The 81,149-nt window shown below is 39.5% G+C and carries 64 protein-coding genes; 20 read left to right on the forward strand and 44 right to left on the reverse strand.

Annotated elements, in window-relative coordinates; all coding sequences use genetic code 11:
• The first annotated feature begins 2 nt into the window (after positions 1-2).
• Both pstB and phoU read left to right on the forward strand, forming a co-directional pair.
• Positions 3-776: a phosphate ABC transporter ATP-binding protein PstB gene (gene pstB, locus ACNKXV_RS00830; RefSeq protein WP_417905804.1), complete on the forward strand. Its 774-nt coding sequence runs from the start codon at positions 3-5 to the stop codon at positions 774-776.
• A gap of 11 nt (positions 777-787) precedes the next feature.
• Positions 788-1,468: a phosphate signaling complex protein PhoU gene (gene phoU, locus ACNKXV_RS00835; protein ID WP_417905805.1), complete on the forward strand. Its 681-nt coding sequence runs from the start codon at positions 788-790 to the stop codon at positions 1,466-1,468.
• 210 nt (positions 1,469-1,678) lie between these two features.
• On the opposite strand, the gene ACNKXV_RS00840 is transcribed toward phoU, so the two are convergent.
• Positions 1,679-3,205 (reverse strand): hypothetical protein, encoded by a 1,527-nt coding sequence (locus tag ACNKXV_RS00840; protein WP_417905806.1) that lies wholly within the window; start codon positions 3,203-3,205, stop codon positions 1,679-1,681.
• Between the two features lie 430 nt (positions 3,206-3,635).
• Positions 3,636-5,561, reverse strand: coding sequence for a molecular chaperone DnaK (gene dnaK / locus ACNKXV_RS00845; protein ID WP_417905807.1), 1,926 nt, complete (start codon positions 5,559-5,561; stop codon positions 3,636-3,638).
• A 211-nt stretch (positions 5,562-5,772) separates the two neighbouring features.
• On the opposite strand from dnaK, the gene ACNKXV_RS00850 reads away from it, so the two are divergent.
• The 3 genes from ACNKXV_RS00850 to ACNKXV_RS00860 all read left to right on the forward strand — a co-directional run bounded on the left by ACNKXV_RS00850 (position 5,773) and on the right by ACNKXV_RS00860 (position 9,005).
• Entirely contained in the window at positions 5,773-7,206 is a 1,434-nt protein-coding gene (locus ACNKXV_RS00850) for an L-serine ammonia-lyase (RefSeq protein WP_417905808.1), read from the forward strand.
• Positions 7,207-7,221: 15 nt separating this feature from the next.
• On the forward strand, positions 7,222-7,914 hold the full coding sequence (locus ACNKXV_RS00855; RefSeq protein ID WP_417905809.1) for a CPBP family glutamic-type intramembrane protease: 693 nt from the start codon (positions 7,222-7,224) through the stop codon (positions 7,912-7,914).
• A 62-nt stretch (positions 7,915-7,976) separates the two neighbouring features.
• Positions 7,977-9,005: a formylglycine-generating enzyme family protein gene (locus ACNKXV_RS00860; RefSeq protein WP_417905810.1), complete on the forward strand. Its 1,029-nt coding sequence runs from the start codon at positions 7,977-7,979 to the stop codon at positions 9,003-9,005.
• Here ACNKXV_RS00860 and ACNKXV_RS00865 read toward each other — a convergent pair.
• Complete coding sequence (locus ACNKXV_RS00865) at positions 9,002-9,460, reverse strand: nuclear transport factor 2 family protein (RefSeq protein ID WP_417905811.1); 459 nt, start codon at positions 9,458-9,460, stop codon at positions 9,002-9,004. The two genes, ACNKXV_RS00860 and ACNKXV_RS00865, sit on opposite strands and share 4 nt — an antisense overlap.
• A 65-nt stretch (positions 9,461-9,525) precedes the next feature.
• On the opposite strand from ACNKXV_RS00865, the gene panB reads away from it, so the two are divergent.
• Genes panB through ypfJ form a run of 3 tightly spaced genes read left to right on the forward strand, consistent with a single transcriptional unit; the run spans position 9,526 to position 11,942 of the window.
• Positions 9,526-10,344 carry a 3-methyl-2-oxobutanoate hydroxymethyltransferase gene (gene panB / locus ACNKXV_RS00870; RefSeq protein ID WP_417905812.1) on the forward strand — a complete coding sequence of 273 codons (819 nt, stop codon included), beginning with the start codon at positions 9,526-9,528 and terminating at the stop codon, positions 10,342-10,344.
• Positions 10,344-11,048: an RluA family pseudouridine synthase gene (locus ACNKXV_RS00875; RefSeq protein WP_417905813.1), complete on the forward strand. Its 705-nt coding sequence runs from the start codon at positions 10,344-10,346 to the stop codon at positions 11,046-11,048. Before panB ends, ACNKXV_RS00875 begins: the two co-directional genes overlap by 1 nt.
• Before the next feature lie 51 nt (positions 11,049-11,099).
• Positions 11,100-11,942: a KPN_02809 family neutral zinc metallopeptidase gene (gene ypfJ / locus ACNKXV_RS00880; RefSeq protein WP_417905814.1), complete on the forward strand. Its 843-nt coding sequence runs from the start codon at positions 11,100-11,102 to the stop codon at positions 11,940-11,942.
• A 3-nt stretch (positions 11,943-11,945) separates the two neighbouring features.
• Here the strand turns inward: ypfJ and ACNKXV_RS00885 are convergent, their stop codons facing one another.
• Positions 11,946-12,845 (reverse strand): DMT family transporter, encoded by a 900-nt coding sequence (locus ACNKXV_RS00885; protein WP_417905815.1) that lies wholly within the window; start codon positions 12,843-12,845, stop codon positions 11,946-11,948.
• Complete coding sequence (locus tag ACNKXV_RS00890) at positions 12,826-14,370, reverse strand: hypothetical protein (protein WP_417905816.1); 1,545 nt, start codon at positions 14,368-14,370, stop codon at positions 12,826-12,828. The genes ACNKXV_RS00885 and ACNKXV_RS00890 overlap by 20 nt, the downstream gene beginning before the upstream one ends.
• A 148-nt stretch (positions 14,371-14,518) precedes the next feature.
• Here ACNKXV_RS00890 and ACNKXV_RS00895 point away from each other — a divergent pair, with 148 nt between their 5' ends.
• Genes ACNKXV_RS00895 through leuB form a run of 4 tightly spaced genes read left to right on the forward strand, consistent with a single transcriptional unit; the run spans position 14,519 to position 18,820 of the window.
• Positions 14,519-15,691 carry a 2-isopropylmalate synthase gene (locus tag ACNKXV_RS00895; protein ID WP_417905817.1) on the forward strand — a complete coding sequence of 391 codons (1,173 nt, stop codon included), beginning with the start codon at positions 14,519-14,521 and terminating at the stop codon, positions 15,689-15,691.
• Positions 15,692-15,693: 2 nt separating this feature from the next.
• Positions 15,694-17,076, forward strand: coding sequence for a 3-isopropylmalate dehydratase large subunit (gene leuC / locus ACNKXV_RS00900; RefSeq protein WP_417905818.1), 1,383 nt, complete (start codon positions 15,694-15,696; stop codon positions 17,074-17,076).
• Positions 17,076-17,693, forward strand: a complete 618-nt coding sequence (leuD, locus tag ACNKXV_RS00905) for a 3-isopropylmalate dehydratase small subunit (RefSeq protein ID WP_417905819.1) — start codon at positions 17,076-17,078, stop codon at positions 17,691-17,693. Before leuC ends, leuD begins: the two co-directional genes overlap by 1 nt.
• An 11-nt stretch (positions 17,694-17,704) precedes the next feature.
• Positions 17,705-18,820, forward strand: a complete 1,116-nt coding sequence (gene leuB / locus ACNKXV_RS00910; RefSeq protein WP_417905820.1) for a 3-isopropylmalate dehydrogenase — start codon at positions 17,705-17,707, stop codon at positions 18,818-18,820.
• 58 nt (positions 18,821-18,878) lie between these two features.
• Here the strand turns inward: leuB and argH are convergent, their stop codons facing one another.
• The 34 genes from argH to ACNKXV_RS01080 all read right to left on the reverse strand — a co-directional run bounded on the left by argH (position 18,879) and on the right by ACNKXV_RS01080 (position 58,543).
• Positions 18,879-20,156 (reverse strand): argininosuccinate lyase, encoded by a 1,278-nt coding sequence (gene argH / locus ACNKXV_RS00915; RefSeq protein WP_417905821.1) that lies wholly within the window; start codon positions 20,154-20,156, stop codon positions 18,879-18,881.
• A 116-nt stretch (positions 20,157-20,272) separates the two neighbouring features.
• Positions 20,273-21,340 (reverse strand): M20 family metallo-hydrolase, encoded by a 1,068-nt coding sequence (locus ACNKXV_RS00920; protein WP_417905822.1) that lies wholly within the window; start codon positions 21,338-21,340, stop codon positions 20,273-20,275.
• Positions 21,340-22,116: an acetylglutamate kinase gene (gene argB, locus ACNKXV_RS00925; RefSeq protein ID WP_417905823.1), complete on the reverse strand. Its 777-nt coding sequence runs from the start codon at positions 22,114-22,116 to the stop codon at positions 21,340-21,342. The genes ACNKXV_RS00920 and argB overlap by 1 nt, the downstream gene beginning before the upstream one ends.
• 29 nt (positions 22,117-22,145) lie before the next feature.
• Positions 22,146-23,096 carry an N-acetylornithine carbamoyltransferase gene (locus ACNKXV_RS00930; RefSeq protein ID WP_417905824.1) on the reverse strand — a complete coding sequence of 317 codons (951 nt, stop codon included), beginning with the start codon at positions 23,094-23,096 and terminating at the stop codon, positions 22,146-22,148.
• A 35-nt stretch (positions 23,097-23,131) separates the two neighbouring features.
• Complete coding sequence (locus ACNKXV_RS00935; protein WP_417905825.1) at positions 23,132-24,289, reverse strand: aspartate aminotransferase family protein; 1,158 nt, start codon at positions 24,287-24,289, stop codon at positions 23,132-23,134.
• Positions 24,290-24,294: 5 nt separating this feature from the next.
• Positions 24,295-25,086, reverse strand: coding sequence for a pyrroline-5-carboxylate reductase (gene proC / locus ACNKXV_RS00940; protein ID WP_417905826.1), 792 nt, complete (start codon positions 25,084-25,086; stop codon positions 24,295-24,297).
• A gap of 144 nt (positions 25,087-25,230) precedes the next feature.
• Positions 25,231-26,196 carry an N-acetyl-gamma-glutamyl-phosphate reductase gene (gene argC, locus ACNKXV_RS00945; protein WP_417905827.1) on the reverse strand — a complete coding sequence of 322 codons (966 nt, stop codon included), beginning with the start codon at positions 26,194-26,196 and terminating at the stop codon, positions 25,231-25,233.
• A complete protein-coding gene (locus ACNKXV_RS00950) occupies positions 26,193-27,380 on the reverse strand; it encodes an argininosuccinate synthase (RefSeq protein WP_417905828.1) in 1,188 nt (395 codons plus the stop codon). The genes argC and ACNKXV_RS00950 overlap by 4 nt, the downstream gene beginning before the upstream one ends.
• A gap of 95 nt (positions 27,381-27,475) precedes the next feature.
• The gene (locus tag ACNKXV_RS00955) at positions 27,476-28,114 is read right to left on the reverse strand and encodes a GNAT family N-acetyltransferase (RefSeq protein ID WP_417905829.1); all 639 of its coding nucleotides are present in this window, start codon (positions 28,112-28,114) and stop codon (positions 27,476-27,478) included.
• 334 nt (positions 28,115-28,448) lie between these two features.
• Positions 28,449-29,723 carry a threonine ammonia-lyase IlvA gene (ilvA, locus tag ACNKXV_RS00960; RefSeq protein ID WP_417905830.1) on the reverse strand — a complete coding sequence of 425 codons (1,275 nt, stop codon included), beginning with the start codon at positions 29,721-29,723 and terminating at the stop codon, positions 28,449-28,451.
• A complete protein-coding gene (gene ilvC, locus ACNKXV_RS00965) occupies positions 29,723-31,198 on the reverse strand; it encodes a ketol-acid reductoisomerase (protein ID WP_417905831.1) in 1,476 nt (491 codons plus the stop codon). The genes ilvA and ilvC overlap by 1 nt, the downstream gene beginning before the upstream one ends.
• Entirely contained in the window at positions 31,195-31,734 is a 540-nt protein-coding gene (ilvN, locus tag ACNKXV_RS00970; RefSeq protein ID WP_417905832.1) for an acetolactate synthase small subunit, read from the reverse strand. The genes ilvC and ilvN overlap by 4 nt, the downstream gene beginning before the upstream one ends.
• Positions 31,734-33,467, reverse strand: coding sequence for a biosynthetic-type acetolactate synthase large subunit (ilvB, locus tag ACNKXV_RS00975; RefSeq protein ID WP_417905833.1), 1,734 nt, complete (start codon positions 33,465-33,467; stop codon positions 31,734-31,736). Before ilvB ends, ilvN begins: the two co-directional genes overlap by 1 nt.
• An 11-nt stretch (positions 33,468-33,478) precedes the next feature.
• Positions 33,479-35,152, reverse strand: coding sequence for a dihydroxy-acid dehydratase (gene ilvD / locus ACNKXV_RS00980; RefSeq protein ID WP_417905834.1), 1,674 nt, complete (start codon positions 35,150-35,152; stop codon positions 33,479-33,481).
• A gap of 312 nt (positions 35,153-35,464) precedes the next feature.
• Positions 35,465-36,988, reverse strand: coding sequence for a carbon-nitrogen hydrolase family protein (locus ACNKXV_RS00985; RefSeq protein ID WP_417905835.1), 1,524 nt, complete (start codon positions 36,986-36,988; stop codon positions 35,465-35,467).
• 88 nt (positions 36,989-37,076) lie between these two features.
• On the reverse strand, positions 37,077-37,712 hold the full coding sequence (locus ACNKXV_RS00990; RefSeq protein WP_417905836.1) for a response regulator: 636 nt from the start codon (positions 37,710-37,712) through the stop codon (positions 37,077-37,079).
• Entirely contained in the window at positions 37,705-38,493 is a 789-nt protein-coding gene (locus ACNKXV_RS00995) for a sensor histidine kinase (RefSeq protein ID WP_417905837.1), read from the reverse strand. The genes ACNKXV_RS00990 and ACNKXV_RS00995 overlap by 8 nt, the downstream gene beginning before the upstream one ends.
• Before the next feature lie 55 nt (positions 38,494-38,548).
• Complete coding sequence (locus tag ACNKXV_RS01000) at positions 38,549-39,307, reverse strand: hypothetical protein (protein ID WP_417905838.1); 759 nt, start codon at positions 39,305-39,307, stop codon at positions 38,549-38,551.
• 33 nt (positions 39,308-39,340) lie between these two features.
• Complete coding sequence (locus tag ACNKXV_RS01005; protein ID WP_417905839.1) at positions 39,341-39,721, reverse strand: hypothetical protein; 381 nt, start codon at positions 39,719-39,721, stop codon at positions 39,341-39,343.
• 247 nt (positions 39,722-39,968) lie between these two features.
• The gene (locus ACNKXV_RS01010; protein ID WP_417905840.1) at positions 39,969-40,835 is read right to left on the reverse strand and encodes a 5-oxoprolinase subunit C family protein; all 867 of its coding nucleotides are present in this window, start codon (positions 40,833-40,835) and stop codon (positions 39,969-39,971) included.
• Complete coding sequence (gene pxpB, locus ACNKXV_RS01015; protein WP_417905841.1) at positions 40,828-41,559, reverse strand: 5-oxoprolinase subunit PxpB; 732 nt, start codon at positions 41,557-41,559, stop codon at positions 40,828-40,830. Before pxpB ends, ACNKXV_RS01010 begins: the two co-directional genes overlap by 8 nt.
• On the reverse strand, positions 41,559-42,299 hold the full coding sequence (gene pxpA, locus ACNKXV_RS01020; protein ID WP_417905842.1) for a 5-oxoprolinase subunit PxpA: 741 nt from the start codon (positions 42,297-42,299) through the stop codon (positions 41,559-41,561). The genes pxpB and pxpA overlap by 1 nt, the downstream gene beginning before the upstream one ends.
• A gap of 2 nt (positions 42,300-42,301) precedes the next feature.
• The gene (locus ACNKXV_RS01025; protein WP_417905843.1) at positions 42,302-43,522 is read right to left on the reverse strand and encodes an Nramp family divalent metal transporter; all 1,221 of its coding nucleotides are present in this window, start codon (positions 43,520-43,522) and stop codon (positions 42,302-42,304) included.
• On the reverse strand, positions 43,519-44,682 hold the full coding sequence (locus tag ACNKXV_RS01030; RefSeq protein WP_417905844.1) for a DUF2891 domain-containing protein: 1,164 nt from the start codon (positions 44,680-44,682) through the stop codon (positions 43,519-43,521). The genes ACNKXV_RS01025 and ACNKXV_RS01030 overlap by 4 nt, the downstream gene beginning before the upstream one ends.
• A 107-nt stretch (positions 44,683-44,789) precedes the next feature.
• Positions 44,790-46,328 carry a YifB family Mg chelatase-like AAA ATPase gene (locus ACNKXV_RS01035; protein ID WP_417905845.1) on the reverse strand — a complete coding sequence of 513 codons (1,539 nt, stop codon included), beginning with the start codon at positions 46,326-46,328 and terminating at the stop codon, positions 44,790-44,792.
• A 197-nt stretch (positions 46,329-46,525) separates the two neighbouring features.
• A complete protein-coding gene (locus ACNKXV_RS01040) occupies positions 46,526-47,386 on the reverse strand; it encodes a BadF/BadG/BcrA/BcrD ATPase family protein (RefSeq protein WP_417905846.1) in 861 nt (286 codons plus the stop codon).
• Positions 47,387-47,469: 83 nt separating this feature from the next.
• A complete protein-coding gene (gene gap / locus ACNKXV_RS01045; protein ID WP_417905847.1) occupies positions 47,470-48,468 on the reverse strand; it encodes a type I glyceraldehyde-3-phosphate dehydrogenase in 999 nt (332 codons plus the stop codon).
• Between the two features lie 16 nt (positions 48,469-48,484).
• Entirely contained in the window at positions 48,485-49,471 is a 987-nt protein-coding gene (gene pfkA, locus ACNKXV_RS01050; RefSeq protein ID WP_417906333.1) for a 6-phosphofructokinase, read from the reverse strand.
• A 128-nt stretch (positions 49,472-49,599) separates the two neighbouring features.
• A complete protein-coding gene (locus ACNKXV_RS01055) occupies positions 49,600-51,042 on the reverse strand; it encodes an alpha-amylase family glycosyl hydrolase (protein ID WP_417905848.1) in 1,443 nt (480 codons plus the stop codon).
• 25 nt (positions 51,043-51,067) lie between these two features.
• On the reverse strand, positions 51,068-52,927 hold the full coding sequence (locus ACNKXV_RS01060) for a glycoside hydrolase family 13 protein (protein ID WP_417905849.1): 1,860 nt from the start codon (positions 52,925-52,927) through the stop codon (positions 51,068-51,070).
• 50 nt (positions 52,928-52,977) lie between these two features.
• A complete protein-coding gene (locus tag ACNKXV_RS01065) occupies positions 52,978-55,284 on the reverse strand; it encodes a glycoside hydrolase family 65 protein (RefSeq protein ID WP_417905850.1) in 2,307 nt (768 codons plus the stop codon).
• Complete coding sequence (gene pgmB, locus ACNKXV_RS01070) at positions 55,284-55,964, reverse strand: beta-phosphoglucomutase (protein ID WP_417905851.1); 681 nt, start codon at positions 55,962-55,964, stop codon at positions 55,284-55,286. The genes ACNKXV_RS01065 and pgmB overlap by 1 nt, the downstream gene beginning before the upstream one ends.
• Positions 55,951-57,384: an MFS transporter gene (locus ACNKXV_RS01075; protein WP_417905852.1), complete on the reverse strand. Its 1,434-nt coding sequence runs from the start codon at positions 57,382-57,384 to the stop codon at positions 55,951-55,953. The genes pgmB and ACNKXV_RS01075 overlap by 14 nt, the downstream gene beginning before the upstream one ends.
• A gap of 130 nt (positions 57,385-57,514) precedes the next feature.
• Positions 57,515-58,543, reverse strand: a complete 1,029-nt coding sequence (locus ACNKXV_RS01080) for a LacI family DNA-binding transcriptional regulator (protein WP_417906334.1) — start codon at positions 58,541-58,543, stop codon at positions 57,515-57,517.
• 223 nt (positions 58,544-58,766) lie between these two features.
• Here ACNKXV_RS01080 and ACNKXV_RS01085 point away from each other — a divergent pair, with 223 nt between their 5' ends.
• The 6 genes from ACNKXV_RS01085 to ACNKXV_RS01110 all read left to right on the forward strand — a co-directional run bounded on the left by ACNKXV_RS01085 (position 58,767) and on the right by ACNKXV_RS01110 (position 71,569).
• Positions 58,767-61,694 (forward strand): SusC/RagA family TonB-linked outer membrane protein, encoded by a 2,928-nt coding sequence (locus tag ACNKXV_RS01085; RefSeq protein ID WP_417905853.1) that lies wholly within the window; start codon positions 58,767-58,769, stop codon positions 61,692-61,694.
• 26 nt (positions 61,695-61,720) lie between these two features.
• Positions 61,721-63,331 carry a RagB/SusD family nutrient uptake outer membrane protein gene (locus tag ACNKXV_RS01090; RefSeq protein ID WP_417905854.1) on the forward strand — a complete coding sequence of 537 codons (1,611 nt, stop codon included), beginning with the start codon at positions 61,721-61,723 and terminating at the stop codon, positions 63,329-63,331.
• An 18-nt stretch (positions 63,332-63,349) separates the two neighbouring features.
• Positions 63,350-64,492: a SusE domain-containing protein gene (locus ACNKXV_RS01095; RefSeq protein WP_417905855.1), complete on the forward strand. Its 1,143-nt coding sequence runs from the start codon at positions 63,350-63,352 to the stop codon at positions 64,490-64,492.
• Between the two features lie 61 nt (positions 64,493-64,553).
• Positions 64,554-67,925, forward strand: a complete 3,372-nt coding sequence (locus ACNKXV_RS01100; protein ID WP_417905856.1) for an alpha-amylase family glycosyl hydrolase — start codon at positions 64,554-64,556, stop codon at positions 67,923-67,925.
• A gap of 1 nt (position 67,926) precedes the next feature.
• On the forward strand, positions 67,927-68,643 hold the full coding sequence (locus ACNKXV_RS01105; RefSeq protein ID WP_417905857.1) for a hypothetical protein: 717 nt from the start codon (positions 67,927-67,929) through the stop codon (positions 68,641-68,643).
• A 370-nt stretch (positions 68,644-69,013) separates the two neighbouring features.
• Positions 69,014-71,569, forward strand: coding sequence for an adenosylcobalamin-dependent ribonucleoside-diphosphate reductase (locus ACNKXV_RS01110; protein WP_417905858.1), 2,556 nt, complete (start codon positions 69,014-69,016; stop codon positions 71,567-71,569).
• 122 nt (positions 71,570-71,691) lie between these two features.
• Here ACNKXV_RS01110 and ACNKXV_RS01115 read toward each other — a convergent pair whose 3' ends face one another.
• The 3 genes from ACNKXV_RS01115 to ACNKXV_RS01125 form a co-directional block, all read right to left on the reverse strand.
• Positions 71,692-74,277: a cellulase family glycosylhydrolase gene (locus ACNKXV_RS01115; protein WP_417905859.1), complete on the reverse strand. Its 2,586-nt coding sequence runs from the start codon at positions 74,275-74,277 to the stop codon at positions 71,692-71,694.
• A gap of 23 nt (positions 74,278-74,300) precedes the next feature.
• Positions 74,301-75,188, reverse strand: a complete 888-nt coding sequence (locus ACNKXV_RS01120) for a hydroxypyruvate isomerase family protein (protein WP_417905860.1) — start codon at positions 75,186-75,188, stop codon at positions 74,301-74,303.
• Positions 75,189-75,263: 75 nt separating this feature from the next.
• Positions 75,264-75,968, reverse strand: coding sequence for an NUDIX hydrolase (locus tag ACNKXV_RS01125; RefSeq protein ID WP_417905861.1), 705 nt, complete (start codon positions 75,966-75,968; stop codon positions 75,264-75,266).
• A gap of 106 nt (positions 75,969-76,074) precedes the next feature.
• Here ACNKXV_RS01125 and galK point away from each other — a divergent pair, with 106 nt between their 5' ends.
• Positions 76,075-77,247, forward strand: coding sequence for a galactokinase (gene galK, locus ACNKXV_RS01130; RefSeq protein WP_417905862.1), 1,173 nt, complete (start codon positions 76,075-76,077; stop codon positions 77,245-77,247).
• Positions 77,244-78,284, forward strand: coding sequence for a UDP-glucose--hexose-1-phosphate uridylyltransferase (locus ACNKXV_RS01135; protein WP_417905863.1), 1,041 nt, complete (start codon positions 77,244-77,246; stop codon positions 78,282-78,284). Before galK ends, ACNKXV_RS01135 begins: the two co-directional genes overlap by 4 nt.
• Positions 78,285-78,538: 254 nt before the next feature.
• Here the strand turns inward: ACNKXV_RS01135 and ACNKXV_RS01140 are convergent, their stop codons facing one another.
• The gene (locus tag ACNKXV_RS01140; RefSeq protein WP_417905864.1) at positions 78,539-80,128 is read right to left on the reverse strand and encodes a solute:sodium symporter family transporter; all 1,590 of its coding nucleotides are present in this window, start codon (positions 80,126-80,128) and stop codon (positions 78,539-78,541) included.
• Positions 80,129-80,164: 36 nt separating this feature from the next.
• Positions 80,165-81,149: aldose epimerase family protein (locus ACNKXV_RS01145; protein WP_417905865.1), on the reverse strand; the 985-nt coding region annotated here is incomplete at its 5' end.

Below are 81,149 nucleotides of genomic sequence, written 5' to 3' on the forward strand. Positions count from 1 at the left end.
TTATAGACAGCGACCTTCAAAGGAAATATAAATTACAGGCTAAAGACGTTAAGGTCTGGTATGGTGACTTCATGGCTATTAAAGGTGTGAATATGAACATCAAGGCCAACAAGGTTACCGCATTCATTGGCCCTTCAGGTTGTGGGAAATCTACTTTTTTAAGGTTATTTAATCGTATGAACGATTATGTTGACGACTTTAGAATGGAAGGCGAAATAAGGATAGATAATGAGAACATTTATGATAAGGATATAAATGTTGAACAGTTGCGGAAGCAGGTTGGAATGGTTTTTCAAAAACCTAACCCTTTCCCAAAATCCATATTCGAGAATGTTGCCTACGGCCTAAAGATCCAGGGGCTTAAGGATAAAAACTTTTTAAAGGAAAGAGTTGAAGATTCGCTTAAGCAGGTTGGTTTATGGGATGAAGTGAAAGATGACCTTAATAAGTCGGCTCTTGCTTTATCAGGTGGTCAGCAACAAAGGCTATGTATCGCCAGAACTCTGGCCGTGGAACCATCCATCATTTTAATGGATGAGCCAACTTCAGCTTTAGACCCTATCTCTACAGCGAAGATCGAAGACCTTATTTACAAGCTTAAAGAAAAGTATACGATAGTAATTGTAACCCATAATATGCAACAGGCTAGTAGAATTAGTGACAGCACTGCCTTTTTCTATATGGGTGATCTTATTGAATACGATAAAACGAATAAAATTTTCACCGTTCCGGAGAAACAGCAAACTGAGAATTATATCACAGGCCGTTTCGGATAAAAATTTGAACTATGATAAACTTAAACGAACACAGGGATCTGCTTAAACAGTATGGCCTTGAGATGTTTAATCTCTGCAGGAAACAATTAAAGAAATCCAGAGAAGCATTTATAAATCATGACCACGACCTTGCCGAGGATGTTTTACATTCAGAAAACAGGGTTAATAGTCTGGACCTTAAAATTGACCGGGATTGTGAACGCTTCATCGCTTTGCATAATCCGGTAGCCGTAGACCTTAGATTTGTACTTGCTTTAAGAAAGATAAATTTTGACCTAGAACGAGTTGGTGATCATGCTTACGGGCTCGCAAAATATATTGTAGAAGTTGACACTCCGGTGGCTCAGGAACTGCGCGACCAGTTGCAGTTTGACGAAATGTACGATTCTGCTCTTTCCATGCTGGACGATATACAGATTGCCTATCAGGATGAAGATGCTCAAAAAGCCAGAAAAGTATTTAAAAAGGATAAGTTGCTGAACAAGATCAACCTTAACTCCTTTTCTGTGATATCTGAACAGGTTAAAAAAGATCCTCAGAATATCGATCAGTATTTGTTACTGTTCTCTGCTATCAAGAAAATTGAAAGAGTTGGAGATCTTATCACAAATATTGCCGAAGAGATCATTTTTTATATGGAGGCTGAAGTGCTTAAACACAGCAAAAAGAAAGGTTCCAAAAAATCCAAATAATCATATTTCGGATTTAGCCGGATAATTGATTCCAAATTGGTTCGCGGGACTTTCAGAAGTTAATAAAAACCTGGTTCGAAAAGTTTCAAAAAAACCTTACCACATTCTATTTGTGGTAAGGTTTTAATTTTTAAAGAAAAATTTGACCTGCTGTTAACAAATATTCAATGCCCGATTCTTCATAACGAATCATAGTCCATTGAATTTTTATTAAATACAGAGATCTTCCTCATATTCTATTATTTCCTCATCCAAAACAATGATCTCTCCGGCGGGAGTAATTCGCAAATGAAATCTGTTTATTTGTAATGGTGCACAACTGCTTACTATTTTTCTCACCACTAATTCATAGCCACTGCAACCTTCTTTAACAGCTCCATCGGTAATATTATTTGGAGACCAGTAATAATCATTGGCGAGAGCCCAAAGTAAAGCATCACCTTTAGAATCTATATTTCCTAAAAATTCCTTCAATTGATCATCTGTGGTTATTAACTCATTTACACCATTCATTTGCTGCCTGATGAATGTATAACAGCCCGCAGGTGGGCATCCAAATACAAACCCTCCATCAGCAATAAGTGAATTGAAAACATTGATACAATCTTGCACATCTGCTGCACCGGCGCATAGATCACCCTGTGAGAAACTAAATAAGATTTCATCCAGATATGTTATTATTTCAAAATAATCGATCGGATCATTCGGATTGATTGTTTCATAGAATGAAGATTCCGGAATAGCCTCAAAAACTCCACAATCAGAAATATCATCGGTACAATTAATAAATAAATGAACATATTCACTGGTTTCTCCATCATCATTTAATAAAGCCTGAACTTCATTCCAGGTTAGAGTACCCGATGTTGATTCACCATCTGCCTCGCCGTAATTTTCATCCCAATCCATTAGGGTCGCAACATAATATAAGTAAGGCTCATCATCTCCTTCGTTATCATGCGGCGCAGGTATACCCAGACAAATTGGTTCAGCATAATATTCACCATCGATTCCATTTACAGGCATTTCACCTGAATAAAGCAAAGTACCATTCGCATTGGAGCCGTAATAAATATCAAGACTGTAATTAGCTGTAAAATGCCTCCCGGAGTCTGAACAGTAATTGGCAAAAAAGCAAAGATTATAAATAGGAACCTGAGTTATATCAAAAAACTGATATCCATATAGATTTACTCGCCTGTCATCAAAACACAGCATTTCAATATTGGTATATGTTTTAGAACCTGCCCTTAGATCCCAGGAATATGGTAAAGGATTTTCAACAATATCGGCAAAATCACTTCCTATTTTAGGTGCTGCCCAAATAATCACCCCTGGGCTATCATTGACATTGGTCCAAACCAGGAATTCGTTTAAAGTTATTTCAACTGTCTTGGACCCGGTTGGGATCGGGATTTCCAGGGCTTCATTATAAGCTGTAAAAAAACCATTTTCGTCTTCCAGAATTTCAACTATCACATCTACAACCACATCATCTTCCCCATAGGTTAACGAAATCTGGGCAAAACCCGGGTCATCATCCATACATTCCGGAATATCATTTAAAGACTGTCTCGTTTGCTGATTATAAAGATCGTTTAAAACCGGGCCTAATTGAACCACTGCTACATTTTCAGTGAGGGGGTTATCTAACATAGGTTTTTCATCCTTACTACAGGAAATGATCAACATTCCCAAAGCCAGCATTATGAATTGCTGCAATCTTCCATTTTTCATAATTATTTAATTTGATTGGTTAATAACAATGCAATGTGGAGTGAATCAAAACATATAGAATGTTTTCTCATTCCGCCGGGAGGATAAAATAGTAGGGATTGAAAAATTTTAATCTAAGAGTAATCGGGACTAAAACGAGTATAAAATTATATGAACTTAATAAAAATCAGGATGGGGGATTTCCTTTAATTAACACCTGCTATGCATAATATTTTAGGTTCTATGTTTTAAAAACGTAATTATTACTGGTAAAATACTTGCCTATAAATCGTGTTTATGATGAGTTCCCATTAAAACCATATGGAAAACAAAAAGCCCCGCATAACTGCGGGGCTTTTCACCTTTATTCTAATTCGATTTCCTGAAGATCCCTCGCCAGGCTCGGGACAACCGGTTTACATAATTTTGTTTTTACAAAATTTGTTTTCAATTATTTAACTTCTTCGAAATCTACGTCTTCTACATCGTCTCCATCCTGAGCACCTTCAGTACCGCCACCGGCAGGACCTTGTTGTGCACCACCCGGCTGACCGTTTGCGCCACCCTGAGCTTCTGCCTGAGCTTTGTACATTTCTTCAGAAGCAGTTTTCCATGCTTCGTTGATCTTGTCTAAAGCCGGCTGAATGGTTTCAACTTCTTTGGTTTCATAAGCTTTCTTCAGTTCTTCTAAAGCTTCTTCGATTGGCTTCTTCTTATCGTCAGAAAGTTTATCTCCAAATTCTTTCAGTTGCTTTTCCGTCTGGAAGATCATTGCATCAGCTTCATTAAGCTTATCAACTTTCTCTTTTGCTTTCTTATCAGACTCAGCGTTAGCTTCAGCCTCTTTCTTCATTTTCTCGATTTCTTCTTCTGTTAATCCTGAAGAAGCTTCGATACGAATATCCTGAGACTTACCGGTAGCTTTATCTGTTGCGCTTACTTTAATGATACCGTTGGCATCAATATCGAAAGTCACTTCAATTTGAGGTGTTCCTCTTGGCGCTGGTGGAATTCCATCTAAGTGGAATCTACCAATTGTTTTGTTATCTGCTGCCATTGGACGCTCCCCTTGAAGTACGTGGATTTCTACAGAAGGCTGATTGTCTGCCGCAGTAGAGAAGGTTTGTGACTTCTTAGTTGGGATCGTTGTATTTGATTCAATAAGTTTAGTGTTAACACCACCCATAGTTTCAATACCTAAAGAAAGTGGAGTTACATCAAGAAGCAATACATCTTTTACATCTCCTGTAAGTACACCACCCTGGATAGCTGCTCCAATTGCAACAACCTCATCCGGATTTACTCCTTTAGAAGGTTTCTTACCAAAGAATGCTTCTACTTCTTCCTGAATCTTAGGAATACGGGTAGAACCACCAACAAGAATTACCTCGTCAATATCACTTTTAGAAAGACCTGCATCGCTAAGTGCTTTTTTCACCGGCTCCATAGATCTTGTTACAAGTTCTGAAGCTAATTGCTCAAACTTAGAACGAGTGATTGTTTCTACAAGGTGTTTTGGTCCGCTGGCAGTAGCAGTTACGTATGGAAGGTTGATTTCTGTTTGAGAAGAAGATGATAATTCGATCTTCGCTTTCTCAGCAGCTTCCTTCAAACGCTGAAGTGCCATTGGATCTTTTCTAAGGTCGATATCTTCTGCCTTCTGGAAGTTATCTGCAAGGTAATCGATCAATACTTCATCAAAGTCATCTCCACCAAGGTGAGTATCACCATTTGTAGAAAGTACTTCAAATACACCGTCACCTAATTCAAGAATCGAAATATCGAACGTACCACCACCAAGGTCATACACAGCGATCTTCTGGTCCTGAGATTTTTTATCCAATCCATAAGCCAATGCCGCAGCAGTAGGCTCGTTTATAATTCTTCTTACTTTAAGACCTGCGATCTCACCAGCTTCTTTAGTTGCATGACGCTGAGAATCGTTAAAGTATGCAGGAACGGTAATTACCGCTTCTGTTACTTCCTGTCCTAAATAATCTTCAGCAGTTTTCTTCATTTTTTGAAGTACCATTGCTGAAAGTTCCTGTGGAGTATAAAGACGACCATCGATATCCACTCGTGGAGTATCGTTATCACCTTTAGTTACTTTATAAGGCACTCTTCCTGCTTCTCTTTCAGACTCAGAGAATCTGTTCCCCATGAATCTTTTAATAGAAGCTACGGTTTTTGTTGGGTTAGTTACCGCCTGACGCTTTGCAGGGTCACCAACTTTTATTTCACCACCTTCTACAAATGCGATTACAGAAGGAGTTGTTCTTTTACCTTCGGCATTAGGTATCACCGTTGGTTCGCTACCTTCCATTACGGCAACGCAGGAGTTGGTGGTACCCAAGTCAATTCCAATTACTTTACTCATAACTATATAACTTGTTTTTTACGTTAGTTTATCAATTTTACACTCACAAGAAGTCAATCATTATGCCACTGCAAATCTTATGACATAGTGTCACTTTTCTTGCAGATCTACTGTCGGTTGATATCCTTCAAAAAACAGCCTTATTATTTTTTCAATTTTTAAGGAGTAGGATTATCAAATCCTTATTTTTGTTGCCAAATAAATATTCTGAATGCGAAAAATTGAATGTATTAGCGTGTTTGACATGCTAAAGGTGGGTGTAGGACCATCTAGTTCTCATACTTTAGGACCATGGAGAGCCGCTCAACGTTGGATAGCTGAATTAAAGAATAAGGAAAGATTTGACAGTGTAGATAAAATACATATTGACCTGTATGGATCTTTAAGTCTTACCGGAAAAGGCCATGCAACAGATATCGCTACCCTGCTTGGATTGCTGGGACATGACCCTGTAACCATGGATATCGCCCTTATCGCTTCAGAAATTGAAAGGGTAAAAACTTCGGGTAAACTTCTTTTAAATGGAGAACGGGAAATAGATTTCACTTTTGCTGAAGATATTAAGTTTAACCGAAAATTTCTCGAATTCCATCCTAATGGAATGACCTTTAGAGCTTGCCTGGAAAATGGCAAAAAAACTTCCTCTTCATTCTATTCTATTGGAGGCGGATTCGTTGTCAAAAAGGAACGGAAGAATGCCAGTAAGAAAATGAAGAATTTTCAGGAGTTTCCTTTTCCTATTGAAAAAGCTACAGAATTACAGGCTTACTGTAAGGCTGAAAACAAACCGATTTCATCCATCGTTTTAGAAAATGAACGCTCCCTAAGAACGGATGCTGAAATTGACGCAAACCTAAAGCAGATCTGGCAGGTTATGCTGGAGTCCATGTATATTGGTTGCCATACTGAAGGAACATTACCGGGCGGATTGAATGTAAAAAGACGTGCCTTTGAAATGCATCAGCGTTTAATAGGCGACACAGCCTATACCAGCGTGGAAGACTGGATCCCGGCTATTCGTCAAACCGAAGTGAAATTCCGTCAGATCTTAAAATGGGTTAGCTGTTTTGCACTTAGTGTAAATGAAGTAAATGCATCTTTAGGTCGGGTGGTTACGGCTCCAACCAATGGTAGCGCCGGAACGGTACCTGCGGTATTGATGTATTATTTAGTGATCGAGAATCACGATGCAACTTTCGAAGATATCAAACGATTCATGCTTGTTGCAGGTGAAATTGGAAGCCTTTTCAAAAAAGGTGCAACCATTTCTGCAGCAATGGGTGGATGCCAGGCCGAGATTGGAGTTTCCTCTGCCATGGCTGCAGGGGGATTGACAGAGTTAATGGGTGGTACGCCGGAACAGGTATTAATGGCCAGTGAAATCGCCATGGAACACCATCTTGGTTTAACCTGTGATCCAATCGCCGGTCTTGTACAGGTGCCTTGTATTGAGCGAAATGCCATGGGGGCCATTAAAGCCATTAATGCTGCTGAAATTGCCATGGAAAGTGATGCCAGCAAAGCAAAAGTTCCACTCGATAAAGTGATCGAGACCATGTGGGAAACCGCAAAGGATATGAATAAAAAATATAAAGAAACCTCTGAAGGTGGGCTGGCAGTGAAAGTGAGTTTAAGTGACTGCTAAAATCTTAAATTTCTATTGAACATATTAGTACAGCATAATTCATGGACAAAATTAAAGAACCTCTTCAGGAACTTTGGTTTAATGATCTTATGCTATTTCCTGTTCTTTTTTATTCTGAGACTATTAGATCTTTTTGTAGTTGATATCGATATTGATAAGTACCGGCAAACTGAACTTTTTGAACTTCTAAAACAGCACCCCTGGAAATTTGCTTTCATGGCTGTGATAGTAGCTCCGGTACTGGAAGAGGGACTTTTTAGAAGTTTGTTAAAACCATCTGCAGCAAGTCTTAAGTTCTTTCTATGTACCATATTATATGTAATTGGACTACTGCTAATTCCGGAAGAGGCGCATTGGGGTTTAAAATACGGTCTGCTTTCCGGTATCCTTTTTTTAATTTATTATGCCCTTGGAGAATTCATACCTTCCCCCATGTATAAAAAACTGTGCTACTGGCTGCACAGGTATTACCTTTGGATCTGGATCGTGGGCGCCATAATTTTCGGCTTTGTACATATCTTCAATTATGTAGATACCTTTCAAATAAACCTCATTCTTATTGCCCTGATCTTCCCCAGAATTATCGCAGGATTTTTCTTCGGAAAAGTCAAAGTTGAAAACAAAGCTTTGATTTGGCCAATTTTGATGCATAGTTTAAATAATTCCATGGCTTTAATTTTCATATTGCCGTTTACCTTATCTCAATAAGTTTCAGATTTTTACTAATATTGACCGTCTTTAAACATACCACCAGATAATAAGTACCTGTAATGACTTTTAAAACTTTTAGCATAATTATCCTTCTTCTTTGCATTACAGTATTTTTAGCATGTAAAGAAGAAAGGGGAATTGGGCGGGAAGCAATCCTGACAGAACAGGTAGAAGTTCCCGATTATCACCAGGCTTATATTAAAGAGATCTCTTATATCAAAACCAGACCAGATTCTGCTTCTACTGATGGAATGGTAAAAATGAAAGGGGGTACTTATATGATGGGCGGTAATGACTCCCTGGCACGTCCAAACGAATTTCCACGTCACAAGGAAAAGGTAAAAGATTTATGGGTGGATAAAACTGAAGTTACCAATGCACAATTCAGAGAATTTGTTGAAGCCACAGGCTATGTAACCACTGCAGAACGCTCTTTTGAAATAAAAGGAAAAAAATACCAGCCCGGAGCGCTTGTGTTTGATCCTTATAATCCGGAATGGTGGTGGAAATTTACGAAAGGTGCTAACTGGAAACATCCACAAGGTTCGGAAAGCAATATTGACGGTAAGGATGATCATCCTGTAGTACAGGTCTCCTGGTATGATGCTATGGCTTATGCCAAATGGGCCGGAAAAAGACTGCCCACTGAAGCTGAATATGAATATTTTAACCGGGCAGGAAATGATACTCTGGTTTATAACTGGGGAAATGAATTGGATCTTGCTTCTCCCCGGGCCAATTATTTCCAGGGAGATTTCCCACACAATAATTTAAACCTGGACGGGCATCAGAAAACAGCTCCTGTGAAAAGTTTTCCTCCAAACAAATTCGGACTTTTTGAAACATCAGGGAATGTTTGGGAATGGTGTCTTGATACCTATCACGCTGATGCTTATTCGAATTTAGAGAATCGAATTGATGGCTATTTTAAGGAATACGACAATATGCAACAGGAAAAAGTAATTCGCGGAGGTTCTTTCCTTTGCAGCAATAGTTACTGTACGGGTTATAGAAATGCTGCCAGAATGAGCTCAGTTCCGGATACCGGATTGGAACATACTGGCTTTAGATGTGTAAAAGACCTTTAATCACATCCCTCCTTTTCTCGGGTATCGATTAAATAAACGATCCTCCACTCGCCTTCAAATTTTACTAATTGGAAAGTATTGACTCCACAATGAGAAAACTTTCCGTTAAAATGGAAACTGTACGGAGTATTCACCGTAGCCATTAATCCATTTTCCTCTACCCTAAATTCATGAATGGTTTCTTTAAACTCAGCATCTGGTGGGATTGAAGCAATTCCTTTAATAAATTTTCCGTACTCTTCAGTCACGAGAACCGTCTTGCCGGCTTTATCTTTTGAAACCGACTGTAGTCTGGCTTCTTGATGTGCCATTTGCTTTAATCGAATGGTATCCTGGTCATGGAATGCTTCAAAGAAATTTTCTACAAATTTTTCGGGCGTTTCTTCTGAAGAATTTGTCTGAGCGATTGAACTGTAACCAATAAGCATTAGTATACAAAAAAGATATTTTTTCATTGAAGCCTTGTTTTTGAATGTGGGACTCGAATTTACTACTTTTACTGAAATTTAAAATATACTAAATGTCTGTTGCAAAAAAGGAGTATAAGCGTATCACCACAAAGTCTCTGGTAGACATGAAATCCAATGGTGAGAAGATAAGTATGCTTACGGCATATGATTTTACCATGGCGCAGATCGTGGATGGAGCCGGGATAGATGTGATCCTGGTGGGTGACTCGGCAAGTAACGTAATGGCCGGTCATGAAACTACGCTGCCAATTACTTTGGATCAAATGATCTATCATGCAACGAGTGTTGTTAGAGCCATCAACCGGGCACTGGTTGTGGTAGACCTTCCTTTTGGAAGTTACCAGAGTGATCCCAAAGAAGCTCTAAGATCGGCAATTAGAATAATGAAAGAAAGCGGTGGACATGCCGTAAAACTAGAAGGAGGAAAAGAAGTAAAGGAAAGCATTAAAAGGATCATGCATGCCGGGATTCCTGTTATGGGACACTTAGGTCTTACTCCGCAATCCATTTATAAATTCGGGACATATACCGTACGTGCTAAAGAAGAAGAGGAAGCCGAAAAGCTGAAATCTGATGCTAAAATGCTTGAGAAAATTGGATGTTTTGCAATTGTTTTGGAAAAGGTTCCTGCCAAACTTGCCAAAGAAGTGGCTGAAAGCTTAACCATCCCGGTAATAGGAATTGGAGCCGGAAATGGAGTGGACGGGCAGGTACTTGTAGTACATGACATGCTGGGAATGACGCATGAATTTAATCCGCGTTTTTTACGCCGTTATGCAGACCTGCATGGTGAAATGACCAAAGCTTTTCAAAATTACAGAGATGATGTTAAAAGCAAATCCTTTCCATCAGACGACGAACAGTATTAATGAGTTTGGAAAACACACATTCTACCAAGGACAATCTTCAGGTATTACATGAAGATAACCATATCATAATCGTAAATAAAAGACCCGGAGATATAGTTCAGGGTGACAAGACCGGTGATAAACCTTTAAGTGAGGTGGTAAAATCTTATTTAAAGGAGAAGTATAACAAACCCGGGAATGTGTATCTGGGGGTGGTTCACAGGCTGGACAGACCCACCAGCGGGATCGTGGTTTTCTCAAAAACTTCAAAAGCCCTTCCCCGCCTGAATAAACTGTTTCAGGATAAGAAAGCTAAAAAAACCTATTGGGCCATCGTTAAAAATGAACCGCCTCAACCTTCAGGAGAGCTGATTCATTATATGAAAAGGAATCAGAAACAAAATAAGTCCTACGCTCATAAAAATGAAGTTCCTGATTCTAAAAAAGCCATTCTTGATTACAGGTTAATATTGAAACTTGACAATTATTTCCTTCTGGAAGTAGATCTTCATACCGGAAGACACCACCAGATACGCAGTCAGTTATCCTCAATAGGTTGCCCTATAAAGGGAGATCTTAAATATGGTTTTGATCGTAGTAATAAGGATGGAAGCATACATCTGCATTCCCGGGAATTGGTCTTTACGCACCCGGTTAAAAAAGAAACCATTCATATAACTGCTCCCCCTCCATCTGACCCAATATGGGTCGCTGTTATGATTTAATTTAGAGTTTGATGTTTTTCTAATTAGTATTTTTATAGAAAATATCAAATTATGAAATGGCGAGGTAATAGACGAAGCGGTAACGTAGAAGATCGACGAGGTTCCTCCGGGAAAGGCAAACTCATAGCCGGTGGGGGAATAATAGGAGTAATTTTTGTAATTGCTCAGTTCGTATTAAGCGATGGAGATATTTCAGTCCTAAATCAACTTGGCGGCACAGGTGAACCTGCTGAAACGCGGGAATTAACTTCAGAAGAAAAAGAACTGGGAGCATTTTCTGAAACGCTTCTTGCCTATACTGAAGATACCTGGAATGAAATTTTTTCTGAAAGCAATCGCCAATACAGAGAACCCGGATTAGTTTTATTTTCAGATGCAGTGCAAACGGCCTGTGGAAGTGCATCATCTGCCAGCGGACCTTTCTACTGCCCTGCCGATCAAAAAATATATATGGATCTTAGGTTTTTTCAGGAACTCAAAAGCCGTTTTGGAGCTAAAGGTGGAGATTTTGCAATTGCCTATGTAATGGCTCATGAGGTAGGTCACCATGTTCAGCATCTCCTGGGAACCGCCGGTAAAGTGAGGAATTTACAACAACAGGTTGGTAAAACTAAAGCGAATGAACTATCTGTAGCTCTGGAACTTCAAGCCGATTTCTATGCCGGTGTCTGGGCTCATTTTAACAAACAATATCTGGAAGAAGGTGATATCGAAGAAGCTCTAAGTGCAGCCAATGCGGTTGGAGATGATGCCATCCAAAGAAGAACTTCCGGTAGCGTAAATCCGGATTCCTTTACCCATGGAACTTCTGAACAGAGAAAAAAGTGGTTTATGAAAGGTTTTAGAACCGGCGATTTTAAACAAGGAGATACTTTTGATAGGATTTTAAATTAGCCTCTATTTCTTTCTTACTGAAATTAAGCTTTCAATAAGCACAGCACTAATTATAAGGCTTCCCCCGATAATAGTTTGCAGGCTTGGAATTTCATTCAAAAACAGAAAACCTAACACTATTCCGTAAACCGGCTGGATGCTGCTCATAATACTGGCCGCGGTAATGCTGAAGTTCTTAAAGCTGATTAGAAACATTGTGTGACCTATACAGGTAGTTAAAACGGCCAGGGTTAATAGTGGTTTCCATTGATCTAACACTTCTCTTATTTCAGAAAAAAAGATGCTTGGAGATAACAGAATTCCTATAACCAGTATTTGGTAGAACATCAATGCGGAACCATTGTAGCGCCCTACCTCGTTTTTCATTAATAAATTTCTTAAAGCATAAAAAACAGCCGAGACCAGTCCCAATATTACAGCAATAAAGGTTTTATCACCAAAATCCATTGGCGGACTCAGGAAATAAATTCCAAACAATACCAGAATACTCAATCCAAGATGTATCTTATTGAATCTGATCTTAAAAAGAATGGGTTCCAGTAAAGCGGTAATTACAGGGTATGTGAAAAGCGAAAGTAATGCTATAGCGACGCTTGAATACTTTAGCGAAAAAAAGTAAGTTACCCAGTGGGCTCCCATTAAAATCCCGCCCAGGATAAGTTTTAGCAGATCTTTTTTATTCTCTACTTTAAGACTGATCCCCTTCCATTTACAGTAAATATAAAACACGGCAACTGCTAGTAAACATCTGTAAAATATGGTGGTCACAGGGTGCAGGCTAATATATCTACCCAGGACTCCGGAAGTACTTATTAGCAATACGGCTATATTAAGCTGAAGAAGGTTGCTAAGGGATTTGGAATTATTTGTCAAATCAAGATTTTTAACGCGCGAATCGCTCATTCTTTTCCCTGATTATCACTTTTACCGGCTTATCTGTAATATTGCTCTCCAGCCAGGAAAGTATGTCCAGATATAGGAAAGCTCTTCTTTCGTAGGGATGATTTTCAAATTGTTTTAAGGTAGTATGTAATTTTTTAAATTCATTCTTGATATTCAATGGCGAAACGTCAGGCAGATTTCTTAGAAATCTCATCATTTCCTTCTGTACTTCATGCATATCATCCATCCTTATCAAAAATTTGTAAGTAGATTTTACCAGTCTGTCCAGATGATAATCCAATCCTGCCTCATAATGGGCGACCAGGTTAAGAATTCTGGAGAAACACATCAAATCTTCGCGCATTTCAAGGGACTTATTATGTATGATCTTTTTCAGGAATTCGATGCATTTTTTATTGTTTCCATCTCCAAAATACAAACATGCCATTTTGTAGTAAAACACCATGATATGATGCTCGTCCAGTCTCCCTTTAAATTTGGAGATTTTTTCCATGATCTTTTCTACCAGTTCATCTGAATTTCCAAAAGCTCCCTGCATAAACCTTAAATTCAGTTTATTGCTGTATACGTATAAGAACGCCAAAGCTGAAATATTATCATTATGCGGAATTTTGGGATCCCGCAATGCATCTTCCATCTCCTTTAGGGTTTTCTCAAAAAGCTCTGTATGATTTAAATAGAATAAGGATTCCAGTAAATAATGGTTTCCTTTTAAATAGGAAACGGGATGCAGGGGTATCAATCTTTTGTACTCCACAAACAATTCCTTCCACTTCATGGAATAACGGTAGCAACCCAAAAAATCCTGAATTAAAAAGCTATACCATAAGTGACATTTATATACCCACAAACGCTCTCTAAAGCCAAGCTGAGAGTGATCATATTCCGGCAACTGCTGTTTAAAATAAGCTTTGATCTCATTTGCCTCTTCTTCAGTCCGGCAATAACCTTTTTTAAGAAAAATGGAATAAAGCTCCAGCGACAAATTCGATAGCTTACCCCAAAGAGAATTCAGCTCACTTATCTCGGTGGTTTCCTTGATAAGAATTTCTGCCCGGTTACTCATACTCCGGGTGATGTACTGCGACTCTATGATCTTTTCCAGTTCCAGGATTTCATAAGCAACATTCTTTTCTTCATGGTTCAGGGCGAGAGATTTGACTTTATCCAGAATTTTAAGACTCTGTTTATAAAGCCCCTTATGATACAGGATATAGGCAAAATCCAGTTGCTCCCTTATTTGAACAGGGATACTTTGATGAGCAGGATTCAGCCTTAAAGAAATTAAAAGTTGTTTATATAAATGTGTTTTGACATTGGACAGCTGAATTTTAGTGATCCCGGTATTTTTCAAAATATCTGCCTCATCATATTTCTTTTGACGGGACATCACCTTGTACAAATTCAAAAATTTAGAATCTGTATTCACTCCTATTCTTCCAACATATAAAGAAAACTGCCTCTTTTCTGAAGCTGACAATGATTTAATTAAAGAAAACAAATTTTCAGTTAAGTCGTTAGTCATTGTAATTGATTAATTTATAAACACCTGTAAAACAAAGGTTTATGAGGGTGAAATATCCACTCAAGTATCGTAAGAGTTTTTAGATTGGAAGGCGAAAAGCCTGATAATTCCTATACTTTAGATAAAGATAAAGTAAAATAGATCTCATATGCACACGGAAAAGGTAGAAATTTTTGACACTACCCTGAGAGACGGAGAACAGGTCCCGGGATGTAAATTAAATACAAAACAAAAATTAAAGATCGCTGCCCGCCTCGATGAACTTGGTGTAGATGTTATTGAAGCTGGTTTTCCTGTTTCTAGTCCCGGAGATTTCCAGTCGGTTTCTGAGATCGCAAAAATCGTCAAAAATGCTACAGTTTGCGGACTTACACGGGCTGTAAAAAACGATATCAAAGTCGCGGCAGAAGCTTTGAAGTTTGCTAGAAAACCAAGAATACATACCGGGATAGGAACTTCTGACTCCCACATTAAATACAAATTTAAATCCAGCAGAGCTGAGATTGTTGAAAGGGCCGGTGAAGCTGTTGCATATGCCAAAACCTTTGTTGATGATGTGGAGTTTTATGCTGAAGATGCCGGAAGAACCAGTAACGAGTTCTTAGCAAAAGTATGTGCTGAAGCTATTAAAGCAGGAGCAACGGTTTTAAATATTCCGGATACCACCGGTTATTGTCTGCCTGAAGAATATGGGCAAAAGATCAAATATTTAAAAGAAAATGTACCAGGGATTGGGAATGTAATTATATCCTGCCATTGTCATAACGACCTTGGCCTGGCCACTGCGAATGCGATTGCGGGCATTACCAATGGGGCAAGACAAATTGAATGTACTATAAACGGGATTGGTGAGCGTGCCGGGAATACTGCTTTGGAAGAAGTGGTCATGATCCTTAGGCAACATCCATATCTTAATTTAAATACAGATATAAATCCGCAATTATTGTTTGATACCAGCAAAATGGTTTCCAATGAAATGGGAATGTATGTACAGCCAAATAAGGCCATTGTAGGCGCTAATGCTTTTGCACATAGCTCCGGAATTCATCAGGATGGGGTCATAAAGAACCGAGAAACCTATGAAATTATAAATCCTGCAGATGTTGGAGTAACCGAATCAGCGATCGTATTGACCGCGCGCAGTGGTAGAGCTGCGTTGGCTTATAAAGCCAAGAAAATGGGTTATGACCTGACTAAAATAGAGTTGGATCATGTTTACACCGAATTTTTAAATTTCGCCGATATGCGTAAAGAAGTTGTGGATCATGAGATCCATGAGATTATGGAAATTTATAGAAAGAGTTCAAGAGCTATCGCATAATTATGAAGAAAACTCTATTTGATAAAATATGGGATTCTCATGTTGTGGAAAGCATCCCAAACGGTCCGGATATTTTATATATCGACAAGCATTTGATACATGAAGTAACCAGTCCGCAGGCATTTAATGAACTTAAAGAACGAAATATTCCGGTATTCAGACCGGAACAGATTGTAGCAACGGCAGATCATAATACGCCGACCCAAAATCAGCATCTGCCGGTTAAGGATCTCTTATCCCGAAAACAACTGAAAGAGCTAAGCATGAATTGTGAAGAGAATAATATCACTCTTTATGGTTTGGGACATCCATATAATGGAATCGTCCACGTTATGGCTCCGGAACTGGGTATTACTCAGCCGGGAATGACCATTGTTTGCGGGGACAGTCATACTTCCACGCATGGCGCCTTTGGAACTATCGCCTTTGGAATAGGAACCAGTCAGGTAACTCAGGTTTTTGCGAGTCAGTGTCTCCTTGTTGAGAAACCTAAAAAATTAAGAGTAAACGTCAACGGGAAGCTTAAAAACGGAGTATTGCCAAAGGATGTGATCCTGTATATCATCAGTAAGCTGGGAACAAACTCGGGAACGAGCTATTTCTGTGAATATGCCGGAAATGTTTTTGAAGAAATGTCCATGGAAGGGAGGATGACGGTATGCAACATGAGTATCGAAATGGGTGCTCGTGGCGGACTCATTGCTCCGGACCAAACAACTATAGACTATGTTGAAGGAAGACAGTTCGCTCCAAAAGGTTCAGAATTTGAGAAACTGAAAGCTCACTGGAAAACCTTAAAAACCGATGAAGGTGCAGAATTCGATCAGGAATATTTCTTTGATGCTGAAGATATAGAACCAATGATTACCTACGGAACCAATCCGGGAATGGGGATCAAACTAACCGGTTCAATCCCTTTGGAAGGAAACAAAAGTGATTCGAAGGCCCTTAGTTATATGAATTTCAAGCCTGGAGAAATCCTTCTGGATAAAACGATCAACTATATTTTTATTGGTAGCTGCACCAATTCAAGAATTGAAGATTTTAGAGTGGCTGCCTCCTATATCCAAGGTAAGAAAAAAGCAGATAATGTGAATGCATTGATCGTTCCGGGAAGCCGACAGGTCGCCGAGCAGATCAAAGCCGAAGGCCTGCAGGAAATTTTCGAGGAAGCGGGATTTACTTTAAGACAACCTGGATGTTCCGCATGTCTTGCTATGAACGATGATAAGATCCCGGAAGGAGAATATTGTGTTTCTACCAGTAACAGAAATTTTGAAGGAAGACAAGGTCCGGGATCGAGAACAATTCTGGCGAGTCCTTTGACGGCAGCGGCAACTGCGATTGCTGGAAAGCTTACAGATTTCACTAAACATCTCAACTAATGGAAAAGTTTATAACACTAATAGATACAGCAGTTCCATTAGATGCAGAAAATGTGGATACAGACCAGATCATCCCGGCGAGATTTTTAAAAGCCACCGATAAATCTGGTTTTGGAGAAAATCTTTTCAGAGACTGGCGTTTTGATAAAACCGGACAACCGAATGAGAACTTCGTTTTAAATCAGAAAAAATATTCCGGCTCTATTTTAGTTGCCGGAAATAATTTTGGATGCGGGTCCAGCAGAGAACATGCGGCATGGGCTCTAAAAGCTTATGGCTTCAAAGTAGTAGTTTCCAGCTATTTCGCAGATATTTTTAAAGGGAATGCATTAAATAATGGGTTATTACCAGTACAGGTAAGCCCTGAATTTCTTCATAAATTATTCTCGGCTTTGGAACAGGATGCTGATGAAAGCATCAGTATTGATCTTGAAGAACAAAAAATTAGTATAAAGTCTACCGGAGATTTTGAAGCTTTTGAGATTGATCCCTATAAAAAGACCTGCCTTATGAACGGATATGACGATATAGATTTTTTAACCAGTAAACTGGAGACAATTAAAAGATTTGAAAAAATGAGATCCGGTATGGAATTCGTTCCGGAAAAAACCTATTAAAACAGAATATTATGAAATTTAATATAGCAGTACTTCCCGGCGACGGGATTGGTCCAGAAATAACACAGCAATCGGTTAAGGTGTTAAATGCCATTGCTGATAGGTTTGATCATGAATTTATTTTTGAGGAAGCTGCTGTGGGAGCGGCGGCAATAGATCAGGTTGGGGATCCATTGCCGGAATCAACATTGAATTTATGTAAAAGATCTCATGCTGTGCTTTTTGGGGCTATTGGTGATCCAAAATATGATAATGATCCTTCGGCGAAAGTACGCCCGGAACAGGGTTTATTAAGGTTGCGCAAGGAACTTGGACTTTTTGCCAATATAAGACCGGTAAAAGCATATGAAGCCCTTATCGAAAATTCTCCGCTAAAACCTGAAATTATTCAGGGAGTAGATATGGTGATCTATAGAGAACTTACCGGCGGCATTTATTTTGGAGAAAAAAGTACCTCAGCAGATGGGAAATCTGCCTCAGACCTTTGTTTTTATACGGTAGAGGAAATTGAAAGAATCGCCCACCTGGCGTTTAAAGCGGCGGGAGAAAGAAGAAAGAAATTAACATTAATAGATAAGGCAAACGTTTTGGAAACTTCCAGATTATGGAGAAAAACGGTAAAAGAAATAAGCAAATCCTATCCCGAAGTAGAACTGGATTTTCTTTATGTGGATAACGCGGCCATGCAAATGATTCTTAATCCAGGGCAGTTCGACGTGATTCTAACAGAGAATATGTTCGGCGATATTATTTCAGACGAAGCCAGTGTGATTGGTGGCAGCATCGGTTTGCTGGAATCTGCTTCAGTAGGAGAAAAAAACGCATTATTCGAACCTATTCATGGTTCCTATCCGCAAGCTGCGGGACAAGGGATCGCAAATCCTCTTGCATCCGTACTTTCAGCAGCCATGATGCTGGATTATTTCGGCCTAATCGAAGAGGCAAAAGCAGTAAGACTTGCAGTAGACGTTAGTATACAGTTAAACGTTTGCACCAAAGATATTAATAGAGATAATCATTACTCTACAGAAAGGGTGGGTGATTTTCTTGAAAGTGTGATCAGTGATACAGAAGATCATATGATCAACGATGAAAATTTAAATTTGGGCCAAATGACCATTATTTAAATTCTGTTCATGTTTAGTTTGAACCTCCCGGAATTTCTGTTTTCGGGAGGTTTTTTATTTATAATTGCTGCAGTTTATTCCTTATCATATTCAGGGCCAGATTATCCTTGCTCCCCGTATGGCTATGCTTCAGCCCTTCAGGTTTCTTGTAGGTATCATTCTGAACCTGCTCCCCTATTGTTTTATAGGCATCACGAAAAGAATTCCCCTCCATTACCAGCTTATTAATACTGTCCACGGTGAACAAATATTTATATTTCTCATCATCAAGATCAACAGATTTCACTTCTATCTGCTGAATTGAATGTGTGAAAACATCCAGGATCTCCTTCATATTTTCCACCGCATAAATGGAATTCTCCTTGATTAGCTGAAAATCCCTGTGATAACCGCTGGGTAGATTATTTGTAATTAGGATCATTTCATTTGGTATGGCCAGCAGTTTATTGCATTTCCCCCTTATGAGTTCAAAGACATCCGGATTCTTTTTATGAGGCATAATGCTGGAACCCGTGGTTAGTTCATCAGGAAATGTGATAAAATCAAAATTCTGGCTCATATATAAACATATATCCATGGCGAATCTGGACAAAGTATTCGCAAGCGAGGCAATATTGGAAGTAACGGTTCGTTCAGATTTCCCTCTGCTCATCTGTGCCGCGACCACATTGAATTTTTGAGTTGAAAAACCCAGCTCTTTAGTAATGAATTCCCGGTCTATGGGAAAGGAAGAACCATAGCCTGCAGCCGATCCCAATGGATTTTGATCTACCACTTTTAAACCTGCTTCCAGTAAATACAGATCATCGATAAGCAGCTCTGCGTAAGCTGAAAACCATAAGCCAAATGAAGACGGCATAGCTACCTGAAGATGTGTATAACCGGGAAGTACCCTGTCCTTATGTTCATCTGCCAGATTTAACAGAACTTCAATAAGTTTTTTTGTTTTCCCTATGATCTCCTGAAGGTTTTCCTTGAAATATAATTGCATGGCCACCAGAACCTGATCGTTTCGGGAACGGGCCGTATGTATCTTCTTTCCTGTATCTCCAAGTTTTTTGGTAAGTTCAAATTCTATCTTGGAATGAACATCTTCAAAGTCCTCTTCAATTTGGAAGTTGCCATTTTCAAGCTGAAGCTTTAATTCGGCCAATTCTGAAAGGATAGCATCTACTTCTCCTTCCTTTAATATTCCGACTTTCCCGAGCATTTTGGCATGTGCCCTGGAGGCCAGGATATCATACTTTGCCAAAAGCATATCCAGTTCCCTGTCATTACCCACGGTAAACTTTTCGATCTTTTTGTCTATTGAAATACCTTTATCCCAGAGTTTCATAATTTTCTTTTTAATATTCGTCCTTCAGATTTAATTCCCATTGAGAATTTATAGATTTCTCGTTATGCTCGAAATGACCTAAATCTTTTAAATCACACGTGCACCTGAAGCTGTAATTATATCAGCGCTTTTTCAAGCAGTTTTATATATTTCTCAATTCCTTCTTCTATCTCTTTTACATAGATAAATTCATCGGCCGAATGTGATCTTGTGGAATCGCCCGGTCCTAATTTTAAAGAAGGACAACTAAGCATCGCCTGGTCAGAAAGGGTTGGAGAGCCATAAGTCTCCATACCAAGTTCAATTCCTGCCTGCACCAGTTCGTGGTCCAGAGGGATCGAAGAAGAATTCAGTCTTAAACTCCTTGCATTTATCTCATCTACCGGAGCCTTCTCTTTTAAAATCTGTTCAATTTCTTCATTGCTGTATTTGTCATTAACCCGAACATCAATTACCAGATGTACCTTTGCCGGCACCACATTATGCTGACTCCCGGCGTTGATCTGGGTTACCGTTACCTTCACTTCTCCTAAGTTTTCTGAAACCTTTTCCAGTTTAAAATTCTCAAACCATTCCAGAACTTTGGCTGTTTTATAAATGGAATTATCATTATTAGCATGCGCCGCATGGGAGGGCGTGCCTTTAACCACGGCATCAAAAACAACGAGGCCCTTTTCTGCAACTGCCAGATTCATTAAAGTAGGTTCACCAACTATGGCCACATCGATCTTAGGAAGTTTTGGAAGCAAGGCTGCAATTCCATTTTTCCCGTTGATCTCCTCTTCTGCAGTGCCCGCAAAAAGAATATTATGACTTAATTTTTCTTCCGCATAAAAAAAGGTAAAAGTGGCCAGAAGGGATACCAGACAACCACCGGCATCGTTACTCCCCAAACCGAATAGCTTCCCGTCTTCTATCTCCGCCTTGAACGGATCTTTGGTATAGGCTGAATTGGGCTTAACCGTATCATGATGGGAATTGAGCAATAAAGTTGGCTTTGCTTCATCAAAAATCTTATTAACCGCCCACACATTGTTCAGGTATCGCTTGTGCGGAATGTTATGCTCTTTAAACCAGTTCTCAAGCAGACCTGCAGTTTTATTTTCTTCACCCGAAAATGACTGAGTCCGGATCAAATTTTTAAGTAATTCTATGGCCTGTGCCTGGAGTTCATTTAACTGCATTAACTAACTATTTTAGTATGGATAGAATTATTTTTTAATAATCCCGTATCTCCCAGCCTAACACTAGAGACGCCTCTTTCAATAGCCTGAAAGCAATTATGTAGCTTAGGAAGCATTCCGTTTGTAATCACTTTAGATGCCACCAGCTCTTTATATTTCTTGGAATTTAGAACCGGGATCACTGAATTTTCATTCTCAATATTGGTAAGTACTCCTTTTTTCTCAGAACAATAATAAAGCTGTGTTTCGAAAATTGCGCTCATGGCAATCGCTATTTCTGAAGCCACCGAATCTCCATTTGTATTTAGTAAAATCCCATCTTCAGTACATGAGATCGCTGAAAACACCGGTACTATATCCTGTTCCAGAAGTGATCTTATAAAACCAGAATTTACCTTTTGAATGTCTCCAACATATCCATAATCGATGTCTTTTACTTCTCTTAATTTTGAAATCACCACCCGTCCATCTGCTCCGCAAAGGCCTATCGCATTCTGTTTTCTGCCCTGAAGTTTCGCTGCAATATTCTTATTCAGGAGTCCGCCATAAACCATGGTGATGACCTCCATGGAATCTTTATCTGTGATCCTTCTGCCATCTATCATTTGGGTTTCATAGCCCAACTTCCCTGCTATCTCTGTAGCTTTGTTTCCACCGCCATGAACCAGGATCTTTGGTCCTTCCAGTTGAACAAAGTCTTCCAGAAAGGAATTCAATGAAGCTTCATTTTCAATTAGCTTCCCTCCTATTTTTATAACCTTCAGTATTTGTTTCATTTTCAATTTATTCTGCCACGAATCCACCATTACGCATCTAAACTTTCCAGTAACCTCTTCAAAACAGCCTGTGCTGCAAAGGTTCTGTTATTAGCCTGTTGAATAACAATTGAATTCTCACTATCCAGTACATCATCGGCAATAACCACATTTCGCCTTACCGGCAGGCAATGCATCACTTTTGCATTATTGGTGTGCTTCAGTTTTTCCTGATTTACTATCCAGTTCTTTTCTACGTTCAAAACCTGACCATAATCTTCATAACTACTCCAGTTCTTCACATAGACGAAATCGGCATCTTTAAATGCCTTCTCCTGGTCATGTTCTACTTTTATATCCTTTCTTACTGCAGGATTCAGATCATAACCCTCCGGATTTGTGATCACAAAATCCACATCCAGCCTGTGAACCATCTCTACAAAAGAATTGGCGACCGACTGTGGCAACGCTTTAGGATGTGGTGCCCAGCTAAGCACAATTTTCGGTTTTTCTGCTGTGTTGTGTTCCTGGATGGTGATCGCATCTGCCAAAGCCTGCAAAGGATGCCCGGTCGCACTTTCCAAATTTACCACTGGTACTGAGGCGTATTTTTTAAAACTATTCAGCACCAGTTCAGATTCATCCTTTTCCTTATCCTTTAACCCTGGAAAAGCCCTTACCGCAATTATATCACAATACTGAGATAGCACTGCCGCCGCCTCTTTAATGTGCTCCGCCTTATCAGAATTCATTACAGCTCCATCTTCAAATTCCAGCGCCCAGCCATCTTTATCGGCATTCATAACCATTACATGCATCCCGAGCAGTTTCGCAGCTTTTTCGGTGCTGAGTCTGGTACGTAAGCTCGGATTAAAAAACAGCATCCCAAGGGTTTTCCCTTCTCCTGCTTTTGTATCGGGATTTTCAAATTTCAAACCTCTGGCTTCCCTAATGATGGTTTCCAGGTTATCGATGTCTGCTAGTGTGGTATAGTTCTTCATATTATATTTTGCTCATAGGTCATCCTGAGTTTACTTCAGCCTGACACAACAGTGTTTTTATTTTGATTTTTCAATGCCTTTTGCAGAGCATTGAAAAAAGTCTCAAAGTGTTCTTTTTTTATATTCAATGGCGGTAAGATCCTTAACAGCTTTTTGTTCGAAGCAGCTCCTGTGAAGATCTTATGTTCAAATAAGAGTTCCTTTCTTAAGGCTGCTATCTCAAAATCGAATTCCAGGCCTATCATTAACCCTCTGCCCTTGATCTTTTTGATCTGCTGAATTTTTGAAGCTTCTGCTTTTACGAATTCTGAAACTTCAGTGACATTATCCATTAAATTTTCATCTTTGATAATATCCAAAACTGAAATTCCCGCGGCACAAGCCAGATGGTTGCCGCCAAAAGTAGTTCCCAGCATACCGTATTTCGGCTGAATTTTATTATCAATCAAAATTCCGCCGATTGGAAATCCGTTTCCCATCCCCTTTGCTATCGAAATAATGTCCGGCCTGATCTCATGCTTCTGAAAAGCAAAGAATTCACCGGTTCTTCCATAACCAGATTGCACCTCATCTGCGATAAGGATCACGTTGTTTTCTTTACATAATTCGGCTGCAGTTTTGTAAAATTCGGCATTGGCTTCATCAAGTCCACCCACACCCTGAATCACTTCAAAAATTACTGCCGCCACATCTCCTTTTTCGATCTCGGTTTTTAAAGCTTCGGTATTATTAAAAGCTAGTTTTGTCGCCTTATGGCCCTTATTAAAAGGAGCTTTTATAGCTTCATTATCGGTGATCGCTACCACCCCGGAAGTCCTGCCATGAAAGGCATTTTCAAAATAGATGACCCTATCCTTTCCGGTTTGAAATGAAGCTACTTTTAATGCATTTTCATTTGCCTCGGCACCAGAACTGCATAAAAACAATCTATAGTCCTTAACTCCCGCAACTTCTTCCAGCTTATCTGCAAGTTCCTGTTGTAAAGGATTTTTAATAGAATTCGAATAAAAGCCAAGTTTCGCAACCTGCGCCTGAATGGCTTCCACATATTTTGGATGAGAATGTCCCACAGAGATCACAGCATGCCCCCCGTAAAGGTCCAGGTACTTATTCCCTGCTTTGTCAAAAACATAGCAGCCATCACCTTTTACCGGAGTGATATCGTAAAGCGGATAAACATCAAACAATTCCATAACTACTAATTTGTGATATTATTTATTTTTTTGAATGATGCCTGAATTCCTTTTATAAGCGAGGAACTAAGCCCATTATGCTCCATTTCGTTCAGGCCTTCAATAGTACAGCCCCGTGGTGTAGTCACTTTATCTATCTCTTCTTCAGGATGTTTTCCCGATTCGATCAACAAACTTGCGGCACCCAGACAGGTTTGCATAGAGAGCTCCTGAGCCTCTTTCGCATCAAAACCAAGTTGTACTGCTCCCTGGGTGGTTGCACGTATAAGGCGCATCCAGAATGCTACTCCGCTGGCACAGATCACCGTGGCCGCCTGCATCTTGTTTTCAGGGATAATGATACTTGTTCCCAATCTATTGAAAATAGCTTCGGCGATCGCAATTCTTTTCTGGCCCATCTCATTACTGCATAAACAGGTCATGGATTTTCCAACGGCGATCGCCGTATTGGGCATAGATCTAATAATAAAATGTTCTGCTCCCACGATACTTTCGATCCGGTCAATTTTAAATCCGGTCACCGTAGAGATGAGGACATGTTTATCTGTTAGGTCATCTTTAATATCATGCAGGATCTTTTCTAATTGAGTAGGCTGAACGGCGAAGATCAGGATGTCTGAATTTCGCACCGCTTCCAGATTATCTGAAGTCACGGTAACTTTGGAATATTCTGAAAATTCCTGAATTCCTTCCAGTTTTCTTTTACTGAGATAAAGAGTGGTAAAAGCATTGCTGAAAATGAGTCCCTTTGCGATAGAGACTCCCAGATTTCCTGCACCAATTATTGCTATTTTCATATTATATCTTTTTGGTCAATCTTAAATTGTCATTGCGAGCTGAGTTTGTATGAAGCGACGCAATCTCATGTTCTTAACCGGCACATTTCGACTGCGCTCAATGTGACTGTTCCCGGTCCACTTTAAATTTCTCAATTCTCAATACTAAAAATAACTCCCCTTTAAGCCCAGTCCCGTTTTCTCATCCAAACCGAACATCAGATTCATATTCTGTACCGCTTGTCCTGAAGCTCCTTTCAACAAGTTATCGATCACACTGGTGACCAGTAATTTATCACCGAATTTTTGTAACCTCAGCAAACATTTATTGGTATTTACCACCTGTTTTAAATGCAAATCTCCCTCTGTGACGAAGGTGAAAGCGGCATCTTTATAAAATTCCTGATATAGACCTTTTGCTTCCTCCAGCTCTCCGCTAAACTTTGTATAAGCAGTGGCATGTATCCCTCTGGAAAAATTCCCCCGGTTGGGAATAAAGTTGATATTTACCTTATGATCTTTCTGCAACTGCTTTACACACTGACCAATTTCCTGTAGATGTTGGTGTTCAAATGATTTATAAGCCGAAAAATTATTATCTCTCCAGGTGAAATGAGTGGTTTCTGAAAGTGAAGTTCCTGCACCGGTTGCTCCCGTCACAGCATTTACATGCACATCTTCTTTTATTAATCCGTTATCAGCTAATGGCAGAATTGCCAGGGTGATCGCAGTTGCAAAACACCCAGGATTTGCAATAAAATTGGCTCCCTTAATTTCTTCCTTATTCATTTCCGGCAGTCCGTAAACGAACGAATGCTCTTCTGACTTCATCCTGAAATCGGAACTCAGATCTACAATTTTGGTCTTTTTAGAAAACTGATTATCTGAAAGGAATTTTTTGGAATTTCCATGTCCCAGACAGAGAAAAACCACATCGGCTTCTTTATTAACCTGATTGAAAAATGTAAGATCGGTTTCTCCCACAAGATCCTGATGAATTGAGGATACCGATTTTCCCGGCTGAGAGGTGCTATAAACAAAATTAAGATTCACCTCAGGGTGTCTCAAAAGAATTCTTATCAATTCCCCAGCCGTATAACCCGCTCCTCCTATGATTCCTGCTTCTATCATGCTTCCTGATTTACATGTTGATAGATCTTTCCAGAGTTCGAAAGGATCTTGATAAAACCTTTAGCATCATCTGCTGTCCAGGCCTTATTCTCTTCCCCATAATTCCCGAAACTGCTGTTCATAAGATCATTTGGAGATTTAATTCCGTCTAAAGTGAATCTATATGGCTGCAGGGTGACAAAAACATCTCCGGTAACTTTCTCCTGTGAACTTTGTAGCTGAGCTTCAAAATCCCTCATAACCGGGTCCAGATAAAGACCTTCGTGCAAATGCATCCCATACCAGTTTGAGGTATAATCCTTATGCTGAAGCTGCCATTTGCTAAGCGTATGTTTTTCCAGCAAATGATGGGCTTTGATGGTGATCAATGCCGCTGCGGCTTCAAAACCAACTCTCCCCTTGATCCCGATGATAGTATCACCAACATGAATATCCCTGCCAATGGCATATTTTGAAGCGATAGTCTCAAGAATTTCTATGTTTTTTTGCGGCGTATTTTCTTTACCATCTATAGAAGTGAGTTCTCCTTTAGTAAAACCAAGGCTTACCTGTTTCGCAGTTTTTTCCTTTAATTGAGAAGGAAATGCTTCTTCCGGCAATGCCTTTTCTGAAGTCAGGGTTTCGGCTCCACCAACACTGGTTCCCCAAAGTCCCTTGTTCACCGAATATTTAGCCTTCTCCCAGTTCATCTCTACTCCTTTTCCTTTAAGATACTCAATCTCTTCCTGTCTTGAAAGTTTCTTATCCCTGATAGGAGTTATGATCTTGATCTCCGGTGCGATGATCTGGAAGATCATATCAAACCTCACCTGATCGTTTCCTGCGCCGGTACTTCCATGAGCGATATAACCTGCTCCTACCTTCTTGGCGTAGTTCACTATTTCGATCGCCTGAATAATTCGTTCTGCACTTACCGATAATGGATAAGTATCATTTTTCAGCACATTACCGAAAATGAGATATTTCACTACTTTCTGATAAAATGAGGAAACCGCGTCTATATTCTTATAACTGGTAGCCCCAATTTTCCTGGCGTTATCTCCAATTTTCTGAATTTCTTCTTCTGAAAATCCGCCGGTATTCACACTTACCGCATGGACCTCAAATCCTTCTTCTTCAGATAAATATTTCGCGCAGTAGGATGTATCCAATCCTCCGCTGTATGCTATTACTACTTTTTTCATTTATTTAATTTTTCTATCCATCATCCTGTCCCAGTACTGCGGGAGTTTCAAGATCCCATGAGAAGCTGAGTTCAGCTTGACGTAATTACCTGCTTTTATTTTTCAGCCTTTTCCTTTTTATAAAAAAGCGTCTGCTTAATATGTTTTAATCTCTGGAATGCTTTTTCATTGAACTTACTCAATGGTTTCGCTGCTTTCTTAACCTCCTTTTTCTTTTCAGGATCGTATAACATTCCTGTACATAGGCACATCTTACGTTCGGTCCTGGTAAGAATATCATAATTCTTACAGGTTTGACAGCCTTTCCAAAAGGTCTCATCATCTGTTAGTTCAGAAAAAGTAACCGGCTGGTATCCCAGTTCGTAATTGATCTTCATCACGGCTAATCCGGTAGTGATCCCGAAGATCTTGGCATTGGGATATTTAGTTCTGGAATGTTCGAAGATCACCTTCTTGATCTCCTTGGCCAGGCCATGATTCCTGTAATCCGGATGAACTATAAGGCCAGAATTTGCCACATAGTTTTCCGTGCTCCAGGTTTCTATATAACAGAAACCTGCAAATTTCTCGTCATCAAGCGCGATCACCGCATTGCCTTTTTCCATCTTATTGATGATATATTCAGGCGTTCTGCGGGCAATCCCGGTACCACGTACCTTTGCCGACTCTTCGATACTATTACAAATGATCTCAGCGTAAGAAGCATGAGATTTATTAGCAATGAGAATTTTCATCTGCTAAAGAATTAAGTTGAAAAAAATATTTTGATTTGGGTTTTCGAAAGTGGAACCGGACTCACCTAAGTTCCATAGATATATAGACGCACTTACGTGCGGGGGAAACGGCGGCGCATAGGAGTAACATCAGAAAATGTTCTGATATTAAAATTATATGCTATGCTGTTTAAGTAATTCAAAGTGGAAAAAAATCAAATAATATTAAAAGGAAAAGGGTTTCAGGGGTCATTGCCTAGAAGCGGCGGGGCCTGAAATTGAAACGGGGTAATATTATTTGTTTGATCGAAATCATAATTCAAATGTACATAAAATTTTGAGGTGCAAGCAATTACTATATCAAAAATTGAAATAAATTTGGGTTATCATTGAGATACTCTCCGTAAAAATTCTTCCTTTTCATCCTCTCTACCAGTGGTTCATAGTCTTTTGGATCTTTTAATTCAATACCAATAACCGCAGGCCCATTTTCGCGATGATGCTTTTTAGAATATTCAAAATGAGTGATATCATCATTTGGGCCCAGCACCTTAGCAACAAATTCTTTTAATGCACCGGCTCTCTGTGGAAAGGTCACAATAAAATAATGTTTTAGTCCGGCGTATAGTAAAGCTCTTTCCTTGATCTCGGCAGTTCTGGTGATATCGTTATTACTACCGCTAACTATGCACACCACATTCTTACCTTTGATCTCTTCTGCATAAAAATCCAATGCTGAAATTGCCATAGCTCCGGCAGGCTCTACAACTATCGCGTCCTGATTATAAAGATCGAGGATCGTCTGGCAGATCTTCCCTTCAGGCACCGTGATCATTTCATCCAGATTCTCCTTACAGATCGCAAAATTCCTGGCTCCAACTTTTTGAACCGAAGCTCCATCAACAAAACGCTCGATATTATCCAGTTCCACAACCCGGCCTTCTCTTAGGGAAGTTTTCATGGAGGGTGCGCCTTCAGGCTCGATCCCTATGATCCTGGTATTAGGTGATAATTCCTTGAACATCGAAGAAACCCCGGCAAGTAAACCGCCGCCACCTAATGGTGCGAAAATATAATCTATGGGTTCATCAGATTGCTCAAGGATTTCCAGAGCTATGGTAGCCTGACCTTCTATCACCTTCTCATCATCAAAAGGATGAATAAAGACCAGGTTTTCCTCTTTCATATGCCTCATGGCGCTTTTAAAAGAATCGTCGTAAGTGTCTCCTTTAAGAACAACCTCCACCCAGTTTCCCCCAAACATTTGGGTTTGTTCCACCTTTTGTTTGGGGGTTGTACCCGGCATATAAATTATGCCTTTCACCTTTAATTTATTACAGGCAAATGCAACGCCCTGTGCGTGGTTGCCCGCACTGGCACAAATCACCCCTTTATCGAGCTGATCCTGAGCCAGGCTGGAAATCTTATTATACGCCCCCCGAATCTTGTAAGATCTTACCTGTTGCAGGTCTTCTCTTTTCAGCATTACATTCGCCTCAAAACGTTTGCTATAAGTGAAAGAATCTGCCAAAGGAGTTTTTAGAACCACCTTTGAAATCCTTTCAGCAGCCTGTTTTACGGCTTCGAGACTTGGTTTGTATATTGTATCTTTTTCCAGCAGTGTATTCATTAGGCGTATATTTTCTTCATTGCGGTCATCGCAGATCTCAATTTTGCTCCGACCTCTTCAACAGGATGATTTCTTATTTCGGCATTCACTTTCTCCAGTTTCTGGCTATCTACACCAGTTTCTTCAGAAGCGAATTTTCTTCCTGCAACTTCCGGTTCAAGGGATTTCACATAATCCTTGATCAATGGTTTTGCAGCATGATCAAAAAGATAACAGCCATATTCAGCAGTATCAGAGATCACCCTATTCATTTCATATAATTTTTTTCTGGCAATCGTATTGGCAATAAGCGGCGTTTCATGAAGCGACTCATAATAAGCCGATTCTTCAATAATCCCTGCATCTACCATAGTTTCAAAGGCCAGTTCCACACCAGACTTCACAAAGGCCACCAGTAAAACACCTTTATCAAAATATTCCTGTTCGGTGATATCTGCTGATGTTGCTTCAGTCTTTTCAAAAGCGGTATTTTCAGTTTCAGCGCGCCAGGTATGCAACTCCTTATCGTCATTAGCCCAGTCTTTCATCATTCGGCTGCTGAATTCCCCGGAAATAATATCATTCATATGCTTTTGAAAAAGCGGTCTCATCTTATCTTTTAATTCTTCCGAAATCGCATAAGCTCTTAATTTCGCAGGATCTGAAAGTCTGTCCATCATTTGAGTGATTCCGCCATGTTTCAGGGCTTCAGTAATAGTTTCCCAACCATACTGAATTAGTTTCGCAGCATATGAAGGTTCCACACCTTCAGCAACCATCTTATCAAAAGTGAGGATCGAACCGGTTTGCAACACTCCGCAAAGAATGGTCTGTTCCCCCATAAGGTCAGACTTTACTTCTGCAACAAATGATGATTCCAGGACTCCTGCCCTGTGACCTCCGGTGGCGTATGCATAAGCCTTAGCCCATTCAAGCCCAATTCCCTGAGGGTCATTTTCGGGATGTACAGCGATAAGGGTGGGCACCCCGAAACCTCTTTTATATTCTTCGCGAACTTCAGACCCGGGACACTTAGGTGCAACCATAATAACAGTCACATCTTCACGGATCTTCATTCCTTCTTCAACCATATTAAAACCATGAGAATAGGAAAGTACCGCTCCTTTCTTCAAATAAGGTTGAATAGCTTTGATAACCGAGGTATGTTGCTTGTCCGGAGTTAAATTGATCACCAGATCTGCTTCCGGAATCAATTCTTTATAAGTACCGACTTCGAAGTCATTTTCTGTAGCATTCTTCCACGACTGGCGCTTCTCTTTGATCGCACCTTCTCTAAGTGCGTATGAAATATCGAGGCCGCTGTCACGCATATTGAGTCCCTGGTTGAGACCCTGAGCTCCGCAGCCCACGATTACTATTTTTTTACCATAAAGGGCTGCAGTTCCATTACTGAATTCATCCCGTTCCATAAAACGGCAGGTGCCGAGTTGATCTTGTTTTTCAGCTGTAGAAAGGCTGTTAAAATAGTTGGTCATGATAATGAGTTTGTAGTATTAAATTTTTCTAATATTCCTGAGATCGGCATTTCATTTTTGGTTACTGCGATGGTCCCTGATCTTACGAATTGCATTAATCCGTACGGTTTAAGCTTTTCGTATAAAGCATCAACTTCAGAACGTTTTCCGGTTTTTTCTATCACGAAGAATTCTTTGGTTACCGTTACAATTCTTGCATTGGTCTCCTTTATAAAATCCTGGATATTATGATCATCGAGAAAATCTTCAGATTTGATCTTATACAGCGCCGTTTCCTGATAAATGGTTTCCGCATCTGTATGATAAAATGCCTTGATCACTTCTATTTGTTTCTCTATCTGGCCAACGATCTTTTTGATCTGTTCCTCGGTCACATTAACTATGATGATAAAGCGCATTACCTCGGTCACCTCGCTGGGAGACGCGGTAATACTTTCAATGTTGATGTGCCTTTTTAAAAAAATGGCCGCTATCCTGCTCAATAATCCAAGATTATTCTCGGTATATATTGATACTGTATAATTCTTCTTTTCCATTACTCTAATAATATGTCTGAAACTGCAGCTCCCGTTGGGATCATTGGGAACACATTCTCTTCCTGTTCAACTTTCACTTCAAGGAAGTAAGCTTCCTCACTTTCCATCATTTCCTTCACAGCATCCTCTAACTGACTTCTTTCTGTAACCTGTTTTGCTTTGATATGATAACCTTTGGCTATCGTGATAAAATCAGGGTTTACCATGGTTGTGGAAGCATAGCGCTTATCAAAGAACAACTGCTGCCATTGTCTTACCATTCCCAGGAAACCATTATTTAAAAGCACAATTTTTACCGGGACCTTTGTTTGGAAAATGGTCCCAAGCTCCTGAATGGTCATCTGGTAACCACCGTCTCCTATTACGGCAACCACATCTCTCTTGGGTTTAGCCATTTTCGCTCCTATTGCGGCAGGAAGGGCAAAGCCCATGGTGCCTAATCCGCCTGAAGTTACATTGCTCCGGGTGCCATTGAATTTTGCATAACGGCAGGCGGCCATTTGATGCTGCCCAACATCTGAAACTATGATCGCATCTCCTTTAGACTGAATATTGATCTCGCGGATCACTTCTGCCATGCCCAGATCCTTCTTATTTACATCAAGATTTCCCTTGATCACTTTTTCATATTCTGTCTCATACATATCCTTAAACTTCTGATGCCAGACTTCATGGGAATTTGGATCCAGTAATTCCAGCAGGGCTTTAAGGCTTTCTTTCACATCGCCTAAAACAGGATAATCTGCATGTACATTTTTATTGATCTCGGCAGGGTCTATCTCAAAATGGATCACTTTTGCCTGTTTTGCATACTTTTCAAGGTTTCCGGTAACCCGGTCGTCAAACCTCATCCCGATGGCGATTAAAGCATCGCACTCGTTGGTGAGCATATTCGGGGCATAGTTCCCATGCATTCCCACCATCCCCACATTAAGAGGATGATCTGTAGGCAAGGCTGAAAGCCCTAAAATGGTCCATGCCGCAGGAATTCCTGCCTTTTCAACTACAGCTTTTAAAAGTTCTTCTGCCCCACCAAGGATCACTCCCTGCCCCCAAACTATCATGGGTTTTTTGGCTTTATTGATAACTTCTGCCGCACGTTGCACTTCCAAAAGATTCAGTTCCGGAACAGGCTTATAACTTCTTATCCCGGAGCACTTCTTATAGCTGAATTCAAGCGAAGCGAATTGAGCATCTTTAGTAATATCTATAAGTACAGGTCCCGGTCTTCCCGATCTGGCAATATAAAATGCCTTAGCCATCACTTCCGGGATCTCTTCAGCTTTGGTGATCTGGTAATTCCATTTTGTAATAGGAGTGGAAATACCTACAATATCGGTCTCCTGAAAAGCATCACTTCCCAAAAGATGGGAACCAACCTGCCCGGTGATACATACCATAGGCGTTGAATCTATTTGGGCGTCTGCGATCCCGGTAACAAGATTTGTCGCTCCCGGTCCCGAGGTTGCCACAGCAACTCCTACTTTCCCTGAAACTCTGGCATAACCCTGAGCTGCATGGGTTGCACCCTGTTCGTGCCGGGTGAGGACATGGTGAATTTTTTCCTGATATTTGAACAGTTCATCATAGACGGGCATGATCGCACCGCCGGGATAACCGTAAATAGTCTCTACACCTTCTTCAAGCAAACATTTAATCACTGCTTCGGCTCCCGAAACGGTCATTGTACTTTTCGTGTTCACTTTTTCGAAACTTGCTGTTTTAACCTGCATAATTCACCGTATTAAAATTCATCTGTAACACAGCCCTGAGAGGCAGATGCTACTGTTTTTGCGTATTTATAGAGTACACCTCCGGTAACCTTAAAAGCGGGTGCTTTCCAGGCTTCTTTTCTTTTCTTTATTTCTTCATCACTCAAATGAGCTTCAATGCGATTGGTTTTCGCATTAATACTTATTTCATCTCCATCTTTTAAAAGGCCAATTAGTCCCCCTTCCTGAGCTTCCGGTGTGATGTGCCCAACTACAAAGCCATGTGTCCCTCCAGAAAATCTCCCATCGGTAATTAAAGCGACTTCTTTACCCAGACCTGCTCCCATTATGGCCGAAGTTGGCTTCAGCATTTCGGGCATTCCCGGGCCTCCTTTGGGGCCTTCATAGCGAATGACGACTACATCTCCTTTCTGAACCTTCCCTGAGGAGATCCCTTCGTTCGCTTCAAATTCGCCGTTAAAAACTCTTGCCTTTCCTTTAAATTCCAGACCTTCCTTGCCCGTTATTTTAGCAACGGAACCTTCCGAAGCCAGATTTCCATATAATATTCTGATGTGTCCGGTGGCTTTGATAGGTTTTTCAACAGGATGGATCACATCCTGATCTTCAGGTAATGGTTTTACATTTTCAAGGTTTTCAGCAATTGTTTTACCGGTGACCGTCATACATTCGCCATGAAGCAATCCTTTTTCGAGCATATATTTCATAACTGCCGGGATTCCACCAATCCGGTGTATATCTTCCATCAGGTATTTTCCGCTGGGTTTAAGATCTGCCAGAAATGGAGTCTCTTCACATATTCTGGTAAAATCCTTAAGTCCGAAACTGATATCTGCTGCCTTCGCGATCGCTAAAAAATGAAGCACCGCATTGGTAGAACCGCCAAGGACGGTTAAAAGCCGGATCGCATTTTCCAGTGATTTGGCAGTAACTATATCTTTGGGTTTTAGATCTTTTTCCAGAAGATAATTCATCGCTTCTCCCGCCTTGATACTTTCCTGAATCTTCTCAGGACCCGTGGCGGGGTTAGAACTGTTATAGGGCAGACTCATTCCCAGAGCTTCAATAGATGAAGCCATTGTATTGGCAGTATACATTCCGCCGCAGGCTCCAGCTCCCGGACAGGCTTTTTCTATTACCTGCTGATATTCTTCTTCCTGCATTTCTCCAGAAACTTTCGAGCCCCAGGCTTCAAATGCTGACACAACATCCAGTTTCTTTCCATTATGGCAACCGGAGGATATAGTTCCTCCATAAACTAAAACAGAAGGCCTGTTAAGTCTTAACATTGCCATCAATGCACCCGGCATATTCTTATCGCAACCAACCACAGTTACCAGCCCATCATAAGACATTCCGGCTACTACAGTTTCCATTGAATCTGCAATAAGATCTCTGGAAGGCAGTGAATAACGCATTCCCGGGGTTCCCATAGAAATACCGTCACTTACTCCAATGGTGTTAAAAATTAGACCATTCAATCCCGCCTGTTGGGTTCCTTTTTTCACCTCCTTGGCAAGGTCATTTAAATGCATGTTACATGGATTCCCTTCATAACCGGTACTCCCAATCCCAACGAATGCTTTTTTCTGATCTTCCTTACTTAATCCTATGGCGTGAAGCATCGCCTGCGAGGCAGGTTGAGAATCACTTTGAGTTATGGTGCTGCTGTATTTAGTATTCATTTAAAACAGATTCTATTTTCAAATAAGATTTAAAAATACACTGTTAAGTATACTGATCACCTTCTCAAGCGGTGGCAGAATTAATTTCAAAACAACTCATTAAATCATAACTATTTGATTTTTAGTGTTTTAAATAAAAGTTTATTACGATAGCTAAATGATTTGATTTATTTTATACAAAGGAGGGAATAACAAAAAAGCCATCTAAAAGATGGCTTTATTTAAAGTTGTATTTCACGAACAAATTCTTAAAAAGATCCTGACATATTCCGAGGCTTCGGGACAGGGTTACGAATTAATTAAAACGTGAATTTATTTTTTCTTTTTCAATGAATAAAGATCTTTTCTGCGGTCTTTCATATTTCGAACACTTCCAAAATTATGCAGCTCTTTTAGAAGGTCAAGATCTACATCTACCAGTAAAGTACTTTCTGTATTTGGAGTTGCTTCAGCTTTAATCCCATTAACCGGAAAAGCAAAATCTGAAGGAGTCAACACCGCACTTTGAGCGTATTGAATGTCCATATTATCAACCTTAGGAAGGTTTCCTACAGAACCGGCAATTGCGACATAACACTCATTTTCTACTGCTCTCGCCTGGGCACAAATCTTTACTCTTGAGTATCCATTTTGGGTATCGGTCATAAATGGTACAAAAAGTATGTTCATACCCTCTTCCGCAAGAATCCTTGAAACTTCAGGGAACTCTACATCATAACAAATTAGAACACCGATCTTTCCACAGTCGGTATCAAAAGTTTCCAGTTTATTTCCGCCTTTCATTCCCCAGGCAGTTTCTTCAGCCGGAGTAATATGCAGTTTTTCATATCGCTCGTAACTTCCATCTCTTCGGCAAAGGAAACCTACATTATACATGTGCTCACCTATTGCCTGAGGCATACTCCCGGTTATGATATTGATGTTATAGTTGATGGCAAATTCTCTAAAAGTTTCCAGTAATCTTTCCGTATAATCTGAAAGTCCGCGTATCGCTTCAGGTTCAGATAAATGATTGAACTGAGCCATTAAAGGAGCGTTGAAAAGTTCCGGAAAGAGAATAAAATCACTCTGATAGTTACTCACCGCATCCACAAAGAATTCGATCTGTGAAACCAGGGCGTCATAATCTTTAAAAAGACGCATCTGCCACTGCACCAATCCCAGCCTTACCACCGTTTTGGTAGTATTTACAAGCTTTTGAGGTTTGGTATAGTAAATATTGTTCCACTCCATCAAGGTTGCATATTCCTTGCTTTCATGATCGCCGGGCAGATAACCCTTGATCACCTTCTTTACGTGGAAATCGTTATTTAACTGAAATGATAAAACAGGATCATGGATCTCCTGCAGCTTAACTTTCTCTATATATTTTTTAGTAGATAGCTCCTCGGCATACTTTGCATAATTAGGGATCCTGCCACCAAATACGATCGCCTTTAAATTAAGGTGTTCGCAAAGTTCTTTTCTTGCCTCATAAAGTCGGCGACCCAAACGCATTCCGCGAAATTCCGGATGGATAAAGACATCAATTCCATAAAGGACGTTTCCGTTCTTGGAGTGCGTAGAGAAATTTTCACCTCCAATGATCTCTTCATAAGTATGATTATCGTCAAACTTATCATAATCTACTATGATAGAAAGCGCACACCCAGCAATGCGATTATCTATGACAATGCAAAGCTGACCTTCAGGAAATTTATTCACCAAAGTCTTGATCTCTCCCTTGCTCCAGTATTCATCAGGCATTGCCTGATAACTCTTCACCATGGAGATCTTTAACTCCTCATAGTCTTTAACCCTTAAATTTCTAAGTTCGATTTTAGCTGAATCTATCACAACAATTAAATTTTGAATACACGAAGATACTGTACATTGTGCAGTTATAGAATGGGAAAATGAAGATTTGAATTAAAGTATTCTTAAATTATGCAATATCCACAATACCTTCTTTAATCGCATATATCACCAGCCCTACCCGACTTTTAACCTGAAGTTTCTGGAACAGGCTTTCCCGATAGTTTTCAACCGTTTTGGGACTTAAATTCATTTCGTCTGCAATGGCCTTATAAGTCTTTTCGCTACAGGCCAGATTCAGGAATTCAAATTCCCTTTTGGTAAGCTCCTCGTATTTCTTTTGTCTTTCTTCCCGGCTTAAGGCATCTGATATTGTCTTGTTGGAATAATAGCCCGTGCGATCTATAGCGTTTAATGCTTGTTCAAACTCTTCCGGATCTATGTCTTTAAGCAAATATCCGCGGCAACCCAGCCTTAGCATTTTTATAATACTTTCATCTTCCTGATCTACGGTAAGGGTAAGCACCTTTTGATTCGGATGGTTCTCTTTCAACCATTTCATGGTAGCCATTCCATCCATTACCGGCATTCGCATATCCAATAGAACGATATCTGGCGAACCATGACCTTCTTCTAAATGCTTAACCAGTTCCTCACCATTCTTGAATACATGATTTACATGGAAACCTTCAAAGGAGTTTACAAGGATTTGAAGGGACTGCGCAAAAAGTTTATGATCGTCAACAATTATGATCGACTTATTCATTGGTTGTAATCTTGGTTGGATAGGTTAAAGATAAGGAAGTTCCTTTACCGGGCGAAGACTTCAGCAGGAAACCAGCATTAATAATCTCAGCACGGCTGCGCATATTAAGCATCCCTGAACCGGCTTTTGTTTCTTCAATATCGAAACCTATGCCGTTATCCTCGATTAAGATTTCCAGAAGATCCCGGCCATAAATAAAGTTCACATTAAGCTTTGAAGCTGCGGCATATTTTATTGTATTGGAAAGGAACTCCTGTATGATCCTGAATAATATAATACTGTCTTCCTGTGAGACCTGATATGGCTTACCCTGAATATCTAATTTAGCCTCCAGAACGGCAAGCCTGTTAAATCTTTCGATCTCATTTTTTACAGATGCCTCCAAACCAACATAATCAACCACCTCATTATTCAAAGATCTTGACAGTGCTCTGATTTCTGAGAGCGAGTTGGCCACAAGGTCTTTTACTTCATTTACAGTAGAATGCGAGGCTTCATCAACCTTTTTACTAAGAATATTAAGTTGCATACTTGCGATCGCGAGAAGTTGACCAATATTATCATGTAGTTCCCAGCTAACATTCTTAAGAGTAGCTTCCTGAATTTCCATACGCACATTGGATAATTCAGTCTTAAAGTCCTGTTCTGCCTGGAATTTCTCCTGAAGGAGCTTATTCTTCCGCCTTTGATAGGTTATGAAAAAGATGATGGTAAATCCCGACAGAAATGTAATTACGAGAATAAAATAAATTATTAATAATATTTCCTCTTTACGAAGCATTCTAATGATTGGATTAGCCTAACAAGTATACGTAATTTCAATAAGATTCAAGGATCTATAGTAAACGATTGGAACTGTTTTTTACCAGTTTTTGTTTTCTGCGAAACCTGTAATCAATATAAAATCCGAGAATGAACATAACATACAGGAAGATATTGGCATACCGCAGCACTGCCGCAAATACCTCAATAAAAAATTCATTTTCTTCAGTAAAATAATCGAGATAGATTTCGATTGGAGGAATTACCAGGTACCACACCAGAATTCCAAGCGCCATATAAAAAAACACATTCTTATGAAAATTAAGAACCTGATCTGAAATTAGGATATCATAAAAATATGCGAATACACTGGTGATAACAAGGAAAGTTCCCAGGGTAAAGGTTTTTGTAATATAACGAACAAAGAACTCTCCGCTAAAAAACATATTATAAACCGCGAATGCGATAAAAATTAATATGGCCCATTTTAAATAAGAGGTAATTCGGGTATCCATTATTTTGCTATGCAGGAAATAGCAATAGCCCACGATAAAGTATGTCTTGGCGATATTAAACCACCAGAAATTCCTGGTAAATAGAGAATCTTTTAAGAATGGGAGGGTTTGATAATTATCAAAATATGCCCAAATACTATAACCTCCCAGCAAGTCTATCATGAATATGGACCATAAAAACCAGACAAACTGTTTAATAAGCTTTTCCGGTGCTGCAGTTTTAAGAAGGTATAAACTTCCTGCCAGCGCAGATAAAAATTCTACTAAAAGAGTTACATATACTTTTCTTACAATAAGAAAATCGAGGTATTCCTGCATTAAGTAAAGGAAAGGTTACACAAAATTTAAATTTTAATAAATACCGGGAGGCCAGACACCCTGACCATGATTTAAAGGATCGATCTCTTCGTTCTCCTCGAAATCATTTTCATCTTCAGTATAAGTTCCGGGGGCTTTCTTTTTAGTTGGAGAAAGAAAAACAGTGCTATAGCCCGGGCTATTTTCATTTTTAGCATAAGTTCCCATCCAAATGGAAATTCCCGGAGCTTTTACATCCTTAGAATTTTCTTTTACATAAGCTATATATGCTTCCAGTTCTTCAATACTAAAATTTACGGCGCAAATATCTTTAAATTTTAGTTCCTTTTCGATTGCTTTTCCACGGGTGATCCACCATGTTTCTGAAAGTTCTGTCGCTTTCTCCCGGGTGATACATTTACTGGGTTTTTCCATTTTATAAAAATGCTTAGTAAAATCTAAATTAGATATATTAAAACTATTAGGAACGCATTCTTTGCATTTAGGGGAAAAAACCCCTTATTTGAAAGGAGACCTTGATCTATATTTGTCTTGTCATTTTAGTTAAGCTAAAGTGTTTTGGGGCAAAAGAAGTGTCATCTAAAGTTTATTATAGATCTGAGTAGGGTCTTTTCTATAATTCAAAACTGCGATGGCACTTTTTTATTTATAGAACTTCATTCTATCCAAGAGAATATTCTTTCCTGAAGAAATTGATCTTTTCACCCGGGATTTTTTGAGATAACACCTGGATTCCGTGATCTGAAAGTTGCAAGACTCTTGGATAACCACCGGTTGTCTGGCAATCTCTCATAAGAGCGATCAACTGGCCGGATGGAGTTAATTGAACTGTTCCCGGTACAACCGGCCCGGTTATGATCGATGACAGTGAATTTTCAAGTTTTTCCTTAAACTGAATGGCCATACGATTACTGCTCTCACTCAACGAAAAATTCTCACTGAATAAAATTTTCTGCTGCTCTAAATTCAATTGATCAAATTCAGGTCCGGGATAAGCTTCAATATTGGTATCATTCAAATATTCCATTTCAGGTTTAATTGAAGAAAAAGTCTGGACGGCTTTTGTGGCATAGGTAGTATATTCCAATTCCATGCCTTTATCCAGTCGCGTACTTGAAGTAATTCCGTCATACCAGCTTTGACTGTTCATGACCACTTCAGTTTTAAAACCTCCTTTAATCCCTAAATAACTTCTGAAGCCTGAAATTCGTCTCCCGAATTTGAGAACGTCTCCTTTGTTGACAGAAATGATATGGTTACTTGAAATTTTTTCTGAATTTAAAGTCGGTGAAAGATCGGCCCCACTAATACAAATTTTTGTTGCGGCATCGAATTCAAGTTGAGGCCCAAGAAAAGTAATTTCCATAACTGAAGTTGTTTCAGTATTACCTAAAATCAAATTACATATGCGCATCGCATACGTATCCATAACCCCACTTTTAGGAACGCCATATTTTTGAAATCCGGATCTTCCCAGATCCTGAATTGTGGAAAATAATCCAGGCTGTAAAACTTTAATTTTAGCCATCTACAATTTCAGTTTTCAGGGTGTAATTACCATTCGAAATTTGTTCCTCAATTTTAAAATATTCCTCTTTTGTGATCGCTTCAAATATTATTTTATCACCAGGAGAAAATGGGCTTGGAGGAACAGAATTTTTATCAAAAAAATTGAGCGGACTTTTACCCAAAATCTGCCATCCTCCGGGACTGTTTTTTGGATAGATTCCGGTCTGGTTTCCACCTATTCCCACAGCACCTTTTTCAACTAATTTTCGGGGGGTATTTTTTCGTGCAATATGAAGCCTTTCATCCAGGCCTCCCAGGTATAAAAATCCAGGCATAAATCCGATAAAATAAATTTGATAAAGGGGCGCAGTATGAAGAGAAATAACTTCCTCAGGATACAAGTTTTTAACTTTCGAAATATGGTCCAGGTCGAGGCCAAATTCCATATCATAACACACGGGTAGATAAAAAATTTTGTAGTTGTTTTTTTTAGGTATATTAGTACTCCCTCCTGAAGCAAAAAGGCTCAAAATTTCACCATAGACATTCTCTATTGTAGTATCGTAACTAATTAATAACGAGTTATATGTATTTGTTACCTCAACCACTCCTTTAATGTTTTGATTTTCGATCAATTCTCTAAATTCAAGGACGGTTTTGAGGGTATCCGATTCTATTTTTTCTTCAAACCGGACAAGAATTCCATGATCTCCAAGTGCAGATATTTTGGGGAAATTTGACATTATGTGTTCGCAACTTCTATCCCCTGCTGGGCAAAATTTTTATGTAGAAAGTTTAAAATTTCGACTGCAGAAGGGGTATCGCTATGCAGGCAAAAGGTGTCTGCTTTTGCTTCCAATTCAGCACCGTTTAAAACATGTAATTTATTATGAGTATACATAGAAAAAACATGATCAAAAACATCTTCTTTTTTAGTGATCAAAGCATCCTTTTCTAGCCGGGAAATCAGGCTGTAATTTTCATCATAATTCCTATCAGCAAAAGCTTCAAAAAACAGGTCAAATTTCCCCATTGCAAACTCAGAAATTTTCGAATTGAGAGGCACATATAATTTAAAATCTGCATCAAATTCCTGCAAACAATCCACAACAATTCGGGCTATATTTTCATCTTTTGCAGCATCATTATAGAGTGCTCCATGCAACTTAATATGGGTGAGTTTTCCGCCTTCAGATTCGGCAATTTGCTTTAGGCTTAATACCTGTCCCTCGATGGATAATTTCAAATCTTCAGCAGACATCTCCATGTGGTTTCTTCCAAAATTTTCCCTGTCTGGATATGATGGATGAGCTCCAATTTCCACATTATTTTCCATGGCCAGTCTAACCGTCCTGTGCATGGTTTCAAGATTACCTGCATGACCTCCACAAGCAATATTACAAGCAGAAATTAACGGCATGATTTGCTCATCATACTCTCCACCTTCTCCTAAATCACAGTTAATATGAATTGTCTTTTTCATCTTTAAAAATTTTGGATTACACTTAGAACAGATTTGGCTCCAAGGAAGATAGACAGGGCGATAATAATGACACCTAAAATGTTTTGAATTAGATTATTCCTGTATTTTCCAAGAACCTCTTTTTTGTTTACTATCCAAAATAAGAAAATTGCGATTACCGGAAGCACTAACCCATTGGTTATCTGCGCAAATTTGATGATCTCCACGGGTTTAATGCCCAGGGATGAAAATATTACCCCTAATGCTATAATAAGCATCCACACCATTTTAAACTTTCCCGCCTGCATGCCAGATTTCCAACCTAAACAACCCTGAACTACGAAAGCAGCAGCCAAAGGAGCAGTAATGGAAGATGTAATTCCGGCAGCCATTAAACCTATTCCAAGAAATATGCTTGCTGAACTACCAAATAATGGCTCTAATCCCGCAGCAAGATCTTTCGCACTTTCTATTTCCTCAATATTTGAAGCAGCTGCCGCCACTACAATGGCCATAGATACTAATCCACCCAGAAAAATAGAGAATACCAGCTCTTTTCTTACTACTCCCAAATATTTTTCTCCCCGCCATTTTTCACTTACAATCGATGCGTGTAAAAAGAGATTATAGGGCACTACAGTGGTTCCTACTAATGCGATCACGGTAAGTAGCCCTTCATCTAGAGAACCGGGCACAAATCCTTTTAAAACTGCTGAAATATCAGGTTTGGTTAGAATTGCGGTAATAATAAATGCAAGACTCATTAAGAAAACCAGCGCGATGAATACTTTTTCAAGTTTCTTATAACTCCCGAGAAATAATAAAATAAACGCTGTAGCCCCAATTATTAAACTCCAGAAATTCAACCTGAAACTGCCAATATTATAACTAAGAGAAGGAAAAACCGCTTCAACTCCCAGGACCGCGCCCGTAATGTTACCAGCTTCATAAGCGGCATTACCAATTACTATGGAAGTAAAAATCAGGAAAAGAATGAAAAGACGGATAACAGGATTTTTAAGTTCTTCGCGAATGCAATGACTTAATCCTTTGCCATAAATAAGCCCAAGGCGCGCCGACATTTCCTGTAGAACCACACAAGCCAAAACCGAAATAAATAAGGCCCATAACAACGAGTACCCAAAATTTACTCCGGCGAGACTACAAACAGTAACCGTTCCGGGACCTATAAACGCCGCCGAAACAAGGATCCCCGGTCCTAAATTTTTTAAAAAGGATTTCACTCCTTAGAATTTTTCCCGGCTTCTTTTAAAGCGTAAATAGCGAAAGTACCCAACCAGTGCCCTCCTTCATAGGAATCACCTGCAACATTGGAAAATGAATGAGATACATGTTTATTAGCTAAAGATCTTAAATGACCAAATTTTTCAGGATACTGGTTAGCAAGTCCATAGAAAACCCAGGCACGGCTAAAGTTTAAGCCATCGAGATGCACCAGCTTCCCATCGGTACGATCTGAAACTTCGCCCACCTCCATTTGGAAATCTTTTTTCTTTAACTGAGGCATAAAATCTTCGATCCAAAGGTTAAAGGCACTTTTAGGCAACACCCTTCTCATAATATCCACTTCTTCCAGGCAGGGTGAAAGGAAATCATATCCTCCCGGCTCCCAGGTTACGGGACAGTTATCGTCTTTTAAATAAAATCTTTGAGCACTCTTTTTTATTGCTTCAAGAAACTCAGTATTTTCGGTTGTTTTTGCATAATCGTAGGCAAAACCTAGTCCAAAAGCCGAGTTGGTATGTTCACCTACACGGATAGGATAATTAAGTTTGGGAAGAAATTCTTTATATCTGTTTACAATAAGATCTGCCAAAGGCTGAAGGTTTTTGGCTAATTCCTGACCCAGAGGATCCTGCCAATTCAATAATTCTTCCTGAAGTTTTAATAGCCAGGCCCAGCCATAGGTTCGCTCATAAGAAGTGCTTTCCTTACGGTTAAAATAGGCGATCTCACCCTGAATATTTTCTGCAGTTAGTGAATTGGATAAAGCTTCCCTAATTTTTTCGCCTTTCTTCAAATTTGGGAATTGCTTTAATAAACTTACCAAAGACCAGTGAGCATGCACGGAAGAATGCCAATCGAAACATCCATAAAATGCCGGGTGTAGAACATGTGGTTCGTCAAGCGCATTTTTATTCTCTAAAGTCTGCCCTAACTTGTTTGGATATTCCTGGTTTATACAATTCAATGGTAATTCAACAAGATTGTTTGCCTCAGTCTCTCCTAAATTGACCACTTTTTCCTCTAAAAGATTATCCGGCAGTAGATCCTCTGTATTTAGAGTATCATTAGCATTGGTCGTCTTGACAGGGTCTTCTTTGGTATCGCTGTTGCAAGAAAAAGTAAGGATTGAAATAAACACCAGGATAATTCTCTTCATGAGTTAAGTTCTTAAATTCCGCTTTATAAAGGCTAAAGTTTGATTTTCAGGTTTTATCAAAAATATAAAAAAGACGGAAGGGTTTAGTTAATTAAAACTGAAGATCTTCAACCCAGCCAACCTTCTCTATCCAAACTGCGATATTGAATTGCTTCTGTAAGGTGTCTTCCCAGGATGTTTGGACTTTCTTCCAGATCGGCAATAGTACGGGAAACCTTTAGAATCCGGTCATAAGCTCTTGCTGAAAGATTTAATTTTTCCATAGCAGTTTTAAGTAAGGCTTTAGATTCAGTATCCAGATTACAATGTTCTCTGATCTGTTTTGGGCCCATTTGCGCATTATAATGTATAGTTTCTGAAGCTTCGAACCTGACAGACTGAATTTCCCGGGCAGCGGTGACACGTTTTCGAATCTCTATGCTTCCTTCCCCTTTTCTATCATCGCTTAGTTTTTCAAAAGGAACAGGAGTCACTTCAATATGGATATCTATGCGGTCCAGCAAGGGACCGCTAATCTTACTCATATATCGTTGCATTTCGTAAGCCGATGAAGATACCGGCGCATCGGGATCGTTAAAATATCCACCCGGACTGGGATTCATACTGGCTACCAACATAAAACTTGAGGGATATGTAACCGTAAATTTTGCCCGCGATATAGTAACCTCCCGGTCCTCCAAAGGTTGCCGCATTACCTCAAGCACGCCTCTTTTAAATTCAGGCAGTTCGTCCAGAAACAAAACCCCATTGTGAGAAAGGGAAATTTCTCCCGGTTGCGGGTATGCCCCTCCCCCAACAAGGGCAACGTCTGAAATTGTGTGGTGCGGACTCCTGAATGGTCTTTGTGCCAGCAACCCCACATTGTCCTTAATACGTCCGGCAACACTGTGGATCTTTGTGGTCTCCAAGGCTTCCTGGAGGGTCATTGGTGGCAAGATGCTTGGCAATCTTTTGGCAAGCATGGTTTTTCCAGCTCCCGGAGGTCCTATTAAAATAATATTGTGACCTCCGGCAGCTGCGATTTCCATACATCTCTTAATAGATTCCTGACCTTTAACATCGGCAAAATCGTATTCGAAATGATCCAGATTATTATAAAAAGTCTCTCGGGTATTTATTTCAGTTCTGGTTAATGGTTGGTTTTTATCAAAAAAGTCAATTACCTGAGTGATGGAATTCACCCCGTACACTTCCAGACCAGAGACGATGGCCGCCTCCCGGGCATTCTGTTCCGGCAGAATAAAACCTTTATAACCTTCTTTTTTAGCCTGAATCGCAATAGGCAAAGCTCCTTTAATGGGCTGGAGGCTTCCATCCAGTGAAAGCTCACCCATTATGAGATACTGAGATATTTCTTCGGCTTTTATCTGTTCTGAAGCTGCAAGAATTCCCATAGCAAAAGTAAGATCGTAAGCAGATCCTTCTTTGCGTAAATCGGCCGGAGCCATATTGATGATTATTTTCTTACCGGGAAACTTATAGCCATTATTCTGCAGGGCTGCAGTGATGCGGTAACTGGATTCTTTTACTGCATTATCTGGCAATCCTACCAGATGATAACCAATCCCGGAAGTTACATTTACCTCAACGGTAATAGTGGTGGCCTCTACCCCAAATACAGCACTGCCGTATACTTTTATCAGCATATTCAATCATAGTTTGATAAGGTAGGGACTTATTAAGAATCAGAAATTTACATTTCTTTCCCCATTAAAATAAATTTTATTTTAAGAATAAAAAAGGAAAATGTTTCCCGATTTATATTACCTGCCGCCGGAAAGTAAAAAATTAGTCATAAAAAAACCCCGCCAAAGGCAGGGTCAATTCAAACTATGAATAGCGCTTAAGAAACTTTAAGCACATTCTTTCTATAATGTTCTATCAATGCATCTATAGGTCTTCTCACGATATTTCCCAGCTGAATTCCATAAGGCTGTAATACAGCTTTAATAATGTCTTCACTAAAGAAAGCTATTGAACCAATAAAATGTACCGGCACTGAGTTTACCTGCGGGTAACTTAGTACTCTTGAATGTACAAATTCTGTCAAACCTTCATGAAGGAGTTTATAGAAATACCCATTTCGCTCATTGGTGAATATAAATTCAGCAAAATGAGCCAGATATGTATTAGGATTTTCCTTTCTGTAAAGGTTCATTTTAATGGTATCTGAATTAAGATCAAACTTCTTTTTAAACTTTTCAGCAATCTCTGGAGGCATACGCTTATAATAGTAATCTCTTATAAGCCTTTTACCAAAATAATTTCCACTGGCTTCATCCATTAAGATGTAGCCTAAAGAATCTACTGCCTGAGTGATATTTTCACCGTCAAAATAACAGCTATTTGATCCTGTTCCCAAAATACAAACAATTCCAGGCTCTGTAGTTGCTGCATAAACAGCGGCAACTGTATCTTCCATTACCAAAACCTCATCTGCATTCGTGAAGTAATTCGCAATGATACTTTTTAATAACTCTCTTGGGGTTGGCGTACCACATCCGGCTCCATAGAAATGAACTTTTTCAATAGAATCCTTAACTTCTCCAAGTTCGGGATTCTCAGCAAGCCTTTCTTCCAGGACAGCTTCTTTAAACACGGCAGGATTAAGACCTTTACTTCTGGTTTTAAAAACCTGCTCGCCTTCATTATTTAGAAGTATCCAGTCACATTTCGTGGACCCTCCATCAGCAATTAATATCATGTTGAGAGATGATTGAATTGAAAAATAGAGAACGGCAGTCCGGCATTTAAGCTACCAGACTGCTTTCTCCTATTCAAATAATATTATAGTGTAGCTACGTGTGCAGCAAGATCAACAAGCTTGGAAGAATAACCATATTCGTTATCGTACCATGCGATCAACTTGAAGAATTTATCGTTTAATTCGATCCCTGCACCGGCATCAAAATTACAAGTATGTGGGTCTGAAACGTAATCCTGACTTACAACTTCATCTTCAGTATAAGAAATCACTCCTTTGTAAGCTCCATCTGCAGCTTTTTTGAAAGCAGCTTTGATCTCATCATAACTGGTAGACTTTTCAGTTCTTACTGTAAGATCCACAACAGAAACATCTGTAGTTGGAACTCTAAAAGCCATCCCGGTTAGTTTTCCTTTAAGAGAAGGAATTACTTTAGTTACCGCAACCGCAGCACCAGTTGAACTTGGAATGATGTTCGCCATAGCACTTCTTCCCAATCTAAAGTTCTTTCTAGATGGAGAATCTACTGTGAACTGAGTTGAAGTTGTTGCATGAACTGTAGTCATCAATCCTTCAACAAGACCAAACTCATCATCGATCACTTTTGCAAGAGGCGCAAGACAGTTAGTAGTACAGGAAGCGTTAGATACAATGTTTTGATCTGCTTTCACATCCTTATGGTTTACGCCCATAACGAACATTGGAGCAGTTTTAGATGGAGCTGAAAGTACAACCTTTCTGGCACCAGCTTTAAGGTGAGCATCTGCGTTATCAAGATCTGTAAAGATACCTGTACATTCCAATACAACTTCAACGCCTACATCTCCCCATTTAAGGTCGGCAGGATTTTTTTCTGAAGTTACTCTTATTTCTTTTCCGTCGACGATAAGACTTCCGTCTTTTACTTCAACAGAACCTTTATATTTTCCATGAACTGAATCATACTTCAACAAATATGCTAAGTGATCTACATCAAGAAGATCGTTAATAGCAACAACCTCTACATTATCATTTTGAGCGGCAATTCTGAAGGCAATTCTTCCAATACGCCCAAATCCGTTAATTCCAATTTTAGTACTCATTTTCTTTGGTTTTTAATTATACCGAAGTGATGTCTGCCACCCTTCGTAATTCTTTATCTACTTTCGCATCACCTTTTATAGCTTTTAACAGCTCGATATTCACAACCTTCTGGTGATGTATTCCAATCATGATTTCTGTTTTCCCAGCCATTAAAGCTTCTACCGCTCCAACACCCAGTTTACTGGCAAGAACCCTGTCAAAACAACTTGGGGATCCGCCTCTTTGAATATGACCAAGCACAGAAACTCTCACTTCATATTCATCCATATTTTCTTCTATAAAGGAGGCCAGTTCAAAAATGTTTTTTCCACTCTTTTCTCCTTCAGCCACAACTATAATGCTGGAAGTTTTCCCGGATTTCTTACTTTTTCTCAAAGAATCGAGAAGCTTTTCAACTCCAAGATTTTCCTCGGGAATCAAAATTTCTTCAGCTCCTGCACCAATTCCACTATTTAAAGCGATATCTCCGGCATCACGGCCCATTACTTCTACAAGAAATAATCTGTTATGGGAACTTGCTGTATCTCTAATCTTGTCGATTGCTTCTACCACCGTATTTAAGGCGGTATCATAACCTAAAGTAAAGTCGGTACCATTGATATCGTTATCAATCGTTGCCGGAATACCTACCGTAGGAAAACCAAACTCTTTACTGAACAATTGTCCACCGGTAAAAGTTCCGTCCCCTCCAATTACGATCAAAGCATCTATGTTATTGGCTTTCAGGTTATCAAATGCTAATTTACGACCTTCTTTGGTTCTAAATTCTTTGGAGCGGGTGGATTTAAGAAAAGTCCCACCTTGATTTATGATATTTCTAACCGAACGGGCATCCAGAGGTTCAAAATCGGCTTCAATAAGCCCCTGATATCCTCTATAAACACCAGTACACTGTATCTTATAAAATGAACAGGCACGAACTACTGCTCTTATTGCAGCGTTCATTCCCGGAGCATCTCCTCCGGAGGTTAGAACTGCGATGTTTTTTATATTTTCAACCATTATGCTCAAAACTAATGTGTTTTAAAGCCATAACCTAATTTCGGAAAAAACTAAAACGTTTTCGGTTGATAACTAATAAAAAAAGCCACTAAATAGTGGCTTTTTACAAATAATTATGAGTTTGACTATTAATTCGTCAATATTTTATATTCCCAGGCTTTAAATTTTAACTCCTGGTCTTTAGATAATTTCATTGAAGAACCGCTCATATATTCTGTGAATTCACCATCAATATCCACCTTGAATGTAATTTCTTCAGGGCTCATATTTGCAAGGTAATAAAGAACTTTCCCATCTTTGTTTCTCTTAAACGCAAGGATCTTTTCTTCATTGGAAGTATTTACGTGGGTATAAGCCGCTGCTTCTTTCCCTCCATGCAAAGCCACATTAGTCTGCTTCAAAGCGCCTAATTTTTCCAGTAACGGATATACTTTTCCTTTTTCCTTCGGAATTGTATCTTTTACAAAGAACTTTAGACGTTTATCCATATCGTATTCCTGCCCGCTATAAATCAACGGCATTCCCGGAAGTGTATATGTAAGCGCCAGCATAGCTTCAGAAGCATCTCCCATTCTTTCCTTAACCGTTCCGGCCCAGGAATTCTCATCATGATTGGTCACGAAATTCATCAAATAATCATCATCCTGGAAAGTAGTATCGATCTTAGTCATATAAGCATCCCACTCTTCTGCAGTCGCTTTTCCCTGAGCGATACTGTTAAGAAGGTGATGACCTTCCCAGTTGTATCCCATTTCAAAAGCATTATGGAAAAGATCTTTAGGACTTTCTGCTTCAGCAAGCATAAAAACCGGCTTAACAGCTCTAAGCTCCTTGGAGATATCTTCCCAGAAATCTGTTGGAACCGAATGTGCCGCATCTGCACGGTATCCGTCAATATCGTGTTCTTTTACCCAGAACAACATTTCCTGCTTCATCGCTTTTCTAAGCTCAGGGTTATCAAAATTAAGGTCGGCAACATCTGTCCAGCCCCATGATTCTCCGGTATCTGCATTTATTGGATCTGTGATCTCTCCTTTTTCGTTTTTGGTATAATATTCAGGATTTTCAGTGATCCATTTATGATCCCATCCGGTATGGTTAGCTACCCAGTCAAGGATCACATACATGCCATTATCATGAGCAGTTTTTACCAGCTCATCAAAGTCTTCCATGGTACCATGCTCAGGATTTACTGCAGAATAATCTGAAATGGCGTAGTAACTTCCCAGATACTTCTTACGCTCTTCTGGATCTTCGATATCCTCAATGGATTTATCGCCGGTTGCTTTTCTCTTTTTCATAGAAATAGGATACATAGGCATCAACCAGATCACCTTCACTCCAAGCTCTTTTAACTGAGGAATGTCTTTGGTGAAGGCATCAAAAGTTCCTTCGGGAGAATACTGGCGAATATTCGCCTCGTATATAACCGCCGATTCCAGTACTTCGTTACTAACCGGAGCCAGACTTTCTTTTTCATTAATATTGGCAGTACCCTTATTTTCCTGAGAGTCATTCTTACAGGCCACTATAAAGCTTAAAGCCAATAGCATTAATACTATTTTTTTCATGTTTAAAATTTATAAAGTTTGATGATTAATTCATTTTTGTGGTTAAAAAATATGGGCCACGAGCGGGTAATTCCAGTGATATATTCCATTGGATTTTTTCGCCTGTATTTACATTCTTTAACTCCTTGCCTTCCAGTCCCAGTTCTTTAAATCTACTAAGATCAAGCTTTACCGGCTTCTCATTTTTATTCAATATAAGAACCACGGTTTCTTCTCCTTTAGCTCTGGAGATCAAATAAACATCGTTTACCGGAGTAAAATGTTTAGTAGAACCTTCGATTATCGCACTACTTTTCTTTCTATAGTTTAATAGTGTTTTAAGGAAATCCTGCATCTCCTTTTGCTCAGCTCTTAAACCTTCGCCGGTAAAAGCATTGCTTTCACTGTCTTCCCAGCCTCCCGGAAATTCAGTTCTAATCAACCCGTGATCTCCGGGTTTTGCTGAATCGTCCATTAAAATTTCAGTTCCATAATAGAGCTGAACGATTCGTGGCAATGTAAGGATGTAGCTAAGTGCCATTTTGGTATTAGGCAAATCTTCATTAAGCTGAGTGTAGATCCTGCTCATATCATGATTATCAGGAAATATCATAATATCTTTTGGCGAGGCATAAGCGAAATCATTTGCTAAACCATCGTACAATCTTTGCAAACCTGTTTCCCATCCTGACTCTTCATTAAGTCCCCTAACGATATTGGATTGCATGGCGAAATCCATCGTAGATCTTAAATTAGAATCATAACCATTATCCACACCTTCCTGCCAGTATCTTATTAAAAGTGGATTACTACTCCACTCTTCACCAACAATATTGAAATTTGGATATTCTTTCATGATAGCTCCGGCCCATTCGCTCATGAATTCCATATCCGGATAAGGATAGGTATCCTGTCTTATTCCGCTAAGTCCCAGGGCTTCCACCCACCAGATACTATTCTGGATAAGATAAGTTGCCATAAATGGATTCTTCTGATTAAGATCAGGCATTGTTTCCACAAACCAGCCGTTGCTCAATTCTTTCTTATCTGCTTCTGAAGCGTACAGGTCCTGATTTACCGTGCGTCTATGGTTGGAAAAGATAAGATCCTGTTTCTTCTCAAATCTTTCCTGATAGTTGATCCAGTCTTTAAAAGGAAGGTCTTTCATCCACCAGTGTTCAAGTCCAATATGGTTGGCAACCTGATCCATGATGATCTTAATACCTCGTTCTTCTGCTTTTTCAACCAGCTCTTTATACTCTTCAAAGGTTCCAAAACGAGGATCTACCCGGTAAAAATCGGTCATAGCATACCCGTGATAGGAAGAGGATTTCATGTCATTTATCAATAAGGGAGAAGACCAGATAGCGGTGAATCCCATATTATCGATATAATCCAAATGATCTATCATTCCGCGGATGTCACCACCATGGCGACCATAATCATCTTCTCTGTCTATTTTCTTTTCGTTTAAGGAAGTGTCAACATCATTGGATTTATCTCCATTGGCAAACCTGTCTGGAGTAATTAGGTAAATGGCATCAGAATTATCAAACCCAACATAATCTTTACCAGGTTTTGTTCTCTTCTTTAATTCATAGGGATATACGGCAGAAGAACCTTCAGGATAATTAAATTTAAGATCCATGGTACCAGGTTTCGCTGCATCAGAAATCCTGAGGTCAATAAAAAGATAATTAGGACTATCTGCCGTGTGCACTTTTTTAATAGTTACACCGGGATAATTTAATTGAGGAATCGCCGAGCCAATATTTTTTCCATGAATCATTATTTGCAGGGAAGAATTTTCAAATCCAACCCACCAGTTTGGCGGCTCTACTTTTGAAATTTGTGACGAGGCATTCAGGCCCGCACACAAACAAAATAATAGGAATAATTTTTTCATATAATTTCTTATAAAAAAGGCTTCCTGCAATTACAGGAAGCCTTGAAAATTTAAGCCTTAACAGGCGAATTAGGTGATACCATAAGTGGCTTACCATTCACCAGGATTTCCAGAGACTCTTCTCCTTCCAGAGAAAATTCTGTACTGTCTTTGGTAACATCAATTTTCAAAATCCTGTCGCGGAAGTTTACTTTGAAAGAATAAGCTTTCCATTGTTCCGGGATCTGCGGGTTAAAACTTAACTGATCGTTCACTACTCTCATTCCTCCAAATCCTTCTACAATACTCATCCAGGTTCCCGCCATACTGGTGATATGACAACCTTCTTCCACCTCTTTATTATAATCATCAAGATCAAGCCTGGAAGTTCTTACATAAAACTCATACGCCTGCTCCATTCGACCTAATACTGCGGCCTGAATACTGTGCACGCAAGGCGAAAGCGATGATTCATGAACCGTTAGCGGCTCATAGAAGTCAAAATGTTTTTCAAGTTCCTGTTTGCTGAAGTGATCTTCAAAGAAATAGAAGCCTTGCAAAACATCGGCTTGCTTGATATAACAAGACCTAAGAATCCGGTCCCAGCTCCATTTTTGATTGATAGGACGATGTTTTTTATCCAGCTCCTGTACAGGTATGAGCTCTTTATCAAGGAAACCATCCTGCTGAAGATACACTCCATCTTCTTCAGAATACGGGAAATACATATTCTCTGCTACCTCTTTCCATTTGGCAAGTTCACCTTCATTAAGAGAAGTTAGCCCCATTACCCTGTTATAATTTTCGGCATGACCGTCTTTTACCTTGGCGATCATTTCAAGACAATACTCGATACACCATTTAGCTATGTAATTGGTATACCAGTTGTTATTTATATTATTTTCATATTCATTAGGTCCGGTTACACCAAGGATCATGTATTTATTAGCATTCTTGCTGAAGTTTGCACGCTGATGCCAGAATCTGGCAATCGCGATCATTACCTCAAGTCCTTTTTCAGGAATATAACTGAAGTCTCCGGTAAAACGTACATAATTGTAGATTGCAAATACCATAGCTCCGTTACGGTGGATCTCCTCAAAAGTGATCTCCCACTCGTTGTGACTTTCCTCACCATTCATGGTTACCATTGGATACAAGGCTGCACCATTGCTAAATCCAAGCTTTTCAGCATTTTCTTTAGCTTTATCCAGCTGATTGTATCTGTAAGTAAGCAGTTTTCTGGCAACTTTCTGATCTTTGGTAGCCATGTAAAAAGGAATACAATAAGCTTCTGTATCCCAATAAGTACTTCCACCATATTTCTCACCGGTAAATCCTTTCGGCCCAATATTCAGGCGGTCATCTTCACCAAGATAAGTCTGGTTCAATTGGAAAATATTGAACCTAATTCCCTGCTGAGCTTTTACATCGCCAGAAATGGTAATATCTGCCATTTCCCAAATAGAGGCCCAGGCTTCTTTTTGCTCTTGTCTTAAGGCGTCAAAACCTTTTTCAAGGGCAGTATCAAGTACTTTTGAAGCAGCTTCTACGAGTTTGGTTTTGTCGTGATTCATGTCACTTACATAACCGGCATATTTCTTTATCGCAGCAGCTTCACCTTTAGAAACCTTCAGACTATAAGAATAAGAAATACGATCTTCATCGATCTTAGCTTCAGAAGTTTGAGCAGATTTTTCACCATTTATAAAAACCTGAGATTCCATAAAGGTACCTACATGAAATTCAGTTTTTAAGGTTTTAGATACGATGTATCCTCTTTGGTCATCAGCTTTTACATCCAGAGTTTCCCAGAAACGCTCTTCCCAGTTGGCATCGGTATTGGTAATACTTCCATCCAGGTAAGGATCGAATCTCACTTCTGCATCTCCGTTCAAAGGAGTAACTTCAAAGTGGATAGCCCCTAATTCATTATCAACAATTGAAAGAAATCGTAAAGCTTTCACTTCTATTTCCATTCCATTTGGCAAGGTAGCCTCGAATGTTCTGGAAAGGTAACCTTCCTTCATATTCAACTCCCTTCGGAAGTTTTTCACATTGGTACAGGTGTACAGGTCAAGGGCTTCCTCGTTAACAAAAACATTGATCCCAATCCAGTTTGGAGCATTTAATACTTTTGCGAAATATTCCGGATACCCGTTCTTCCACCAGCCAACTTTTGTTTTATCCGGGTAATAGACTCCGCCTATATAACTCCCCTGAAAACTTGGCCCCGAATATTGTTCTTCAAAATTCGCTCTTTGCCCCATGGCGCCATTCCCTATACTGAAAAGACTTTCAGAAGATTTCTGTCTTCCTGCATCAAACTCTTCCTCAATTACAGACCATGCGTCCGGTTTTATATAATCCTGATTCATTACTTCTCTTTTCTCAATAATTTTTCAATAAATTCTATCTCGATCTCTGTGAAATCTTTAAAAACATGATCGGCTTCGCCAAGAACAGTTTTGTCTCCTATTCCTATACTCGTCATATTTCCTTTATTCGCCGCCTGTACTCCTGCTACCGAATCTTCAAATACGATACAATTATCAGGTCTGGCATTTAGCTTATCTGCTGCTATTAAAAACACTTCGGGATCTGGTTTTGCCTTGCTAACATCTGTCCCATCAATTATAGCATCGAACTTTTCAAAAAGATTAATTTTCTTTAAGATGGTTCTCGCATTTTTACTGGCAGATCCTAATGCAAACGGGATATTGTTTTTGATCAAATAGTCAAGGATTTCGGGTACTCCCGGCAAGATCTCACTATCATCCATCTCTTCCACATACGAAAGATAATTCTCGTTTTTCAAGGCCATTTGTCTGGTGAACTCATCTTCAGACAATTCCATATTCCCCCATTGCAGGATCTTCTTTAAAGATTCTACTCTGCTAACCCCTTTCAACTGTTCATTTTGCTCTTCAGTAAAATCGAACCCAAGGTCATTGGCGAGTTTTCTCCATGCCAAAAAATGGAATTTTGCGGTATCCACGATCACACCATCGAGATCGAATATAAATGCTGTATTAGGTTCGGCCCTATGCTGGCTCATACTTAATTGCTTTTCTATCTGTAATTAATAAATTTGAAAATGCTGCCAGAATTAGGAAAATTCCGGCTATGGTCATTGCGTGGATAGATTCTTCACCTATCAATTTCTGTAAAAATACCACTCCACCAAGTGCAGCGATAATTTGCGGAACCACGATAAACATGTTAAAAACTCCCATCATAAGCCCCATTTTTCCTGAATCTACAGAACTGGATAACATGGCATATGGCATGGATAAGATACTACCCCAGGCAAATCCTATCAATGCAAAACATACATATAACATATCCGGATCACCGGGTATGAATAACATCAATAAGAAACCTAAACCACCAAGAATCAAACTTACCATATGAACCAATTTCCTGTTGATGGCAAATCTTGAGGTATAGAAAGTTAGTAAAATGGCAAATACCATAGATGACAATCCATAGATTCCCATTTTAGAACCTACATCATCACTGGCTTCATTATAATTTTTATCCTGAGTTTCATAATCCAGTCTGGCCTGATCATCCTTAAAAAGGATCACCCTGTCTGCATCATAGAGAATGTCTCCATCTTCCCCAATTTGAGCAAATTCTTCGATTTGCGGTTTTGGAGCATTATATATATGACTGGTGAGGGCTGGATTAGCAAGGGTCCACATGGCGAAAAAAGCAAACCAGGAAAAGAATTGAACCACACCTAATTTCTTCATGATCTTAGGCATTAGAGCATAAGTTCCAAGGATTGTTTTTAGCATTCCTTTATCTTCCTCCACTCCGCTTGCACCTTCGAATTCCTCCATTTCTTTAGGAGTATATTCTTTCGTTGTAAAAATGGTTACCAGAATAGATCCCAGAAATACCACAGCTCCCACGATAAAAGCGACTTTCACCGATTGAGGAACTACGCCGGGCGCAGCTTCATTACTAATATCCAGCACATTGTTCATAAACTTGGGTAGGTTACTGGCCACCCAGGTTCCAATTCCTATTATAAGGGTCTGGATCACAAAACCATAACTTCTTTGAGATTCCGGAAGTTTATCGGCCACCAAAGCACGAAAGGGTTCCATGGAGATATTTATGGAAGCGTCAAGCACCAGTAATAGTCCTGCGGCCATCCAGACAGCCGAGGAATAAGGCATTAATAATAAGGCTATGGAACTTAAAATTGCTCCGAGTAAAAAGAATGGTCTTCTTCTCCCCAAATTTTTATGCCAGGTATTGTCACTTAAATAACCTATGATAGGTTGAACAATAAGACCGGCAAGAGGAGCCGCAATCCATAAAAGCGGAATATTATCTTTCTCTGCTCCCAGAGTTTCAAAAATTCGGGACATAGTTGAGCCTTGTAAGGCAAAACCAAATTGAATACCAAGGAATCCGAAACTCATGTTCCAGATATCCCAAAACTTTAACCGGGGTTTTTGCATATCGCGTGTATTTAACAGTCTAACGATAAGCACAATGACTTATCAAAACTTAAAATTGGTGGGAAGTAAAAATATAAGTTTTGATAAATTTCAACTACGGCAAATATATAGATTTTTTAAAATGAACCGATTAAATCTTTGATTTTGTTGAATTTCGGACCACCAGCTCTGTTTCCACGAGGATGGTTTTATAGTAATCGTCCGGGGATGGAGTGCGTTCCAGTTTCTCTATTAATAAGCGGGCAGATTCCTCACCTATCCTTGTTCCATGCTGACTTACCGTGGTTAAACTGGGAATAAACAGTCGGGAAAGTTCTCCATCTGTGAACCCAATTACTGAGACATCGTCCGGCACTTTTTTACCCTGATCCTGAACTGTTTTAACCGCAGAGATCGCAAAATGTTCGTTCACGGCGAAGATCCCGTCCACATTCTGCTCCTCTAAAAACTCTTTGATCTGCAGCTCGCTATCCTCCATCTCCTCTATTTTAAGAATGAGATCTTCATTTATAGGATAATTATTATCTGCCAGTGCCTGTTTATATCCGTGGGTTCTCAATTTTCCCACACTTACATAATCCACAGTAGTTAATAACCCTATACGCTTACAACCGGTATCTATTAAATGCTGTACTGCTTTACGGGCACCGCTTACATCGTCAATTATAACCTTATCACAGGAAATATCTTCCACTACCCGGTCAAATAAAACAACCGGCATTCCCTGATTGATAACTTCAACCAAATGATGATAATCCCCTTTTTGCATGGTTTCCTTGGCCAGCGAAAGAATAAATCCATCGGTACTGCCATTAGCAAGCATCTCCATATTAAGGACTTCTTTATCAAAAGAGTTGTCAGACAGGCATACCAACACATTATATCCCATCTCATTGGCAACTTTTTCCACTCCGCTAATCACCGTAGTAAAAAAGTGATGTACGATCTCCGGAATGATGATCCCTATGGTTTTGGTCTTTCTATTCTTAAGACTAAGCGCAATGTTATTTGGTTTGTAATTGTAATGCTTAGCAAAAGCCTTGATTTTTGCGCGTGTTTCTTCACCAATTTCGGGACTGTCGCGAAGAGCTTTTGAAACAGTAGAAATAGATACATCTAATTCTTTGGCAATGTTCTTTAGGGTAAGTTTAGGCTTCATTGTATTATGGAATTCTTCGTTTACACCGGGTGTAAATTTTGATGTCACAAACTTACCACATTTTAATTATCAATTCCTTAACTACAAAAAGTTTTCAACACGAAAACGTTTTCGCAACCCTGAATACGGACTTTCCCAAAATTCAACCTTAGAAATTACATACATTTAACCGCAGGAAGTAAAAGTATAGGTTAATTTTTATTCAAAACCCAATCGAAAATTTATGAGAACTTTAATTAAAAGCACATTGTTTTTGCTGTTTATGCTACCAATGAGCTTTTTTGCCCAAAACACCGTTAGTGGTAATGTTAGCGAAAATGCTACAGGCTTACCTCTTCCAGGTGTGAACGTAATAGTTAAAGGTACCTCAAATGGTACCACTACAGATTTTGATGGTAATTATACCATTCAGAATGTAGCTAATGAAGATGTTCTGATTTTTTCCTTTTTAGGATTTGTAAGTCAGGAGATCCCTTATCAGGGACAATCTACTATAGATGTCCTTTTAGATGAAGATGCGGCTTCTTTAGATGAAGTTGTATTAATTGGTTATGGTGCAACCTCAGAGCAGGATGCAACTGGAGCTGTGGAGAAAATATCTTCAGAGCAGTTCAACCAGGGAGCAGTTGTTGCTCCGGAACAACTTATTGCAGGTAAATCTGCCGGAGTTCAGGTAACCCCCGGTGGTGGTGCTCCAGGACAGGGAGGTACCATTCGTATTCGAGGTGGTTCTTCTCTTTCGGCATCTAATGACCCGCTTATCGTAGTTGATGGTGTGCCTTTGGACCAACGTGGTGTTTCAGGATCAAGAAACGCCTTAAACTCTATTAACCCCAACGAGATCGAAGATTTCACAGTATTAAAAGATGCTGCTGCAACTTCTATCTATGGATCTAGAGCTTCAAACGGTGTAATTTTGATTACTACCAAAAAAGGTAAGAAAGACACTCCGTTCCAGTTCACTTACGATGTAAAGACATCAATAGGTAACATTAACGATAAAGTGAATGTTTTAAGCGCTGATGAATTCAGAAACCTTATAACCAACACACCTGGAACAGATCCTTCTTTATTAGGAACTGCGAATACAGACTGGCAGGATCAAATCTATCAAACTTCTGTAGGAGCAATCCACAACCTTACGGCTACTCAGGGAAAAGGTGATTTTTACTACCGACTGAATTTTAACCAAACAGCCGAAACCGGAGTACTAACCGGTGATTATTATGAAAGAAATGCATTCAATATTTCATTGAATCAGGATCTTTTTGATAATAAACTAAAACTTACCCTTACTTCTAAGAACAGTCTGGATAAGAACAAGTTCGCAAATCAAGGTGCTATTGGAGCAGCTGTTGCTATGGATCCTACACAGGCTATATATGATGATTCGCTTCCTTTTGGAGGATTTTTCGAATTTTCACGTGTAAGCGGTGGTAGAGTTACTCAGCAAAACCTTGCTATAAGAAACCCGGTTGCCCTGTTAGAGCAAACTACAGATAACAACCAAACCAAGCGATCTATTACCAACCTTAACGCTGAATATAAATTTCATTTCCTTCCGGAATTGAAAGCAGTTGTTAATGCTGGTTTTGATTATGCTGAAGCAAGAGGAGATAAATTCACTCCGTTAATCGCTGCTTCGAATACAACGAATATCGATCAGTTTACGAAATATGATAACTTCAACAGAAACCTGTTGTTAGATACATATCTTAACTACCAGAAGGAAGTTGATTTCCTTGCTACTGAAGTAGATCTTACAGCTGGTCACTCTTACCAGGAATTCTTCTCATATTCAGATGTATTTGGAACTGAGCAGGACCGTACGGTAGATTTCCCGGTAAACGTTAACCGTAACTCTCTGGAGTCTTATTTCGCCAGAGCAAGTTTTGACATTAACGATAAATACCTGATTTCGGCAAGTATTAGAGCCGATGGTTCTTCAAGAGTTGCTCCGCAAAACAGATGGGGTTATTTCCCGGCTGCTTCTATTGGATGGAAATTGCATAACGAAGCATTCCTTGAAGATTCTAAAATCGTATCCAAACTTAAAATTCGTGGTGGATATGGTGAAACAGGAAACTATGAAATTGGTGCTAACTATGGTTACTTAGGATTATATACTCCTAGCCAGGGTGGTGCTTCATACCAGTTTGGAAACACTTTCGTTTCTACTTTAAGACCAGAAGAATATGACGAGAACCTTAAATGGGAAAGTCTTATTAACTATAATGCCGGTATTGATTTCGGATTTTTCAGCAACAGGCTAAGTGGATCTGTTGATGCTTATTACCGTGAAACTGAAGATCTTATCGCTACAGTTCCTGTACCAGCAGGTGCAAACCTTTCAGACCAGTTGCTTACAAACGTGGGGACTACGGTAAGTAGAGGTATTGAAGTTGGACTTAGCGGAGACATTGTAAGATCTGAAGATTTCAACTGGACACTTGGATATAACATCGCTTTCCAGGAACTTGAAATTACTCAGTTAACCCTTGGTGACGATCCAAACTTCTTTATTCCTCAGGGAGGAATTAGCGGTGGAGTTGGTAACAACATCCAGCTTTGGAAAGAAGGTTATGATCCAACTACCTTCTTTGTTTTCAGACAGGTTTACAACGAGGCAGGACAGCCAATCGAAGGTGCTTATGTAGATGTTAATGGTGACAACCAGATCACGGAGTCTGACAGACAGCCTTACAAAAAGGCTACTCCAGATTACTTTATGGGATTAACCAATACAATGAACTATAAGAATTTCGATTTCAGCTTTACTTTTAGAGGAAGCTTTGGAAATTACATCTATAACAACACTCAATCTGCCAACGGATTTGTAGAATCGGGAACAAACACTCCTTCTAATTACTACTCCAACTTCAATTCAAATGTATTGGATTCAGGATTTATCGATAGCCAGTTCTTCTCAGATTACTACCTGGAAGCTGCAGATTTCGTAAAGCTTGACAATGTTAGTATTGGATATTCGATCCCTGGTGAGAAAGTAGATTTCAGAGCCTCTTTGACGGCAAGCAATGTACTAACCATTACAGATTACGAAGGACTTGATCCTGAAGTTTTTGGAGGGATAGATAACAATTTCTACCCAAGATCCAGAAGATTTGTACTAGGATTGAACTTTGCATTTTAATGAAAAACAGAAAAATTAATACAATTATGTTTAATAGAATTAAGACAACATTCCTTGTTCTTTTTGGGATGGCTATTTTATGGTCATGTGAAAGCGAACTGGATCTTAAGCCTGAGGATAATACTGAAACGGCTGCTTCAGCCTTCGAAAACCCGGCGGCTTACAAGCAATTCCTTGCTAAGTTATATGCAGGTCTGGCGATTAGTGGTCAGGATGGTCCTGCCGGAAATCCGGATCTTTCCGGACTGGACGAAGGTTTCTCTCAATACCTTCGTTTATACTGGAAATTACAGGAACTAACTACTGAAGAAGCTGTAATTGGTTGGAATGATGGTACTATTAAAGACCTTCACAACCAGAACTGGACTTCAGGAAATGAGTTCATTAGAACCATGTATTCTCGTGTGATGTATCAAATAGCTCAGTCAAACGAGTTCTTGAGACAAACTGAAGCTTCTAAGCTTGATGCTCGTGGTGTAGACAGCAGTTTAAAAGCTGAGATCGAAAATTACAGAGCTGAAGCAAGATTTTTAAGAGCTTTAAGTTACTGGCATGCACTTGATCTTTATGGAAACCCTCCTTTCGTAACTGAAGAGGACGAAGTTGGAGCTTTCCTTCCGGAGCAAATTTCCAGCCCTGAGCTATTTTCTTATATCGAAAGTGAATTACTTGACATTGAAGGAAAAATTACCGCTGCAGGAACCAATGAATATGGTCGTGCAGACCAGGCTGCAGTATGGATGCTACTGGCTAAATTATACCTGAATGCTGAAAAGTATACCGGTACAGGCAGATATAGCGAGGTTATCACTTACACTAACAAAGTGATCAACTCTAACTTCAGCCTTGTAGATGATTACCAGAAATTATTCCTTGCAGATAATGACTCTAACGGAGCTCAAAATGAGATCATCTTCCCTATTACTTTTGATGGGTTAAACACTCAGGCGTATGGTGGAATGACGTTTATTATTCATGCTGCTGTAGGTGGAGATATGGAACCGGACGATTTTGGAATCAACGGTGGATGGGCTGGTCTTAGAACCACTTCTGCTTTGGTTAACAAATTCCTTGATAACAACGACGATCCAATCGAAGATGTTCAGGACGAAAGAGCAATGTTCTTTACTAAAGGTCAAACTAAGGAGATCGTAAACATCTCTAACTTTAACGATGGGTACGCTGTTACCAAATTCAAGAATGTAGATGTAAACGGTAATGCAGGATCAGATCCTACAGGTGATTTCCCAGATACAGATTTCCCAATGTTCCGTTTGGCAGATGCTTACCTAATGTATGCTGAAGCTGTACTTAGAGGTGGTGGCGGAAGCGAAGCAGATGCTTTAGCTTATGTAAACCTTCTTAGAGAGCGTGCTTTTGGAGATGATTCTGAGAACATTTCTTCAGGTGATCTTACTCTTGATCTAATCTTAAGCGAAAGAGCAAGAGAATTATACTGGGAAGCTCACAGAAGAACTGACCTTATTAGATTCGGACAATTCTCAGACAGAGGTGTATGGCCATTTAAAGGTGGAGTACCTCAGGGAACAACTACCGAATCTTTCAGGGATCTAATGCCAATTCCGGCTTCAGACCTTGGAGTGAACACCAATTTGAAACAAAATCCAGGATATTAATATAACAATAGATTAAAAATGAAAAAGTTTTCAATTTTCTTATTAACGATAATAGCATTTGTAGGATTCACTTCCTGCGAACATGACGATGATGTGGTATTCGTTGCGCAGCCAGATGTAGACGGGATCATGTTCCTTAACGCAACTGCAGAGTCTTATACCCTAACCTCTCAAACTTCCGGAAACATTGCGGAAAGATTTGTTTGGAATGAAGTTGATTTTGATGCTCCAACAACCATAACTTACGAACTTCAGGGTTCATCTGAAGCTGGATTCTCTACTTTCGATATCATTGGAACTACAGGAGAAAACAACATGGCTGTTAAGGTTAGCCAGATGATGGCTTTGGCTACTGCTGCTGGATTGGATAACGATCCGGATACTGATATGCCAAATACAGGAGAAATTTTCTTCAGAGTTCGTGCTTACGCAGGGACTGATGGAAGCAATGGTTTAAACACTACTTCTGAAGTAATGTCTATTACGGTTGTTCTTCCTGAAACGGTAGAAGAAGGACCAGCGGCTCTTCCAATGATCTACGTTACTGGAAACTTCGCAACTGCAAGTGGATATGATGCAGACTGGAGTCCTGAAGCTGGTGTACCTCTTGCTGCTTCAGCTGAAGGTAAAACAGATTACGAAGGTTTCATTTACATGAATGTTGACCAGCCAATGTATAAATTCCTTCCAACCAACACAGGATGGGATGGAGATTACGGTGATGCCGGAGATTCTGACGGATCTTATACTGAAACGCTTAAGCAGGACGGTGAAGTAAACGCTGGTACTCCAGATGGTACAGGTGGTTACTTTTATGTTAAGGCCAATACTGAGGCACTTACCTACTCTTTAAAAGAAACTAACTGGGGTGTAATTGGAAATGCTACTCCAACAGGATGGGATTCAGATACAGACATGACTTACGATCCGGCTACTAAAATCTGGAGTGTAACTTTAGATCTTACTAAGCAGGATGCTCCAGATAATGGAATCAAATTCAGAGCTAATGATGAGTGGGCTCTAAACATTGGAGATACTGGTGCAGATGGAACAATGGAATTCAATGGAGAGAACATTAGTGTTCCTGAAGACGGAAACTACACGATCACTTTAGATCTTAGCAATCCAAGAATGTATACTTATACATTGACTAAAAATTAAGAATTAGTTATTTTTAAAGGGGCTATTCTAAATAGCCCCTTTTTTTTAAACCTGAGTTAAAATGAAAATTTATAAGTTACTGTTTCTATGGAGCTTGACCCTGGGACTAATTCAGGGTGCTGTAGCCCAGGAACAACAAGCCAGTGTGGTAGTTTCTCCAGATCCTTTTGGCGAAGACGACACCATCACCCTTACCTTTTCTGATATTGACCTCAACCAATGGGATGTTAATGATGCCTACCTATGGGCATGGAGCTACAACAGTGCAAATGTGCAACAGGATGCTCCAAATAATGGAAGCTGGAATAACTCAAAAGATGAGCACAAGCTTCAAAAAGAGAATGGAAAATTAACCATCTCCTTTAAAGTATCCGAGTTTTTTGGCCGCACCGGTCTTACAAAAATTGGATTTTTAGTCAAAGCCAAAGATGGCAGTGGCGATAAAAAAACACAGGATTTTGTATTTGATGTAGGGACTTTTGATCTCACCCTTAATAAACCTACTTCAAATTTTACCCTGCTACAAAACAATGAAGCATTGGAGATTTCGGCAAGCTCGAATATCGATGCAAAATTTGAACTGTATGTTAACGGGACTTTGGTAAACTCTACCTCTGCGCAGTCCAAAAATTATACATACTCCCTAAACTTAAGCGATTATAGTACTATTGAATTAAAAGCGATCGCAAATTCAGACACTCAGTCTGTTGTATTTTATGCGGCCCCAATGGCCACTGTTCCGCAAAAAGCATTACCTGCAGGAATGAAGGACGGGATCAATTATAATCCTAATAACCCTTCCAAAGCTACTTTTGTACTTTATGCTCCAAACAAGCAGGTAGTACACTGGATTGGTTCCCTGTACAACTGGGAAATTTCCAATGATTATTTAATGAATTACGATGCCGCGAAAGACAGATTTTGGATCGAACTGAACAATCTACCGGCTAACAGCGATATACTTTATCAGTACAAAGTTGATTACTCTATAGATATAGCCGATCCCTATTCACATTTGATCCTGGATCCATGGAATGACCAGTTTATTACAGATGAAACCTTTGCTAATATCCCGGATTACCCGTATGGCAAAACAACCAATGCCGTTACCTGGTTCCAGACGAAAACTTCAACTTATAACTGGGGAGATTCGGCTTTTGTAAAACCAGCCAAAGAAGACCTGGTGATCTACGAATTGTTATTAAGAGATTTCGATGAAGATCACTCTTACCAGGCACTTATCGATAGATTAGATTATCTGGAATCTCTTGGAGTTAATGCCATTGAGCTAATGCCGGTTAACGAATTTGATGGTAACGAAAGCTGGGGTTATAACCCATCTTTCCACATGGCGACAGATAAATATTACGGTTCGCCGGAAATGCTTAAAACTCTAATCGATGAAAGTCACCAGAGAGGGATAGCAGTAATTGCTGATATCGTATTTAATCATGCTACCGGGCAGAATCCATACTTTAGACTATACAATACAACCGGTGGAGAAACCAATGGAACTGCATCTGCAGATAGCCCATTCTTTAACCAGTCTCCTAAACATTCTTATAACGTTTTCAATGATTTCAACCATCAGTCGGCAGGAACTCAGGCTTATGTAAAGCGAATTGTTCAATACTGGATCGAGGAATTTAAATTTGACGGCTTCCGTTGGGATCTTACCAAAGGATTTACCCAGAATTGTACTGCAAATGACGAAGGTTGTACCGGTTCCTATCAGGCAGACCGTGTGGCTGTTCTAAAGAAATATGCAGATTTTCAGTGGGAAGTTGATGATGAGTCTTATGTGATTTTTGAACACCTTGGCGGAAATCAGGAAGAAACCGAATGGGCAAATTACAGGCTTGATGAAGGAAAAGGAATCATGTTATGGGCAAATATGACGGGTTCTTATGGAGAAGCCATCATGGGTTATAATAACAGTAACAAATCCAATTTTGAATGGGCTTCTTATAAAAAACGCGGTTGGGTAGAACCACAGAATATTGTTTACATGGAGAGTCATGATGAAGAGCGCCTTATGTACAAAGCGCTTCAGTATGGAAATGCTTCAGGAGACTATTCTGTAAAATCACTTTCTACGGCTTTAGACCGAATGAGCATGAATGCGGCATTCTTTTTTACAGTTCCCGGCCCTAAAATGTTATGGCAATTTGGAGAACTGGGATATGATTATTCTATAGATTACAACGGAAGGATTGGAAATAAACCAATTAAATGGGAATATTTTCAGGATGCTGAAAGGAAAGCCCTTTATAATGATTATTCCAAACTTATCGCATTAAAGACCACAGAGCCAATTTTTAATACTTCAGATTTTACGACTGATGCAGATAATGCAAATGGTTTAAAAACCATTCATTTATCAGAGGCTTCTGTGAATGAAGGAGACATATCTAAAATGCTTATAGTTGGAAACTTTGGTGTTGAAACCATTACTGTAGATGTGGAATTTCAAGTTACCGGAGCGTGGTATGACCTTTTTAACAATAACAAAAAGAAGAATATTACTACTAAGGTAACGTCGTTAACCTTGGCCCCGGGAGAATGGCACATCTTCGCCGATGAAGTTTCGGAATTGTTCCCTAACAACAATTTTCCGGATGCAGATGAAGACGGAGTTTCAGACGCTAATGATAAATGCCCCAACACCCCGGTTGGAGACAGAGTAAATGTGGAAGGCTGTACAGTTTTTCACTTACCGGCAGATGCATTCAGCGTAGAAGCAATTGGCGCAAGCTGTAATGGTGAAGCCAACGGAGCCGTTAATGTAAGCGCGAATATTACAGATTATGAATATGTTGTTTCCATAGATGGACAGAATTCCATCCAACTAAATTCAGCTAATAGTTATACTGATATTTTCCAGGGGCTGGAAACAGGGACTTACGATGTTTGTTTTACGGTTGTGGGAGAAGATGATTTTGAACAGTGCTTTTCAATAGGTATTACTGAACCACAAAATTTAAGTACCTATTCTGTGGTTAACCAGAACAGAGATCAGGTGACCTTAAAAATGAATGGAGCAAAGGAGTATTTTGTGATCCTTAACGGCAACCAAATCTCCACCACTCAAAATGAAATAACTCTTGATCTTCACACAGGTTTGAACAGGATTGAAGTTAAAACAGCTCTGGACTGCCAGGGAAGTTATTTTGAGGAAATTTTTGTGAGTGAAGAAATTGAATACGCGCCTAACCCTACTCAGGGATATCTTCAGGTGTATGTTTCAGGATTTGACACAGAAGTTAAGGTGGAAATTTTCAACAGCACCGGAAATCTTCTATCCCGAAAAATGGAAAAAGTTCCTGCCAACAGAGTTATTGAACTGGATGTGAATCACAGAAGTTCAGGATTATATATGGTACGTTTAAACGGACCTACAGTAGACAGAACATTTAAAGTAATTAAAGAATAAGATGAGAAAGTTATTAGCTTTTTTAATAATAGGATCACAGTTTCTTGCATCCTGCGACAGTGAACCTGCACCAGATACCACTCCTAACCCGGAGCCTACAGTAAATGCACCCGGAAAAGCAGGATTAAATCTTCCTGAAAACAATAAAGAATGTGAACAGGGGAATATTTCAGGCAACTCTGCAAGCGTAGATTTTAACTGGGATGCTTCAACCGAAACTACCAGCTATGCTCTTGAGATCACCAATTTAGACACTCAGGAAAATATTTCAAAAACCGGAATTACAGATACTGCAACAGAAGTTACCTTAGAGAGAGGCCATCCGTATTCCTGGAAGGTTATATCCAGAAATTCAGGAGCCGTAAATACAAGTTCAGATACCTGGAAGTTTTACCTTTCAGGTGATGGAGAATCCAACTTTGCTCCTTTTCCGGCTTCAGCGGTATATCCTACTCCGGGAGCGACAGTAACTCCAGAAAATGGAAAGGTGACCCTTCAATGGGAAAATGTTCAGGATCCGGATGGAGATACGGTGACTTACACCCTATTCGCAGATAGCGTGGACGGATCTCAAACCCCTCCGGCAGAATGGAAAAATATTACTGCTACAAGTATGGAAATTAATGTAAATTCCAATACCGTTTATTACTGGAAGGTTATTACAAGTGATGGTACAAATTCTTCTACGAGTGTTACCTATACATTTAAAACCACATAATAGATTAGATACAATTTAATTTTGGATTTTCGTAGGTGTTAATTCAAGAAAGGCCGGTCAAATTGACCGGCCTATTTTTTTTCATTTGATAGAATATATGATCGATTTAGGTAAAAAATTGAGCATTTTATATCTATTCCTCTTCTGTTTTCACGGGTTTTGTTCAAAAACACTATTGCAAATGATGAAAATATTAGTTTTCATTATTTGTCAACTTTTTATTGTTAGTAAATTTCTAATCATTTGTTTTAAAGCCTATTAACAACTTTTCCTTGATAACTTTTTCTAAAGGTTTTGTTAATTGTCTCAAAACTTTGTTTAGTTTTATCCCTCTTAAATAACATAACTCTAACCTAAAAATCTCATTTGTATGCCTGTACAAGAAAAACCAGTCGTTCCGAAAACTTTTACCCAGGAACAGGCTTTTGAAGCTTCTCTTAAATATTTTAAAGGCGATGACCTTGCCGCAAGAGTGTGGGTTAATAAATATGCCCTGAAAGATTCTGATGGGAATATTTATGAACTTACCCCTAATGATATGCACAGGCGTATCGCAAAAGAAATCGCGAGAGTCGAAAAGAAATATCCAAACCCAATGAGTGAGGATGAAGTTTTCGATCTTATCAAAGATTTTAAATATATAGTACCACAGGGAAGTCCAATGGCCGGGATTGGTAATCCTTATCAGGTAGGATCTCTTTCCAACTGTTTTGTAATTGGAAATGATGGGAATTCAGATTCGTATGGTGGGATTATGAAAATTGACCAGGAGCAGGTACAATTGATGAAAAGACGAGGTGGTGTAGGTCACGATCTGTCTCACATACGTCCTAAAGGTTCAGCTGTAAAGAACTCAGCATTAACCTCAACCGGAGTCGTACCTTTTATGGAACGTTATTCAAACTCTACCAGAGAGGTTGCTCAGGATGGTCGTCGTGGAGCCCTTATGCTTTCGGTTTCTATCAACCACCCGGATGCTGAAGATTTTATCGATGCTAAAATGGAACAGGGGAAAGTTACAGGCGCCAATGTTTCGGTTAGGATCGATGATGAATTTATGAGAGCGGTTAGGAATAATTCTACTTATACTCAAAAATACCCGATCTTCTCTTCTCAGCCTAAGTTCTCAAAAGACATTGAGGCTGAAAAACTTTGGAAGAAGATCGTTCACAATGCATGGAAATCGGCAGAACCCGGGATTTTATTCTGGGATACCGTTATTAATGAATCTGTACCAGATTGCTATGCAGACCTTGGATACAAAACGGTTTCTACCAACCCTTGTGGAGAGATCCCGCTTTGTCCTTATGATTCCTGCCGACTATTAGCCATCAACCTTTTTAGCTATGTAGAGGAAGCTTTTACAGACAATGCACATTTCAATTTTGAACTTTTCAGAAAACATGTAGGTGCGGCTCAAAGGATCATGGATGATATTATTGATCTTGAACTTGAAAAGATCGACAACATTATCGCTAAGATCGATGCCGATCCGGAAAATGAAGAGATCAAGGCTGTAGAGAAAAATCTATGGTTAAACATACGTACCAAAGCTAAAGAAGGACGGAGAACCGGAATTGGGATCACTGCGGAAGGTGATATGCTTGCAGGATTAGGGATTAGATATGGTAGTAAAGAAGGAATTGATTTTTCTGTAGATATTCATAAGCAAATCGCATTGGCAGCTTACCGTGCTTCGGTAGATACTGCTAAGGAAAGAGGAGCTTTTGCAATTTTCGATTCAGAAAGAGAAAAAAATAATCCGTTTATCCTTAGACTTAAGGAAGCAGATGAAAAGCTTTATTATGACATGCTGGAATACGGCCGTAGAAATATCGCTTTGCTTACCATCGCGCCTACGGGTACTACGAGTTTGATGACTCAAACAACTTCCGGAATCGAACCGGTTTTCCTTCCTGTATATAAAAGAAGAAGAAAAGTAAATCCAAACGATAAAGAAGCGAGAGTAGATTTCGTGGATGAAGTTGGAGATTCATGGGAAGAATATGTGGTTTTCCACCACCGTTTCAAAGAGTGGATGAAAGCCAAAGGACATGATACCACTAAGAACTATTCCAACGAAGAACTGGACAAACTTGTAAAACTTTCACCTTACTATCAGGCTACTTCTAACGATGTGGATTGGCTAAGCAAAGTGAAAATGCAGGGAGCCGTTCAAAAATGGATAGACCACTCTATAAGTGTTACCATTAACCTTCCAAATGATGTTAATGAAGAACTTGTTGGAAAACTATACCTGGAAGCATGGGAAGCTGGTTGTAAAGGAGTAACGGTTTACAGAGACGGTTCCCGTTCCGGAGTACTTATTTCCAACGATGAGAAAAAAGAAGAAGAAACTGAGCAAACTGCCGGGAACTTCCCGCTTAAAAGACCGGATACGCTCACTGCAGATGTGGTTAGATTCCAGAATAACAAAGACAAATGGATCGCCTTTATTGGTTTAGTAGACGGCCGACCTTATGAGATCTTTACCGGTTTCGCCGATGATGAAGAAGGAATTCTTATCCCTCGTTGGGTGACTGAAGGTTATATCATAAAAGCCAGAAATAGCGATGGTACTTCAAGATATGATTTCCAGTACGAGAACAAAAGAGGATATAAAACAACTATTGAAGGACTTTCTCATAAATTCAACCCTGAGTTCTGGAACTATGCGAAATTGATTTCCAGCACGCTGCGCCATGGAATGTCCATCGATAATGTGGTAGACCTTATCAACAGTTTACAACTGGATAGTGAATCTATCAACACCTGGAAAAACGGAGTGGTAAGAGCCTTAAAACGTTATATCGCTGATGGTACGGTTGCCAAGAAGGAAAAGTGTAGTAACTGTAATTCTTCAAACCTGATTTACCAGGAAGGATGTTTGACCTGTAAGGACTGTGGTTCTTCTAAATGTGGTTAATAATCAACTTTCTTTAAATATAAAAGGTCCTGCAAATTGCAGGACCTTTTTTTATGTTTAGAGAGCAGGACCTGATATCTACCTCCTGTCCCCCCACTCTAGTTTTAAAACGTGAAAACAGTTTATTCAAGTCTTAAACTTCTTATCCCAATACTGTGTGACTGCTGAAGCTTTTCCTGCTCTATTCCCGGGCCTATAGAAAATTGAACACTTTCAACCTGATTAAGATCCAGATCGAGAGCTCCATTATATGAATGTTCAAAGTAGTACGGTAAAAAGCCGGGATATGGTCTGGGCAGGGTTACAGTTTTAACTGGCAGCAGGTCTTCTATTTTGATTTCAATTTCCTTAATCTCCGGAGTTAATTCTACCACTTTCCCAAAAGATGCACCGTTTTTCATGACCAGAGCAACCTGTAATTTCCCGGTTTCGTTTTGTAGATTCCTGGCTTTAAGCACCAATTTCTTTTTATCCGAAAAATCTATTCCTTTTGTTTTATCAGCGAAATTATACCGGAAGGAATAGTCATAAACTGGCCTGGCATTTAAATTTTCAGGGTCTTTGGTAAATAGCTGTTCTAAATGTATCTGAAATTCATCTTCAGTATCATTAACCGGGATAATCTTATTCCCCGGCGACCATGAACGTACCACTTTATCTGAATCTTTTGAAGCACTAAAAAGATAGATAGGTGAATTTTCAGAATAAATCCTTATACTAAAAGTTTCAGAAGAATGGAAATCCCAATCGTCCGGACTGCCTTGTACTCCTTCAGGAAAAGTAAATTTCCCATTCGAGGTTGTCACGATAATGCGATACTTCAGAATCCCTTCGGTTAAAAGTTCTTGCGGAACCTGAGCTGAATAATCATAATTACCGGAAGCCATCAATTCAACTGAATTATAAGTATTAGCGTTTTGAAACCAGACTTCCACTTTTTCAATATTCTCATTAGAAACCAAAGTCGCATTGAGTTCGATATTATTTCCTGCAGTTAATGCTGTAACCGGTTTGTGAACCAAATAGGTTTTATCTACTGTTTCAGTCTGTGCTTCGAAACCTCTTAAATCAACACCCAATTTATTTGAAAGATTCTGAATATCTACTTCCTTATTGGGTGCAGTAAGCAAATAAGCTCCCGGACGAACCGGAAAACTTCCTTCAGTGGCTTCCGCAGTATTTTGATTACCTTCATTTAATCCTATAATCTGAAAATTCCCGCCAAGATCCTTAAGATCAATATTCATTTTATTTTCTGCCCATTTAATCACGGCCACAGTTTTATCCAGGCTGTTCGCGCCAAAAGGATTATCAATAAGAATAGGATCTGGCATTACTTCAAGTCGCCACACTCCGTTCTCAAGTTTATCCAGAAAATAAGCTCCTTTCCCGTTATAAGCAACAAGCCTGGAATTTCCATGACCGGCAATTTCCTCTATAGTTCCAGGAGATTTAGGCTCTATGGAATTAGTATTAGTGTAGATGAACTTTTTTCCGGAATTATAGGTAGCTATATCTCCTTCATAAGCGATCTTAAAATCTCCGAATTCCAGATTTTCTGGATAGACCCCCTGATCTTCTCCCAACTCTACATTATGAAAAATCTCTGATGCGATCATGAGTGCCAGCGCCTTATGCGGAATATAATTCAAATTCATATAATGCGTATTATACTCGGTATTAGCGTAAGCCAGGAATGTTGGATCGTACGCAAAGTGAGTGGCGATCTGGATCCCGGCTTCCCTAAAACTTCTTGCCATGGCCGGATACATATAGGCTTTGTTCACATCTGCCGCATCAAACTCATAAACCAGTTTTGCAGCATTATTCTTTTTGATCACTTCTTCAAAAGGAATATCGTAATCATTCACATTGGGCAAAAGATTTCCTTCTAACTCCTGCTGAAATCCGAGCCCGGTGGGATACCATTGAAAAGTTCCTCCCTGAATATTAGAATCAAAATAAGTCTCTGCGAGCTGTATGCTATGGCTAACATTATAAAAAACCGGCTTTTTAGTACCAGTTTTTCTGATCGCTGCCACCATTTTATTGATAAAACGCTTTACCTCTTTGGGAGTTCCCCGGTGATGTGGTTCATTACTAACCTCGATTGCAATAATATTAGGCTCATTTTTATAAGCCACGCCGGTAAATGGATTTACATGTTCCATAAACTGGGTGAGATAATTTTGCTGAGCTTTTATGGCTTCAGGATTGGTAAGGCTGTTTTCCTTTCCGTATTTATTGGAGAAGCCCGGGGTGTCCTCATCAGGCTCCGGCCAGCCATTCCCCCAATAGGCAATGGGAGTGATCACAAAATTGATATCCCTCTCCTTTAACTGCTGAATTAGATAATCGAAAGTTTCAAGATTTTCATTCTGGATCAAATTACCTTTCTCATCACTAATTTCTGTATCCCAAACGTGCAGCCGGTACAGATCGAAACCAAGTCTGGTAAAATGATAAATATCCCGGTCAATCTCTTTCTTTATATCAAGGCCTCTCTTTTTGGCAGATCTAAAAGCATGAGCAAAAGGTGCTGAATAATTTACTCCGAAACCATGAACTTCCATATCGTTATGTCCCCAGCGCATAATGCCATCACCATCTACATATACATCTGACTGCTGAACATCCTGACTCATTAGATCTGGCACTAAAAAGACCAAAGCCATTAATAACAGGCTGAATTTTAAATTGAATCTCATAAATTTTAATCGAAAGGGTATTATTAAATATCGCAGATCTCCATCGCTTCTTTAAGGGCTGAAAGTTTGTCCTTATAAGTAGGTATGAATTCCTGGGCCACAAAACCTTTGAATCCGGTCTTGGCAATGGCATTCATTATAGCCGGATAATAAAGTTCCTGAGTATGATTGATCTCATTTCTCCCGGGATTCCCTCCGGTATGATAATGGGTAATATACTGATGGTTCTCCTTAATTGTTCTTATCACATCACCTTCCATGATTTGCATGTGATAAATATCATAAAGTAGTTTAAAGTTTGGGCTATCAAGCCTTTTTGCAAGTTCAACACCCCATTGGGTATTATCACACATATAGTCGGCGTGATCAACTTTACTGTTTAACAGCTCCATGACCAAAGTAACATTTCTTTCCTGCGCATATTTAACAAGCGGAGTTAGACCCTCAACGCAATTATTTAAACCCGTTTCATCGTCCATCCCGTTCCGGTTTCCGGAAAAACAAATAACGTTTTGAATATTATGGGCAGCAGCCTTTTCAATAAGACCTTTATAAGCACTTTGCAACTGCTGATGATTCCGGCAGTCGTTAAATCCTTTGGTTAAACTGGCAAAATCATCGGTAGCCATAGAACAGATGAGGCCATGTTTTTCAATGGTATCCCATTCAGAAGGTTTTAAAAGATCAATGGCTTGAATTCCCATTTCCCGACAGGCTTTCGCAAATTTCTCAAGGGGAATATCTTCATAGCACCAGCGACAAACGGAATGATTTATCCGGTTTCCTGAATTTTTAGGAGAAACTTCCCTGAAATTAGAAGCCAAAATTTGTGAGGCACCCGGCAAACTAATAAGTCCAGCCCCGAGTCCCAAATTTTTGATGAGTTTCCTCCTGTTTATTTTATCAGCCATTGAAATAAATTTTTCTAAAAATAATAATAAATGTAAAATTTACCATTATTATTTTCTTTTATTTCAGACTGATCTTCAGGAGAATTCAAAGTTATAACCCGCAGTTAGGAGATTTTGGTAATTCTCATAATTGAATTTATAGAGGAAAGCTCCTCGTTTACTCGAGGACTTATCTTTCTCGTCCAGTTTTTCCAGAACATTCAAGGACAGTACTTTTTTTCTGAAGTTTCTGGCATCCAGTTCCCGTTGATAAATAGCCTCATATAAGGCCTGAAGCTGGGGAATGGTAAATTTTTCCGGAAGAAGTTCAAATCCTATTGGCTTGTACCTGGCATTTTGCTTTAGTTGTTCCAGGGCATCCTGCACCATTTGATTATGATCAAGGATTAGCTCCGGTAAATCACCAATTTCATACCATTTTGCGCCATGCTTTTCCACAAGTTCTTCGCTATAATCATCAATTCTTATCAAGGCATATTGAGCAACGGAGATACAGCGGTACCCGGGATCACGATCCTTTTTCCCATAGGTTCTAAGTTGTTGCATAAAAACATTTTCAAGCCCTGTGGTCTCCTTTAAAACCCGTTGCCCGGCAATGTCCAGATCTTCATCCAGTCTTACAAAACTCCCTATTAAAGACCATTCACCCTCCAATGGAGAGACCTTCCGCTTAAATACCAAAAGTTTGAGTTTAGACTGGTGAAAACCGAAAATGATGCAATCTGTAGCAACATACATTTTCTCCTTTATTTGATATAGGTCGACCGTTTCTGGAGCCATGCAATACTGAATTTTTATAAAGATATATATTTAAAAATATGTCGGAATAACAATGAATGTATTTTTTACATTTATTATCTTTGAACTATTCAAAATTAAACAAGTCTTGGCAAATAATAGGTCTTTAGCTACCAAACCTTCAATTTCAGGGGACATTGGAACTCAAATAAATGTAGAATCCCCCGGTAGGATCAATTTGATCGGGGAACATACAGATTATAATGGAGGGTTTGCGATGCCTACTGCTATCGATAAAAAGATCTATTTGCAATTTCAAAAAAATTCTACAAGCGACCTCTGTCGCATCTTTAGCACTACTTATAATACAGGTTTTGAATTTTCACTTGATAAGACTTTCGAAAAAACTTCCGGCTGGGAAGATTATGTTCTGGGAGTCGTAAACGAATTAAAAGCGCTTGGCTGCGACTTAAATGGTTTCGACTGTATCATTGAAAGCGAATTACCTGTTGGAGCAGGAATAAGCTCCTCAGCCGCTCTGGAGTGTGGCATTGCCTCAGGTCTAAACAGTCTATTTAATCTTGGCTTGTCTAAAATGGATATCGTTAGGTTATCGCAACGGGCAGAAAACAACTTTGTAGGTAATCAATGTGGTATTATGGATCAGTTCTCCTCGGTTATGAGTAAAAAAGGCCATATAGGTTTGCTTGATTGTCAAAATCTGGATTTCGAATTTATTCCCGCACATTTTGGGAACTGCAAATTGTTGCTTTTAAATACCAATGTCTCGCATAACCTGGCCAACAGTGATTATAATAATCGCAGAGAGGAATGTGAAATGGCCGTAGAGATCATTAAAAAGGATTTGCCTAAGGTAAATTCCCTTAGAGATATAGATTTCGCTGTTTTGGAAAAGTATCAACAGGTTTTAGAACCAAAGATATACCAGCGTTGTTTGTATGTATTAAACGAAAATAAAAGGGTTAAGAAGGCTGCGGAAGCTTTACGATCCGGTAACCTTAGAAATTTTGGGCAATTGATGTACAAGTCGCACGAGGGTTTGCAACAAAATTATGAGGTTAGTTGTCCGGAACTGGATTTTCTGGTTGAATTTTCCCGGGACAAAGATTTTATTTATGGCTCCAGAATGATGGGCGGTGGTTTTGGTGGCTGCACTATCAATTTGATTGAAGAAAACGAAATTGATCCCTATATCGCCGAAGTTTCAAAAGCGTATTTTGAAAAATTCGGAATTAAGCTGGATACAATTAACGTATCTCCCGGAGAAGGAACCATTATCTCAAAAAGATCTTTAGCATGAACATTAAGCTCAATACCACTCCTCATCGCAGATATAATATTTTAACCGGCGAATGGATCCTGGTTTCTCCTCACCGAACCAAACGCCCCTGGCAGGGAAAAACCGAAGAGAATAAAACGGAAGAAAAAACTGCTTATGATGCTTCCTGTTATTTGTGCCCGGGTAATAACAGAGCCAGTGGCGACACTAACCCCAATTATACCGAGCCCTACACATTTAGAAATGACTTCTCCAGCCTTCTTCCAGATTCACCTGAAATTGACTTTAATGAAGGCCTTCTAAAAGCAGAAAGTGAAAGAGGAATTTGCAAAGTGGTTTGCTTTTCACCGGATCATTCCCTTACGCTTCCTTTAATGGAAGTAGAAGATATTACCAGGGTGGTAAAAATGTGGAAAAAAGAATTTGCTGAACTCGGTGGTCTGGATGGCATCAACTATGTTCAGATCTTTGAGAATAAAGGCGCGATCATGGGCTGTAGTAATCCGCATCCTCATGGGCAGATCTGGTCTCAATCTTCAATCCCAACAGAAATACTTAAAAAGTCTCAGAAGTTCAAAGAATATTGGGATGAGCATATAACCAGTTTATTAGGTGCTTATCTGGAACAGGAATTAAAAACCGGGGAGCGAATTCTGGATGAAAATGAACATTTTGTATCGCTGGTCCCCTATTGGGCGGTATGGCCTTTTGAAGCCATGATCATCCCTAAAAGACACATTCGCCATATTGGAGAATTAACTGAAAGCGAGGAGATCGCCTATGCAGAGATCATAAAGAAATTGACCATTAAATACGATAATCTGTTTGAAACTTCTTTTCCTTATTCTTCAGGAATTCATCAATCCCCAACCGATGGGAAAGAGTATCCAGAGTGGCATTTTCATATGAGCTTTTATCCACCGCTGCTTCGATCAGCAACTGTAAAGAAATTCATGGTGGGATATGAAATGTTTGCCGGACCGCAACGTGATATTACGGCCGAAGAGGCAGCAAATCGTCTTAATGAACTTTCAGAAATACATTATTCGAAACAATAAGATCCGCTTATAGAAACCAGGGATACCAACAAAAGCTTGCAGAAATTCCCGATATTTCTGCGAGTACTGTTACCAAAAGCCTTACGACAATCATGAACCCGGAACCGGGTGAAGCTCCTATAGAATATAAAATGAAACTTCTATAATTCACAGGGAATCTACTTCTCAAAAATCAAATAATTAAACAAAAAAACCTGTGAATAGGTAAGTCAAACTTTACCATATTCACAGGTTCTACATATGTTTTTAATTATTTACTGAGCGAAGTAAACGTAAACGAATACTACCATCACGCAAATTGCGATCCCAACAGGCAACACATATTTCCATGGGCTAATATCCACCTGTTTGGTGTGCTCCAGTACAAAATCTGAAGTTCTTGGCTTGATTTTTCCAATTATAAACATGATGGCGATATTCATGACAAATAGTATGGCCATTACATGTAAATAGTGAGGAAGTGCATCTTCGCCTACTACGAAATATTTTAGACCAAGATATACCAGATAAAGTCCTACCCCACTAAAAAGGGCCACCTTGGCAGCAATCGCAGGAATCTTTTTAGTTAAATATCCCACCACTACAATGGTAAGAATTGGAATACTGTAAGCTCCGTTCACTTCCTGTAAATAACCAAATAATCCCTGAGGGGCATTGGCTATTAGCGGAGCGATAAACATAGAGGCTATGGCGATAAAAATTCCAAATGTCTTTCCTTTTCTAACCACTTCTTTTTCTGAAGCGTCCTTATTAAAATGATGCTTGTAAATATCTACCCCGAAAAGAGTTACTGAACTGTTCAGCGCAGAGTTAAAGGAACTAAGGATCGCTCCGAATAATACTGCAGCAAAGAATCCAACCAATACCGGTGGCAATACTGCATTTACTAAAGCCGGATAAGCCTGATCTGCATTTTCAAGATCTCCCTGGAACATATGCCATGCAATGATCCCCGGAAGTACCACGATAATTGGTCCTAATATTTTAATAAAGGCAGCTAGCATTAAACCTTTTTGCCCCTCTTTAAGGTTCTTGGCGGCAAGCGCACGTTGGATGATCGCCTGATTGGTTCCCCAGTAAAAAAGCTGAACCAGCATCATCCCTGTAAATATGGTTGAAAATGGTACCGAAGCATCCGGACCACCAATAGAATCAAATTTTTCCGGATTGCTGTCTACTAGCGTTGTAAGACCGGTCATCATGTCCCCGTCTCCAATGGCCATCAATCCAAATACCGGAATCATAAGCCCTCCTATTAATAAACCAATGGCATTAATAGTATCTGAAACAGCAACAGCTTTAAGTCCGCCAAAAATCGCGTAAATAGAACCAATTATACCTATCCCCCATACACAGATCCAAATAGATGCCGTATGGCTAACCCCAAGCAACCCCGGGATATCGAACATGGTACTAATCGCTAAACTTCCTGAATAAAGGACGATAGGAAGAAAAATGATCATGTATCCTGAAAGGAACAAGGCGGAAACTATGGACTTGGTTGTCCTGTCGAAACGTTTTTCCAGAAATTGTGGGACTGTGGTTAACCCACCTTTCAGATATCTTGGAAGTAAAAATAAGGCAGTGATCACAATGGCCAGAGCTGCCAGAGTTTCCCAGGCCATCACCAGAATACCTTCTGTATAAGCTGAACCGTTTAAACCAACGATCTGTTCTGTAGAAAGGTTGGTAAGTAGCACAGAACCTGCAATTACGCCGGCGGTTAGACTTCTACCCCCCAGAAAATAACCATCGCTGGTTGTTTCGTCTGTAGACCTGGTTGCAAAATATGCAATAATAGCTACAAGGGCGGTAAACCCTACAAAGGATAAAATTCCAATCATAATCTTTTCTTAAAATTTCGGTTAAATATAGAATTATTATTTGACAGAAAAGGCAAAAACAATGTTGTTTTCATAGACTTCTCCGGGTTCCAGAATACTTGAAGGAAAGTTTCTAAAATTAGGCGCATCGGGATAATTCTGTGCTTCTATGGCCACAGCCGGGAAACTTTCATCTATCTCTGAATGATATTGAACATTTTCTGGCAGACTTTCCGGGGAATAAACCACGATTACAGGCTGATTGCTACTTACCCGAAGTTTGATGCCGGTTAATGGGGCAAATAACTGGGCCGGTACCTCTTCCTCCATTACATCCAGGACAAAGACATCGTCCAGCTCTCTGTTACCCAGAATCTTGCTTTGGCGGTAATCTTTCGCATTTTCCTTTAATTTGGTGAGATTTCCCGTGGGCAGATTATTTTCATCGAGTTCCAGTATTTTTGATGCGTTTACCTGTAAAAAATGATCACTTACACTACCGCCACCGTTAAGGTTAAAATAGCTGTGATTGGTAAGATTTACGATCGTGGTTTTATCGGTTCTGGCTTTATAGCTTACCAGAATTTTATCATCTTCAGTTAAGGTATAAGTCACCTCAACCTTCAGCCTTCCGGGAAAACCTTCTTCCATGTCTTCACTTATATAAGTAAGCATAACAGACGGATCTTCGCCAGAAGTCACCTCTCCTATTTCCCATAAGCGGGTTTGAAAACCAGATTTTCCGCCGTGAAGATTCGCCCCGGTAATATTTTCATGAAGATCATAATCTTTGCCCTCAAGGCTGAATTTTCCTTTGGATATTCGACCGGCGAATCTACCTATAGTCGCCCCGAAACATTTATTATCTTCCTTATAGCTGTCCTTTAGATATTCCGCAGCATCATTCGGCCCCACTATTAAACTGATCAAATTTCCATGTTTATTCCGCATTTTAAAATTAAAAATGGTCGCACCATAATTAAGAATTTGCAGAACACTGTTATTGGAGTTTTTAAGCTCAGTGATCTTAAGATCTGAAGGT

The organism is Christiangramia aquimixticola (genome assembly GCF_048285835.1).
GTDB classification, from domain to species: domain Bacteria; phylum Bacteroidota; class Bacteroidia; order Flavobacteriales; family Flavobacteriaceae; genus Christiangramia; species Christiangramia aquimixticola.

Bases quoted from the DNA above. Each gene is read 5' to 3' on its own strand.
- ACNKXV_RS01115 (WP_417905859.1), bottom strand. From the start codon at position 74,277: ATGAGATTCAATTTAAAATTCAGCCTGTTATTAATGGCTTTGGTCTTT.
- ilvN (WP_417905832.1), bottom strand. From the start codon at position 31,734: ATGGAAAAGAAGAATTATACAGTATCAATATATACCGAGAATAATCTT.
- leuB (WP_417905820.1), top strand. From the start codon at position 17,705: ATGAAATTTAATATAGCAGTACTTCCCGGCGACGGGATTGGTCCAGAA.
- gap (WP_417905847.1), bottom strand. From the start codon at position 48,468: ATGAGTACTAAAATTGGAATTAACGGATTTGGGCGTATTGGAAGAATT.
- ACNKXV_RS01060 (WP_417905849.1), bottom strand. From the start codon at position 52,927: ATGAAAAAATTATTCCTATTATTTTGTTTGTGTGCGGGCCTGAATGCC.
- ACNKXV_RS00930 (WP_417905824.1), bottom strand. From the start codon at position 23,096: ATGAAGAACTATACCACACTAGCAGACATCGATAACCTGGAAACCATC.
- ACNKXV_RS00850 (WP_417905808.1), top strand. From the start codon at position 5,773: ATGCGAAAAATTGAATGTATTAGCGTGTTTGACATGCTAAAGGTGGGT.
- ACNKXV_RS00885 (WP_417905815.1), bottom strand. From the start codon at position 12,845: ATGAGCGATTCGCGCGTTAAAAATCTTGATTTGACAAATAATTCCAAA.
- ACNKXV_RS00955 (WP_417905829.1), bottom strand. From the start codon at position 28,114: ATGAAAATTCTCATTGCTAATAAATCTCATGCTTCTTACGCTGAGATC.
- ACNKXV_RS00895 (WP_417905817.1), top strand. From the start codon at position 14,519: ATGCACACGGAAAAGGTAGAAATTTTTGACACTACCCTGAGAGACGGA.
- ACNKXV_RS01140 (WP_417905864.1), bottom strand. From the start codon at position 80,128: ATGATTGGAATTTTATCCTTTGTAGGGTTTACCGCCCTTGTAGCTATT.
- ilvD (WP_417905834.1), bottom strand. From the start codon at position 35,152: ATGAATACTAAATACAGCAGCACCATAACTCAAAGTGATTCTCAACCT.
- argC (WP_417905827.1), bottom strand. From the start codon at position 26,196: ATGATAGAAGCAGGAATCATAGGAGGAGCGGGTTATACGGCTGGGGAA.
- proC (WP_417905826.1), bottom strand. From the start codon at position 25,086: ATGAAAATAGCAATAATTGGTGCAGGAAATCTGGGAGTCTCTATCGCA.
- ACNKXV_RS00890 (WP_417905816.1), bottom strand. From the start codon at position 14,370: ATGACTAACGACTTAACTGAAAATTTGTTTTCTTTAATTAAATCATTG.
- ACNKXV_RS01005 (WP_417905839.1), bottom strand. From the start codon at position 39,721: ATGGAAAAACCCAGTAAATGTATCACCCGGGAGAAAGCGACAGAACTT.
- ilvC (WP_417905831.1), bottom strand. From the start codon at position 31,198: ATGACCAACTATTTTAACAGCCTTTCTACAGCTGAAAAACAAGATCAA.
- ACNKXV_RS01030 (WP_417905844.1), bottom strand. From the start codon at position 44,682: ATGAAGAGAATTATCCTGGTGTTTATTTCAATCCTTACTTTTTCTTGC.
- phoU (WP_417905805.1), top strand. From the start codon at position 788: ATGATAAACTTAAACGAACACAGGGATCTGCTTAAACAGTATGGCCTT.
- ACNKXV_RS01095 (WP_417905855.1), top strand. From the start codon at position 63,350: ATGAAAAAGTTTTCAATTTTCTTATTAACGATAATAGCATTTGTAGGA.
- leuC (WP_417905818.1), top strand. From the start codon at position 15,694: ATGAAGAAAACTCTATTTGATAAAATATGGGATTCTCATGTTGTGGAA.
- ACNKXV_RS01010 (WP_417905840.1), bottom strand. From the start codon at position 40,835: ATGGCTAAAATTAAAGTTTTACAGCCTGGATTATTTTCCACAATTCAG.
- ACNKXV_RS01085 (WP_417905853.1), top strand. From the start codon at position 58,767: ATGAGAACTTTAATTAAAAGCACATTGTTTTTGCTGTTTATGCTACCA.
- ACNKXV_RS01040 (WP_417905846.1), bottom strand. From the start codon at position 47,386: ATGATATTAATTGCTGATGGAGGGTCCACGAAATGTGACTGGATACTT.
- argH (WP_417905821.1), bottom strand. From the start codon at position 20,156: ATGAAACTCTGGGATAAAGGTATTTCAATAGACAAAAAGATCGAAAAG.
- ACNKXV_RS00935 (WP_417905825.1), bottom strand. From the start codon at position 24,289: ATGGAATTGTTTGATGTTTATCCGCTTTACGATATCACTCCGGTAAAA.
- ACNKXV_RS01125 (WP_417905861.1), bottom strand. From the start codon at position 75,968: ATGGCTCCAGAAACGGTCGACCTATATCAAATAAAGGAGAAAATGTAT.
- ilvA (WP_417905830.1), bottom strand. From the start codon at position 29,723: ATGAATACACTGCTGGAAAAAGATACAATATACAAACCAAGTCTCGAA.
- ilvB (WP_417905833.1), bottom strand. From the start codon at position 33,467: ATGCAGGTTAAAACAGCAAGTTTCGAAAAAGTGAACACGAAAAGTACA.
- ACNKXV_RS01110 (WP_417905858.1), top strand. From the start codon at position 69,014: ATGCCTGTACAAGAAAAACCAGTCGTTCCGAAAACTTTTACCCAGGAA.
- ACNKXV_RS00860 (WP_417905810.1), top strand. From the start codon at position 7,977: ATGACTTTTAAAACTTTTAGCATAATTATCCTTCTTCTTTGCATTACA.
- ACNKXV_RS00995 (WP_417905837.1), bottom strand. From the start codon at position 38,493: ATGCTTCGTAAAGAGGAAATATTATTAATAATTTATTTTATTCTCGTA.
- leuD (WP_417905819.1), top strand. From the start codon at position 17,076: ATGGAAAAGTTTATAACACTAATAGATACAGCAGTTCCATTAGATGCA.
- ACNKXV_RS01035 (WP_417905845.1), bottom strand. From the start codon at position 46,328: ATGCTGATAAAAGTATACGGCAGTGCTGTATTTGGGGTAGAGGCCACC.
- pfkA (WP_417906333.1), bottom strand. From the start codon at position 49,471: ATGGTTGAAAATATAAAAAACATCGCAGTTCTAACCTCCGGAGGAGAT.
- ACNKXV_RS01120 (WP_417905860.1), bottom strand. From the start codon at position 75,188: ATGGCTGATAAAATAAACAGGAGGAAACTCATCAAAAATTTGGGACTC.
- ACNKXV_RS01065 (WP_417905850.1), bottom strand. From the start codon at position 55,284: ATGAATCAGGATTATATAAAACCGGACGCATGGTCTGTAATTGAGGAA.
- ACNKXV_RS00865 (WP_417905811.1), bottom strand. From the start codon at position 9,460: ATGAAAAAATATCTTTTTTGTATACTAATGCTTATTGGTTACAGTTCA.
- pxpB (WP_417905841.1), bottom strand. From the start codon at position 41,559: ATGTCAAATTTCCCCAAAATATCTGCACTTGGAGATCATGGAATTCTT.
- ACNKXV_RS01000 (WP_417905838.1), bottom strand. From the start codon at position 39,307: ATGCAGGAATACCTCGATTTTCTTATTGTAAGAAAAGTATATGTAACT.
- ACNKXV_RS01100 (WP_417905856.1), top strand. From the start codon at position 64,554: ATGAAAATTTATAAGTTACTGTTTCTATGGAGCTTGACCCTGGGACTA.
- ACNKXV_RS00875 (WP_417905813.1), top strand. From the start codon at position 10,344: ATGAGTTTGGAAAACACACATTCTACCAAGGACAATCTTCAGGTATTA.
- ACNKXV_RS01090 (WP_417905854.1), top strand. From the start codon at position 61,721: ATGTTTAATAGAATTAAGACAACATTCCTTGTTCTTTTTGGGATGGCT.
- ACNKXV_RS01055 (WP_417905848.1), bottom strand. From the start codon at position 51,042: ATGAAAAAAATAGTATTAATGCTATTGGCTTTAAGCTTTATAGTGGCC.
- pgmB (WP_417905851.1), bottom strand. From the start codon at position 55,964: ATGAGCCAGCATAGGGCCGAACCTAATACAGCATTTATATTCGATCTC.
- ACNKXV_RS00990 (WP_417905836.1), bottom strand. From the start codon at position 37,712: ATGAATAAGTCGATCATAATTGTTGACGATCATAAACTTTTTGCGCAG.
- ACNKXV_RS01105 (WP_417905857.1), top strand. From the start codon at position 67,927: ATGAGAAAGTTATTAGCTTTTTTAATAATAGGATCACAGTTTCTTGCA.
- ACNKXV_RS01135 (WP_417905863.1), top strand. From the start codon at position 77,244: ATGAACATTAAGCTCAATACCACTCCTCATCGCAGATATAATATTTTA.
- panB (WP_417905812.1), top strand. From the start codon at position 9,526: ATGTCTGTTGCAAAAAAGGAGTATAAGCGTATCACCACAAAGTCTCTG.
- pxpA (WP_417905842.1), bottom strand. From the start codon at position 42,299: ATGAAAAAGACAATTCATATTAACTGTGATTTAGGAGAAGGTGGAGAG.
- ACNKXV_RS00950 (WP_417905828.1), bottom strand. From the start codon at position 27,380: ATGAAAAAAGTAGTAATAGCATACAGCGGAGGATTGGATACATCCTAC.
- dnaK (WP_417905807.1), bottom strand. From the start codon at position 5,561: ATGAGTAAAGTAATTGGAATTGACTTGGGTACCACCAACTCCTGCGTT.
- argB (WP_417905823.1), bottom strand. From the start codon at position 22,116: ATGAAACAAATACTGAAGGTTATAAAAATAGGAGGGAAGCTAATTGAA.
- ACNKXV_RS00920 (WP_417905822.1), bottom strand. From the start codon at position 21,340: ATGCAGTTAAATGAACTCCAGGCACAGGCCATAGAATTACTTAAAAAT.
- ACNKXV_RS00840 (WP_417905806.1), bottom strand. From the start codon at position 3,205: ATGAAAAATGGAAGATTGCAGCAATTCATAATGCTGGCTTTGGGAATG.
- ypfJ (WP_417905814.1), top strand. From the start codon at position 11,100: ATGAAATGGCGAGGTAATAGACGAAGCGGTAACGTAGAAGATCGACGA.
- ACNKXV_RS01075 (WP_417905852.1), bottom strand. From the start codon at position 57,384: ATGCAAAAACCCCGGTTAAAGTTTTGGGATATCTGGAACATGAGTTTC.
- ACNKXV_RS01080 (WP_417906334.1), bottom strand. From the start codon at position 58,543: ATGAAGCCTAAACTTACCCTAAAGAACATTGCCAAAGAATTAGATGTA.